Genomic DNA, 102,870 nt, shown 5'->3' on the forward strand with positions numbered 1-102,870 from the left:
CCGCCGCCCGGCAGTCATGGCTTAGAGCGGGTGCCGAAAGCCGTCGAATTAGGCTAGAATGCACGGCCTCTAAGCACACCCCTTCCTGAGGCTGTCCCGACGATGTTGATCCTGCGCGGCGCTCCTGCCCTTTCTGCCTTTCGCCACGGTAAATTACTCGAGCAACTGAGCCAGAAAGTCCCCGCTGTTACTGGTTTGTATGCCGAATTTGCCCACTTCGCCGACGTTGACGGCGAGCTGACCGCCGACCAGCAGCAGGTGCTGGGCCGTCTGCTCAAATACGGCCCGAGCGTGCCGGTACAGGAGCCGACCGGCCGCCTGTTCCTGGTCGTGCCGCGCCTGGGTACCATCTCGCCGTGGGCCAGCAAGGCCAGCGACATTGCCCATAACTGCGGCCTGCAGTCGATCCAGCGCCTGGAGCGCGGCATCGCCTACTACGTGGCCGGCAACCTGAGCGACGCCGACGCCGAGCTGATTGCCGCCGAACTGCATGACCGCATGACCCAGCGCGTGCTGGCCAAGCTGGAGCAGGCAGCCGACCTGTTCAGCCACGCCCAGCCCAAGCCGATGACCTCGGTCGACATCCTTGCCGGTGGCCGCGCCGCACTGGCGCAGGCCAACACCGACCTAGGCCTGGCCCTGGCCGAAGACGAGATCGACTACCTGGTCAGCGCCTTCCAGGGTCTCAAGCGCAACCCGAACGACATCGAACTGATGATGTTCGCCCAGGCCAACTCCGAGCACTGCCGCCACAAGATCTTCAACGCCAGTTGGGACATCGACGGCCAGGCTCAGGAAAAGAGCCTGTTCGGCATGATCAAGAACACCTACCAGATGCACAGCGAGGGCGTGCTGTCCGCTTACAAGGACAACGCCTCGGTGATCGTCGGCAGCGTCGCCGGCCGTTTCTTCCCGAACCCTGAAACCCGCCAGTACGGTGCGGTGCAGGAGCCGGTGCATATTCTGATGAAGGTCGAGACGCACAACCACCCGACCGCCATCGCCCCATTCTCCGGCGCCTCCACCGGCTCCGGCGGCGAAATCCGCGACGAAGGCGCGACCGGCCGTGGCGCCAAGCCAAAAGCCGGCCTGACCGGTTTCACCGTGTCCAACCTGCGCATCCCAGGCTTCGAGCAGCCATGGGAGCAGGCCTACGGCAAGCCTGAGCGCATCGTCGACGCCCTCGACATCATGATCGAAGGCCCGCTGGGCGGCGCCGCGTTCAACAACGAATTCGGTCGCCCGGCCCTGACCGGCTACTTCCGTACCTTCGAGCAAGCCATCGACACCCCTCACGGTGAAGAAGTGCGCGGCTACCACAAGCCGATCATGCTGGCTGGCGGCATGGGCAACATCCGTGAAGACCACGTGCAGAAGGGCGAGATCACCGTCGGCGCCAAGCTGATCGTGCTCGGCGGCCCGGCCATGCTGATCGGCCTGGGCGGCGGCGCCGCATCGTCGGTGGCTACCGGTGCCAGCTCGGCTGACCTGGACTTTGCCTCGGTACAGCGCGAAAACCCTGAAATGGAGCGCCGTTGCCAGGAGGTCATCGACCGCTGCTGGCAGCTGGGCGACAAGAACCCGATCGCCTTCATCCACGACGTCGGTGCCGGTGGTATCTCCAACGCCTTCCCGGAGCTGGTCAACGACGGTGGCCGTGGTGGCCGCTTCGAACTGCGCAACGTGCCTAATGACGAGCCGGGCATGGCCCCGCACGAAATCTGGAGCAACGAATCGCAAGAGCGTTACGTGCTGGCCGTGAGCGCCGTCGATTTCGAGCGTTTCCAGGCCATTTGCGAACGTGAGCGTTGCCCGTTTGCCGTGGTCGGTGAAGCGACTGAAGAGCCGCACCTGACCGTCAGCGACAGCCACTTCGGCAACACACCAGTGGACATGCCGCTCGACGTGCTGCTGGGCAAGCCGCCGCGCATGCACCGTTCGGTCACCCGCGAAGCCGAGCTGGGCGATGATTTCGACCCGAGCCAGCTGGACCTGGACAATGCCGTGCAGCGCGTGCTGAACCACCCGGCCGTGGCCAGCAAGAGCTTCCTGATCACCATCGGCGACCGCACCATCACCGGCCTGGTTGCCCGCGACCAGATGGTCGGCCCGTGGCAGGTTCCGGTGGCCGACTGCGCCGTCACCGCCACCAGCTTCGACGTCTACACCGGCGAAGCCATGGCCATGGGCGAGCGTACCCCGCTGGCGCTGCTGGATGCCCCGGCGTCCGGGCGCATGGCGATTGGCGAGACCATCACCAACCTGGCCGCCTCGCGCATCGACAAGCTGTCCGACATCAAACTGTCGGCCAACTGGATGTCCGCTGCCGGCCACCCGGGTGAAGACGCGCGCCTGTACGACACCGTCAAGGCTGTCGGCATGGAGCTGTGCCCGGAACTGGGCATCACCATTCCGGTCGGCAAAGACTCGATGTCGATGAAGACCAAGTGGAGCGAAGAGGGCGTCGAGAAGAGCGTCACCTCGCCGATGTCGCTGATCATCACCGGCTTTGCTCCGGTCACTGACATCCGTCAGACCCTGACCCCGCAGCTGCGCATGGACAAGGGCGAGACCGACCTGATCCTGATCGACCTGGGCCGCGGCAAGAACCGCATGGGCGCCTCGATCCTGGCCCAGACCTACGGCAAGATCGCCGCCCAGGCACCGGACGTCGACGACGCCGAGGACCTCAAGGCGTTCTTCGCCGTGATCCAGGGCCTGAACGCCGACGGCCACTTGCTGGCCTACCACGACCGCTCCGACGGCGGCCTGCTGACCACCGTGCTGGAAATGGCCTTCGCCGGCCACTGCGGCCTTGACCTGCAACTCGACCCGCTGACCGACAGCAAGGCCGACGTCGCCGCCATCCTCTTCAACGAAGAGCTGGGTGCGGTCATCCAGGTTCGCCAGGATGCCACCCCCGATGTACTGGCACAGTTCAGCGCCGCTGGCCTGGGCGAAGAGTGCGTTGCGGTCATCGGCAAGCCGATCAACAACGGTGAAGTGTCCATCAGCCTCAACGGCGAAGTGCTGTTCGACGACGACCGTCGCATGCTGCAGCGCCAGTGGGCCGAGACCAGCTACCAGATCCAGCGCCTGCGCGACAACGCCGACTGCGCCGACCAGGAATTCGACCTGTTGCTCGAGGAAGAAAACCCAGGCCTGTCGGTCAAGCTGGGCTACGACGTCAACGACGACATCGCCGCGCCGTACATCAAGAAGGGCGTGCGCCCGCAAGTGGCGATCCTGCGTGAGCAGGGCGTCAATGGCCAGGTCGAGATGGCGGCTGCCTTCGACCGCGCAGGCTTCGCTGCCATCGACGTGCACATGAGCGACATCCTCGCTGGCCGCGTCGACTTCGAAGCCTTCAAGGGCTTGGTCGCCTGCGGTGGTTTCTCCTACGGTGACGTGCTCGGTGCCGGTGAAGGCTGGGCCAAGTCGGCGCTGTTCAACAGCCGCGCCCGCGACGCCTTCCAGGCCTTCTTCGAGCGTACCGACAGCTTCGCCCTGGGCGTGTGCAACGGTTGCCAGATGATGTCCAACCTGCACGAGCTGATCCCGGGCACCGAGCACTGGCCGCACTTCGTGCGCAACCGCTCGGAGCAGTTCGAGGCGCGCGTGGCCATGGTCGAGGTGCAGAAGTCCAACTCGATCTTCCTGCAGGGCATGGCCGGTTCGCGCATGCCGATCGCCATTGCCCACGGTGAAGGCCATGCCGAGTTCGCCAGCGAAGAAGCACTGCTGGCAGCCGACCTGTCCGGTTGTGTGGCCCTGCGCTACGTCGACAACCACGGCAAGGTCACCGAAGCCTACCCGGCCAACCCGAACGGTTCGCCGCGTGGTATCACCGGCCTGACCAGCCGCGACGGCCGCGTGACCATCATGATGCCGCACCCGGAGCGTATGTTCCGCGCCGTGCAGAACTCCTGGCGCCCGGATGAGTGGCAGGAAGACGCCGCGCTGATGCGTATGTTCCGCAACGCCCGCGTGTGGGTGAACTAAGGCGTGTACAAGCTCGCCTTCTTTGTCCCGGCCAGCCACGTTGAAGTGGTCAAGGCCGCCGTGTTCGCCGCCGGTGGCGGGCGTATCGGCGGCTACGACCACTGCGCCTGGCAAACCCTGGGCCAGGGCCAGTTTCGCCCGTTGGACGGCAGCCAGCCGTTCATCGGGCAAGCCGGCCAGGTCGAGGTGGTCGAGGAATGGAAGGTGGAGCTGGTGGTGGCCGACGACCTGATTGCTCAGGTCGTCGCTGCCCTCAAGCAGAGCCACCCGTACGAGACGCCAGCCTATGAGGTCTGGCAGCTCGCCGAGTTCTAGACCGCATCAAGGCGCGTCGTGAGACACGCCACTCCCCCTCTCCCGGGCCTGCTCAGGCCGCTTCAACCAGGCGCAAGCCAGCAAACCTCACCTCGAACATCAGGCTATTGCGCCTTATCCTGCACGCTGGAAACCCACTGCTCGTTCCGGCTATGCCCACTGGTCCTCAACAACCCCAGGTCCAGCGCATTCTCGCCATCCGCCGCCCCTTTGCCCTTGGCCATCTCGGCAATCGCCGTGCCCAGATCCACCGGCGAATTGGACGCATCGATCGACACATCCCGCCGGTAGTCATTGCCATTGAGGGTTTCCTTGCTGACCGAGCTGGCACCGAGCGTGACCGCGCCCTTGGCCGACTGCAGGCGGGCGCCAACCAGTTGGGCATCACCGCCGACGTTCAAATCAATGCCGTCACTGCCCTTCAGCGCCGCCTGCTGGGCCACGGTGTCGCGCTGTACGTGCGACACCTCAAGGCTGAGGGTCGGCGAGAAGCCAGGGTCAGCCTTGCTCAAGGCCGAGCCGGCTTTTTCCTGGACCTTGCCACCCAGTGGCCCGGCCAGCGAGGTGGCGGCATTGATATAACCCTGCGGGTTCTTCTCCTGGCTCAGGCGTGCATCGCCCATCACCTTCAGGGTGTCGACGCTGTCCTTGCGGCTGGCAATGCGCAGGTCGCCATCGATCGCACCCGTGATGCGCCCAGCTTCCAGGCTGGCGCCTTCGATGCGCGTATCACCACGGCTTTGCAGGTCGATACTTTCGGCGCGCAGATTGCTGGCGTTCCAGGTTTGGTTGTCGCGCTTGTCCAATTCGACCTTGGCGCGGCCATGCAGGCCGCGGGTGTCGGTAGTGCCTTTGGCCATGTTGAAGCCGGCGCCGGCAGTGATGTCCAGGTTGTTGACGTGCTCTTGGTTGGAGGACGCTTCGATCAGCATCCCTCCGCTGGAGCTGTTGAGCGCGATCCGCTCGGCAGAGGCTTGCAGGCCTTCCAGGTGCAGGGCTTTCTCCTCACGTGCAGCGCTGCTGAGGGTCAGGTTGCCGGAGCTGCTGAACTGGGCATTGACCGCCTGGCGGGCATCTTCATCCTGCTTGCCGTGGCCAAAATGGCCGCCAATGGCGCCGCCTTTGGTCTCACCCAGCTTGGCTGCCAACTCCAGACCACCACCGAGTTTGCCGCCGGTGGCCTGCTGGGTGTCGTTGCCTGCCTTGACCTGCAGGCGACCGTCGCTTTGCACCAGAATATCGCCAACCTTGGCCTCGCGGCTGCCGATACGTGTCCCTTCGAGCAGCAGATCACCCGCGCTGCTCAGATGTACCTCACCTTTGGTGTCGATCTGTGCCACTTGTGCTTTCGTTTGCAGTGACTGCTGCTGCGCGTGGTCGAGATAACCTCGGCCGTCGACGCCGGTGTTGCCGGGGCGGTTGCCCACCTTTGCCCAGGCGTTGCCGTCGAGCTGGCGGCTCAGTTGCTGAGCGTGGTCGTTGGCCTGGGTCAGCGACAGGGTGCCAGCACTTTGGATGACCACATCGCCTTCGCCGCCATTGATGCGCGTGCCTTCGTATCGGCCATCGCTTCCCAGCTGAACCTGGATGCCCTGTTGCCCATAAAGGCTGCCTGGCACGGCGGTGCTCGCGATGGTTTGCTTGTCCAGCGAGCCTCCCGCGCCCGCGCCGCGGGCATTCAAGTCGCTGCCGGAGCTGGTATCGATGCGCAGGTCACCGCCAAAGGCCAGACGCTGCACGTTGTCCTCCTGGGTGTTTTCGGCGGCGCGCAGGGTGTGCGCTTGTGCGTCGATGTGCAGTTTTCCGGCAGCGGCATGCCAGGCAGTACCTTGGTCGTCGATTTTGTCGGCCTTGACCTCGACCTTCGCCCCCGACAGTTCGCTCACTTGGGCAATGCCACGGCGCTGGTTTTCCAGGCGCTTGAGGTGTTCCACGGTCATGTCGGCACCGGCGCTGGGCGCCACCATCGCGTCCTCCGGTGATGCCTGCTGGAAGCGCGCGGCTTCTTCGCCCAGCACCAGCCGCTCGATCGGCCGTGTCAGGTCGCGATATTCGACGCTGGCGCCGAGGCTGCCTGACCACTCGTTGCGGGTTTCTTCACGCTCGTGCGTATCCTGGACGGCTCGGTTCTCGATGCGCTTGGCAGTGACTGTGAGGGTGTCGCCTGCAGTGACACGTGCGGCTTCGGTAACCAGTTCGTCAGCATCGAGCTTCAGGTTGCCGCTGGCCTGCAGCTCGCTGCGTTGGGCCTTGCTGTCGCGTTCGGTCACCACCGTGCTGTTGTGATGGCCTTCGAACAGGCTGCCCAGACGGTCGATGCCGCCTGTGACGGTCAAACCGCCGCCGCTCTGGCTTGTGCCGGTGGTCGATTCGCGCTCATTGCGGGTGGCGCCCAGTGTCACTTGCTGGGCCTTCACGTCGAGGTCGCCGGCACTGGCCAGGACCTTGGAACCGTTGACCTGCAAGTGTGCTTCGCTACTCAGGCCAACCGTGGCGCCTTTGAGTTCGCTGGCGACCTGCGTGGAGTCGCGGACTTTTTCGTTGCTGCTGGTCACTTCATAGGCCACGCCCGCCGCATACTGTCGTGACTCTGGCTTACCGTCTTCGGCTTCCTGGGTTTGCCGGGCACTGGCAGTCAAACCACGTTGCTGGTTGCGGGTTTCGCTTTCGTTGACCGTTTGCGCGCTGGCGATCAGCACGTCGCCCTTGGCTTCGACCTGCAGGTGCGCACCGGCTTCGACCTTGGCGCCGTGGATGCGCAACTCTTCGGCGCTGGCCAGGCGCAGGTTGCTTTTCGAGGAGACATCGCTGATCAGTACCTGGTCGTTGTGGTTGGTGCGTTTCTTATCGCTGCCGAACAGGCCGAACACCTGACTGCTGCTGTCACGGTCGGTCGAGGTGCTGCTGGCGTGGTCAGGCTCGATCTTCAGCTGGCCTTTTTGGCTGTACAGCACAGCATCCTTGGTGCCGGTGACGGTACTGCCTTTGATGGTGACCTGGTCGGCGATCACGTCCAGTTTTCCGCCAGCGATCACCCGGCTGCCAGCAACTGCCTGCCCCTGCGTGTCATTGTCTTTACGATCACCAAAGAAAGCCCCGGAGACCAAGTCACCCCGGTAGTCGCGCTTGATGTGGGTATCTTGCAAGGCCATCGTGCTGATCTCCGCCTGCCCGGCCTTGATCTGCATATCGCCGCGGCTTTGCAGGGTGCTGCCGCGTACCTTGAGGATATTGCTCGCCTTGAGCGTCATGCGTTCGGCATTCAACTCACTGGCCTTGGCCGTTTCCTTGAACTGCTCGCTATCGCGATCCCCCCGCCACAGATGCTTGCGGTGGCGAATGGCTTCTTCGATGCGCTCGCTGTCCAGGCCGCCGGCAATGTCCAGGTCGCCGCCGCTGTCGAGGGTCAGTTCACCCAACACATTCACATCGGCGGCCACCAGTTGCATGTCGCCACCGGACTCCAGCAGCACACTGTCGCGGGCCAGCAGACGAGTGCCTTGCTGCTGGGTCTGAGTGGTGGTGCGCTTGCTGTCATAGGTTTCATAGGTGACAAACAGCGCCTTCTCGTTCCAGTTGTCTTTGTCTGTGTTGATCGACCGACGGGCTTCGGCATCGAGCGTGAGTTTTTTACCTGCCTTTATTTCGATCCGTTCAGCCTGGCCATCGGCACTGTGCAGCGTAAGGTCGTCAGCGGCACCAAGGCGCAGTGCACCGTGTTTGGTATTGAGCGTGGCGTACTGTTTGCCTGCGCCGCTGATCGTCAGGGTGCCGGCCGACTGGACGTCGATACCGTCATCCGCCTGGACGTCCACCGGCCCCATGCGTACGCCCGCGCCTTCGGCAGTGCTCACCACGCGAATGCGCCCGGCGCGCATGGCGCCAAACAGGTTGGCGTCGATGCTCGACGTAGTGCCCGGCAGGTGTTCGAGGATCTGGCCATCGGCATGGGCGATGCGATTGCGGCCGACGGTCACGTCAAGTTCGCCTTTGGCCATGAGCAAACCTTTTTGGTCCACTTTGGGCGCAATCAGCTCAAGGGCACCCTCGGCATTGCTCTGGCCGCCCTGGAGCACCTGCAAGGTGCCACTGGCGTTCAATGTGTTGAGGTTGCGCAGCTGTTCATCCTGCAACTCGGGCGTACCAACCACAAACCCTGCGCGGGTGGTGTTGATGAAACTGCCGCCATTGAGCGTGATGCCGTTGGGGTTGGCCAGGATGTAGTCGGCTGGGCGGCCGAATATTTCCTGTGGGCCTTCGATCAACGAGGCGTTGCGGCTGATCACCTCGTTGAGAATGGTCGATGCGGCCTGGCCCTGGAACTGCGGGTTGGCGGCCAGCGCGCCGGCCAGTTGCGACTGGCCTCCCTGCAGGGCGTTGTTCAGCACCACACCAGGGCTGGCGACGTTATAGTCATGAAACTGGTTGTGCGAGAGGCCACTGGCGTTGGGCGAGACGATATCGATCACGGGTACGCCATGGTCGTTGTTGATGATGGGTGTGCCTGCGGGGCCAGTGGCGGCTTCCAGCCCACCCTGCGCGAACGCGCTGGTCGGGCCGAGCAAGGCGAGAAAGATGGCCCAGCGCAAGGTATCCGGGCGGGTAGAGGGTAACTGCGAGAGTGTCTGCATGTTCTCGTTCTCTTTGTTGTGGGGTGAATCAGATGCTCAGGGCGCACTCCAGTACCCAGAAGCCAGGCTCCAGGCCGTGCCGGGACAGGTCGCTGGTGTAGAGGGCGCGTTGGTAGTCGAGGCGCACGCGGGTGTTGGGCAGGCTCAGCTCGATGCCGGCGGCTGCGCCTGCCAGGCGCTGCGAGGGCTTACCATTGGCTGGCCGGGTCCAGCCGACATCCAGGCCGAGGTAAGGGCGTATTTGCAGGGCCTGGAACCCGCTGGCCGGCAGCGGTTGGCTGAAGGTATTGCGCCAGGCTGCGCCACTGGCACCGGAGTAGGTGCGCAAGCGAAAGCCGCGGACCGTCGAATCGTCACTGGTCAGCAATTGCTCTACGGCGGGCAATGCGTCGTCGCTGTACTGCAGGGCCAGTTCGCTCTGCCAGCGCCAAGGGTTGTATGCCGGCCCCTGGCGCAGATGCAACACGCTGGCGCGGTACTTTCGAAAGTTCGGGCGCAGGCGTTCCACGCCCAGGGGTGAATCATCGGCAGCGAACCAGTCCAGGCCTTGGGCAACGCCCACATACCCGTTCCATAATCCGCTTTCGAGCCAAAGCAGGTTGATACCCGCTTCGACGCTGGTGAGTGTTGGGCTCTGCTGGGTCACAACGGCGCCTGCGCTGCGATTGATCAGCTGCTTACGGTCCATCCGTACGCTGGTGCTGAGCATCCCTTGCTGATTGCGCCATAGCACCCGCTCAAGGCTCAGGCCCTGGTAGCTGCTGCTGCCGCTGCTGGCTTGCCGGCTGTGGGGCAGCGGCGCGTCATAGTTCAGTTCGCTGGCGTTGAGGGCAAAGGTCCAGGGGCCGTAAGGGACGCTGTAGTACAGCGTGATACCTCGGCTCTGACCGGGGGCATGTAAGACGCTGGTGAGCACTGAAACGCGCAGGTCGTCATTCAGCCCCAGCGGGCTGTCCAGGCCAAGGCTCAGGTTCAGGCGGTGGCGGCCGGTCAGCTCGTTGCCGCGGTTGTCCAGGCGGCTGTCCAGGTGCCAACGTGAGCCGACCTTGCGGGGCTGCACCAGTACCCGGGTTCCGCCCTGTAATTCGCCAGGCAGCAAATCCATGCCCAGGTCATAGGCACGCAAGCGGTTGAGCTGGTCCAACCCCTGTTCCAGATCGGGCAGGTGCAGTGGCTGCCCCAGCACATTTGGAAAGGCGCCGCGCAGGGACAGCGGCAGCTCAGGGTCGGCGAGTTCGATCGATTCGACAAACCCTTCGACGATGACAATTTCCAGCGGTGCATCATCTTGCGGCTGCTGGCGTAGGTAGGGGCGACTGGTTGGATAGCCTGCCTGGATGTAACGCGCGGTGATGGCCTTGAGCAGTTGATTGATCTCGCCGACGCCCATGCAGGGCCGTACCCGATCGCGCAGTGTGGGTTCCAGGGCCTGGTCCGACAGTTGCTGGTTGCCGACAACGCGCACGCCGGTCACCTTCCAGCAGTGGCTGTCGACCGCCGTTGCAGCGTGTTGCGGATGATCTTCCGGTGAGGGCAGCTGCCGCCAGCGCATGAGGCGTTGCTGCTGTTCGATATGCCGTTGAGACTGCTGTTGGTCGCGCAATTGCAGGCTGGCGGGGTCATCAGCGCGAGCCGTTGGGGCGAGCAGCAGCACAGGCAGGCAGCAGATCAGCAGACTGCTGGCAATATGGTGCATTTGGCATGGCATGGAACACCCTCGCAAGTGACGTACGCATTACGTACTCATTTGCGTGGATGCTAAGAATTCATGCCTTCGGTTGGATGCAGTCCCCGGCCACTGGATGACGTAGGGAAGGTGTGCGTTGGAAGTATGAAAGGTCCTACAAGCTCAATCTGCTTGTAGGACTATCAGGGACGAATTTCGATCATGGTGCCATCGCGGACCAGTTCCCACACTTCCTGCATGTCGCGATTACGCATGGCGATGCAGCCATCGGTCCAGTCGAGGGTCTGGAAGTACCACTCGGGGTAGTCATCGTTGATCGGCGTACCATGGATCATGATCATGCTGCCGGCACTCCAGCCTTCGCGGGTAGCACGGGCGGCGTCGGTGATGTTCGGGTAGGTGATGTGCATCGCCAGGTTGAAACGGTCGCTTTCCTTGCGCCAGTCCAGCCAGTACAGCCCTTCCGGCGTCTTCTTGTCGCCTTCGCGTTCCTTGGCGCCCTTGGGCTGCTTGCCCAGGGAGATGCGGTAGGTCTTCAGCGGCTCGCCACGGCTGATCAGCTGCAGACGCCGCTCGGACTTGATCACCAGCACCTTGTCGATCAGCGGCTGCATGGCCGCCTGGGATTGCGACGGGGCCGGCGCGGGCGCTTGCGGCTTGCGAATGATGACTTCGGTGAAGGCCGCCTGGGACACCGTGGTAACGCAAAGGCAGAAAAGGGCGAACAACCAACGCATGAAGCAGTACCTGCAAGCTTAAGTGGTGGGCGATACGTTCATCGGCGGCAGGTATTCATGGCCTATCGGGTAGTGCTGCCTGATGCGGTCGCGATAATAGCATTCTAGTGTGCGAGTGACGGTGCGGAAAGCCAGCTCGCCCCACGGGACTTCGTGTTCCTCGAACAATTGCACCTCCAGGCTTTCGATACCGACAGCGAAATCCAGGTCGGCCAGCTCGGCACGGAAGAACACATGCACCTGGTTGATGTGCGGCAGGTCGAACAGTTGGTACAGGGCCATGTCCCCGACCCGGGCGCAGGCTTCCTCGACGGTTTCGCGACGGGCGGCCTGGTCGAGGGTTTCGCCGTTTTCCATGAAGCCCGCCGGTAGCGTCCAGAAGCCACGGCGCGGCTCGATGGCGCGGCGGCACAGCAGCACCTGGCTGCCCCAGGTGGGCAGCACCCCGGCGACGATGTTGGGGTTCTGGTAGTGGATGGTCTGGCAATACTCACAGACGAACCGCAGGCGGCTGTCGCCCTCGGGGATCCTTTGAATGACCGGCTGGCCGCATGCGCTGCAGAATTTCATGCTTTTCTTCCCTATGGACCGGGTTATCTTGGCGCGCCAGGCGGTGCTGCCGCAAGCGTGCGGGGCTTGGGTGCTTCGCGGCTTTGGTGCATCATGCAAGGCAGGCCTTGGAAACGAGAGTGCGCAATGCTGGACGAGCTACTTCGCCGTATGAGCAACCACCAACCCGCTTCACTGGAAACCGACCGACGGTTCCCCGAGGCGGCGGTCCTTTTGCCCATTACCCGCAGCGAAGCGCCCGAGCTGGTTTTGACCTTGCGTGCCAAGGGGTTGTCGACCCACGGCGGCGAAGTCGCCTTTCCCGGCGGCCGCCGCGACCCGGAAGACCCGGACCTGGTATATACCGCGTTACGTGAAGCCGAGGAGGAAATCGGCTTGCCGCCTGGCCTGGTGGAGGTGATTGGTCCGCTCAGCCCGCTGATCTCCTTGCACGGCCTGAAAGTGACCCCGTTCGTCGGCTTGATCCCGGATTTCGTCGAATACCGTGCCAACGATGCGGAAATCGCGGCAGTCTTCAGCGTGCCGCTGGAATTCTTCCGTCAGGACCCGCGTGACCACACCCACCGCATCGATTATCAGGGCCGCAGTTGGTACGTACCCAGCTATCGCTATGGCGAGTACAAGATCTGGGGGCTGTCGGCGATCATGATCGTCGAGCTGGTCAACCTGTTGTATGACGCCGGTATCAGCCTGCATCAACCCCCTGAGCGCTACATCGAAATCTGAGCGGGGCACACCCCGCCGTCTGCGTGAACCTCTGAGGAGCGAACATGAAATACCGCCTGGGCGACCATCGGGTCGACTGCCACCCCACCAGTTGGGCCGCACCCACCGCCACGCTGATTGGCAAAGTGCGCCTGCAGGCCCGTGCCAGCGTATGGTTCGGTGCCGTGCTGCGCGGTGACAACGAACTGATCGACATCGGCGAGGGCAGCAACGTCCAGGACGGTACCGTGATGCACACCGACATGGGCTCCCCACTGACCCTGGGCAAGGGCGTGACCATTGGCCACAACGCCATGCTGCATGGCTGCACGGTCGGCGACTACAGCCTGATCGGCATCAATGCGGTCATCCTCAATGGCGCGCGCATCGGCAAGCACTGCATCATCGGCGCCAACGCGCTGATCCCGGAGGGCAAGGAAATTCCTGATGGCTCGCTGGTGATGGGCTCGCCGGGCAAGGTAGTGCGCGAGTTGACCGAGCAGCAGATGCGTCTGCTCGAGGCCAGCGCCGCGCACTATGTGCACAATGCCGAGCGTTATGCGCGGGAGCTGGTGGTCGACGATGAGTGACGTTGCTGTTGAGCGGCCGGTGGCTTCGCCGTGCGTGAGCATTTGCGCACTGGACGAGCAGGATATCTGTACCGGCTGCCAGCGCACTGTGGCTGAAATCGGCCGCTGGGGACGGATGGACAATACCGAGCGTCGGGCGGTGCTGAAGCTTTGCCATGAGCGGGCAGTGGCTGCAGGGCTGATTATTGGGCACTGACTGCAAAATCAAGTAATCTGTGCGGCTTGCCCACAGATCACTCGCCATGTTCTATCTCATTGCCTATATCAGTAGCGTAGTGCTGATCAACTACGCCTTCTCCAGCGCCCCGCACCTGGACATCATCTGGTCCTGCTGGGGCGGGCTGGTGTTCATCCTGCGCGACATGGTGCAGACCCGCTACGGGCACGGCGCGCTGATCGCCATGCTGCTGGCGCTGGTGTTGTCGTACGCCACCTCGGAGCCGGCCATCGCCCTGGCCAGTGCCACTGCCTTCTTTGTCTCCGAACTGATCGACTGGCTGGTGTTCAGCATCACCCGCCGGCCGTTGCGTGACCGCCTGTGGCTGAGCTCGGCGCTGAGCATTCCGGTGGACACCTTTATCTTCTTCGGCATGATCGGCGCCCTGACGCCGGCGGTGATCGGCACCGCCATGGCCTCGAAATTCGCCGGTGTCACGGCCGTATGGCTGGCCATGGCATTTCGTGCGCGGCGGGCCGCTGTCGCGGGTTGATGGTGTAGAATACGGGTCCTTTTTCAGCGGGCCGTGCCAAAGCCTGGCGCGGCCCCGGACGCCTTCGAGGACCTGAAATGACCCGTATCGGAACCCCATTGTCGCCAACCGCGACCCGTGTACTGCTCTGCGGCTGTGGCGAGCTGGGCAAGGAAGTGGTGATCGAGCTGCAGCGCCTGGGCGTCGAAGTGATCGCCGTCGACCGCTACGCCAATGCCCCGGCGATGCAGGTGGCGCACCGCAGCCACGTGGTCAACATGCTCGATGGCGTTGCCCTGCGGGCGATCATCGAAGCGGAAAAGCCGCACTACATCGTTCCGGAAATCGAAGCCATCGCCACCGCCACGCTGGTCGAGCTGGAGAACGAGGGTTTCACCGTGGTGCCGACCGCCCGCGCCACCCAGCTGACCATGAACCGCGAAGGCATCCGCCGCCTGGCCGCCGAAGAGCTGGACCTGCCGACTTCGCCGTACCACTTCGCCGACACTTATGAGGACTACGCCAAGGCCGTGGCCGATGTCGGTTACCCGTGCGTGGTCAAGCCGGTGATGAGCTCCTCGGGCAAGGGCCAGAGCCTGCTGCGCAGCGATGCCGACCTGCAGAAGTCATGGGACTATGCCCAGGAAGGTGGCCGTGCCGGCAAGGGCCGGGTGATCATCGAGGGCTTTATCGACTTCGAATACGAAATCACCCTGCTGACCGTGCGCCACGTGGGCGGCACCACCTTCCTCGAGCCGGTTGGCCACCGTCAGGAGAAGGGCGACTATCAAGAGTCCTGGCAGCCACAGGCCATGAGCGCGAAAGCCCTGGCCGAGTCGCAGCGGGTGGCGAAGGCAGTCACCGATGCGCTGGGTGGGCGTGGCCTGTTCGGCGTGGAACTGTTCGTCAAGGGCGACCAGGTGTGGTTCAGCGAAGTCTCGCCGCGCCCACACGACACTGGCCTGGTGACCCTGATTTCCCAGGATCTGTCGCAGTTCGCCCTGCACGCCCGTGCCATCCTCGGCCTGCCGATTCCGGTGGTGCGCCAGTTCGGGCCATCGGCTTCGGCGGTGATCCTGCCGGAAGGCCAGTCGCAGCAGACCAGCTTCGCCAACCTGGGTGCTGCCCTGAGCGAGCCGGACACGGCCATTCGCCTGTTTGGCAAGCCGGAAATCAACGGCACTCGCCGTATGGGCGTGTGCCTGGCGCGGGATGAGTCGGTCGAAGCGGCGCGGGCCAAGGCGACCCGTGCTTCGCAGGCGGTCAAGGTCGAGTTCTGATACGACTGGGGCCGCAAAGCGGCCCCAATTGCTTACAGCTCGGTATTACGGGTTTCCTTCAGGCACAGCACGGCAATCAGGCTGATCACAGCCGCCGCCGACACATAGCCACCCACCCAGCTCAACCCACCCATGCTCACCAGCTTCTGGGCAAAGAACGGCGCCGCCGAAGCCCCGACGATGCCACCCAGGTTATATGCCGCCGAAGCGCCGGTATACCGCACGTGGGTCGGGAACAGCTCAGGCAGCAGCGCCCCCATCGGCGCAAAGGTCACCCCCATCAAGAACAGCTCGATGGCCAGGAACAGCGCCACACCGGTGGTCGAACCTGAGGTCAGCAGTGGTTCCATGGTAAAGCCCGAAGCCACCGCCAGCAGCCCGCCGACGATCAGCACCGGCTTGCGCCCGTAACGGTCGCTCAGCCAGGCCGACAACGGTGTGGCCAGGGCCATGAACACCACGGCGAAGCACAGCAGGCCGAGGAAGGTTTCGCGGCTGTAGCCCAGCGTGGTCACGCCGTAGCTCAGCGAGAACACCGTCGAGATATAGAACAGCGCATAGCACACCACCATGGCGGCTGCGCCCAGCAGGGTTGGCATCCAGTATTTGCTGAACAGGTCGACTACCGGCATTTTCACCCGTTCGTGGCGGGCGACTGCCTTGGCGAACACTGGGCTTTCTTCAAGCTTCAGGCGCACATACAGCCCCACCATCACCAGCGCGGCACTGAGCAGGAACGGGATGCGCCAGCCCCAGTCACGGAACTGTTCGTCACTGAGCAGCATGGCCAGGGCCAGGAACAGGCCGTTGGCCGCAAGGAAGCCGATCGAAGGGCCAAGTTGCGGGAACATGCCGAACCAGGCGCGCTTGCCCTCGGGTGCGTTCTCGGTGGCCAGCAGCGCTGCACCGCCCCATTCACCGCCCAGGCCCAGGCCTTGGCCGAAACGCAGCAGGCAGAGCAGGATCGGCGCCCACACGCCGATGCTGTCATAGCCCGGTAGCACGCCGATCAGCGTGGTCGACACGCCCATCAGCAACAGCGAGGCGACCAGTGTCGATTTGCGCCCGATGCGGTCACCGAAATGACCGAACAGTGCCGAGCCCAGCGGGCGGGCAAGGAAGGCGATGCCGAAGGTGATGAACGCGGCGAGCATCTGCGCGGTGCCCGACCCGGACGGGAAGAACACCGGGCCGATCACCAGCGCGGCGGCGGTGGCGTAGACGTAGAAATCGTAGAACTCGATGGCGGTGCCGATGAAGCTGGCGGTGGCGACCCGCGCTGGCGAGTTGACCGGCGCGGCAGGCGCTTCGGTGTAGGTGCTGCTGGTTGTCATTAAGTAGGTCCCTAACAGTCTGGTCCGCTCCATGGCGTTTGTCCGAGGCGTGTGCGTGGTACGAAGGCAGGCACAGCGTTGCGGACACCGGAGCGTATTGTTGTTGTGTTCGCGCGACTGACGATAGCCCAAGGGGGGTAGGGGCGTGGGCGGGCACTGTTCGGGGTGTTGAAGCAGGACCGCGGGGCGTGTCAGTGGAGCGGACTGGCCGTGTGGCGCCGGGTGCGGGTAGCAGGCGGGACGGCGGGGCTGGGTAAGCGTGACCCGAGTATAGCTATCGGGTCACGGTCCACACCAGTACCTTGCTGGCGCAATTGTCCTCTGTTTCGAGGATTTCCAGGCGATAGCGGCCGATCTTCAGGCAAACGGCGCTTTCCGGGATGCTTTCGAGGGCTTCGGTGACCAACCCGTTGAGGGTTTTCGGGCCGCCGTCGCAGGGCAGGTGCCAGCCCAGGGAACGGTTGATTTCGCGCAGCGAGGCGGCGCCTTCGATGACGAAGGTGCCATCGGGTTGCGGGTGCACGTGGGGGTTGTCGAGGCTGTGTTCGTCCTCGAACTCGCCGACGATTTCTTCGAGGATGTCTTCCAGGGTGACGATGCCCAGCACCTCGCCGTACTCGTCCACCACCACGCCCAGACGCCGCTGTTGCTTGTGGAAGTTCAGCAACTGCATCTGCAGGGGCGTGCTTTCCGGCACGAAGTAGGGCTCGTAGCAGGCACCCAGCAGTTGCTCCAGCGTCAGCTCGGCCTTTGGCAGCAGGTGGCTGATGAGCTTGGTGTTGAGGATCGCTTCGACCTGGTTGATGTCGCTGTGGTACACCGGCAGGCGGGTGTGGCGGCTGACGATCAGTTGCTCGATGATGAGCGCGATGGGGTCATCGAGGTTGATACCGTCTACTTCATTGCGCGGCACCAGGATGTCGTTGACGGTGATCTTGTCCAAAGACTGCAGGCCGTCCAGCAGGCCGTGGCGCGGGGCCTCGTGCTCGTCGTCTTCGTCGAAGTCGTCATCCTCCTGCGGGTGCAGGGCCACCGCCGTGGGCTGCACGCGGAACGGCCGCAGCAGCAGCTTGGCGATGCCGTCGAACAGGCAGGCCAACGGTTGCAGCAGGGCGAGAGGAAACGGGCGAAGACTCAGGCCAAGGCTGATGAAGGCCTGCGGGTTGCGCCGCGCCAGGCGCCGCGGCAGGAATTCGGCGAATACCAGCAGGGTTGCCACGGCGGCCAGGCCAGCCAGCCAGAATCCGTGTTCGCCGTTCTGGCGTTGACCAATCAGGCACGCCAGGCCCAGCACCAGCAGCTTGCCCAGGCTGGCGCACAGGACCAAGGCCTGGGCCGGCAGCAGCGGCTGGCCGTCATCGCCATTGCGCAGTGAGCCGTTAAGTTGCAGGCGGGCGGCGTCCACGGCGCTGAACAGCGCCGACCACAACAGTGCCAGTGCCAGAATGCCCAGTAGCGGTGCGTACGGCAGGGTGTCCATGGGCGACCGTCAGATATGCAGGATGAATTCGCGAACCAGCTTGCTGCCGAAGTAGGCCAGCATCAGCAGGCAGAAACCGGCCAGGGTCCAGCGGATCGCCTTGTGCCCGCGCCAGCCCAGGCGGGTGCGGCCCCACAGCAGGACGCTGAACACCACCCAGGCCACACACGCCAGCAGCGTCTTGTGCACAAGATGCTGGGCAAAGAGGTTATCAAGGAACAGCCAACCGGAAATCAGTGACAGCGAGAGCAGGCACCAGCCCGCCCAGAGGAAACCGAACAGCAGGCTTTCCATGGTCTGCAGCGGCGGGAAGTTGCGGATCAGCCCGGACGGGTGCTTGTTCTTCAGTTGGCGGTCCTGCAGCAGCAACAGCAACGACTGGAACACTGCGATGGTGAACAGACCGTAGGCCAGGATCGACAACAGGATGTGGGCGAGGATGCCGGGTTCTTCGTCGATCAGCGGCACTGTGCCGGGTGGGGCGAACTGCGCCAGCAGGGCAGTGACGGCGCCGAGCGGGAACAGCAGCACCAGCAGGTTTTCCACCGGGATGCGCAGGCAGGCCACCAGCGTCAGGGCGATGACCGCTACGGCGATCAGGCTGGCGGCGCTGAAGAAGTCCAGGCTCAGCCCCAGCGGGGTGATCAGCTGGAAGAACAGCGCGCCGCCCTGTGCGACCACGGCGAGGGCGCCGAGCAGGCCAAGCAGGCGTTTGTCGGCCTTGCGGCCCTGGGCCAGGTGGGAGCCCTGATAGATGGCTGCAGCTATATATAAGCCGGCGGCGATCAGGTTGGGGATGAGGCTGGGTGAGGAAACCATAAGTCCTGGTTGCAGAGCCCTGAAAGAGACGGAGTTTGGCATAGAACGCCACCGGCCATCCAGACCGATCGGCAGCGAGGTGTGCGCCGCCGCCGCACTTCGTTATAATCGCCGCCTTGCTGTGCCTGGCGGGTGTGCATTTCCCCCCTCAGGCGCCTGACAAACCTCGGCTTTTACTGGGCCTGAAAGGATCACCATGTTCGAAAACCTGACCGACCGCCTGTCACAGACGCTGCGCCATGTCACCGGCAAGGCCAAGCTGACTGAAGACAACATCAAGGACACGTTGCGCGAAGTGCGCATGGCCCTGCTCGAGGCCGACGTTGCCCTGCCGGTGGTCAAGGATTTCGTCAACAGCGTCAAGGAACGTGCGGTCGGCACCGAGGTATCGCGCAGCCTGACCCCGGGCCAGGCGTTCGTGAAGATCGTCCAGGCCGAATTGGAAAGCCTGATGGGCGCGGCCAACGAAGACCTCGCGCTGAATGCCGCGCCGCCAGCCGTGGTGCTGATGGCCGGCTTGCAGGGCGCTGGTAAGACCACCACCGCCGGCAAGCTCGCGCGCTTCCTGAAAGAGCGCAAGAAAAAGAGCGTGATGGTGGTGTCCGCCGACGTTTACCGCCCGGCGGCGATCAAACAGCTGGAAACCCTGGCCAACGACATCGGCGTGACCTTCTTCCCGTCCGATATCACCCAGAAGCCTGTGGCCATCGCGGAAGCTGCGATCCGCGAAGCCAAGCTGAAGTTCATCGACGTGGTCATCGTCGACACCGCCGGCCGTCTGCACATCGATACCGACATGATGGCCGAGATCAAGGCGCTGCACGCAGCAGTCAAGCCGATCGAGACCCTGTTCGTGGTCGACGCCATGACCGGCCAGGACGCTGCCAACACCGCCAAGGCGTTCGGCGAAGCGCTGCCGTTGACCGGTGTGGTGCTGACCAAGGTCGACGGTGACGCCCGTGGCGGTGCCGCACTGTCGGTACGTGCCATCACTGGCAAGCCGATCAAGTTCATCGGTATGGGCGAGAAGACTGAAGCCCTCGAGCCGTTCCACCCGGACCGTGTCGCCTCGCGCATCCTCGGCATGGGTGACGTGCTCAGCCTGATCGAACAGGCCGAGCAGACCATCGACAAGGCCAAGGCCGACAAACTGGCCAAGAAGCTGAAGAAGGGCAAGGGCTTCGATCTCGAAGACTTCCGTGACCAGCTGCAGCAGATGAAGAACATGGGCGGCCTCGGCGGCCTGATGGACAAGCTGCCAAGCATCGGCGGGGTCAACCTGTCGCAGATGGGCAACGCCCAGGGCGCGGCCGAAAAGCAGTTCAAGCAGATGGAAGCGATCATCAACTCCATGACCCCGGCCGAGCGTCGCGACCCTGACCTGATCAGCGGTTCGCGCAAGCGCCGCATCGCCCTCGGCTCCGGCACCCAGGTGCAGGACATCGGTCGGCTGATCAAGCAGCACAAGCAGATGCAGAAGATGATGAAGAAATTCTCCGCCAAAGGCGGCATGGCCAAGATGATGCGTGGCCTGGGCGGGATGCTGCCGGGCGGCGGCATGCCGAAGCTGTAACCCCTATTTTGGGTGCCTGCTTTTAAATGAGCGGGTGCCCGGAACCCCCGCTCCGGCGGGGCAACGGCCGCGGATTCCGTGGCTTAACCGGCAAATCTGAACGGTAGGGCAGGGCTCTTCCGAAAAAGGCATTTGCAAATGTCCGTGTATTCCCCGAGAATATGCGGCCTTTTGGGCACCCGTGTGCCTATTTGGCATTCAGATTTGCAGCACCGACTATAGGAACAATGTTCACATGGTAACCATTCGTCTTGCCCGTGGCGGCTCGAAAAAGCGCCCATTCTACCACCTGACCGTGACCAACTCGCGTAACGCCCGTGACGGCCGTTTCGTTGAGCGCGTAGGCTTCTTCAACCCGATCGCCTCGGGCGCCGAAGTCAAGCTGTCGGTCAACCAGGAGCGCGTCACCTACTGGCTGAGCCAGGGTGCACAGCCGTCTGAGCGCGTTGCTCAGCTGCTGAAGGACGCTGCCAAGGCCGCTGCCTAAATAGTATGAACGCGACGCCAGAAAAGGCTGACGACCTCATCGTCGTTGGCAAGATTTTTTCGGTTCACGGCGTTCGCGGCGAGGTGAAGGTGTATTCCTTTACCGATCCGATTGAAAACCTGTTGGATTATCCACGCTGGACGCTTCGGCACGAAGGCAAGGTAAAGCAGGTCGAGCTGGTCAGCGGTCGTGGCTCCCAAAAGGGCCTGGTCGTGAAACTGAAAGGCCTCGATGATCGTGATGAAGCCCGTCTTCTGAGTGGTCACGAAATCTGCATTGCGCGGAGCCTTTTGCCCAACCTGGCTGCCGACGAGTACTACTGGTACCAGTTGGTGGGTCTGAAGGTCATCAACCAGGACGAACACCTGTTCGGCAAGGTCGATCACCTGTTGGAGACCGGTGCGAACGATGTAATGGTGGTCAAGCCCTGCGCAGGCAGCCTGGATGATCGCGAGCGTCTGTTGCCCTATACGGCGCAATGTGTGCTCGGTATCGACCTGGAAGCAGGCGTGATGCGGGTTGAATGGGACGCGGACTTCTAAACGATGGGTAACCTTCGCGTAGACGTCATCACGCTGTTCCCCGAGATGTTCTCGGCCATCACAGAGTACGGCATTACCAGCCGCGCGGTGAAACAGGGGTTGCTTCAGGTGACTTGCTGGAACCCGCGGGACTACACCACAGATCGCCACCATACCGTGGATGATCGGCCGTTTGGCGGTGGTCCGGGCATGGTGATGAAAATCAAGCCTCTGGAAGACGCCCTGGTTAGCGCCAGGCAAGCGACCGGAGCAGCGGCGAAGGTGATCTACCTCTCGCCACAAGGCCGCAAGCTGACTCAGCAGGCGGTCAAAGGCCTGGCCGAACAGGAATCGTTGATCCTGATTGCCGGTCGTTATGAAGGCATCGACGAGCGCTTTATCGAGGCTCATGTCGATGAGGAGTGGTCGATTGGCGACTATGTGCTTTCCGGTGGCGAGCTGCCGGCCATGGTACTGATCGATGCGGTTACACGGCTGCTGCCCGGAGCTTTAGGGCATGTGGACTCGGCGGAGGAAGACTCTTTCACCGACGGTCTGCTGGATTGCCCGCATTACACCCGACCTGAGGTGTATGCGGATCAGCGTGTTCCCGACGTGTTGCTAAGTGGCAACCATGCACATATCCGGCGATGGAGAATGAAGCAGTCCCTTGGTAGGACCTTCGAACGACGCGCCGATCTTCTGGAAAGTCGCTCGCTTTCTGGAGAAGAGAAGAAGCTGCTCGAGGAATATCTCCGCGAGCGGGACGATAGTTAAACGTATCGATGGTGGATCACGTATCCATCTTAGGAGCACAGCATGACCAACAAGATCATCCAGCAGCTCGAAGCAGAGCAGATGAGCAAGGAAATCCCGACCTTCGCACCAGGCGACACCATCGTCGTCCAGGTTAAAGTGAAGGAAGGTGATCGTTCCCGTCTGCAGGCGTTCGAAGGCGTTGTCATCGCCAAGCGTAACCGCGGTCTGAACAGCGCCTTCACCGTGCGCAAGATCTCCAGCGGCGTAGGCGTTGAGCGTACCTTCCAGACCTACAGCCCGCAGATCGACAGCCTGGCCGTGAAACGTCGTGGTGACGTGCGTAAAGCCAAGCTGTACTACCTGCGCGACCTGTCCGGCAAAGCCGCTCGCATCAAGGAAAAACTGTCCTGAGTACAGTTTGCCCGGTGGCCAAGGCCGCCTAGCGAGAAAAAAGCAGCCTTCGGGCTGCTTTTTTGCGTTTTGAAACCCGTGAAAAGTGACAGATATGACCACTCGAGATCAGGAAATCCAGCGCCGCACCGAGCTGTCGGTGACCCGCGTGACCAAAGCGGTTTTCCCCAATACCACCAATCACCACAACACTCTGTTCGGCGGTACTGCGCTGGCCTGGATGGACGAAGTGTCGTTCATCGCCGCTACGCGTTTCTGCAGGCTGCCGCTGGTGACTGTGTCCACCGACCGTATCGACTTCAAGCACCCTATCCCGGCCGGCTCGATCGTCGAGCTGGTGGGCACGGTGGTCAAGGTGGGCAACACCAGCTTGCAGGTGCAGGTGGATGTGTTCGTCGAAAACATGTACCTGGATGGGCGCGAGCGAGCGATCCATGGGGTGTTCAGCTTTGTCGCCATCGACGAGGACAAGCGCCCGGTGCCGGTGTTGCCCCATGCCTGAGTTGTCCCGTGCGGGCCTCTTCGCGGGGCAAGTTGCGCGTACCCTGTAGGAGCGGGCTTGCCCCGCGAAGAGGCCAGTACAGACAATCATTGTGCGGCTGTGAAACACTAGGCCGACTTCCAACACCCAGCAGCCGCGAATGCCCGCCCTAGACCACCCCCTGATCGACCAGTTCCTCGACGCCCTGTGGCTCGAAAAAGGCCTGTCCGATAACACCCGCGTCTCCTACCGCAGTGACCTGGCCTTGTTTAATGGCTGGCTCCAGGAGCATTCGGTGACGCTGCCCGAGGCCGGCCGTGAACTGATCCTCGACCATCTGGCCTGGCGCCTCGACCAAGGTTACAAGCCGCGCTCCACCGCGCGCTTTCTTTCAGGCCTGCGTGGCTTCTTCCGCTATCTGCTGCGGGAAAAACTGATCGCCGTCGACCCCACCTTGCAGGTCGACATGCCGCAACTCGGCCGGCCCTTGCCCAAGTCCCTGTCGGAAGCGGACGTCGAAGCTTTGCTGCAGGCTCCGGACCTGGGCGAAGCCATCGGTCAGCGCGACCGCGCCATGCTCGAAGTTCTTTACGCCTGCGGCCTGCGCGTGACCGAGCTGGTCAGCCTGACCCTCGACCAGGTCAACCTGCGCCAGGGCGTATTGCGGGTGATGGGCAAGGGCAGCAAGGAGCGCCTGGTGCCGATGGGTGAGGAGGCGGTGGTCTGGCTGGAGCGCTATCTGCGTGATGGCCGCGCCGAGCTGCTCAACGGCCGCCCAAGCGATGTGCTGTTCCCCAGTCAGCGTGGCGAGCAGATGACCCGCCAGACCTTCTGGCACCGCATCAAGCACCAGGCGCGAGTGGCTTGTATCGACAAACCGCTGTCGCCGCATACCCTGCGCCACGCTTTTGCCACGCACCTGCTCAACCATGGCGCCGATTTGCGCGTGGTGCAGATGCTGCTGGGCCATAGCGACCTGTCGACTACGCAAATTTATACCCATGTGGCCAAGGCGCGCCTGCAGCAGTTGCATGCCCAGCACCATCCACGTGGATGAATGTTTTTCATGTTCCGCCGACCGGTCCTTGCAGGCCCCTTCATCAGCAGCGTGATGTGGTAGGCTTGGGCGGTTTGCATCAAGGGCCGCACGGTCGCCGCGTTTTTCCGCAGGTGACGCCCTCCGGCCCCTGTCCGCCTCCAGGAGTTCCCCATGCGCGTGACCCAGATTTTCGCCGCCGCCGTGATGGCGCTGGCCAGTACCTTTGCCGTTGCCGCGGCAGACAGCAATGCCAGCGCCGAGCAGGCCATCCGCAAGTCGTTGCAGAACCTCGAACTCGAAGTGCCGGTTGAAAGCGTCGGCAGCAGCCCGCTCAACGGCCTCTATGAAGTCAAGCTGCAAGGCGGCCGTGTGCTGTATGCCAGCGCTGATGGCCAGTACGTCATGCAGGGCTACCTGTACCAGCTGCAGGACGGCAAACCAGTCAACCTGACCGAAAAGACCGAGCGTCAGGGCGTCGCCAAGCTCATCAACGGCATTCCAGCCGCCGAGACCGTGGTTTATCCTGCCAAGGGCGAGACCAAGTCGCACATCACCGTGTTTACCGACACCACCTGCCCGTACTGCCACAAGCTGCACGCCGAAGTACCCGAGCTCAACCGCCGCGGTATCGAAGTGCGCTATGTCGCGTTCCCGCGTCAGGGCCTCGGCTCCCCGGGTGATGAACAGTTGCAGGCCGTATGGTGCTCCAGCGACCGCCGCGCGGCGATGGACAAGATGGTCGAGGGCAAGGAAATCAAGGCCGCCAAGTGCGCCAACCCGGTCAGCAAGCAGTTCCAGCTGGGCCAGCAGATCGGCGTCAACGGCACGCCGGCCATCGTGCTCGAGAACGGCCATGTCATTCCGGGCTACCAGCCCGCACCACAAGTGGCCAAACTGGCCCTTGCGGGCGAGCAGCAAGCCGCCAAGTAATCAATTCAATACGCCGTCGTCATGGGGTGACGGCATGTTTCACGGTCGGTGAAGGCGCCGGCCGTTCAATGGGGAGTTCACAGTGAAACCGGTCAAAGTAGGCATCTGTGGGTTGGGGACCGTCGGTGGCGGAACCTTCAATGTACTTCAGCGCAACGCCGAGGAGATTGCCCGCCGTGCCGGGCGCGGTATTGAAGTGGCACAGATTGCCATGCGCTCGCAGAACCCGAACTGCCAGATTACCGGTACCCCCATTACCGCTGATGTGTTCGAAGTTGCGAGCAACCCCGAAATCGACATTGTCATCGAACTGATCGGTGGCTACACCATCGCCCGCGATCTGGTGCTCAAGGCCATCGAGAACGGCAAGCACGTGGTCACCGCCAACAAGGCGCTGATCGCTGTGCACGGTAACGAAATCTTTGCCAAAGCCCGCGAGAAAGGCGTCATCGTCGCCTTCGAAGCGGCAGTGGCTGGCGGTATCCCGGTGATCAAGGCCATCCGCGAAGGCCTGTCGGCCAACCGTATCAACTGGCTGGCCGGCATCATCAACGGCACCGGCAACTTCATCCTCACCGAAATGCGTGAGAAAGGCCGCGCCTTCCCCGACGTGCTGGCTGAAGCCCAGGCACTGGGCTATGCCGAAGCCGACCCGACCTTCGACGTCGAAGGTATCGATGCCGCCCACAAGCTGACCATCCTGGCGTCCATCGCCTTTGGTATCCCGCTGCAGTTTGAAAAGGCCTACACCGAAGGCATCACCCAGCTGACCACCGCTGACGTGAACTACGCCGAAGCGCTGGGCTACCGCATCAAGCACCTGGGCGTGGCCCGCCGCACCGCCGAAGGCATCGAGCTGCGTGTGCACCCGACGCTGATCCCGGCCGACCGCCTGATCGCTAACGTCAATGGTGTAATGAACGCAGTCATGGTCAACGGCGATGCCGCCGGTTCCACCCTGTACTACGGCGCCGGCGCCGGCATGGAGCCGACCGCTTCGTCGGTGGTAGGTGACCTGGTCGACGTGGTCCGTGCCATGACCTCCGACCCGGAAAACCGCGTGCCGCACCTGGCCTTCCAGCCAGACTCGCTCTCGGCACACCCAATCCTGCCGATCGAAGCCTGTAAGAGCGCCTACTACCTGCGCATCCAGGCCAAGGACCACCCGGGCGTGCTGGCCCAGGTGGCGAGCATCCTCTCGGAGCGTGGCATCAACATCGAGTCGATCATGCAGAAGGAAGCCGAGGAACAGGACGGCCTGGTACCGATGATCCTGCTGACCCACGGTGTGGTCGAGCAGCGCATCAACGACGCCATCGTCGCCCTGGAAGCCCTGCAGGACGTGGTCGGCAAGGTCGTGCGCATCCGCGTCGAACAGCTGAATTAATTTGCCAATCGGGCCGCTCGTGCGGCCCTAGCATCGAAGGTTTGCACCCATGCGCTATATCAGTACCCGCGGCCAGGCTCCGGCCCTGAACTTCGAAGACGTGCTGCTGGCTGGCCTGGCCAGCGACGGCGGCCTGTACGTCCCAGAGAACCTGCCACGCTTCACCCAGGAAGAGATCGCTTCCTGGGCCGGCCTGCCGTACCACGAGCTGGCCTTCCGGGTGATGCGCCCGTTCGTTGAAGGCAGCATCGCCGATGCTGACTTCAAGAAGATCCTTGAAGAAACCTACGGCGAGTTCGCCCACGCTGCGGTCGCCCCGCTGCGCCAGCTGAACAGCAACGAGTGGGTACTGGAGCTGTTCCACGGCCCGACCCTGGCGTTCAAGGACTTCGCCCTGCAACTGCTCGGCCGCCTGCTCGACCACGTGCTGGCCAAGCGCAACGAGCGCGTGGTGATCATCGGTGCCACCAGCGGTGACACCGGCTCCGCTGCCATCGAAGGCTGCCGCAGCTGCGAGAACGTCGACATCTTCATCCTGCACCCGCACCAGCGCGTGTCGGAAGTGCAGCGCCGGCAGATGACCACGCTGTTTGGCGACAACGTTCACAACATCGCCATTGAAGGCAACTTTGACGACTGCCAGGAGATGGTCAAGGCCAGCTTCGCCGACCAGTCGTTCCTCAAGGGCACCCGCCTGGTTGCGGTCAACTCGATCAACTGGGCGCGGATCATGGCCCAGATCGTCTATTACTTCCACGCAGCCCTGCAGCTGGGCGGCCCGGCCCGTTCGGTGGCGTTCTCGGTACCGACCGGCAACTTCGGCGACATCTTCGCCGGTTACCTGGCGCGCAACATGGGCCTGCCGGTCAGCCAGCTGATCGTCGCTACCAACCGCAACGACATCCTGCACCGCTTCATGAGCGGCAACCAGTACGTCAAGGAAACCCTGCACGCGACGCTGTCGCCGTCGATGGACATCATGGTGTCGTCCAACTTCGAGCGCCTGCTGTTCGACCTGCACGGCCGCAACGGCGCTGCGCTGGCCGAGCTGATGGCGAGCTTCAAGCAGGGCGGTGGCTTCAGCGTCGAGCAGGACCGCTGGACCGAGGCACGCAAGCTGTTCGATTCGCTGGCCGTCAGCGACGAGCAGACCTGCGAGACCATCGCCGAAGTGTTCGCCGCCACCGGTGAAGTGCTTGACCCGCACACCGCGATCGGCGTCAAGGCCGCCCGCGAGTGCCGCCGCAGCCTGGACACGCCGATGGTGGTGCTGGGTACCGCGCACCCGGTCAAGTTCCCGGAAGCGGTGGAGAAGGCCGGTGTCGGCAAGGCGCTGGAACTGCCAGCGCACCTGAGCGACCTGTTCAGCCGTGAAGAGCGTTGCACCGTATTGGCCAATGACCTGAAGGCCGTTCAGGCGTTCGTCAGCCAGCATGGTAATCGCGGCAAGCCTTTGTAATTGCTTTGGCGTCCGGGGCTGAAAAGCAGCCCCGGATTTCAGGCGCTTCCTATACCTTTTGCGGAATTGTCCTATGTAAGGTTATGGAAGCCTTGCCTAGAGTGACCGGTCCTTTCCTCAAGGAGCGGCACATGCGACAGCCCTTCGTGTTGATCCACCCGGCACGTCCATCCCATCAGATTCTCCTGCACCAGGCCTGCAACGCCCAGGGCCTGTTCAACGTGCGCGTCACTCACGACGTGGCCGACCTCGATATCTGCCTGGCCCGTCAACCGCGCGCGGACCTGCTGGTCCTCGACCATGCCGTGAGCAATGGCCTGGCTGTGCTCGAACGGGCCCATTACACCCGTGCCGTGCTGTTCGTCGGCCATGCCAGAGCAGGCAGCCCGAACCTCGCCCATGAAGCCCGTCGCCAAGGCCTGTGGGTGCTTGCCGACCTCCCATTCCCCCTGCCAGTCAGACGCTGGCAACAAGCCCTGCAGCGTATTCAAACTGTCACGCCACCCACGCATGCTCACCGGAACAGCCATGCGTAACGAACTTTCCGCTGCGCTTGCTGGTCAGTTCATTCATGTCCATTACAAGCGAGTGATCCGGATGGAAAGAATCTGCAGACTGCTCAACGACGCGCTTACTCCCTACCGAGCCACGCTGGGTGCCACAGATACCAGCGGCAACCGCCAATTGACCGTATACGACAGCCTTGGCGGCACCGCCTTGCAGCGCACGGTCAGCGTGCGCCAGTTGCAGGAGCAAAGCCTGCTGATCGACCTGGTAGACGGCCTGCACCGTGACCTGCAGATCGTCGAAGGGCGCTTGCAGCCCTGTGTGATTGCGGCATTGCAGCAGCGCCAGCAGCCACAGGGAACCTTTGCCTGATTGGCGCATCAGAAAGATCAAGGGCAGCCGGCCAGTGCACAGCTCCGGTACTGGCAGGTTGTCGCGGGAAGTCCATGAGGACTTTCGATTGGCCCCGGGCGTCTTCCCCAGCGTCCGGGGTTTCTTTTTGCGCGCCTTTCACTGGCTGCAGCTCAGCGGTTTTCGAAGAAGTGCTTGCTCTCTTCCAGGTAGGTTGCGCGCATCTCGGGGTCAAGCCAGTGTGCATACAGGGCGGGCAGGCTATCAAGGCGCAGGGCAGGTAGCACCTGGTCGATGTGGCTGATGGCAGCGCGCCCCAGTGGCGTGTCCGAGCAGCCTACGTGCAGGAACTGGTAGCGGTTTACGCCCTGGATCGGGTGAAACTCATAGTCCGCCGGTGACCCGCCATTTTGCTGAATCAGGTAGCGCACCTCCGGCCAGTAGCCCAGTACCAATTGCAGGCGCCCCAATTGTTGCATTTGCAGCAAGTTGGCGGTGGCATCGTTGCCATAATGACGGCTGAACGCCGAGTCGGGTAGTTGGCGCAGGATCTCGTCGACCTGGCTGCTGTAACTGCGCTCGGCGACGACACCGAGCTTCAGCTGGGTAGTGCCGAGCAACCCCTTGAGGTCGACCTGCTGGCCGTCCAGGAAGGGTGCCAGCAGTGCACTCCCGCTTTTGCGTACCACCACACCGCTGCTCTGCACCCCAAGTGTCGGTTGCGAGAAGTTAACGAACTTTGCGCGTTCGGCAGTCCACAGCAGCGTCGGGTCGCAGGTGAAGCTGGCGGGATCCTGTAGCATCTGGATTCCGCGAGCACGGTTGACCCTGACGATACTGTGGTCGTATTCGGGCATCTGCTCGATCAGCAGCGGCAGCATCTGGTCGATGACCCCCCGGCCTTTCTCCGAACCTTCGAACACGGTGAAGGGCGGCAGGTCGCGCACCAGCCACAGCAGGCGCTCCTTGGCCTGCACCGGTGCCATCTGCAGGGTGAACAGCAGCGCGCAGCACAAGGGCAGCAAACGCATCTGCAGCAGCCTCAGACCGTGCCGGCCTGGCGCAGGCTGGCGATCGCCGCCGGGTCATAACCCAGGGCAGCCAGCACGCTGTCGGTGTGTTCACCCAGCGTCGGGCCAACCCATTCGGCAGAGCCTGGCGTATCCGAGAGCTTGGGCACGATGCCTGGCATCTTGAACGGCTTGCCGTCCGGCAGGCGCGCCTGCAGGAACATTTCCCTGGCCAGGTACTGCGGGTCGTTGAACATGTCCTCGGCCGAGTAGATGCGGCTGGCCGGTACTTCGGCGTCGGTGAGTATGCGCATCAGCGCGTCTAGCGGCAGGCTGTTGGCCCAGCGGTCGATCACCCCGTACAGCTCGTCGCGGCGGGCATCGCGGCCATCGTTGCTGGCCAGGCTGGGGTCGTCGGCCAGGTCGTTGCGGCCGATGGCCTGCATGAAGCGCTTGAAGATGGCGTCACCGTTGGCGCCGATCTGCACATGCTTGCCGTCGGCGCTGGTGTGGATGGAGGAGGGGGTGATGCCCGGCATGATGTTGCCGGTACGTTCGCGGATGAAGCCGAACACGTCGAACTCCGGGACCATGCTTTCCATCATGGCGAAGATCGCCTCGTACAGCGCCACGTCCACCACCTGGCCCTGGCCACCGTTGACCTCGCGATGACGCAGTGCCATCAGCGCACCAATCACCCCCCACAGCGCAGCGATGGAATCACCGATGGAAATCCCGGTGCGTACGGGCGGGCGGTCATCGAAGCCGGTGATGTAACGCAGCCCGCCCATCGATTCACCGACCGCACCGAAGCCCGGCTGGTCCTTCATCGGCCCGGTCTGGCCAAAGCCGGACAGGCGCACCATGACCAGGCGCGGGTTGAGCGCATGCAGCACGTCCCAGCCCAGGCCGAGTTTTTCCAGCACACCGGGGCGGAAGTTCTCGATCAGGATGTCGGCCTCGCTCAGCAGGCGCTTGAGCACCTCACGGCCCTCCGGGTGCTTGAGGTTGAGCGTCAGCGACTGCTTGTTGCGCGCCTGCACGAACCACCACAGTGATGTGCCCTCGTACAGCTTGCGCCATTTGCGCAGCGGGTCACCGCCGTCCGGCGACTCGACCTTGATCACTTCGGCGCCGAATTCAGCGCAGATCCGCGAGGCGAACGGGCCGGCGATCAAGGTGCCGAGCTCGATGACTTTCAGGCCGGCGAGGGGTTTGCTGGGCGTAGACATGAGGCATCCGTGGCAACTGGTCAGAGCCGTGGTTTTAGCATAGGTCCGAAGCCACCGATACTGCTCCGGCGCAAGCCCGGGCAGGATCGGTTAGACTAGGTGACTTTTCTCTACGCACGAAGCCCATTCGACCATGGCCCAGCCGTCCATCACCTACAAATTCGAACTGAACCTGACCGACCTCGATCGCGGCGTGTATGAAAACGTTCGCCAGACCATCGCCCGCCACCCTTCGGAAACCGAAGAGCGCATGGCCGTACGCTTGCTGGCCTACGCCCTGTGGTACAACGAGCACCTGTCGTTCGGCCGTGGCCTGTCCGATGTGGATGAAGCGGCGCTGTGGGAAAAGAGCCTGGACGACCGCATCCTGCACTGGATCGAAGTCGGCCAGCCGGACGCCGACCGCCTGACGTGGTGCTCGCGCCGCACTGAACGCACCAGCCTGCTGGCCTACGGCAGCCTGCGCGTTTGGGAAGGCAAAGTGGTCAGTGCGGTCAAAGGCTTGAAAAACCTGAACATTGCGGCGGTGCCGCAGGAGGTTCTGGAGGTGCTGGCCACCGACATGCCGCGCACCATCAAGTGGGATGTGATGATCAGCGAAGGCACCGTGTTCGTCACCGATGACCGTGGCCAGCACGAAGTGCAACTGCAATGGCTGCTCGGTGAGCGTGGCTGAACCGACTGACACCTGACTGCCGAAGATCCCATGCGTATCGAACCCCGCCCGCTGCCATCGACCCTGCCATTCCTGGGTAACCTGCCACCCTTGCTGACCCGCCTGTACGCCGCCCGCGGGGTGCAGTCCGAGGCCGAACTGGACAAGAGCCTGGCCCGGCTGCTGCCGTATCAGCAGCTCAAGGGCATCGAGGCGGCGGTGGACCTGCTGGTCGAAGCCCTCGACCAGCGCCAGCGCATCCTTATCGTAGGCGACTTCGACGCCGACGGCGCCACCGCCAGCACCGTCGGTGTGCTTGGCCTGCGCCTGCTGGGCGCGGCCCATGTCGACTACCTGGTACCCAACCGCTTCGAATACGGCTACGGCCTGACGCCGGAAATTGTCCAGGTGGCGCTTGAGCGCCAGCCGGACCTGCTGGTGACCGTCGATAACGGTATCTCCAGCGTCGAAGGGGTTGCCGCGGCCAAGGCGGCCGGGCTCAAGGTGCTGGTCACCGACCACCACCTGCCAGGCCAGCAATTGCCGGATGCCGATGCCATCGTCAACCCGAACCAGCCTGGTTGCGACTTCCCGAGCAAGTCGCTGGCCGGGGTCGGGGTGATCTTCTACGTGCTGATGGCCCTGCGCGCACGCTTGCGCAGCCTGGGCCGTTACGAAACGCAGCCGCAGCCGAACATCGGCGAACTGCTCGACCTGGTCGCCCTGGGCAGCGTCGCCGACGTGGTGCCGCTGGATGCCAACAACCGCATCCTCGTCCACCAAGGCTTGGAGCGCATCCGCGCCGGCCGCGCCCGGCCTGGCCTCAAGGCCATCCTGGAAGTGGCGCGGCGCGACCACCGGCGCATCACCTCCACCGACCTTGGCTTTATCCTCGGGCCACGGCTCAACGCCGCCGGGCGCCTGGACGACATGAGCCTGGGCATCGAGTGCCTGCTGTGTGAAGACCAAGCCCTGGCCCAAGACATGGCCCAGCAGCTGGATGACCTGAACCAGGACCGCAAGTCGATCGAGCAGGGCATGCAGCGCGAGGCCCTGGCCCAGCTCAAGGATTTGCCGGTCGAGTCCATGCCTTATGGCCTGTGCCTGTTCGATGCCGATTGGCACCAGGGTGTGATCGGGATTCTCGCTTCGCGCCTGAAAGAGCGTTACCACCGGCCAACCATCGCCTTCGCCGATGCCGGCGACGGCATGCTCAAGGGCTCGGCGCGTTCGGTGCCGGGCTTCCATATCCGCGACGCGCTGGATGCGGTGGCGGCGCGCCAGCCGCAGCTGATCAGCAAGTTCGGCGGCCATGCCATGGCGGCGGGGCTGTCCCTGCCTGAAAGCAACTTCCCGGCGTTTGCCGAAGCGTTCGATGAAGAAGTCCGTCGCCAGCTGCGTGAAGAGGACCTGACCGGTCGCCTGCTCTCGGACGGCAGCCTGGCCGTGGAGGAATTCCACCTCGACCTGGCCAAGGCCCTGCGCAATGCCGGGCCGTGGGGGCAGCACTTCCCCGAGCCGCTGTTCCATGGGGTGTTCCAGTTGGTGGAGCAGCGGGTTGTCGGCGAGCGGCACCTGAAGGTGGTGCTCAAGAGCGAGTGCGGGTCGGTGCGGCTGGATGGCATTGCCTTTGGCATTGATCGCGATGTGTGGCCGAACCCGACGGTGCGTTGGGTGGAACTGGCGTACAAGCTGGATGTGAACGAGTTTCGTGGGAATGAGAGTGTGCAGTTGATGATTGCGCATATGGAGCCGCGCTGAATTCACCGGTCGGTACGACTTTCAGCTATTCATGCCTAGCTCAGCATCATCCATCAGTGCTTTGGCCATAGCGCTGAGGTAATGAGATGCCCAGATCATCATCGGTTTTTCATCCATCAGGCCGATGATGGTCAGTTCTCTTACATAGCCCATCAACTCCGAGGCCTGTTCGCGGGCATCCCTGCAGGGAATGCCTGGTTCGATGCGGAACAGGGGATGGGTCTGGTGTTCGCCTTGGAAGAAGGTGGTTTTGCCGACGGTGAATTGGGTGTCGTCTGTGGTCATCGATTCCTCTCCTGAAATTTCTCCACTGCCTGTTATGGCCTCTTCGCGGGCACGCCCGCTCCCACAGGTCAGGCGCAACTCTTGAAGCCTGTGATCACCATGTTGGAGCGGGCGCGCCCGCGAAGAGGCCAGCAAATCCAACCTCAATGCAGGCTGCTACTCCGCTCCAAGGCCAGTGACAGTGCATCCGCCTGGCCCCAGGCAATCTGCATGGCACGCAGCCCGTTTACCAGCGACTCCCGGGTGCGGTCATCTTCGATGGCGTCGAGGGTTCGATGGCAATGGTTATAGGCAAGCATCAGGTAGTGAGTGACATTCATCACCACGTGATCGATAGGCACGATGCCCTCGCTGACGGCGTTGGTGAGGGTCTTGTCGGAGGGAAGGTCGAAATGATGGGGTGGATCGGGGACTATTTTCTTCATATGGAACGACTCGTAAGGTTATTGATTAACCAGCCTGTCCGATTCCACACGGATGGGTGGCAGTTGTACGCGGTGTGGAATCCAGGCTACGAGTAAACCCGGTAGGCTTTGCGGCCTCCCGCGCACAACTGCCATGACGACAGCCACTCAGTAATTGACCAGGATTCCACTCCCGGACGCTAAACATCAGCGACACGAAAAAGCCTAAAGGGCGGTGTATCCAGGGACAATCAGACGCGAGTCGACAGGGCTTGTAGGATATTTTCCTTATCTATGCACCGCCAGTTCATACGCGTAGGAAGCGTCTGAAACATGCGTAGGACCAGTCAGCAATCTCACTGAACCTTCCCCCCCACCAATCTGGTCTAGTCTGATTAATGACCGCTACCGGGCCAGGGATGTGCACTTGAGTGTCCGGGCCGGATCACCATTGGAGTCCTTGGGAGGTGCCCTCATGAGCCTGCTGCTCGAGCCTTACACCCTGCGTCAGCTGACGTTGCCCAACCGCATCGCGGTTTCGCCGATGTGCCAGTATTCCGCTGTCGATGGCCTGGCCAACGACTGGCATCTCGTTCACCTGGGGAGCCGCGCCGTCGGTGGCGCCGGGCTGGTCATCAGCGAAGCCGTCGCGGTGACTGCCGATGGTCGCATCACCGCCGAAGACCTCGGCCTGTGGAACGACGAACAGATCGCCCCATTGCAGCGCATTACCCGTTTCATTACTGCGCAAGGCGCCGTCCCCGGCATCCAGCTGGCCCACGCGGGGCGCAAGGCCAGTACCTATCGGCCGTGGCTGGGCAAGCAGGGCAGTGTGAAGCTCGAAGACGGCGGCTGGCAGCCCGTGGGGCCGTCGAGGATTGCCTTCGACCCGCAGCACACACCGCCACGAGAGTTGAGCAACGACGAGATCCAGGACGTGATCAGCGCCTTCGTCGCCTCGACCGAGCGGGCGCTGAAAGCCGGATTCAAGGTGGTTGAAGTCCACGCCGCCCATGGTTACCTGCTGCACCAGTTCCTTTCACCGTTGAGCAACCAACGCCGCGACGAATATGGCAGCTGCTTCGAAAACCGCATTCGCCTGACCCTTCAGGTGGTCGAAGCGGTGCGCAACGTCTGGCCGGCTGAATTGCCGCTGTTTGTGCGGGTATCGGCGACCGATTGGGTCGAGGATGGCTGGAACCCGGACGAAACCGTCGAACTGGCTCGTCGCCTGCGCGTCTTGGGTGTCGACCTGATCGATGTGTCCTCGGGCGGGACCTCGGTCAACGCCGAAATCCCGACAGGCCCCGGCTACCAGACGCGCTTTGCCGAGCGCGTGCGCAAGGAAGCAGAAATTGCCACCGGCACTGTCGGCATGATCACTGAACCTGCCCAGGCCGAGCATATTCTGCGCACCGGGCAGGCTGACGTGATCTTCCTGGCGCGGGAGCTCCTGCGCGATCCTTACTGGCCGTTGCATGCTGATGATGATCTTGGCGGCAACAAGGCCACCTGGCCGGCGCAATATCAGAGGGCGACCAGCCGTGCCAACCCGATTCACGAGTCGGATTTGCGGGATTGATCGACAGTTTTAACTTAAAGCCGCTTGGCTGAGGATGTCACTTACCCATTGGTTGATGCTCTTTTCCGCCAGTTCGGCTTTAGCGGCCACACTGGCGTGAAGAGCAGGTTCAAGTCGCAGGCTCAGCTTGCCGGAATAAGCTTTCTGAGGCTCCCTCCCGAGCTTTTCGCAAGTTTCGATGTAGTCATCGACAGCCTCTTCGAATGCTCGCCGTAGCTCACTGATTGATTCACCGTGAAAACCGATCACGTCGCGTATACCGGCCACATGACCGATCAGTAATTGGTCTTCGTCACTGTATTCAATGCGCGCGGCATAGCCGCGGTAAGTCATTACATTCATGGTGTTACTCCTGCCTGCTCCAGGAACTGGCGCGCACTCCGCACCTGATAGGACTTGGCATCCTTGTCGGGGTGCGGTCGATGGAATGTGGCAATGGTTCCATTGAGCTCAAAGCGCACTCGCGATCCACGGCCTTCGATCGCCGTCGCGCCTATCGATATCAGAAATGACTCCAATCTCGCCCATTCCAGCGATTTTGGAACCGGTTTTTTGAAAATGGCTTCAAGGGTCGATCTTTGATGATTATTCATGGTATCAGAATATGATACCGGTCGAATGTCGGTATGTAGGAAGGGCGGAGCACTATCTGTGGGAATGATCTTGTAGGCTGCTTTGTGCAGGGCCTGCGTGGAGCGATACGGCGCTCGATCTCACAGGCCCTGAGCAACTACAGGCATACCCGCCTGCAGCATCTCAATGCTTGATCATCACATGCCGCACACAGGTGTAATCCTCCAGCCCATACATCGACATGTCCTTCCCGTACCCCGAATGCTTCTGCCCGCCATGGGGCATTTCGCTGACCAGCATGAAGTGGGTATTGACCCAGGTGCAGCCATACTGCAACCGCGCCGCCAGGCGGTGGGCGCGGCCGGTGTCGCGGGTCCATACCGATGATGCCAGGCCGTAGTCGGAATCGTTGGCCCATTCCAGCGCCTGCTCCTCGGTGTTGAAACGGGTCACCGAGACTACCGGGCCGAATACCTCGTTGCGGACGATCTCGTCATCCTGCAAGGCGTCGGCCAGCACGGTCGGCTCGAAGAAGAAGCCTTCCCCGGCAATCGCCTTGCCACCGGTTACCAGGCGGATATGCGGCTGGGCGATAGCGCGCTGGACCAGGCCAGCCACCTTGTCGCGGTGCTGGGCGCTGATCAGCGGGCCGAGTTCTGTGTCCTCGGCATCCTGCAGGCCAGCCTTGAGACTGGACACCGCCTTGCCAAGGCGCTCGACGAAACGGTCGTAGATACCCGCCTGCACATACAGGCGACAGGCCGCGGTGCAGTCCTGGCCGGCGTTGTAGAAGCCGAAGGTGCGGATGCCGTCGATGGCCGCGTCGATGTCGGCGTCGTCGAACACCAGCACCGGCGCCTTGCCGCCCAGCTCCATGTGCATGCGCTTCACGCTACTGGCAGTGGCGCCGATGATATGTGCCCCCGTCGGGATGGAACCGGTCAGCGACACCATGCGCACCTTGGGGTGGGTGACCAGCGGGTTGCCGACCGTCTGCCCGCGGCCGAACAGGATGTTGAGCACGCCAGGCGGCAACAGGTCCTTGGCCAGATCACCCAGGCGCAGGGCGGTCAGCGGTGTCAGTTCGGAGGGCTTGATGACCACGGTATTGCCGGCCGCCAGGGCCGGGGCGATCTTCCACGCCAGCATCATCAGCGGGTAGTTCCAAGGCGCGATCGAGGCCACCACACCCAACGGGTCGCGGCGGATCATCGAGGTATGGCCCGGCAGGTATTCACCCGCCGCCGAACCGCCGAGGCAGCGGGCGGCTCCGGCAAAGTAACGGAACACGTCGGCAATGGCAGGTATTTCGTCGTTCAGGGCGGCGGCAAACGGCTTGCCACAGTTCTGCGACTCCAGCCGGGCCAGTTCTTCGCCATGGGCCTCGATGGTGTCAGCAAGCGCCAGCAGCGCCAGCGAACGCTCCTTGGGGCTGGTCTGCGACCAGCTGTCAAAGGCCAGGTCGGCCGCACGCACGGCCGTATCGACCTGAGCCTCGGTGGCTTCGTTGATCTGCGCCAGGGCGCTGCCCTCGGCGGGGTTGAGCACGGTCCAGGTTGGGCCATCGCCCGCGACCAGCTTGCCGTTGATCAGCATTTTGCTTTGCATGGAGGACTCCTTGGGGGTCATTTGCCGCTGCCCGCAACGCTTTCGCCGCCACGGGTCAGATAATAGGCGCCGAGGATCGGCAGCATGGTCACCAGCATCACCAGCATGGCGACCACGTTGGTCACCGGCACATCGCGTGGGCGGCTGAGCTGGTTGAGCAGCCAGATCGGCAGGGTGCGCTCGTGGCCGGCGGTGAAGGTGGTAACGATGATTTCATCGAACGACAGCGCGAACGCCAGCATGCCGCCGGCCAGCAGGGCCGAACCCAGGTTGGGCAGGATGATGTAGCGGAAGGTCTGCCAGCCGTCGGCGCCGAGGTCCATGGACGCCTCGATCAAGCTCTGCGAGGTGCGCCGCAGGCGGGCGATCACGTTGTTGTAGACGATCACCACGCAGAACGTGGCGTGGCCGATCACGATGGTGAACACACCGGGCTCTATGCCCAGGCTCTTGAATGCCGAGAGCAGGGCAATGCCGGTGATGATGCCCGGCAGGGCAATTGGCAAAATCAGCATCAGCGAGATGCTCTCCTTGCCAAAGAAGCTGCGCCGGTACAGCGCCGCCGAGGCCAGGGTGCCGAGCACCAGCGCGATCAGCGTGGCCAGGCAGGCCACCTGCAGCGACAGTTTGATCGCTTCGAGCACGTCTGGGCGGGCGAAGGCCACGGTGAACCACTTGAGGGTAAAGCCCTTGGGCGGAAAGCTGAACGCCGCATCCTCGGTATTGAAGGCGTACAGGAAGATGATCAGGATCGGGAAGTGCAGGAACAGCAACCCGCCCCAGGCTGCCAGGCGCAGGCCGACAGACGCTTTTTCAGAGTGCATCGAAAGCCCCCAGGCGCTTGACGATGGACAGGTACACCGCGATCAGCACGATCGGCACTAACGTGAAGGCGGCCGCCATCGGCATGTTGCCGATCGCCCCTTGTTGGGCATAGACCATGCTGCCGATGAAGTACCCTGGCGGGCCGACCAGCTGCGGCACGATGAAGTCGCCCAAAGTCAGCGAAAAGGTGAAGATCGAGCCGGCGGCAATGCCGGGGATCGACAGCGGCAGGATCACCTGCCAGAACGTTTGCCCAGGCCTGGCCCCCAGGTCTGCCGAAGCCTGCAGCAGCGAGGGCGGCAGGCGTTCCAGTGAGGCCTGGATCGGCAGGATCATGAACGGCAACCAGATGTACACGAACACCATGAAGCGCCCCAAGTGCGAGGTCGACAACGTGCTGCCGCCGACCCCCGGCACAGCCAGCACGGCCTGCAGCAGGGCGTCCAGGTGCAGCTGCTGGACGAACCACTGGGCCACGCCGCCCTTGGCCAGCAGCAGGGTCCAGGCGTATGTCTTGACGATGTAGCTGGCCCACATCGGCATCATCACCGCGATGTAGAAGAACGCCTTGGTCTTGCCGCTGGTGTAGCGCGCCATGTAGTAGGCGATCGGGAAGGCTAGCACCGCGCTGGCCAGCGACACCGCCACGGCCATGGTCAGGGTGCGCAGGATGATGTCGAAGTTCGATGGGTTGAACAGCGCGGCGAAGTTGCCCAGGGTCAGCTCCGGGGTAACCGCCATGGTGAAGTCGTCGAAGGTGTAGAAGCCCTGCCACAGCAGGCTGAGCAACGAGCCCAGGTAGATGGCGCCGAACCAGGTCAGCGGCGGAATCAGCAGCAGTGCCAAGTAGAGGTTGGGGCGCCGGTACAGCAGGTCGGACAGGCGGCGCATGTCAGCGGGCCTCGGCCAGGACGGTTTCCTGAAGCGCGGTCATTGCCTCGCGCGGCCAGCGCACCTGCACTTGCTGGCCGGCTTGCCAGGGCTGTGGCTGAGCCTGCCAGCGGTCGTTGGCGTGGCTGACGGCAAGCAGCTGGCCGCTGTCCAGCTGTACCTCATAGCGGGTGGCACTGCCCTGGTACTGAACGTCGCGCAGCAGGCCGTCGAGCTGAATGTCTTGCGCCTGACCTGGCATATCCACCAGGCGGATATGCTCGGGGCGAATGGAAAACGGCAAGCGACTGCCGCTGAGGCGTTCGGCGAGGTCGCCACGGATAACGTTGGAGGTGCCGACGAATTCGGCGACGAAGGTGGTCGCGGGTTTCATGTACAGGTTGCGTGGCGTGTCGACCTGCTCGATGCGCCCACGGTTGAACACCGCCACCCGGTCGGACATCGACAGTGCTTCGGTCTGGTCGTGGGTGACGAAGATGAAGGTAATGCCCAGCTGACGCTGCAGCTTTTTCAATTCGCCCTGCATCTGTTCGCGCAGCTTCAGGTCGAGTGCGCCCAGCGGCTCGTCGAGCAGCAACACCCGTGGCCGGTTGACCAGCGCGCGGGCCAGGGCCACGCGTTGGCGCTGGCCGCCGGAGAGTTGCGCCGGTTTGCGTTCGCCGTAGCCGGCCAGGGCGACCATGGCCAGCGCCTCTTCGGCGCGGGCATGGCGTTCGGCCTTGGCCACGCCCTTGACCTTGAGGCCGTAGGCGATGTTGTCGCGTACGTTCATGTGCGGGAACAGGGCGTAGTCCTGGAATACGGTGTTGACGTCGCGCTGGTAGGGCGGCACGCCAGCGGCCTCGATGCCATGGATGCGGATCGAGCCGCTGTTGGGTTGCTCGAAGCCGGCGATCAGACGCAGGCAGGTGGTTTTGCCCGAGCCGGAAGGGCCGAGCATTGAAAAGAATTCGCCGTCATCAATGTCGATGCTGACCTGATCGACGGCCTTGACCTCGCCGAAGGTGCGGGAAACCTGGGTGAACTGGACGGCTAGGGGCATGCGTGGGCTCCGAACAATATCTGTCTCCTGTTCGGGCCTATTCGCGCCGATTCGCCGCGTATAGGCCCGAACAGGTTATCAACCGGCTTCAGCGCCCGCCCATGATCGCAATGTAATCCTGGGTCCAGCGGCTGTACGGCACGAACTTGCCGCCCTGGGCCTGTGGGGTTTTCCAGAAGGCGATCTTGTCGAAGTTGTCGAAGCCGTTGGTCTTGCACCCTTCAGCGCCCAGCAGTTCACTGCCGGTGCAGGCTGCCGGTACTGCCGGCAACGAGCCGAACCAGGCGGCGACATCGCCCTGTACCTTGGGTTGCAGCGACCAGTCCATCCACTTGTAGGCGCAGTTGGGGTGTTTGGCCTCGCTGTGCAGCATGGTGGTGTCGGCCCAGCCGGTGGCGCCTTCCTTCGGAACGGTCGAGGCTACCGGCTGGTTCTCGGCCTTCAGGCCGTTGACCATGTAACCCCACGAACTGGACGCGACCACGCCTTCGTTCTTCACGTCGCTCATCTGCACCGTAGCGTCGTGCCAGTAGCGGTGGATCAGCGGTTGCTGCTGGCGCAGCAGTTCGAGCACGGCCTTGTACTGTGCCTCATTGAGTTCGTACGGGTCCTTGATGCCCAGTTCGGGTTTGGCGGATTTCAGGTACAGCGCTGCGTCGGCGATGTAGATCGGCCCGTCATATGCCTGCACGCGGCCCTTGTTCGGCTTGCCATCGGGCAGGTCCTGCGGTTCGAACACCACGCTCCAGCTGGTCGGTGCCTGCTTGAAGGTGTTGGTGTTGTACAGCAGCACATTCGGGCCCCACTGGTACGGCGTGCCATACACCTCTTTGTCGACCACGTACCAGCTACCGTTCTGCAGGCGCGGGTCGATGTTCTTCCAGTTGGGGATCAGTGCGGTGTTGATGGGCTGCACGCGCTTGCCAACGATCAGGCGCAGCGAGGCGTCGCCGGACGCGGTAACCAGGTCGTAGCCGCCTTTGGTCATCAGGCTGACCATTTCATCGGAGGTGGCTGCGGTCTTTACGCTGACCTTGCAGCCGGTTTCCTTTTCGAAACCGGTGACCCAGTCATAGGCCTTGTCGCTTTCACCGCGCTCGATGTAGCCGGGCCAGGCGACGATATCCAGCCGGCCTTCGCCGGCGCCCAGGGCCTTGGGCATCTCGGCGGCCTGCAGGCCGGCGCTGGCCAGCAGCGCGCCGGTCACGGCGCCGAGCAATGCGGTCTTGTGCACTGACATGGTGTTCCCTCTTCTTGGAGATCTTGGTCGGGGCAGTCATCAAGAAAGCAGTGAAGCAATGGTTATAAGCGTAGTCGCCTGTGCGAGTGGTTGGCGATGACGAGTCTAGTTGGCTTTTTGCCCGCTAATGCAACATCCCGAAGCAAATCCTTGGATGGCGTGCAGGGCGGCAAGGCTTACTCTGGGCGTTCCTTTTCGTACCGTGGAGACGAGCGCAATGAACACCCGTGGCCTGCTCGACCAATTGCTCAAAACCGGCCAGGAGCTGCTCAACAAGCAGACCGGCACGGGTAAGCCAGCGGCTGGCGCTGGTGGCCTGGGCAGCCTGCTCTCCGGTGCCGGTGGCGGAGTTCTGGCAGCGGGAGCCATGGGCCTGTTGCTGGGCAACAAGAAGGCGCGCAAATACGGCGGCAAGGCGTTGACCTATGGCGGCCTGGCGGCACTGGGCGTGCTGGCCTACAAGGCCTATGGCAACTGGCAGGCGCGCCAGGGCACAGGGCAGGGCGCCGAGCCACAGACCCTCGACCGCCTGCCGCCGGCCCAGGCCGAACAGCACAGCCAGGCGGTATTGCGCGCATTGGTGGCAGCGGCCAAGTCCGATGGCCACATCGACGAGCGTGAGCGCGCCCTGATCGAAGGCGAGTTCACCCGCCTGGACAGCGACCGCGCCCTGCAACATTGGCTGCACGATGAACTGAACAAGCCGCTGGACCCGGCAGAAGTCGCCCGCGCCGCGCAATCGCCGGAGATGGCCGCCGAGATGTACCTGGCCAGCGTGATGATGGTCGATCAGGAAAACTTCATGGAGCGTGCCTACCTCGACGAACTGGCTCGTCAGCTGCGCCTCGACCCGGCCCTGCGTCAGGAGCTGGAGAGTCAGATACGACTTGCCGCAGGCCAATGAACTGGCAAATGGCCTGTCCGCCAGGAATAGAGGCCTGAATACACGCATTTCAGCCGCATTAGCGTAGGAAGCCTGGGCTATACTTCGGCGATTTTCCCGCTCGTTGTGAATTCCTGAGGGCTGAATGTGAAGAACTGGACGTTGCGCCAACGGATCCTGGCAAGTTTCGCCGTGATCATCGCCATCATGCTGCTGATGATCGTAGCCGCCTACTCGCGGCTGGTGACGATCGAAAGCGCCGAGGAAGCGGTGGGCACGGACAGCATTCCCGGGGTCTACTACAGCTCGATGATCCGCAGTGCCTGGGTCGACAGCTACGTCACCAGCCAGCAGCTGGTGGGCCTGTCCAACCGCCGCGAAATCACCCCGGCCGACATGGAGCTGTTCAAGAGCTTCGATGACCGCCTCAAGCAGGCCATGGCCAGCTACCAGGGCACCATTCAGGACACTGACGACCAGGATCGCTTCGATATTTTCGTAAAGCTTGAGGAAAACTACCTCAAGATTGTCGGCCAGGTGCTCGAAGCCTACCGCCAGCACAACTATGTCGAAGCCGAGCGGCTGATCGGCGATGTGCTCACGCCGGCCTGGACCGAAGGGCGCAAACACCTCAACACGGTGATTGAACACAACCGTGAGTCGGCAGACGCTGCCACCCATGAAATCGTCAGTGCCGTGAGCACCGCCAAAGGCAGCATGATGGTTTCGTTGTTGCTGGCGATCGTGGCCGCCGGTATCTGCGGCTTACTGCTGATGCGCGCCATCACTGCACCGGTACAGCGCGTGGTGCATGCCCTCGACAAACTGCGCTCGGGCGACCTGAGCATGCGCCTGAGCCTGGACCGCAAGGACGAGTTCGGCGCCATCGAAAGCGGCTTCAACGAAATGGCTGAAGCGCTGGCCAACCTGGTGGCCCAGGCGCAGCGCTCGTCGGTGCAGGTCACCACCTCGGTCACCGAGATTGCCGCCACTTCCAAGCAGCAGCAGGCCACCGCCACCGAAACGGCCGCCACCACGACCGAGATCGGCGCAACCTCGCGGGAAATCGCCGCCACCTCGCGTGACCTGGTGCGCACCATGACCGAAGTCACTAGCGCCGCCGACCAGGCGTCGAGCTTGGCGGGCTCCGGCCAGCAGGGTTTGGCGCGCATGGAAGAGACCATGCACCAGGTGATGGGCGCCGCCGATCTTGTCAACGCCAAGCTGGGGATCCTCAACGAGAAGGCCAGCAACATCACGCAGATGGTGGTGACCATCGTCAAGGTGGCCGACCAGACCAACCTGCTCTCGCTCAATGCCGCCATCGAGGCGGAAAAGGCCGGTGAATACGGCCGCGGTTTTGCCGTGGTCGCCACCGAAGTGCGGCGCCTGGCCGACCAGACTGCGGTGGCCACCTATGATATCGAACAGATGGTGCGTGAGATCCAGTCGGCGGTGTCGGCCGGGGTCATGGGCATGGACAAGTTCTCCGAAGAAGTGCGCCGCGGCATGTTCGAGGTGCAGCAGGTGGGCGAGCAGCTGAGCCAGATCATTCACCAGGTCCAGGCCCTGGCGCCGCGTGTGCTGATGGTCAACGAGGGCATGCAGGCCCAGGCGACCGGTGCCGAGCAGATCAACCAGGCCCTGGCCCAGCTCAGCGATGCCAGCACGCAGACGGTGGAGTCGCTGCGCCAGGCCAGCTTCGCCATCGATGAATTGAGCCAGGTGGCCGCCGGCCTGCGCGGTGGTGTATCGCGCTTCAAAGTCTGATCACCATGGCCGACATGCATTCCTACCCGGCAGCTATCGCCCGCGCCAAGGGCACGCTGTACCTGCAGTTTCGCCTCAACCAGCAGCGTTTTGCGCTGGACGTGCGCGAAGTGATCGAGGTGCTGCCACGCCGGCCACTCAAGCCGATTGCCCAGGCGCCGGCCTGGGTGGCCGGCATCCTGGCCCATCGCGGCGTCCTGGTGCCTGTGGTCGACCTCAGTGCACTGAGCTTTGCCCAGCCGGCCGCCGAGCGCGCCAGCACGCGTCTGGTGCTGGTGCGCTACCGTCACGAACAGGTGCTGGGGCTGATCCTCGAGCAAGCCACCGAAACCCTGCGTTGCATGCCCGACGAGTTCCAGCCCTACGGCCTGGATAACGGCGAAGCGCGCTACCTGGGCCCGGTGCGCCAGGACACCCAGGGCCTGCTGCAGCGGATCGAGGTAGATGACCTGCTGACCGATAGCGTGCGCGAACTGTTGTTCCCCCACTCACCAGGGCAGGGGGTGTCATGAGCGAGCAACGTTTCTTCCGCTTCCTGCAGGAGCGTATTGGCCTGGATGTCGAGTCTGTCGGCGTGCCGATGGTCGAGCGGGCCCTGCGTCAGCGCAGCATAGCGCTGAACGCCAGCGATCTGGATGATTACTGGGTCCGCCTGCAGCAATCGGCGGACGAGCAACTGGCCCTGATCGAGGCCGTGATCGTCCCGGAAACCTGGTTCTTTCGTTACCCTGAATCGTTTACCGCTCTGGTCGGCCTGGCCCAGAAGCGCCTGGCCGAATTGGCGGGTGAGCGGCCGTTGCGCCTGCTCAGCCTGCCGTGTTCGACCGGCGAGGAGCCGTATTCGGCGGCGATGGCCTTGCTCGACGCCGGCATCAGCCCGCTCGATTTTCGCATCGACGGGATCGATATCAGCCCAAGTTCGGTCGCCAAGGGCATTCAGGGCTTGTATGGGCGCAACTCGTTCCGCGGCAGCGAACTGTCGTTCCGCGAGCGTCATTTCCGTGAATGCGATGACGGCCACTTGTTGGATGAGCGGGTACGTCGTCAGGTGAACCTGGAAGTCGGCAACGTGCTCGACCCGGCGCTTGCCAGCCGCAACGGCCAGTACGACTTCGTATTCTGTCGCAACCTGCTGATCTATTTCGATGTACCGACCCAGCAGCGCGTGTTCGAGGTGCTCAAGCGCCTGGCGCAGGCGCAGGGCGTGCTGTTCATCGGCCCGGCCGAGGGCAGCTTGCTGGCGCGGCTGGGGATGCGGCCGCTGGGCATCGCCCAGTCGTTTGCCTACGTGCGGCAACCGGCGGATTCACCCGCAGTGCCAGCCCTGCCACCCAGCCGCGTGGTGCCGGCCGTTGTTCCGAGTCGCCCAAGGCCCGTGCCGGTGCCGCCTGCGCGGCCGGTGCGCACGGTTACGCCTGCACCTTCGCCCAGTGAACCGCGCGAGAGCGAAAGCGAGTTGCTGGCCAGCATCGCGCGCCAGGCCAATGCCGGCGACAGCGCCCAGGCACGCGCCAGTTGCCAGCGCTACCTGCGCCAGTTCGCACCCAAGGCTCAGGTTTACTACTGGCTGGGGCTGCTGAGCGATACCGAAGGCGATGCACAGCAGGCGCTGACCCATTACCGCAAGGCGTTGTACCTGGAACCTCAGCATCCTGAGGCCTTGCTGCACCTGGCCACGCTGCTGGCAGCCCAGGGCGACGAAGTCGGTGCCCGCCGCCTGCAGGAACGTGCGGCGCGGGTTGGCCGGGAGTCTGAACGATGAAGGCTGAACAGGCGATCGGGCTGCTGGCCCAAGGCGATGAGCGCATCGACGACTGCTGGAACCGCATCGGTGTGCACGGCAACAAGCAATGCCCGTTGCTGGAGCGGCATATCCATTGCCGCAACTGCGAAGTCTACGCGGCGGCGGCCACGCGTCTGCTCGACCGCTATGCGCTGATCGAAACGGACCTGGCGCACGCAGATGCGCCTGTCGAAACCTGCACCGGGCGTTCGCTGCTGCTGTTCCGCCTGGGGGAGGAGTGGCTGGCCCTGGCCACTGCCTGCCTGGCCGAGATCGCGCCCGTGCAATCGGTACATTCGTTGCCGCATCAGCGCTCGCGGGTGCTGCAAGGGGTAGCCAATGTGCGCGGTGCACTGGTGCCGTGCCTGTCACTGGGCGACCTGCTGGGCGTGGAGCGCTTGTCCGAGCCCGCGCGCAGCGGCCGGGCGATGCCGCGCATGCTGATCCTGGCGGCGTCTGGCGGGCCGGTGGTGATGGCCGTGGACGAGATCGACGGCATTCACCGCCTCGATGCCACTCAGCTGGGCGCGACCGACGATGCAGCGCCGTTTACCGCCGCGGTCTTGCAGTGGCGCGGGCGCAGCGTGCGGGTGCTGGACGATCAACAGTTATTGTCTGCCGTGCAGCGGAGCCTGTCATGACCCCAGAGCAAATGCGCGACGCATCGCTGCTCGAACTGTTCAGCCTGGAGGCCGAGGCGCAGACCCAGGTGCTGAGTACCGGGCTGATGGCGCTGGAGCGCAACCCGACCCAGGCCGACCAGCTGGAAGCCTGCATGCGTGCGGCGCACTCGTTGAAAGGTGCGGCGCGCATCGTCGGCATCGATGCTGGGGTCAGCGTCGCCCATGTCATGGAAGATTGCCTGGTGGCGGCCCAGGAAGGCCGCTTGCTGTTGCGCGCCGAACACATCGATGCGCTGTTGCGCGGTACCGACCTGCTGCTGCACATCGCCACGCCCAATGACCCGAATGGCGCAGCGCTGGTGCCGGCGTTCCTGGTGCAGATGGCCGGCTTGCTCGACCCCGGCGCCGCGCCAGTACCCCCAGTGGTTGCGGTCGAACCACCGGTGCCCGAAACCCCGCCTGCCCCGCCCGAGCCACAGGTGCCGACCGTTGAAGCCGAGGCGGAACCGGCCGCACCGCGCAAGGCGGGCAAGCGCCCGGTAGAAAGCGGTGAGCGGGTTTTGCGGGTGACTGCCGACCGCTTGAACAGCCTGCTCGACCTGTCGAGCAAGTCGTTGGTCGAGACCCAGCGCCTCAAACCTTACCTGGCCACCTTGCAGCGCCTCAAACGCATGCATGGCCAGGGTATGCGGGCCCTTGATGGCCTGAAAGCGCAGCTCGAAGACAGTGGCCAAAGCCCTGAAGTGCTCGATGCCCTGGCCCAGACCCAGCGCCTGCTGCTGGAAACCCAGCAGATCCTGCAGCAACAGGCCGCCGACCTCGACGAGTTTGGTTGGCAGGCCAGCCAGCGTGCCCAGTTGCTGTATGACACGGCCTTGGCGTGCCGCATGCGCCCGTTTGCCGACGTACTCACCGGCCAGAGCCGCATGGTTCGCGACTTGGGCCGTTCGCTCGGCAAGCAGGTGCAGCTGCAGATCGAAGGCGAAAAGACCCAGGTCGATCGTGACGTGCTGGAAAAGCTTGAAGCACCATTGACCCACTTGCTGCGCAATGCCGTCGACCATGGCATCGAACTGCCTGAGCGGCGCTTGCTGGCGGGCAAGCCAGAGGATGGCACGATCCGCTTGCGCGCCTCGCACCAGGCAGGGCTGCTGATGCTCGAGTTGAGCGACGATGGCGCAGGCATCGACCTTGAGCGCCTGAAGCGCAACATCGTCGAGCGCGGCCTGTCGCCGGCCGATACCGTGGGGCAGATGAGCGAGGCCGAGCTGCTGACCTTCCTGTTCTTGCCGGGCTTCAGCCTGCGCGACAAGGTTACCGAAGTGTCTGGCCGGGGTGTCGGCCTGGATGCGGTGCAGCACATGGTCCGCGACCTGCGCGGCTCGATCGAGTTGACCCAGGTGGCTGGCCAGGGTTGCCGTTTCCAGCTGGAGGTGCCGCTGACCTTGTCGGTGGTCCGCAGCTTGGTGGTGGAGGTCGGCGGTGAGGCCTATGCATTCCCGCTGGCGCATATCGAGCGCACCCTCGAAGTGGCGGCTGATGAGATCGTGCAGATCGAGGGTCGCCAGCACTTCTGGCACGAAGGCCGGCATATCGGCTTGGTGGCTGCCAGCCAGTTGCTCAATCGGCCGACAGGGCAGGGCGAGGCCAGCAGCCTGCGGGTAGTGGTGATTCGTGAGCGCGAGCAGCTGTACGGGGTAGCCGTGGAGCGCCTGGTCGGCGAGCGGGTGCTGGTGGTGATGCCGCTCGACCCACGCCTGGGCAAGGTTCAGGACATCTCTGCCGGGGCGTTGCTGGACGATGGCTCGGTGGTGCTGATCGTCGATGTCGAAGACTTGCTGCGCTCGGTCGAAAAACTGCTCAGCACAGGCCGCCTGGAGCGTATCGAACGCGGTGCACAAGGCGCGCGAGGCACCAGCCGCAAGCGCGTCCTGGTGGTCGACGACTCGCTCACCGTGCGTGAACTGCAACGCAAGCTCCTGAGCAATCGTGGCTACGACGTTGCGGTGGCGGTGGACGGCATGGACGGCTGGAACGCCCTGCGTAGCGAGGACTTCGACCTGCTGATCACCGACATCGACATGCCGCGCATGGACGGCATCGAGCTGGTCACCCTGGTGCGCCGCGACCAACGGTTGCAGTCGTTGCCGGTGATGGTGGTGTCGTACAAGGACCGTGAAGAAGATCGCCGACGTGGCCTGGACGCGGGCGCCGACTACTATTTGGCAAAGGCCAGCTTCCACGACGATGCGTTGCTGGATGCCGTGGTGGAACTGATTGGAGGTGTTCAGGGATGAAGGTCGCCATCGTCAACGATATGCCCATGGCCGTAGAAGCGTTGCGCCGGGCCCTGGCCTTCGAGCCGGCGCACCAGGTGATCTGGGTGGCCGGCGACGGTGCCGAAGCCGTGCGCAAGTGCGCCGAGGATACTCCCGACCTGATCCTGATGGACCTGATCATGCCGGTGATGGACGGGGTCGAGGCGACCCGGCGGATCATGGCAGAAACGCCCTGCGCCATTGTCATCGTCACTGTCGACCGCAAGCAGAACGTGCACCGGGTGTTCGAGGCGATGGGCCACGGCGCCCTGGATGTGGTCGACACCCCCGCATTGGGGGCAGGTGATGCACGTGAGGCAGCGGCGCCGCTGCTGCGCAAGATCCTCAATATCAGTTGGCTGATCGGCCAGCAGCGGCCCGGTGCAAGCAAGTCGGTCGCCGCTCCCTTGCGCGCGGCCTCCCAGCGCAGCGGCCTGGTCGCCATCGGCTCATCCGCTGGCGGCCCTGCAGCGTTGGAAATACTGCTCAAAGGCCTGCCGCGCGGTTTTCCGGCCTCAATCGTGCTGGTCCAGCATGTTGACCAGGTGTTCGCCGCCGGCATGGCCGAGTGGCTCGCCAGCGCCTGCGGCTTGCCGGTGCGCCTGGCCCGCGAAGGTGAGCCGCCACAACCCGGGCAGGTGCTGCTGGCCGGCACCAATCACCATATTCGCCTGCTGCAGGGCGGCCAGTTGGCCTACACTGCCGAACCTGTCAACGAAATCTACCGGCCCTCGATCGACGTGTTTTTCGAGAGTGTGGCGCGCTATTGGAACGGCGATGCGGTGGGCGTGCTGCTCACCGGCATGGGGCGTGATGGCGCCCAGGGCCTGAAGCTGATGCGCCAGCAGGGTTTTCTGACGATTGCCCAGGACCAGTCCAGCAGTGCGGTTTACGGCATGCCCAAGGCCGCTGCGGCTATCGATGCAGCGGTCGAAATCCGCCCGCTTGAGCGAATTGCCGGGCGCTTGATGGAAGTCTTTGCAAAATGACGACACGTATTGAATCGCGCCGCATGGGCGGCCGTGGCCAGGTGAATTCGAATGACTGATCTACCGATCCAAGGCTTTTCGACGCCCAATGAGAATTCGGCAATGGTCCTGCTGGTCGATGACCAGGCGATGATTGGCGAAGCGGTGCGGCGTGGCCTGGCCCACGAAGAGAACATCGACTTCCACTTCTGTGCCGACCCGCACCAGGCGGTAGCCCAGGCCATGCGCATCAAGCCCACGGTCATCCTCCAGGACCTGATCATGCCCGGCCTGGATGGCCTGACCCTGGTGCGTGAATACCGCAACAACCCGGCCACCCAGGACATCCCGATCATCGTTCTGTCGACCAAGGAAGACCCGCTGGTCAAAAGCGCGGCCTTCGCCGCCGGGGCCAACGATTACCTGGTCAAGCTGCCGGACAACATCGAACTGGTGGCACGCATCCGCTACCACTCGCGCTCCTACCTGACCCTGCTGCAGCGCGACGAGGCCTACCGCGCCCTGCGGGTCAGCCAGCAGCAGTTGCTCGACACCAACCTCATGCTGCAGCGTCTGATGAACTCCGACGGGCTCACCGGCCTGTCCAATCGTCGTCACTTCGACGAGTACCTGGAGCTGGAATGGCGCCGGGCCATGCGTGAGCAGCAGCAGCTGTCGCTGCTGATGATCGATGTCGACTACTTCAAGGTGTACAACGACAGTTTCGGTCACCTGGCCGGTGACGAGGCCCTGCGCCAGGTGGCCGAAGCCATTCGCGGCTCCTGCTCGCGGCCGACCGACCTGCCGGCGCGCTACGGTGGCGAAGAATTCGCCCTGGTGCTGCCCAACACGTCGCCGGGCGGTGCGCGACTGGTGGCGGAGAAGTTGCGTCAGACCATCATCGGCCTGAACATCCCGCACAGTGCCCCGACCGCCGATTCGCACCTGACCGTGAGCATCGGCCTGGCAACCCAGACCCCGGCCATCGGCAGCCATTGCCGGCAGCTGATTTCGGCGGCGGACAAAGGCCTATACCTGGCCAAGAACAACGGGCGCAACCAGGTCGGGATCGCCTGAGGCTGATGCGGCTGCCCAACGGGCTGCCGCCGCTTCCCGGATCGGTTATACTCGCGGGCTTTTCACCGAATTCGCACGAGAGCTGCCCGCCCATGGAAATCCAACCGATTCTGAACACCATCAAGGACCTCACCGAGCGTTCGCAGTCCATTCGGGGGTATCTTTGACTACGATCACAAGCATGATCGTCTGGTCGAAGTAAACCGCGAGCTGGAAGACGCTGCCGTCTGGAACAAGCCCGAGTACGCCCAGGCTCTGGGCCGCGAGCGTGCCATGCTGGCCCAGGTCGTCGAGACCCTGGACAAAATGGCCAACGGCCTTGCCGACTGCAAGGACCTGCTCGACATGGCTGTCGAGGAAGGTGACGAAGGCGCTGTGAGCGATGTCGAGACCGAGCTGCAGGCCCTGGAAGAATCCTTGGCCCAGCTTGAGTTCCGTCGCATGTTCAGCGGCGAGATGGACATGAACAACGCCTACCTGGACATCCAGGCCGGCTCCGGCGGCACCGAGGCGCAGGACTGGGCCAACATCCTGCTGCGCATGTACCTGCGCTGGGCCGACAAGCGTGGCTTCGACGCCACCATCATCGAGCTGTCCGAAGGTGAAGTCGCCGGCATCAAGGGCGCCACCGTGCACATCAAGGGCGAATACGCCTTCGGCTGGCTGCGTACCGAAATCGGCGTGCACCGCCTGGTGCGCAAGAGCCCGTTCGACTCCGGCGCCCGTCGCCACACCTCGTTCTCGGCGGTGTTCGTGTCCCCCGAGATCGACGACAAGGTCGAGATCGAGATCAACCCGTCCGACCTGCGCATCGACACCTACCGCTCCTCCGGTGCCGGTGGTCAGCACGTCAACACCACCGACTCGGCGGTGCGTATCACCCACGTGCCGACCAACACCGTGGTGGCCTGCCAGAACGAACGTTCCCAGCACGCCAACAAGGACACCGCGATGAAAATGCTGCGGGCCAAGTTGTACGAGCTGGAAATGCAGAAGCGCAACGCCGCTTCGCAGGCACTGGAAGACAGCAAGTCGGACATCGGCTGGGGCCACCAGATCCGCTCCTACGTGCTCGATGACTCGCGCATCAAGGACCTGCGTACCGGCGTCGAGCGCAGCGACTGCAACAAGGTGCTGGACGGCGACATCGACCAGTACCTGGAAGCGAGCCTCAAGCAGGGCCTGTAAGCCGTACTCCACTGCCGCGCTACCTGGCCTGCCGCCGGTAGCGCGAGCCCTGCCCGGAACGGGCAACGAATACCTGATGGAAAGAATGACGACATGAGCGACCTGAAGACCGAATCGCAAGACCTGCAACAGGAAGAAAACGCCCTGATCGCCCTGCGCAAGGAAAAACTTGCCGCCGAGCGTGCCAAGGGCAATGCCTTCCCCAACGACTTCCGTCGCGACAGCTACTGCAACGACCTGCAGAAACAGTACGCGGACAAGACAAAGGAAGAGCTGGAAGCAGCCGCGATCCCGGTCAAGGTTGCCGGCCGTATCATGCTCAACCGTGGCTCGTTCATGGTCATTCAGGACATGACTGGCCGCATCCAGGTCTACGTCAACCGCAAGACCCTGCCGGAAGAAACCCTGGCCGCCGTCAAGACCTGGGACTTGGGTGACATCATCAGCGCCGAAGGCACCCTGGCCCGTTCCGGCAAAGGTGACCTGTACGTCGAGATGACCAACGTGCGCCTGCTGACCAAGTCGCTGCGCCCCCTGCCCGACAAGCACCACGGCCTGACCGACACCGAGCAGCGCTACCGCCAGCGCTACGTCGACCTGATGGTCAACGAAGAAACCCGCCACACCTTCCGTGTGCGTTCGCAGGTGATCTCGCACATCCGCAAGTTCCTCATCGAGCGCGACTTCCTAGAAGTCGAGACGCCGATGCTGCAGACCATTCCTGGCGGCGCTGCAGCCAAGCCATTCGAAACCCACCACAACGCCTTGGACATGGCCATGTTCCTGCGTATCGCGCCGGAGCTGTACCTCAAGCGGCTGGTAGTCGGTGGCTTCGAGAAAGTGTTCGAGATCAACCGCAACTTCCGTAACGAAGGTGTCTCGACCCGTCACAACCCTGAATTCACCATGCTCGAGTTCTACCAGGCCTACGCCGACTACCGCGACAACATGGACCTCACCGAGGAACTGTTCCGCGAGCTGGCGCAGCTGGTACTGGGTAGCACTGATGTGCCGTACGGCGACAAGGTGTTCCACTTCGGCGAGCCGTTCGTGCGCCTGTCGGTGTTCGACTCGATCCTCAAGTACAACCCTGAGCTGACGGCCGCCGACCTGCAGGACGTCGACCGTGCCCGCGACATCGCCAAGAAGGCCGGTGCCAAGGTGCTGGGCCACGAAGGCCTGGGCAAGCTGCAGGTGATGATTTTCGAAGAACTGGTCGAGCACAAGCTGGAGCAGCCGCACTTCATCACCGAGTACCCGTTCGAAGTTTCGCCGCTGGCCCGTCGCAACGACGACAACCCGGCCGTGACCGACCGCTTCGAGCTGTTCATCGGTGGCCGCGAGATCGCCAACGCCTACTCCGAGCTCAACGATGCCGAAGACCAGGCTGAGCGCTTCCTGGCCCAGGTGGCCGAGAAGGACGCCGGTGACGACGAAGCCATGCACTACGACGCCGACTTTGTTCGCGCCCTGGAGTACGGCATGCCGCCGACCGCCGGTGAAGGCATCGGCATCGACCGCCTGGTGATGCTGCTGACCAACTCGCCGTCGATTCGCGACGTGATCCTGTTCCCGCACATGCGCCCACAGGCCTGAGTGAACTGAACAAGCCGCCTTTCGGGGCGGCTTTTTCTTGCCTGAAGCTTTATGTTGTCTGTACCGGCCCCTTCGCGGGGCAAGCCCGCTCCTACAGGCTTACGCAATCCCTTGTAGGAGCGGGCTTGCCCCGCGAAGGGGCCGGCACAGGCAATCCACTGTCCATGAGGTAACCCGTAGTGACCCCCGCAATGGCCCAACAAGGCGCCGCCGGCATCGCCACCGCCGTCGCTGAAAGCGTGCAGTACCAGGGTCGCAAGACCGCCCGTCAAGGCAGCGAACAGCGCCGCCAGCTGATTCTCGACGCTGCCATGCGCATCGTCGTGCGCGATGGCGTACGCGGCGTACGCCACCGCGCCGTGGCTGCGGAGGCGGGTGTGCCGCTGTCGGCCACCACCTACTACTTCAAGGACATCGAAGACCTGCTCACCGATACTTTCGCCCAGTACGTCGAGCGCAGCGCTGACTACATGGCCAAGCTCTGGGCGAACACCGAGGTGGTCCTGCGCCAGTTGCTGGCCCAGGGGGATGGCAGCGTGCAGTCGAGGGCGCGGCTGGCCGATGAAATAGCCCGCATGACCGCCGACTATGTCCAGCGCCAGTTGCTCAACCGTCGCGACTTCATGATGGCCGAGCAGGCCTTCCGCCAGGAGGCGCTGCTGTGCCCACGCCTGGCCGAGCTGGTGTGCGCGCATGAGCAGATTCTGCTGCACGGCGCCCGCCAGTTGCTGCAGGTGGTCGGCTCGCAGCAACCGGAACAGGACGCCCAAATGTTGACGGCGATAATCGAGCAGATGGAATATCAGGGCCTGCTCAAGGATGCCGATACGCAAGCCGATGGGCAGATGCTCGCTATGCTTACCCGTTACCTGCACCTGGTGCTGGCATCGGCCTGAGCTGAGACCGAACCTTCAAGGAGAACCTGATGAAAGCCTGGCGTGTGGTGTTGTTGACGTTGTCATTCCTCCTGCTGGGCGGTTGTCTGGTGAGCTTTCATGAGCCGCTGCCGAGCAACCAGGCGGCGCCCAAGGCCTTGCTCGGCAAATGGAGCAGCAAGGACGCCTGGGGCGAACCGCTGAAGCTGACCATCAGCCGCGCCGGGGGCGATGCCTACAAGGCGGTGGCCACGGCCAAAGGCAAGGCACCCGAGGAATACACGTTCACCGTGTCGCGCCATGGCAACCGCTGGTACCTGTCGGCTGGCGTGCCCAAGCGCCTGGGCGGCAACTTCCTGATTGGTGGCTTCGACATCGTCGATGGCAAGGAACTGGTGGTCTACAACCTGGACGTCGAGCAGGTGCAGCAGGCGGTCGAGAAGAAGGAGCTGAGCGGGCGCAGCACCCAGGTAGCGGAAGAAAACGAACAGGGCGTGCTGATCGACAGCCCATCGCCGCGCGTGCTTGCCTACCTGGATGACCCGGCCAACTCCGACCTGTTCGTCGAAGTGGCGCGCTTCCAGCGCAGCGGCAAATAGTCAGGGCCAGATCAAGGAGTCCTCCGTGGACGAGTATCAGCAAACCATCCGCGCCTTGTCCGACCGCATCGTCGCGGCGCAGACCCCGATCCGGGTTCTGGACGCGGTGAAATGGGACGACAACATTCGTCAAGGCTTCCTCAAGGCCAAGGGCAAGGAGCCGCCCGCCGTTGACCGCGATTACTACCTGGGCCGCCCGCTGGCGTTCGACTCCAGCGCGGTGAAGGCCGAGTTCCAGGCCATCGAGCGTGACATCATTCGCCAGCTCGGCCAGTTCAACCCGGTCGGGCAGATCATGAAGCGCATGTGCCGCGAATACCGCATGGTTGTGCGCATGCTCGAAGCCCGAGGAACCGAAGACTTCGGGCTGATCTCCCAAGAGCTTTACGGCGCCGCCTCCGACGCTTTCCACGCCGGTGACCCGACCCTGGCCGACCTGGGACTGATGCTTTCGGATTACCTGAACAACATCGACGGGCGCGGCGACCTCAAGGACGAGCCGAAGAACCTGACCGCCAAGGAGGCCGTGGACATCCTCCAGCGCCGCCTGAACAAGGTGTTTGGCGAGGCCGAGGAAACCATCCGCGTGTTCGAGTCGGACGGTATCGTCGCCGATGCCGCAGCCGGTGCCGACTACATCAAGGTGCGCGCCGATGCCATGTTCAACAACCGCGACGTACGTGCGCTGGAGGTGCATGAAGGGCTGGTGCACGTGGGGACCACCCTCAACGGCCTGAACCAGCCGATCTGCACCTTCCTGGCCAAGGGCCCGCCCTCGTCGACGGTGACGCAGGAAGGCCTGGCGATTCTCATGGAGGTGATTGCCTTCGCTTCCTACCCCAGTCGCCTGCGCAAGCTGACCAACCGCACCCGTGCCATCCATATGGTCGAGGAGGGCGCCGACTTCCTACAGGTATTCGACTTCTTCCGCGAACAGGGCTTCGAGATGGGACAGAGCTACAGCAACGCCAGCCGGGTGTTCCGCGGCTCGGTGCCCAACGGCCTGCCATTCACCAAGGACTTGTCCTACCTCAAGGGCTTCATCATGGTTTACAACTACATTCAGTTGGCCGTGAAGAAGGGCAAGCTCGAACAGATCCCACTATTGTTCTGCGGCAAGACCACCCTGGAAGACATGCGCACCCTGCGCCAGCTGGTCGAGGAGGGGCTGGTGGAGCCACCCAAGTACCTGCCTGAGCAGTTCCGTGACCTTAACGCGCTGTCGGCCTGGATGTGCTTCTCCAACTTCCTCAACCACCTGAGCCTGGATCGTATTGAAGCCGACTACGCGAACATTCTCTGAACGTTGCCGCCTGCTCGCCCTCGGCTTGCTCATGCTGGGGCTAAGCGGTTGCAGCAGCCTGCTGTTCTACCCCGAACCCGGCGAACCGTTCACCCCCGCCAGGGCCAAGCTGGAATACCGCGATGTGACCCTGACCACCGTCGATGGTTTGCGCCTGCACGGCTGGTGGCTGCCGGCCAAGGCGGGGGTGGCGGTGAAAGGGACGGTGCTGCACCTGCACGGCAATGGCGGCAACCTGCCGGGCCACCTGGGCGGTAGCTACTGGCTGCCGGAGCAGGGCTACCAGGTGCTGATGATCGATTACCGCGGCTACGGCCTGTCCGAAGGCACGCCGAGCCTGCCCGAGGTCTACCAGGACATCGACGCGACGATGGCGTGGCTGAACCGGGCCCCCGAGGTCAAGGGCAAGCCCCTGGTGCTGCTTGGCCAGAGCCTCGGGGGAGCCATGGCGATCCACTACCTGGCGCAGCACCCAGAGCAGCGCCAGCGCTTCAGTGCCTTGGTGTTCGACGGCGTGCCTGCCAGTTATCGTGCAGTCGGCCGTTATGCCCTGAGCACTTCGTGGATGACCTGGCCGCTGCAGGTGCCGCTGTCCTGGCTGGTGCCGGACGGCGACAGTGCAATCCATTCCATCGGGCAGCTGAGCAGCCCGCCGAAGCTGTTCTTCCACAGCATCGACGACACCCTGGTGCCAATGGACAGTGCCATCGGCCTGTACCAGAACACACCGGCCCCGCGTGTGCTGCAACTGACCCGTGGTGGCCACGTGCAGACCTTCGCCGACCCGGTGTGGCGCCAGGTGATGTTGCGCTTTCTTGATGACCCCAGCCACTTCAACGGCCTGCGGCGGCTGGCCGAAGTGCCCAACTACCCTGACGAGAAGAACCAGCAATGAGTGAAGAACGCAACGCCATCCCGCTGATCCTGACCGGTGTCGGCAGCATCATCGTGACGGTGGGAGCCCTCTGGTACTACGGCTACCTGCATTTCGCCAAACCCGAGGATGCGCTGCTGCTGCAGGACTTCACCATGCTCAAGACCATCCCCGGCGAGGACTACAAGGTGTCCCTGGACCCGGCGCCGCAGGTGGCACAGTGCGTGGATGGCGTGCTGGTGCTGTTCGATACCGAGCAGAAAGGCCTGACCGGCGTGCTGGTGGACAGCCGCAAGCGTGCGGTGCGCTGCATGGGTGAAGAGACGCCGCAGCGGGTGCAGTGAGCCGAGCCTCTTAGGCGCCTATACCGGCCCTTTCGCGGCTAAAGCCGCTCCCACAGGGACGGCGCGGTCCTCAAGGGCAGTGATATTCCTGTGGAGCGGCTTTAGCCGCGAAAGGGCCGGAACAGGCAAAAGAAAAGCCCCGCATCAAGCGGGACTTTCTCATTTCAGCTGACCAGCCTTACTGCTGAATCTGGCTCACCGAACGCGGTGCCACCGGTTGGTTGTCGTTGGAGATGGTCACCTCCACCCGACGGTTCTGCGCACGGCCCGAGTTGCTGCCGTTGTCCGCTACCGGGTACTCCTTGCCATAACCCTGGGCGACTACACGCGCCGGGTCCACGCCGGCACGTACCAGCGCCGCGCGCACGCTGGCGGCACGGCGTTCAGACAGGGTCTGGTTGTAGTTGGCTGAGCCGACGCTGTCGGTGTAACCCTCGACGATCACTTTGCGCTCAGGGTTCTCCTGAAGGAACTGAGCCAGCTTGGTGATGTTCGGGTAGGCGTTGCTCTTGAGGGTGGCCTTGTTGAAGTCGAACAGCACGTCACCGAAGGTCACCAGGGTGCCGCGGTCGGTCTGTTTGGCGTTCAGGCTTTCCTGCAGCTTGGCGATCTGCGCGTCGCGAGCGTCAAGCTTGGCCTGGGCGCGCTGGGCCGAGGCATTCTTCAGCTCATTCTCGGCAGTGCGCAAGGCGATGGTTTCCTTGGCCACCTCGATACGCTGGTTGGTCAGGTAGGCGAGCTGGTCGACCTTCTTGCTGTCTTCACGGTCCATGAAGGCCTTGTCGGACTTGTTCAGCCAGTCCTGAGCATCCTTGGTCTCGAGTGCGGCGACCTTGCTCGACTGCGGGTCACTCTGCAGCGCCGAGAAATTGGTGCGGGCCGACTCCAGGTTAGGGTTCGGGTCGTGGGAGCAGGCAGCGAGGCCTACGCTCAGGGCCAGCAGAGCGGGAATCATGACGTGGTTGCGCATAGTGTTCATCCTTTGATCAGTTGCGAAGGCTTGGGTTGGCGTGGCGGCGCTCATTCAGCGCTGCGCAGACCTTCCTGGCGTACGTCCTGAACGCCCTGGCGGGCATCCTGCACGGCCTTCTGGGCCTTGGCTGCCTGGGCCTTGCGCTCGGCGACGCGGGCGTCCCATTCGGCCTGCTCGGCCAGGCGTTTGGCCTCATCGTACTTTTTGTCGTGCATGGCGATTTCAGCCTGCTTGAACTTGTCCTGGGCCGATTTCATTTCCACGGCGGCGAACTCGGTGCCACCGGCACTGACGGCAGCGTTCACGGCAGACTGGGTCACAGCGTACTGCTCGGTAGGCGGGTTGCCTGCACAGCCGGCCAGGACCAGGCTGCTGCCCAGGGCCAGCGCGGCCAGCTTGAACCCGCGCACGTGAGTAGATGAGAGTTTCGGGGTGCGGGTCTTGATGGTGGTCAGTTCCATTGGATCACTCCTGATTACGACGATATCCGTGGCAGTCCATCGCTCAATCCCTGGCATTGCCTGCGCTTGCGCTGAACGATGCGACACGGCAGGTGTGCAGGGTTTTAGCGTGATGGCTATTGGCTGGGACTTGACCGTTTTTTGAATGGTTCCGAAAAAAATGAACATTTGGCTATTTATTTCTGACTGGTCGGTCAGCGAAATTCGCCCGGAACTTTCGATGTCTGGAGTGGTTTCCGGGCCCGTTGCAGGCCCGGATTTCCTGTTGCGGGCTCAGTTGCCGCTGTCGTCGCCGGTGTTGCTGAGGTCGTGCAAGTGGCGCCGTGAAAGCGCCAGGAAGCGCGGGGTCGGGCCGATGTCTTCGAACAACGGGTCACCTTCCTCGTCTGTGGCAATGACCTTGCGGCCTTGCACGTAAGGGAAGCTGGCTTCCAGCTCTTCCAGCGCGGCGGCGACCAGTTCGCCGAGCAGTTCCTCGGCGGTGCGCTTGGGGTACATGTCGATGAGGGCGGCCAGGCGTGCCTCGGACTCCAGGTCCAAATGCAAGGCGTGGCCGGTAGGGCTCAGGGTGCCGGCGGCATTCTGCTCCCAGTGCTGGGCGAGTTCGCGGATTTTCATGATGACCTCTGTCAACGCCAGAAAAGGCTGCATTGCATCGGACTGCTGTGCCTTGATTTTAGTTTGCTATGTGCGATCGCGGCTTGCCATCGCGCCCCGGCAGTGGGCACTCTTGGGCCAGTGCTGTTTCCTGAGCAGAGTGCGGCGAGCCGCGCCGAAGAGAGGGCCAATGACTGATATCGATGTGCGCCTGCGTGAAGATGTCCATGTGTTGGGGGAGTTGCTCGGCGAGACCATTCGCCAGCAGCACGGTGATGCGTTCCTGCAGAAGATCGAGGACATCCGCCACAGCGCCAAGGCCGACCGCCGCGGCGCTGGCGAGCAGTTGAGCTCGACCTTGGCCGACCTTGCCGAAGAAGACCTGCTGCCGGTGGCGCGAGCCTTCAACCAGTTCCTCAACCTGGCCAACATGGCCGAGCAGTATCAGCTGATCCGCCGTCGCGATGCTGGCCAGCCAGAACCGTTCGAGGCGCGGGTCTTGCCCGAACTGCTGGCGCGATTGAAGCAGGCCGGGCACAAGGATGACGCCCTGGCCCGGCAACTGGCCAAGCTCGATATCCAGCTGGTGCTGACCGCGCACCCGACTGAAGTGGCGCGGCGCACGTTGATCCAGAAATACGATGCCATCGCCGGCCAGCTGGCGGTGCAGGACCACCGCGACCTGACCGACGCCGAGCGCCAGCAGGTACGCGAGCGCCTGCGCCGGCTGATTGCCGAGGCCTGGCACACCGAGGAGATCCGCCGCACCCGGCCAACCCCTGTGGACGAGGCCAAGTGGGGCTTCGCGGTGATCGAGCATTCGCTGTGGCATGCCATCCCCAACCATTTGCGCAAGGTCGACAAGGCGCTATTCGAAGCCACCGGGCTGCGCCTGCCGCTGGAAGCCGCGCCGATCCGCTTCGCCTCGTGGATGGGCGGTGATCGTGACGGCAATCCCAATGTCACAGCCGCAGTGACCCGTGAGGTACTGCTGCTGGCGCGCTGGATGGCGGCCGACCTGTTCCTGCGCGATGTCGATGCATTGGCGGCCGAGCTGTCCATGCAGCAGGCCAGCAACGCACTGCGCGAGCGTGTGGGTGACAGTGCCGAGCCCTATCGGGCGCTGCTCAAGCAACTGCGTGAGCGCTTGCGAGCGACCCGCGCCTGGGCCCAGGTCGCGTTGACCAGCCGCCAGCCGGCCAGCGCCGACGTGCTGGTGGACAACCGCGACCTGATCGCCCCGCTGGAGCTGTGCTATCAATCGTTGCATGAGTGCGGCATGGGCGTGATCGCCGATGGTCCGCTGCTCGACAGCCTGCGCCGGGCGGTGACCTTCGGTCTGTTCCTTGGCCGGCTGGACGTGCGCCAAGACGCTGCCCGGCACCGTGATGCGCTGGCCGAAATCACCGACTACCTCGGCCTGGGCAGTTATGCCGACTGGGATGAAGAACAACGTATCGCATTTCTTCAGGCCGAATTGAAGAACCGTCGGCCCTTGCTGCCGGCGCACTTCAAACCCCAGGCAGAGACCGCAGAAGTGCTGGCCACCTGCCGTGAGGTCGCAGCGGCGCCAGGCGCCTCGCTGGGCTCCTACGTGATTTCGATGGCGGGTGCGGCCTCCGACGTGCTGGCCGTGCAACTGGTGCTCAAGGAAGCCGGCCTGACCCGGCCGATGCGCGTGGTGCCGTTGTTCGAGACGCTGGCCGATTTGGACAACGCCGGGCCGGTGATGCAGCGCCTGCTTGGCCTGCCAGGCTACCGCGCCAGCTTGCGCGGGCCGCAGGAGGTAATGATCGGTTACTCCGATTCGGCCAAGGACGCTGGCACCACAGCCGCCGCCTGGGCCCAGTACCGCGCCCAGGAAAACCTGGTGCGCATCTGCCGCGAGCACCAGGTCGAGCTGCTGCTGTTCCATGGCCGCGGTGGTACCGTCGGCCGTGGCGGCGGCCCGGCCCACGCGGCGATCCTGTCGCAGCCGCCAGGCTCGGTGGCAGGGCGGTTCCGCACCACGGAGCAGGGCGAGATGATCCGCTTCAAGTTCGGCTTGCCGGGCATCGCCGAGCAAAACCTCAACCTGTACCTGGCGGCTGTGCTGGAGGCCACCTTGCTGCCGCCACCGCCCCCAGAGCCGGCCTGGCGTGAGCTGATGGACCAACTGGCAGCCGACGGTGTCAAGGCTTACCGTGGCGTGGTGCGGGAAAACCCCGACTTCGTCGAATACTTCCGCCAGTCGACCCCCGAGCAGGAGCTGGGCCGCCTGCCGCTGGGCAGCCGCCCGGCCAAGCGTCGTGCTGGTGGCATCGAAAGCCTGCGGGCGATTCCGTGGATTTTCGGTTGGACCCAGACGCGCCTGATGCTGCCGGCCTGGCTGGGGTGGGAAACGGCCCTGAGCAATGCCCTGGCGCGCGGCCAGGGCGAGTTGCTGGCGCAGATGCGCGAGCAGTGGCCGTTCTTCCGCACCCGTATCGACATGCTGGAAATGGTCCTGGCCAAGGCCGATGCGCAAATCGCCGAAGCCTACGACCAACGTCTAGTGCAACCGGAGTTGCTTCCTTTAGGTGCGCACCTGCGCGACCTATTGTCGCAGTCGTGCCAAGTGGTTCTGGGCCTTACCGGGCAGCCGGTGCTACTGGCTCACAGCCCCGAGACCCTGGAATTCATCAGCCTGCGCAATACCTACCTGGACCCGCTGCACCGCCTGCAGGCCGAATTGCTTGCCCGTTCTCGCAGCCGCGAAGCCGCTCTGGACAGCCCGTTGGAGCAGGCCTTGCTGGTGACCGTGGCAGGGATTGCCGCGGGCCTGCGCAACACCGGTTGAGGGCTGGCGTTGCCGCCTGTCCCTGTTATCAGGGAAGCGGCCAGAACGGGGCGAGGAGGGTGGTTGCGCCAGGCGCAACCACCTTCGGTTTTGCATACAAATGACGCAATGCTGCAACTTTGGGACGCTTGTCTGGCTGCCGGGCGCTGTGTATCTTGAGCAGCCTTCTGACCGATTTATGGTCATACCCGATTTTCCGGACTTGGCCTCGCTTGCCGAATCCATTGAATTTCATAAAAAAATTTGAGGAGCACGAGATGCGCGTAATTCTGCTGGGAGCTCCCGGGGCCGGTAAAGGTACTCAGGCAAAGTTCATCACCGAGAAGTTCGGTATTCCACAGATCTCCACCGGTGACATGCTGCGTGCCGCCGTCAAGGCCGGTACCCCACTGGGCCTGGAACTGAAGAAAGTCATGGATGCCGGTCAGCTGGTTTCCGACGATTTGATCATCAGCCTGGTCAAGGAGCGCATCGCCCAGCCGGATTGCGCCAATGGCTGCCTGTTCGACGGCTTCCCGCGCACCATTCCGCAAGCTGAAGCCATGGTTGCCGCCGGCGTGGACATCGACGCCGTGGTCGAAATCGCCGTCGATGACGAAGAAATCGTCGGCCGCATGGCTGGCCGCCGTGTGCACCTGGCCTCGGGCCGTACCTACCACATTCAGTACAACCCGCCGAAAGTGGAAGGCAAGGACGACGTCACCGGCGAAGACCTGATCCAGCGCGACGACGACAAGGAAGAAACCGTGCGTCACCGCCTGTCGGTCTACCACAGCCAGACCAAGCCGCTGGTGGACTTCTACCAGAAGCTGTCGGCTGCCAACGCCGGCAAGCCGAAGTACAGCCACATCGAAGGTGTCGGCTCGGTCGAGTCGATCACCGCCAAGGTGTTGGCAGCCCTGAGCTGATCCACCACCGTGTGTCACAACGGCCCGCTTGCGGGCCGTTGTCGTTTATACTGCCGCTCTTTTTCCCTAGCACCTGGATACCCGTTCGATGACCACCCTGCTGGCCCTGGATACCGCCACCGAAGCCTGTTCCGTCGCGCTGCTGCATGACGGCAAGGTAACCAGCCATTACGAGGTGATCCCGCGCATGCATGCGCAGAAGCTGCTGCCGATGGTCAAGCAGCTGCTGGCGGACGCCGGCGTGGCGCTGAACGCCCTGGATGCCATCGCCTTCGGCCGTGGTCCGGGCGCGTTCACGGGTGTGCGCATCGCCATCGGTGTGGTGCAGGGCCTGGCGTTTGCGCTGGAGCGCCCGGTGCTGCCGGTGTCCAACCTGGCCGCGCTGGCCCAGGGCGCGTTGCGCGAGCAGGGCGTGCAGCAGGTGGCCGCCGCCATCGATGCACGCATGGATGAAGTGTATTGGGGTTGCTACAAGGCTGAAGCGGGTGAAATGCGCCTGCAGGGCCTGGAGGCCGTGCTGGCGCCTGAGCGCGTGGCACTGCCTGAAGGCAGCAGTGGTGACTGGTTTGGTGCCGGTACCGGCTGGGGCTATGCCGAGCGTCTGGCGGTACAGGCCAGCCCCAGTAACCCAGCGGCCCTGCCCAATGCCCTGGACGTCCTCAGCCTGGCCAGCTTCGCCTGGGCCCGTGGCGAGGCGATCGCTGCCGAACAGGCGCAACCGGTTTACTTGCGCGATAATGTAGCCACACCCAAGGCGCGCTGAGTACTGTTCGTCGGTTATCGCGGTTGATGATAAAACCTTCGGTGCAAACTGTGGTCCAGTTATCACTCAAGCATTAGCGATGGACCTCTGATGCTGCTAAATTGCCATCATTGGTCCTGAGTGCTCATGCCATGCGTATCGACGGTTTCTCATCGCAGTCCTACCCGATCAAGCGAACGCCGCGCAAGGCAGTGTTGCGTGACGAGAGCGTCGACGATGCCGAGCTGATCGAAGAGAGCGAGGTCGCGCAAGAAGCTGCTGCTCGTCGTCGCCCAGCGGGTTTGCCGGCTCGCCAACAGGACATGGTGTTCCCCCGCGCCCGTGACCGGCGCACCGCCACGGCGCTGGCCAGTTACCTCAGCACGGCCGGTTTTACCGACTGGGACATGGAAGTACTGGGGCTCGACCTGTACATTTGATGGATGAGTCCATCATCCCTTCCTTACTTTGTAGGTTGCCCGTCCTGGAGCGAGAACGCCTGGCGCGACTACCTGTATCCCGCCGACGCCAACACGAATGAAATGCTTGGCTACTACAGCCAGGTTTTCAACGCCGTTGAAGGCAATACCACGTTCTATGCACGCCCCGCTCCCGGCACCATCGCCCGCTGGGCGCAGGTCATGCCCGCGCACTTCCGTTTCACTGCCAAGTTCCCGAGGGACATCAGCCATGCCGGTGACCTGCGTGATCAGCTGGAAGCGGCCTTCGACTTCACCCGCCTGATGGCCCCGCTGGGCCAGCGCGTATCGCCCTACTGGCTGCAGTTGCCGGCGCAATTCAGCCCTGCACGGCTTGGTGAACTGTGCTACTTCCTCGACGAAATCGGCGTGCCGGTAGCCGTTGAGGTGCGTAACCACGCATTCTTCGCCAAGGGCGAGGAGGAGCGGCTGCTCAACCGCCTGCTTCACGAGCGCGGCGTGGAACGCATCTGCCTCGACCCGCGCGCGCTGTTCAGTTGCACCTCGCGCGACCCTGCCGTGCTGCATGCCCAGTCGAAGAAGCCAAAGGTGCCACCACGCCCTGCGGCCTTCAGCCAGCACCCACAAATCCGCTTCATCGGCCACCCCGATCTTGCGGCCAACGAAACCTTCCTCACGCCCTGGGTTGATAAGGTCGCCGCCTGGATCGAGGAAGGGCGCAGCCCCTATGTATTTCTGCACACCTCCGACAACCGCTTGGCCGCCGCGCTGGCCCAGCGCTTCCATCAGCGGCTGATGGTTCGCCTGCCAGGCCTGGCACCTCTGCCTGAATTGCCACGCGCCCCCGAGGTCGAACAACTGGGACTACTCTGACCATTCCCTGACCCCGGAGGTTGTGACCATGGATGTACAGACCCTGCGAGCCGAGGCCTTCAAGGCACTGCACGAACGTGATGGCGCCTTCGTTATCCCCAACCCTTGGGATGCCGGCTCCGCCAAGCTGCTGGCCAGCCTCGGCTTCGAAGCGTTGGCCACCACCAGTGCGGGCCTGGCTTTCAGCCTTGGGCGACCGGATGCCGAAGGCGCCTTGAGCCTGGATGAAACCCTGGACAATGCCGGGGTGATCGTCGATGCCACGCCGTTGCCAGTGGCCGCCGATCTGGAAAACGGCTTCGGTGACTTGCCCGAGGACTGCGCGCAGACCATTTTGCGTGCTGCCGAAGCGGGGTTGGTGGGCGGCTCGATCGAAGATGCCAGCGGCCGCGCAGACGCACCGATCTACGACCTCGAACTGGCCGTGGCGCGAGTACGTGCCGCCGTGCAAGCTGCCCGCAGCCTGCCGTTCCCGTTCACCTTGTGTGCCCGTGCGGAAAACCTGCTGCACGGGCGCATGGACCTGGACGACACCATCCTGCGCCTGCAGGCCTTCGCCGAGGCGGGCGCCGACGTGCTCTATGCGCCGGGGCTGCGCAGTGTCGATGAGGTGCGTGCGGTGGTGCAGGCCGTGGCGCCGAAGCCGGTCAACGTGTTGATGGGGCTGGCCGGTGTGCCGCTGAGCGTCAACCAGTTGCAGGACCTTGGCGTGCGCCGCATCAGTGTCGGTTCGTCACTGGCCCGGGCAGCATTGGGGGCATTCCAGCGCGCAGCGCTGGAAATTCGTGATCATGGTACCTTCAGTTATGGCGAACAGGCGTTGCCGTTCGCCCAGCTCAACGACCTGTTCCGCCGCTGAGGTGCCATGCGCGCAATGATGCTGCTGTGCGGCCTGCTGCTGGTAGCGGCGGGTGTGGGGTGGCAATTGGGCTGGCGTCTGCCGGACGCCTGGAACCCCTGGGCGACGCTGGACGTGCGCCAGCCGCCGAACTGGCTGACGCGCTACAAGCTGTCGCGGCTGCGCGACGACCCGGGCTTGTGCCGTCAGGCCCTGGCGACTTCCGGCCTGCGCTACCGGGCGCAAGCCGATAGCCCGCCATCGGCCAACTGCCCATTGCACAACGTATGGCGAATCGAGCTGGGCCAAGCCCGGCTAAGCAGCAGCTTTCTTGCCAGCTGTCCATTGGCCGTGGCTTATGCGCTGTTCGAACAGCATGGTCTTCAGGCGGCTGCACAGCGGGTATTTGGTCAGCCTGTTGCTCAGGTGGACCACTTGGGCAGCTTTGCCTGTCGCAATGTCTACAACCGCAAGGAGGGGCGTCTGAGCCAGCACGCAACGGCCAACGCGCTGGATATCAGCGGCTTTCGCCTGCGGGACGGTCAGCGCATCGTGCTGGCGCGGGATTGGCAGGCGGGTGGACCCAAGGGCGAGTTTCTAAGGCAGGTACGGCAAGCGGCCTGCGACAGCTTCAGCACGGTGCTGGGGCCGGATTACAACGCTGCCCATCACGATCACTTTCATCTGGACATGGGGCGCTGGCAGGTCTGCCGCTGATCTCAGGCGTGCACGCGAACGTTGTTCAGCACCACCGGGCGTGCCCAGTGCATGTCGAATTCCAGGTCGTGTTGCTGCTTGGCCATGGTCGCCTGGTCAAACGGCTCGGGTGCGGGATCGAGCAGGTTCATCTCGAATTCGGCGATCGGCAGGTGCAGCGGGCGGGGGGAAGGGCCCGGGCCTGGCTCGGGGAGCGGGTGACCCTGGCTCATTACAACCGGGCGCAGCCAGTTGTTGCTGATGTCGAGCTGGCGCTGCTGCTGGATCATCTCGGCGGCGCTGAACGGTTCCGCAGCCGGCTCCAGCAGGTTGGCCTCGAGTTCAGCCTTGGGCAAAAACAGCGGCTCGGGCGGTGCGACGATGGTGTCCTGTACGGGGCAGGCGCGCTGGGTTTCGATCATTGCCAGGGCTTTGGCCCCGCCGATCGGCTCGCCACTGGCTTGGTCGTACTGCACCATGGCCTGGCTGACGCTGTCGGGTTCTTCTGCTTGCTGCTCGGCCATGGCGCGGGCAAAAAAATCCTGCCACAGGTGGCTGACGCCCCCGAGTGCCTGGGTATTCTGCCGACCGTAGTTGCCGACAGGCGACAAGTAGGTCAAACCGATGGGAAGAGTTTCTGTCATGGCAGTCGTGCGCGCTGTGCTCTGGCAGAATAGCGGGATATTGCCTGTATCGGCCGTGGCGGCCGATACATGAGGGGCTGGGTTCAATTTTTAGGTGTGAATGATGGAAGAGCAGGGCACTGGTATCCGGGTCGAGGCGCTGTCGGCTGAGTTCGAAGCGCAGGCCGCCGCATGGGCTGAGCGCCTGGCGCTGCCATTGCAGGACGAAGACGCCGGGTTTGCCGTGCAGGTCGGCGTCGATGGCTTGCAGATCCAGCAACTGGGTCCACAGGCACCCGGGCCGGTGCGGGTGGACTTCGTCGAAGGCCAGGCCGCGCACCGGCGCCAGTTCGGAGGTGGCAACGGACAGATGATTGCCAAGGCGGTGGGCATCGCCCAAGGTGTGCGGCCGCAGGTGCTGGATGCCACGGCGGGGCTGGGCAAGGACGCGTTCGTGCTGGCCAGCCTGGGCTGCCAGATGACCCTGATCGAGCGCCAGCCGCTGGTTGCCGCGTTACTGGAAGACGGTTTGGCGCGGGGCCGCCTGGATGAAGAGGTGGGGCCGATTGTCGGGCGCATGCGCCTGCTGACTGGCAACGCCATCGAGCGTATGCGCAGTTGGGAGGGCGAGGCGCCACAGGTGATCTACCTCGACCCGATGTTCCCGCACCGTGACAAGAGCGCCTTGGTGAAAAAGGAAATGCGCGTGTTCCGGCCGCTGGTTGGCGATGACCTGGATGCACCGGCGTTGTTGGAGGCGGCACTGGCGCTGGCCAGCCACCGGGTGGTGGTGAAGCGGCCGCGCAAAGCGCCGATCATCGATGGGCCGAAGCCGAGCCATAGCCTGGAAGGCAAGTCCAGCCGCTATGACATCTATCCGAAGAAAGCGCTGAAAGCTTGATCGCCTGCGCTGGCCTCTTCGCGGCTTTAGCCGTGAAGAGGCCAGCAGAGGCTGACTCAGGCTCGGAATGCCCGAATAAACAACGCCACCACCTCGCGCACATGGGCCTCGGCCTCATCCCCTTCCAGCGGCCCGGCGCAGCCCAGCAACAACCGGTAATCCGGCGCGCCCTTGACCAGGCTGAAGAAGTGCTCCGCCGCCTGCAACGGGTTGGCAATGCGCAGCAGCCCGCACCCATCTATCCTGCGCAATAGTGCTTCCATTCCCATCAGCAGCCGCTTCGGCCCGGCTTCGTAGAAATACGCGCCAAACCCAGGGTCGTGGCTGCTTTGGGCCATGATCAGGCGGCAGAGCTTGACCGCTTCGTCGCTGCTGATTAGCGCCTGAAAGCTGCGGCCGATGTTCAGCAGCACATCCTCCACCGCGGCCCCCTCGGGGTACTCGAACATCAAGTCAGGCAACTGGTTCTGGCAGGTCGCCATGACCGCCGAGTCGAACAGCGTCTGCTTGTCGGTGAAGTGGCTGTAGACCGTGAGCTTTGAAACACCTGCCGCCGCAGCGACCGCATCCATGCTGGTGTTGGCATAGCCGAGGCTGAGGAACAGGGCCTTGGCGGCTTCGAGGATGGCCTCGCGCTTTGCCAGGTCCTTGGGCCGGCCCGGGCCGTTGGGTGCGTCGTTGGACATTGGAATCCGCATCTGGTTGAAGGGGCGCCCATCTTACCGGCTGAAACAGCTTCCGGCTGCAGGACGCGCCCCTCATTAATGTTGATTTTCTTTCCGACGCTGGCTTCCCGGCCTCGGTTCCCTGATTTAATATACTCGCCAGTATAAATATTCGATGTGTACTTCGCGAAAGGATTCATCATGTTGCGCCATGCCTTGTCCCTCGCCCTGCCCGCTGCTGCCGCGCTGTTGCTGGCCGCCTGCGGCCAGGAAGCCGCCGCGCCTGCCGCACCGCGCCCGGCCTTGGTGGTTCAGCCGCAGCCGGCCGAAGCCGCTGCCGACAGTTACCCCGGTGAAGTGCGCGCGCGCTTCGAGCCGGAGCTGGCCTTCCGCATTGGCGGCAAAGTCAGCAAGCGCCTGGTGGAGGAAGGGCAGCGGGTCAAGGCCGAGCAGGCGCTGGCCGAACTTGACCCGCAGGACGTACGCCTGCAGCTGGAGGCCAACCGCGCCCAGCTGGCGGCAGCCGAAGCCAACCTGTCGCTGGTGCGCACCGAGCGCGACCGCTACCAGAAGCTGCTGGATCGGCAGATGGTCAGCCACTCCCAGTACGACAATGCAGAAAACCTCTACCGCGCTGGCATGGCCCGCCTCAAGCAGGCCAAGGCCGAGTTCGACGTGGCCGGCAACCAGGCCGAATACGCCGTGCTGCGTGCGCCGCAGGCGGGCGTGATCGCCAAGCGTCAGGTCGAAGTCGGCCAAGTGGTCGCTGCCGGGCAAACGGTGTTCACCTTGGCCGCCGACGGCGAGCGTGAAGTGGCCATCGGCCTGCCGGAGCAGCAGTTCGCCCGCTTTGCCGTGGGCCAGGATGTCAGCGTGGAATTGTGGTCGCACCCCAACGAGCGTTTCCCGGGGCGCATTCGCGAGCTGTCGCCGGCAGCCGACCCGCGCTCACGCACGTTCGCCGCCCGTATCGCCTTCACTTCGGCCAAGGTGCCCGCCGAGCTTGGGCAGAGTGCGCGGGTATTCATTGCCCATGACGGCGTGATTCCGCTGGCGGTGCCGTTGTCGGCCGTCACCGCCGAAAACGGCCAGGCTTATGTCTGGCGGGTCAACAAGGACAGTCGCCTGGAGCGGGCGATGGTGCGCCTTGGCCCTTACGGCACTGAAACCGTGCCGGTGCTCGAAGGCCTCGCGCCAGGCGACTGGGTGGTGGCGGCCGGCGGCCATGTGCTGCGCGAAGGGCAGGAGGTGCGGCCGGTGGACCGCACCAACCGTGCGGTGAACCTGACGGTCAAGGAGTAAGTCCCGATGGGTTTCAACCTTTCCGCCTGGGCGTTGCGCAATCGCCAGATCGTGCTGTTCCTGATGATTTTGTTGGCTGCCATTGGCGCGATGTCCTACACCAAGCTGGGGCAGAGCGAAGACCCTCCGTTCACCTTCAAGGCCATGGTCATCCGTACCCTGTGGCCGGGTGCCACGGCTGAGGAAGTCTCGCGCCAGGTCACCGAGCGCATCGAGAAGAAGCTGATGGAGACCGGCGAGTACGAGAAGATCGTCTCGTTCTCGCGCCCGGGTGAATCGCAGGTCACCTTCATGGCTCGCGACTCGCTGCATTCCAAGGACATTCCCGAGCTGTGGTACCAGATCCGCAAGAAGGTCGCGGACATCCGTCATACCCTGCCACCGGAAATCCAGGGGCCGTTCTTCAACGATGAGTTCGGCACCACGTTCGGCAATATCTACGCATTGACCGGCGCCGGCTTCGATTACGCGGTGCTCAAGGACTACGCCGACCGTATCCAGATCCAGCTGCAACGGGTCAAGGACGTTGGCAAGGTCGAGCTGGTCGGCCTGCAGGACGAGAAAATCTGGATCGAGCTGTCCAACCTCAAGCTGGCCACCCTCGGCGTGCCGCTGGAGGCGGTACAGCAGGCGCTGCGTGAGCAGAACGCGGTCAGCACCGCCGGCTTCTTCGAAACCCCCAGCGAGCGCCTGCAACTGCGGGTGAGCGGGCGTTTCGACAGCGTTGACGAGATCCGCCAGTTCCCCATCCGGGTGGGCGACCGCACCTTCCGCATCGGCGATGTGGCCGATGTACACCGTGGCTTCAACGACCCGCCCGCACCGCGCATGCGCTTCATGGGCGAGGACGCCATCGGCCTGGCGGTGTCGATGAAGGATGGCGGCGACATTCTGGTGCTGGGCAAGGCGTTGGAGGGCGAGTTCGAGCGCCTGGCGCGCAACCTGCCGGCTGGCATGGAGCTGCGCAAGGTTTCGGACCAACCGGCGGCGGTCAAGGCCGGTGTCGGCGAATTCGTCCAGGTGCTGGTCGAGGCGCTGGTCATCGTGCTGCTGGTGAGCTTCTTCTCCCTCGGCCTGCGCACCGGCCTGGTGGTGGCCTTGGCCATCCCGCTGGTGCTGGCCATGACCTTCGCCGCCATGTACTACTTCGGCATCGGTCTGCACAAGATCTCGCTCGGTGCGCTGGTGCTGGCGCTGGGCCTGTTGGTGGACGACGCGATCATTGCCGTGGAGATGATGGCGATCAAGATGGAGCAGGGCTTCGACCGCCTCAAGGCGGCCAGCTACGCCTGGACCAGTACGGCGTTCCCGATGCTCACCGGTACGCTGATTACGGCAGCGGGCTTCCTGCCGATTGCCACGGCGGCCTCCAGCACCGGCGAATACACCCGCTCGATCTTCCAGGTGGTGACCATCGCGCTGCTGACCTCGTGGGTCGCGGCCGTGGTCTTCGTGCCTTACCTGGGCGAAAGGCTGCTGCCGGACCTGGCCAAGCTGCATGCCGCCCGCCATGGCAAGGACGGGCATGCACCCGACCCATACGGCACGCCGTTCTACCAGCGCGTGCGGCGTGTGGTGGAGTGGTGCGTGCGGCGACGCAAGACGGTGATCCTGCTGACTATTGCCGCCTTTGTCGGCAGCATCCTGCTGTTCCGCTTCGTGCCGCAGCAGTTCTTCCCGGCTTCGGGGCGCCCGGAGCTGATGGTCGATCTGAAGCTCGCCGAAGGTGCCTCGCTGGCCAATACGGCCGAGCGGGTCAAGCAGCTGGAAGCGTTGCTCAGACAGCAGGACGGCATCGATAACTACGTGGCCTATGTGGGGACCGGTTCGCCGCGCTTCTACCTGCCGTTGGACCAGCAACTGCCAGCCGCCAGCTTTGCCCAGTTCGTGGTGCTGGCCAAGTCGATGGAAGACCGCGAGCGCCTGCGCAGCTGGCTGATCAACACTGTCGACCAGCAGTTCCCCGACCTGCGCGCCCGCGTCACGCGCCTGGAAAATGGCCCTCCCGTGGGCTACCCGGTGCAGTTCCGGGTCACTGGCGAGCACATCGAGAAGGCCCGTGCCCTGGCCCGCGAGGTGGCGGACAAGGTGCGTGAGAACCCGCATGTGGTCAACGTGCACCTGGACTGGGAAGAGCCGAGCAAGGCGGTATTCCTGGAGATCGATCAAGACCGCGCCCGCGCCTTGGGCGTAAGCACCGCGCAGCTATCGAGCTTCCTGCAGAGCTCGCTGACCGGTACCACGGTCAGCCAGTACCGCGAGGACAATGAACTGATCGAGATCCTCTTGCGTGGCACCCAGCAGGAACGTGGCGAACTGGGCAATCTCGGTAGCCTGGCGTTGCCCACCAGCAACGGCCAGAGCGTGGCGCTGTCGCAGGTGGCAACCCTGGAGTATGGCTTCGAGGAAGGCATCATCTGGCACCGCAATCGCCTGCCGACGGTGACCGTACGTGCCGACATCTATGACAAGGAGCAGCCTGCGACCCTGGTGCAGCAGATCCTGCCGACCTTGCAGGAGATCAAGGCCAAGCTGCCGGATGGCTACCTGCTGGAAGTGGGCGGCACGGTGGAAGACTCGGAGCGCGGGCAAAAGTCGGTAAACGCCGGCATGCCACTGTTCATTGTGGTGGTGCTGAGCCTGCTGATGATCCAGCTACGCAGCTTCTCGCGCACGGTGATGGTATTCCTTACTGCGCCGTTGGGGCTGATTGGCGTGACCCTGTTCCTGCTGGTGTTCCGCCAACCGTTCGGCTTTGTCGCCATGCTCGGCACCATCGCCCTGGCGGGCATGATCATGCGCAACTCGGTGATCCTGGTGGACCAGATCGAGCAGGATATTGCGTCGGGGTTGGACCGCTGGCAGGCGATCATCGAGGCCACGGTGCGGCGCTTCCGTCCGATCGTGCTGACCGCGCTGGCGGCGGTGCTGGCGATGATCCCGTTGTCGCGCAGTGTGTTCTATGGGCCGATGGCGGTGGCGATCATGGGGGGGTTGATCGTGGCTACGGCATTGACACTGCTGTTCCTGCCGGCTTTGTATGCGGCGTGGTTCAGGGTGAAGAAAGTCTGAAGATCGTGGGGGAGGGCTTTGCCCTCCATTCGCGACACAAGGCCGCTCCTACAGGCGATTGCGTTTCTCTGTAGGAGCGGCCTTGTGTCGCGAAAGGGCTGCAGAGCAGCCCCAGGGGCCTCAAAGTGCGCCGAAGACTTTCTTGGCCAGGCTGGTAGCGGCCTGCGCCGGGTTCTGGCGGATGCTTTCTTCCTGCTTGGCAATCATCTCGAACAGGCCATCCAGCGCCTTCTCGGTCACGTAGTTCTCGATGTTGGCGTCATCCTTGATCAGCCCCAGGCCTTTGGCTTGGCCGGCGAAGGCGTTGTACTGCTGGGCGACACCGACCTTGTCGGTGGCCTGCTTGACGATCGGCAGGAACTTGGCGCGGATCTGCTCGCGGCTGCTCTTGTTCAGGTACTGTGTGGCCGAGTCCTGACCACCGCTCAGGATGCCTTTGGCATCGGTCACGGTCATCTTCTTCACGGCATCCACCAGAATCGCCTGAGCCTGTGGCACGGCGGCTTCGGCGGCCTTGTTCATGCTGGTTTCCAGGGCATCGACCTGGTCGCCTTTGCCGAACATCTTCATGGCTTTGGCGGCTTTGCCGAGGTTGCCCGGCAGCTCGATGCGCACATCAGGGTTGTTGCTGAAGCCGCCTGGCGTGCTCAGCTGCTTGACGGCAATCTGCGCGCCTTGGGTAAGGGCATCCTTCAGGCCGCCGGTGGCGTCGGACTGGCTCAGGTCGCCAAGCGACAGGGCCAGGGCACTGGCCGAAAGCAGCAGGCCGGCGCACAGGGTGGTGAAGCGCAGGGAGGCGCGAATCATGGGCGTTTCCTTATCGATGAAGTGGGGCGGGCTCAGCGCACCGGGTCGACTTTGACCCGCACTGGCTGCTGGTCGCTGCCGTCGAGTGCGACGCCGTGGTGTTCGGTGTTGATGAACAGCAGCTTGCCGCCCAGTTCGATCCGCGCGCTGACCGCATAGCGGTGGCCGGGCTTGACCTGGGCCGGGTCGTAAGTGAGGTGGAACGGCAGCGGCACGTTGCCTTTGACCGGGCCGGCCTGGCGGGCCAGGGTCACGGCGGGGGCGTCCATCAGCGAGACATCCTGCAACTCGACGCTCAGGGTGGCGGCAGGGGGCAGGGCGATGCGCTGCAGGTAGAAGACTTCGCCATCCAGGCTGGCCTGGGTGGACGGGGTATGGCTGGAGCAGGCTGCGAGCAGGGATGCGCAACACAGCATAAAGAGCTTTTTCATGGAATCTCCGGTGTCCTTGGAGCTGGCTTGTGGCCAACCCCACGGACTTTAGCGGATTTTCCCGGTAGATGGTCAATCGATGAGGTTACCGCCGTGGATTCCGTCAGTGCTCGGCCGGACCTTGTCGACCGCGACCTGATAGGTGGTGATCCCCGCCTTTACCGGGTAGCGACTGGTATTGATGTACATCAGTTCGCCGTCATGCTCGATGCGTGCGGCGATGGCGTAGTCATGCTTCTGGTCGATCTGGCTCCAGTCAAACGGAAGTGGCAGGGTGATTGGAAAACCGGTCCCCCAGCGCAGGCACAGTTCGGAAACAACGGTGGCTGGCGCATCTGCCAACGAAACATCTAGCAGACTCAGCTTGACCTGGCCGTTTGACGGAGGTGTGTTGCTGTCCGAGCAGATGATTTCAACGGTCAACGACTTGATCTTGGGCATATTGATACTCCTTGAGAGGGATGTGCGGGTACAGCGGATTCATGCTGATCCCTCCCAAGGGCTGAATGCAGGCTGAAAACCTACCCTTGCACGATATCCCCTGGCTCATCGCGGTGCAGTGCCACCTGGCGAATCGACAGGCGCAGCTCGGCCGACAGCACGCGCTTGGCCACGCCTTCGGCCAGTTCGCCGAGCTTGTCGTGGTAACCCAGCTTGCCGTTGCCATCCGGACGCAGCACGCCCTGTTCGACCAGTGTCTGGATGAAGTGGCGGAACAGGGTCTTGTCGAAGAACTCCGGGGCATTCAGGCCATGCAGGATCGACAGGCGCTGAGCCATCATCACGCACAGGTCTTCCAGCTCTTCGGCGCTCAGGGTGTGCTGGCCGCTGTTGAGCAGCAGCGAAGTGGCCATGTAGAAACGCTGCAAGGTCTGGGTGATGGTGCGGGCAAGCAAGGTCAGCAGCACGAACGGGCGAGAGCTCGGCGCCGGGCGCATGTACAGGTCGTTCTCGTGGCGCAGCAGGCCTTGATCGACCAGCGCCGCCAGCCATTGGTCGATCACCTCGTCCAGTTGCTCCGGCGTCCAGCGCAGGAACAGTTCGGCCTGCAGGTACGGGTACAACGCATGCACGTATTGCCCGAGCAGTTCGCGGCTCATGCGCGAGCTGCTGAGGAAGAAGCTCGCCAGCAAAGCGGGCAGCGCGAAGATGTGCAGGACGTTGTTGCGGTAATAGGTCATCAGTACCGCGTTGGCTTCATCCAGGTAGAGGATGCGACCCAGCGCGTCCTTCTGCTCGGCCAGCAGGTCCATGCTGCGAACGTGCTCGATCAGTGTCTGGCCGTCGCCCTCGGGCAAGGTGGTGTGCTCGGAGTAAGGCACTTGGCGCAGCAAGGCCAGGTACAGGTCGAGCACTCGGGTGAGGGCGCGCTCGTCCAGCGCCAGGCGGCTGGTGGAGAGCAGTGCCAGGGCCACCAGGTTGACCGGGTTTACCGCTGCTGCCTCGTTGAGGTGGCGGGCCACGGTTTCGCCCAGGCGGGAGGTGGCATCGTTCAGCCAGGCTGGGCGGAATTGTGGGCCCAGCTCCTGCTCGCGCCAGCCGGGTTGCTGCTCGTCCAGGAAGCCGGCCAGGCGGATCGGCTCGCCGAAGTTGACGTACACCTGACCGAAGCGCTGCTTCAACGCGCCGAAGACCTTGAAGATGTCGAAGATCGACTCTTTCTTCTTGCTCGCCCCGCGCAGTTCGCCGAGATAGGTGCGGCCTTCCAGCACCCGTTCGTAGCCAATATACACAGGCACGAACACAATCGGCGTGCGCGACGAGCGCAGGAAGCTGCGCAGGGTGATCGCCAGCATCCCGGTACGCGGCTGCAGCATGCGCCCGGTGCGCGAGCGGCCGCCTTCGACGAAGTACTCCACCGGGAAGCCCTTGGTGAACAAGGTGTGCAGGTATTCATTGAACACGGCGGTGTACAGCGGATTGCCCTTGAACGTGCGGCGCATGAAGAACGCGCCGCCTCGGCGCAGCAGGCCACCGATCCCCGGCATGTTGAGGTTGATGCCGGCGGCAACGTGCGGCGGCGTCAGGCCATTGCGGAACAGCAGGTAGGACAGCAGCAGGTAGTCGATGTGGCTGCGGTGGCAGGGCACGTAGATCACTTCGTGGCCCGGGGCGATGCCTTGTACCTGCTCGATGTGGTTGACCTTGATGCCGTCGTAGATCTTGTTCCAGAACCAGCTCAGCACCACTTCGAGGAAGCGGATCGCGGTGTAGGTGTAGTCCGAGGCGATCTCGTTGCCGTAGCGCAGCGCCTGGGCTTCGGCCTTGGCCACGGGCATGTTCTCGCGCTGGGCTTCCTCGGCGATGGCCTGGCGAACCAAGGGTGCATGCACCAAGCCCTTGACCAGGTTACGGCGGTGCGAGATGTCCGGGCCGATCACTGCGGTCTTGAGGTTGCGAAAGTGCACGCGCATCAGGCGCTGGGCCATGCGCACGGTGCGCTCGTGGCCCTTGTTGTGCTGCACCAGCTCGCGCAGGTGGATCGGTGCGGAGAACTGCACACGGGTCTTGCGGCCCAGGATCAGCACGGTCAGCAGCCGGCGCAGGCGCCCGGTGACGGCCCAGCTGTCGGCAAACAGCAATTTCCACGGGCTGCTCTCACTGGCTGGCGTCTGCCCCCAGAACACACTGACCGGAATGATCTGTGCGTCTTCCTCGGCGTGCTGGCTGATGGCAGCGACCAGGCGTTCCAGAGTCGGTGGGGCGCCGCTCTTGTCGTGGCGGCCGAGCCAGTCAGGGGCGGGTGTCAGGTAGAAGAACGCGGCGGGTTCATGCAGCGGGCCGACCGCTACTGGCAAGACCGGGCGCGGCAGCCCCGCTTTGGTGCATTCGCGGTCAAGCACTGCCAGGTCGGTCAGCGATGGCGAGGGCAGCGCGTAGAACACCGGGCGGCTGCGGTCGAGCTTGAGGGTCAGGGACGACTGATTGATGGTCTCGGAGCGCACCCACAGGTACATCAGGCGACGCAGGGCGCCGAAGATCAGGCGGCGCAGGGGGGAACGGGTCATGGGGTGAGTGCCCTGGGGAGTAAATTTCAGAGAATAGACAGCCATTTAGTCTGCCGTATCGGCGCAAGTTCAGCAAAATTCGGTAAATAGCGCGACGGTCATCAAATTTTTTTGTTCTGTGTCATATACTCGGCCTGCCACTTGCAGGATATTTCGGCAAGCGGCGTCGACATAGGGAGGACACCCTGTGTCTACAAGGCGATCTTCACAATAAAAATCCGGAGTAGTTCAGATGTCGTCTCGTGAGACTGGGAATGTTAAGTGGTTCAACGATGCCAAAGGTTATGGCTTCATTCAGCGCGAAGGTGGTGCGGATGTGTTCGTCCACTATCGGGCGATCCGCGGTGAGGGGCATCGTACCCTGGTCGAAGGGCAGCGGGTGGAATACGCCTGCGTGCAGGGCCAGAAAGGCCTGCAAGCCGAGGACGTAGTCGGGCTCTGAGCCTCTGGCTGTAGGAGCGGGCTTGCCCCGCGAACACTGGCGCAGCCGGTGCCATAGAGTACGGTGGCGCATGGCACCGGCTTAGCCGGTGTTCCCGGGACAAGCCCGCTCCTACCGAGAAAACCATGTCGTCAGGTACGCCAGGTGATTTCCTCTTCACCGTCGGCGCTGATGCGGATCCAGCGATCGGCATCTTCTTCACCGTCTTCCTCGACCCAGCCACCCGGCGCACAACGCACCTCGACGTTCAGCGCGGCGAACGCGTCGCGGGCGCAGGCGACGTCATCGATCCATGGGGTCTGGTCGCTTTCCAAGTACAGGCTGTTCCATTTCCCTACAGCTTTGGGTAACCAGGTGACCGGAATGTTACCGGCCTGGCACTTGAAGGTCTGGCCTTTCTGCGTCCATTCGCTGCACGGGCCAACTGCCTGGCTGAGCCACTCGGCAATCTGCTTGTGATCGACGTCGGTGTCCTTCAGGTAAATCTCGATATCGGGTTGGCGCATAAGGGCTCCGGGTGTGCTCAGTGCTGGCGCACGAAATAGTCATAACGCATGGAAACCGTAACCTCGAACGGCTCGGGCTGATCGATCACCCGGGCACGCTTCTCGGCGCTGGCGCGCCAGCCGTGCGGGGTCATCGCCAGCAGGTCGGCGCGGGCCTTGGGTTCGGCCAGGATCAGGCGAAACTCGAGGATCTCGCCATGGGCGTGGGCCATGCCCTCGGGCACCAAGGCCAGGTGCTTGTCGTCGGCGTAGGGGCGCACTTCATCGTAGAGCACTTCGCGCAGCTCCATCAGGTGGCCGCTGGTCGGGCCCACGCGCATCAGGCCGCCACCGGGGCTGAGCAGACGCTTGGCCTCATCCCAGTCCAGCGGGCTGAACACGCTGGCGAGGAACTGGCAGCTGGCGTCGGCCAGCGGCACGCGGGCCATGCTGGCGACCATCCAGGTCACCTCGGGCGCACGACGGCAAGCGCGCTTGACCGCTTCGCGAGAGATGTCCAGGGCGTAGCCATCGGCTTCAGGCAGAGCCTGGGCCAATTGCGCGGTGTAGTAGCCTTCGCCACAGCCTATGTCGAGCCAGGCGCCAGGCTGGCGCTCGGCGGCGAGTTCGGCCAGGCGGCGGGCCACCGGGGCGTAGTGGCCGCCGTCGAGAAAGTCGCGGCGGGCTTCGACCATGGCCTGGTTGTCACCCGGGTCGCGGCTGTTCTTGTGCTGCACCGGCAGCAAGTTCAGGTAACCCTGGCGGGCCCGGTCGAAGCGGTGGCCGGCCGGGCACACCACACCGTTGTCGAGCTGGCTCAGGGGTGCCTGGCAGAGTGGGCAGGCGAGCATCAGGCGAGCAACCGGACCAGGGTCTGGTAGTAGATCTCGGTCAGCAGGTCGAGGTCGCTGGCCAGGATCCGCTCGTCGACCTGGTGGATGGTAGCGTTGACCGGGCCGAGCTCGACCACCTGGGTGCCCATGGTGGCGATGAAGCGGCCATCGGAGGTGCCGCCACTGGTCGACGGCTGGGTGTCGCGGCCGGTGACGCCCTTGATGCTGGCTGCCACCGCATCGAGCAGCTCGCCCGGTTCGGTGAGGAACGGCAGGCCCGACAGTGCCCAGTCGACCGTCCAATCCAGCTCGTGCTTGTCGAGGATCGCCGAAACCCGCGCCTGCAGGCCCTCGACGGTCGACTCGGTGGAGAAGCGGAAGTTGAACAGCGCGGTCAGCTCGCCCGGGACCACGTTGGTGGCGCCGGTGCCGGAATTGAGGTTGGAGATCTGGAAACTGGTCGGCGGGAAGAACGCGTTGCCTTCGTCCCAGTGTTCGGCAGCCAGCTCCGCCAGGGCCGGGGCGGCCAGGTGGATCGGGTTGCGTGCCAGGTGCGGATAAGCCACGTGGCCTTGTTTGCCGCGTACGGTCAGCTTGGCGCCGAGCGAGCCACGGCGGCCGTTCTTGACCACGTCTCCGAGCAGGGTGGTGCTCGACGGTTCGCCGACGATGCACCAGTCCAGGCGCTCGTTGCGTGCCTTCAGGCGTTCGATCACGGCCTTGGTGCCGTGGTGGGCCGGGCCTTCCTCGTCGCTGGTGATCAGGAAAGCGACCTTGCCGCGGTGGTTCGGGTAGTCGTGCACGAAGCGCTCACTGGCGATCACCATCGAGGCCAGGCTGCCTTTCATGTCGGCGGCGCCGCGGCCGCAGAGCATGCCGTCGGCGTCGATCAGCGCTTCGAACGGCTCGTGCTGCCATTGCTGCACCGGGCCGGTGGGGACCACGTCGGTGTGGCCGGCGAAGCACAGCACCGGACCGTCCTGGGTACCGTGAGTGGCCCAGAAATTGTCGACGTCTTCAATGCGCATCGGCTCCAGCTGGAAGCCCACGGCGCCCAGTCGGTTCATCATCTGCGCCTGGCAGTCGGCATCGACGGGGGTGACCGAGGGGCGACGGATCAGGTCGCAGGCCAGTTGAAGGGTAGGCGAGAGCTCGGCTGGGGCCGTCATGGGGAACTCCGGGGCAAGGCAAGGCGGGGAAATCTGAGGGGCGTTATCTTATATCAAACCGTCAGGCCAATGGGGCCGCTTTGCGGCCCTTTCGCGACACAAGGCCGCTCCTACAGGGGATCGCGTAATTCTGTAGGAGCGGCCTTGTGTCGCGAAAGGGGCGCAAAGCGCCCCCAGCATTCTCAAGCCTGCTGCGGTTCGACAGCCTTTTCCGTGGGCTTGGGCAACGACGACAGAAACGCCATCACCAGTGCAGCCACATACGGCAGCGACTGCACCAGCAACATCGCCACCCAGAAGCGCATGTCCGAACTCGGCAGCCCCTGCACCAGGAAGATGCCCAGTGCCGCGCCCCACAGCATCAACATGATGAACAGCTCTTCCCGCGCTTCGGAGATCGCCACCAGCAGCCCGTGGCTGTCAGCATTCTTGGGCGTGCGGAAGAACGGCATGCTGCTAGTGAAGAACCCGTACAGTACCGCCTTGGCGATGGTGTGCGACAGCGCCAGTCCGGCCAGTGCCGCGGCAAAGGCATCCTTGAGATTGACCCCCACCGCGCGGCGGTAGAGGAAGATGATCTTGCCGACCTTGAAGAAGAACAACGCCAGAGGCGGGATGGCGAAGATCATCAGCGGCGGGTCGACCCGGTGCGGCACGATGATCATCGCGGCCGACCACAGCAGTGCGCCGACGGTAAAGAAGATGTTCATGCCATCGGCGACCCACGGCAGCCAGCCGGCCAGGAAGTGGTAGCGCTGGCCACGGGTCAGCTCGCTGCCCTTGCCGCGCAGCAGCGCGCTGGCGTGGTGCTTGATGATCTGAATGGCGCCATAGGCCCAGCGGAAGCGCTGTTTCTTGAAGTCGATGAAGGTGTCGGGCATCAGGCCCTTGCCATAGCTGTTGTGCGCATAGGCGGCCGACAGCCCTTTCTCGAACACCCGCAGGCCCAGCTCGGCATCCTCGCAGATGCACCACTCGGCCCAGCCCAGTTCTTCCAGCACGCTGCGCCGGGTCATGGTCATGGTGCCGTGCTGGATGATCGCATCACGGTCGTTGCGGGTGACCATGCCGATGTGGAAGAAACCCTTGTATTCGCTGTAGCAGAGCTTCTTGAAGGCGCTTTCGTGCTGGTCGCGATAATCCTGTGGCGACTGCACCACGGCGATCTTCGGGTCGGCGAAATGCGGCACCATGTGCTTGAGCCAGTTGCGGTCGACGCAGTAGTCCGAGTCGATCACCGCAATCACTTCGGCGTCCTTGGCGGTGTGCGGGATCAGGTAGTTCAGTGCGCCGCCCTTGAAACCGGCCAGGGGCGCGACGTGGAAGAACTTGAAGCGCTCGCCGAGCTTCTCGCAGTGGGCCTTGAGCGGTTCCCACACGGCCGGGTCCTTGGTGTTGTTGTCGATCACCAGCACTTCGTAGTCCGGGTAATCCAGTGCGGCGAGGGCGTCGAGGGTCTGTTTGACCATCTCCGGTGGCTCGTTGTAGCACGGCACATGCACCGACACCTTGGGCCGGTAGGCGCTGTCGCCCTGCACCGGCAGGAATTCACGGCGGCGTTTGTGAATCCACACGGCCTCGGCCAGCTCGTGGGCCTCGGTCATCAGCACGATGAACACGCCCAGCGCACCGAGCGCCAGCAGCACGCCGACGGTCAGGCTGAACCAGGTACTGTATTGCTGGCTGTAGTCATAGGCGATCCACACCAGCACCGACCCACACAGGAAGGTGATGAAGGTGAGGAAGGTGCGGCCCCGCTGGCGCAAGGCCGAACCATCGATCAGCAGCACGGCCAGGGCGATCATGGCCAGCACCACCGAAGCGACCGCCAGCGCCCGCCACTGCGGGATCGCCACCACCGGCCCCTCGAAGTTGAACTTCTGCTGGCGCTCGGCGTTGTACACGCCCCAGTAGGCACCCACCGAACCTTCGTCGTTGGCCTTCCACGGCTGGTCGTAGGCCTCGATGACGAAGTAGTTGTAGCCACGGCGGTTGAGGGTGTTGACCAAGGTGCGCAGGTAGATGGCCTGGTCCGCCTGGGTGGCGTCGGCACCACCGCGCATACGGCCGTTGCTCGGCCAGCCGACTTCCGACAGCAGCAGCGGCTTGTGCGAGAACTGGTGGCGCAACTCGCGGGCGCGATCGAGGACGAACTGCACCGAGTCTTTCATCGGCACGAATTCCCAGTACGGCAGGATGTGCGCGGCGATCAGGTCGACGTGCTTGGCCAGTTCCGGGTGTTCCTTCCAGATGTGCCACTGCTCACTGGTGGTGACCGGCACCTTGACGGCGGCACGCACGCGATCCAGGTACTGGATCAGCGCTTCGGGCGTGACTTCTTCGCGGAACAGCGCTTCGTTACCGACCACTACCCGCACCACACTGCGTGAATGGTTGGCCAGCTCGATGCCTTTTTCGATCTCGCGTTCGTTGCGCTCAAGGTCCTTGCTGATCCAGATGCCCAAGGTGACCCGCAGGCCGAATTCTTCGGCCAACCGCGGGATTTCGGCCTGGGTGCCCTCGACGGTGTAGATACGAATGTTGTCGGTGAGCTTGTTCATCTGCTCCAGATCCTGGCGCATCTCGTCATCGCTGGGGTATTGGCCCTTTTGCGGGCTTTCACCGAGGCGGAACGGCGAGTACGAAAAGCCGGAGATCTGCTCCGGCCAGGCAGGTGCGGAGACTGGGCGATTGATCAGCGCCCAGAACCCGGTGAACAGCGCGGCGATGGCCAAGACCACCACCAGATTGAGGCCGAATTTGCGAGATGACATTGTGGTTCGTTTCTGTCTGGGTGGTAGGACATTAAAGCAGTAATGGTAGGGTGTTTCCTAACGATGGAGGTGAAAGCTGGCATTGGCCTATAATGCGCGCCGCTTTTTCGGGTACGCGCTTTCGGGGTAGGAACATGAGCACAGAAGATCCACGCTTTGCCGGCGTTGCCCGGCTTTACGGCGACGAAGGCCTGCAGCGCCTGAGCAATGCTCATGTGGCAGTCGTCGGCATCGGCGGGGTCGGCTCGTGGGCGGCCGAAGCCCTGGCACGCAGTGGCGTGGGCGAAATCACCCTGTTCGATCTGGACGACGTTTGCGTCAGCAACACCAACCGCCAGGCCCATGCCTTGGAAGGCCAGGTGGGGCGGCCCAAGGTCGAAGTAATGGCCGAGCGTCTGCGGGCGATCAATCCGGCGATCACCGTGCACGCGGTGGCGGATTTCGTCACCCGCGAGACCATGGCCGAGTACATCACCGAGCAGATGGATGCAGTGATCGACTGCATCGACAGCGTGATGGCCAAGGCCGCGCTGATCGCCTGGTGCCGGCGCCGCAAGATCGCCATCGTCACCACCGGTGGTGCGGGCGGGCAGATCGACCCGACGCAGATCCAGGTCGGCGACCTCAACAAGACCTTCAACGACCCGCTGGCCTCGCGGGTGCGTTCGACGTTGCGCCGGGACTACAATTTCTCGCGCAATACCAGCCGCAACTATGGCGTGCCCTGCGTGTTTTCCAGCGAGCAGCTGCGTTATCCCAAGGGCGACGGCAGCGTCTGCCTGCAGAAGAGCTTCGTTGGTGAGGGCGTGCGCCTGGACTGCGCCGGGGGCTTTGGCGCGGTGATGATGGTGACCGCGACCTTTGGCATGGTCGCGGCGAGCAAGGCGATCGAGAAGTTGGTGGCCGGGGCGCGGCGGCCCTCGGAGCGGGTCAAGCCTGAATAGATTGCGTCTGCTTCTTCGCGGGCACGCCCGCTCCCACAGGTAAAGCGTAGCCCTTGGGCCTGGCGCTATTCCTGTGGGAGCGGGCAAGCCCGCGAAGCAGGCGCCGCCGACTCAGCAGGTGGACGCCAACGCCGCCATCCGCATCAGCACCGCATGCAGCCCATTGCTGCGCGATGGCGAAAGTTGCCGTTCCAGCCCCAGCTGAGTGAACCACTCACGCAGATCCAGCCCGGCGAGCTCCACACTGTCCAACCCCTGAACCCGCACCAGCAGCAGCGCCAGCAGTCCACGCAACAAACGTGCATCGCTACCCGCCTTGAACCGCCACTGGCCGTCGACCTGCTCGGCCAGCAGCCACACCAGGCTTTCGCAGCCGTGCACGCGGTTGGCTTCGGTCTTTTCAGCGTCATCCAGTGGCTCCAGGCGGTCGCCCCACTGCATCAGCAGGCGCGCGCGCTGTTCCCAGCCCTTGACCTGTTCAAACGCTTCCAGCGCCTGGCGTGCGTGCTCCGGCAGCGTCATCGCAACAGCTCCAGGCCCTGGTCGAGCGCGTCGAAGAAGCGCTGCAGATCGTCACTGTCGTTATACAGCCCCAGCGATACGCGAATCGCGCCCTCCAGTCCCAGCCCCTTGAGCAGCGGCATGGCGCAGTGATGCCCGGCGCGCACGGCAATGCCTTGCTCGGTCAGCATGTGGGCGATATCGGCGTTGTGTACGCCTTCGATGACGAAACTGGCCAGTGCCGTCTGGGGCGTGCCGAGCACGCGCACGCCATCGCGGTCGGCCAGGCCGCGCAGCAGGTGCTGGTGCAGGCTGGCTTCGTGAGCCTCGACGGCATGGCTGTCGAGGCTGGCCAGGTAATCCAGGGTGGCGCCCAGCCCGATCACCCCGGCGATCGGCGGGGTGCCGGCTTCGAAGCCCAGAGGAGCAGGGCGGAAGCTGGCGCTCTGGTAGTCGGCCAGTTGTACCATTTCTCCGCCGAACTGCCAGTGGCGCAATAGCTCCAGTGCCTGAGTACGGCCGTACAGCACGCCGACACCTTCCGGCCCATACAGCTTGTGGCTTGAAAACACGTAGAAGTCGCAGCCCAATTGCTGCACATCATGGCGGCCATGCACCACGCCCTGAGCGCCATCGATTACGGTCAACGCACCTTGCGCACGAGCATGGGCCAGCAGCGCAGGCAGGGGTTGCCAGGTGCCGAGCACGTTGGACAGCTGGCTGACGGCGAGTACGCGGGTGCGCGGGCCGATCAGCTGCAGCGCCTGTTCCAGATCGATGCGGCCATGCTCGTCAAGTGGCAGTACTACAAGGCGCAGGCCGCGTCGGCGAGCCAGTTGTTGCCAGGGCAGCAAGTTGGCGTGGTGCTCCAAGGCACTGATGGCCATTTCGTCGCCCGTCTCGAAGCGGTGTTCCAGGCCATAGGCCAGCAGGTTCAGCGCCGAGGTCGCACCGTGGGTGAAGACGATCTGCCGTGAGTCTGCGGCATTGAGCCAGGCGGCCACCTTGTCGCGGCTGGTCTCGAATGCCTGGGTCGCCAGCGCGCCGGGCAGGTGCTGGGCACGGTGCACATTGGCGGCGCCGTGGCCGTAATAATGGCTCAGGGCATCGAGCAACGCCTGGGGCTTCTGGGTGGTGGCGGCGCTGTCCAGGTAGGTCTGGTGCTGCCGTTGCAGGGCGGCGATGGCGGGGAAATCGGCGCGCCAGGGGGAGGGCTGGAACATGTTCGCGGGGCCTGGAATGAAAATCGGGTCTGGCGCATGCACGCCAGACCCGATCTTAACACTTCAAACCGCCAAGGGTTCTCAGTTGTGGGCGTGCAGCGCCTCGTTCAGCTCGATGGCCGACTTGTGGGTCTTGCACTCCACGGCGCCGTTCAGCGAGTTGCGGCGGAACAGCAGGTCGGTCTGGCCGGCCAGGTCGCGGGCCTTGACCACTTTCACCAGTTCGTTGTTTTCGTCGAGCAGGTTCACCTTGGTGCCAGCGGTGATGTACAGGCCGGCTTCGACGGTGTTGCGGTCGCCCAGCGGGATGCCGATACCGGCGTTGGCGCCGATCAGGCAGCCTTCGCCGACCTTGATGACGATGTTGCCGCCACCGGACAGGGTGCCCATGGTCGAACAGCCGCCGCCCAGGTCCGAGCCCTTGCCAACGAACACGCCAGCGGAAACGCGGCCTTCGATCATGCCCGGGCCTTCGGTGCCAGCGTTAAAGTTGACGAAGCCTTCGTGCATGATGGTGGTGCCTTCGCCGATGTAGGCGCCCAGGCGCACACGGGCGGTGTCGGCGATGCGCACGCCGGCCGGGACCACGTAGTCGGTCATCTTCGGGAACTTGTCCACCGAAAACACTTCCAGCAGCTCGCCCTTCAGGCGCGCTTCCAGTTGCAGTTCGGCCAATTCGCTCAGGTCGACGGCACCTTGATTGGTCCAGGCCACGTTCGGCAGCAGCGGGAAGATGCCAGCCAGGCTCAGGCCGTGCGGCTTGACCAGGCGGTGCGACAGCAGATGCAGCTTGAGGTAGGCCTCTGGGGTCGAGGCCAGCGCGGCGTCTTCGGCCAGCAAGGTGGCGACCAGCGGCTTGTGGCTCTCGGCCAGGCGGGTCAGCAGGGCAGCCTGGGCGGCGTCGACGCTTTTCAGGGCTTCGGCCAGCTGGGCGGCTTGGCCGTTGCTGAAGGCGATGGCCTGGTTGCCACCTTCGTAGCCGAGGATTGGCGCTACTGCGGCAACCAGCTCGGCGCTCGGGTTGAGCAGGGGTTGTGCGTAGAACACTTCCAGCCAGGTGCCCTGGCGGTTCTGGGAGCCGACACCGAAGGCCAGGCTGAACAGGGTATTGGACATGTGATTACCTCGTGCGAAATAGGGTAGGGGCTCAGGCCAGCGCGGCGGCGTACAGGTCGGGCTTGAAGCCGACCAAGGTGCGACCGCCAAGGTCGAGCACCGGGCGCTTGATCATCGACGGCTGGGCGTGCATCAGTTCAACGGCCTTGGCCTGGTCGAGGTCGGCCTTGCTGGCGTCGTCGAGCTTGCGGAAGGTGGTGCCGGCACGGTTGAGGATGACTTCCCAGCCGTGTTCGTCGCACCAGCGGTTGAGGCTGTCGCGGTCGATGCCTTGGGCTTTGTAGTCATGGAATTCGTAGGCGATGGCTTTGTCTTCGAGCCAGGTACGCGCCTTTTTCATGGTGTCGCAGGCTTTGATGCCGTAGAGCGTATAGGTCATTGTGTGCATTGAGGCCACAGGCTGCCTCAATTTCTCCATTTCCGATTTCAGTCGCGGGATTATGCGGGAACGATTCTTTGAGCGCCACGGGGTGTGCATGCCTTGAGGTTTGTGTTGCCTGTGATACCGAGCGCCGCCCGCGCGGCGCTCGATCTCATAAACACTGCAAGACTAAAGGCATGCGCCCAGACCCAAGTATCATCATGTTACATATTCATCCGCCACCTGCGACTATCGTGCAGCGGCCTCATTTCACGATACCCCGCTAACATATTGTTTCAATGGCGATCTCTCGCCCTCGCTGTCGTTTTTGGTTCACAAAGGAAGCCTTCACGGATGCAGTCCGCCTACACCGTCCTCATCCTGCTGACGCTGGTAAGCGTGTCGAAACTGGTCGGGCGCATGATCCCGCTGCCGCTACCGCTGGTGCAGATCGCCGCCGGCGCGTTGCTGGCCTGGCCGACCCTGGGCCTGCATGTGGCCCTGGACCCCGAATTGTTCCTGTTCCTGTTCCTGCCGCCACTGCTGTTCGCCGACGGCTGGCGGATTCCCAAGCGCGAACTGTGGCGCATCCGCGGCCCGGTGGTGGCGCTGGCCGTGGGTCTGGTGCTGTTCACCGTGGTCGGCGCCGGCTACTTCATCCACTGGCTGATGCCGAGCATCCCGCTGCCGGTGGCCTTCGCCCTGGCCGCCGTGCTGTCGCCCACCGACGCCGTGGCGGTGTCGGCGATTACTCAGGATCGCCTGCCGACTCCGTTGATGCACATGTTGCAGGGCGAGGCGTTGATGAACGACGCCACGGGCCTGGTGACCTTCAAGTTTGCCCTGGCCGCAGCCATCACCGGGGCGTTCTCGCTGGCAGATGCCAGCTTCAGCTTTGTACTGGTCGCCCTCGGCGGCTTGGCGGTGGGCGTGGCCCTGAGCTGGCTGATCGGTCGCCTGCGTGCCTGGATGATCGCCCGTGGCTGGGATGACCCGGCCACCCACGTGGTCTTCATGCTGCTGTTGCCATTTGCCGCTTATGTGCTGGCCGAGCGCCTGGGCGTGTCGGGCATCCTCTCGGCGGTGGCAGCCGGCATGATGCAGAGTTGGCTCGACCTGTTGCCGCGCCAGACCAGCACACGCCTGCTCAACCGCAGCGTCTGGTCGCTGCTGGAGTTCGCCTTCAACGGCCTGATCTTCCTGCTGTTGGGCCTGCAGTTGCCGGACATCATCAAGGCCGTGGTCAGCCACGAGGCCACTGTCTGGCCGACCCTGGCCTGGCGTTGCCTGGATGTGCTGGCGATCTTCGCTGCGTTGATCCTGCTGCGTTTCGTCTGGGTGCAGAGCATCTGGCGTGCGATTGGCGTGGTGCGGCGCTGGCGCGGCAAGCCGGCGTTGGTCCTGATGCCGACCATGCGCTCCTGCTGGCTGCTGACCCTGGGCGGTGTGCGCGGGGCGGTGACCTTGGCCGGTGTGATGTCGGTGCCGCTGCTGCTGGGCGCGGGCCAGGCATTTCCAGAGCGTGACCTGCTGATTTTCATTGCTGCCGGGGTGATTCTGCTGTCGCTGATCAGTGCCTGTATTGCGTTGCCGCTGCTGCTTCGCGGGATCACCAAGAGCCCGGACGAACGGTTGCACCAGGAAGTGCAGGAAGCCTGGCGGCGCACCGCCGAGGCGGCGATCCATGCCTTGGAGGCTGAAGAAGTGATCGACGCCAGCGCCCCTCAGGATGCGGCTCAGGCGACCTTGGCCACGGAGCTCAAGGCGCGGCTGATGGCCGAGTATCGGGATGAACTGGACAGTTACAACGATACGGCCGAGGCACGGGCACTGGCCGAGCAGATGGACTTGTTGGAGCGGCGTTTGCGTTTGCGGGCGCTGCGGGCGCAGCGGTTGGAGCTGTATAACCTGCATCGCCAGCATCTGGTGGGCGATGAGGTGGTCAGGCAGGTGTTGGGTGAGCTGGATCTGAGTGAAGCCAACCTGGGGCAGGTGAAATAAGTCGGCTCTGTGGGAGCGGGTTTACCCGCGAACACCGGCGAAGCCGGTGCCATGCACCGTGTCGCCTGATTCGCGGGTGAACCCGCTCCCACAGGTCCCTGCCAAATCAGCGGTTCTGCAGGAAAGCCCGAATCCGCTCGGCCGCCTCGATGCATTCGGTCAGCGGGGCAACCAGCGCCATGCGCACCCGGCCAGCACCCGGGTTCACACCGTCGACTTCACGCGAAAGATACGACCCCGGCACCACGGTCACGTGCTGAGCCTCGAACAGGTCGCGGGTAAACGCGGCATCATCACCTGGCACCTTGGCCCACAGGTAGAAGCTGCCATCCGGGCGCTGCACGTCCATCACTGGCTGCAGGATGTCGAGCACGGCATCGTACTTGGCACGGTACTGGTCACGATTCTCACGCACATGCGCCTCGTCCTTCCAGGCAGCGATGCTGGCCAGCTGGGTTTGCACCGGCATGGCACAGCCGTGGTAGGTGCGGTACAGCAGGAACGGCTTGATGATCGACGCGTCACCGGCGACGAAGCCCGAACGCAGGCCCGGCAGGTTGGAGCGCTTGGACAGGCTGTGGAACACCACGCAGCGCGCAAAATCGTTGCGGCCGAGTTCGGCGCAGGCGCTCAGCAGGCCCGGTGGCGGCGCGTCTTCATCGAAGTACAACTCGCTGTAGCACTCGTCGGCGGCGATCACGAAGTCGTGCTCGTCGGCCAGGGCGATCAGCTTCTTCAGGGTGTCCATCGGCACCAGGGCGCCGGTGGGGTTGCCCGGCGAGCACAGGAAGAGGATTTGGCAGCGCTTCCACACCTCGGCCGGTACCGCATCGAAGTCCGGATTGAAACCGTTGCTTTCCAGGCAGGGCAGGTAGTGCGGGGTGGCACCGGCCAGCAGGGCTGCGCCTTCGTAGATCTGGTAGAACGGGTTGGGGCTGACCACCAGGCCGTCGTCGGCGCGGTTGACCACGGCCTGGGTGAAGGCGAACAGCGCCTCACGGGTGCCATTGACCGGCAGGATGTGGCGGTCTGCGTCCAGCCAGCCGGCCGGCACGCCGAAGCGGCGCTCGCACCACTGGCCGATGGCCTGGCGCAGGGCCGGCAGGCCGAGGGTGCTCGGGTACACTGCCAGCTTGTCGAGGTTGTCGGCCATGGCTTGGGCGACGAACGCCGGCGATTCGTGCTTCGGCTCACCGATTGACAGGGCGATGGCGCGTTTGTCCGCCGCCGGCTTCACGGTGCCCAGCAGGGCGCGCAGTTTCTCGAACGGGTAGGGCTGAAGCTGGGTCAAGGCATGGTTCATCGGCGCAAGGTCTCGTCAATCGTCTAATCGTTAAAAAGTCACGCGGTTCGGGCTGGCATCACTGGCCTGGCCGGCCTGCAGCTGCTGCACGATGGCTTCCTGCAGGCGGCTGCACAGCTGCGGGTCGGACAGCGGCTGGTTGTCGGCATCGGTGATGAAGAACACGTCCTCCACCCGCTCGCCGAGGGTGGCGATCTTGGCGTTCTGCAGCGACAGGTCGAATTCCAGGAAGATCCGCCCGAGCCGGGCCAGCAGGCCGGGGCGGTCCGGTGCGGTGATTTCGAGGATGGTCACCGCACGCTGGGCATCGTTGAGGATGGTGACCTGCGGCGGGAAGTTGAAGTGCTTGAGCTGGCGCGGCACCCGGCGCTGGATGATGGTCGGGTAATCCTCGGGGTTGCGCAGCGCTTCGGTCAGGCCGTCGCGGATCTGCTTGACCCGCTGCGGGTTGTCGCCGATCGAGCCGCCGTCGTTGTCGAGCACGATGTAGGTGTCGAGGGTGAACTGGCTGCTGGAGGTGATGATCCGCGCATCGTGGATGTTCAGGTTCAGCTGCGACATGGCAGCCACGGTCACGGCGAAGAAGTCGTGCTGGTCGGGCGCATAGATGAAGATCTGCGTGCCGCCCTCGAATTCGCGCTGGGTGGTTTCCTTGATCAGCACCAGCGGCCCGCCGTCGGCCGGTTGCTGGAGGATGGCATCGCTGTGCCAGGCCACGTCGGCGGCGTTGTGCTTGAGGAAGTAGTCATCGCCCAGCTGCGACCACAGCTGCTCGACGTCGTCCGGGTCGGTGCCTTCGCGCACGAGGATGTCCAGCGCGGCCGACTGGGTCTGGCGGATCTGCTCCTCGCGGTCCAGCGGGTTTTCCAGGCCGCGGCGCAGGGCACGCTTGGTCTCGCTGTAGAGCTGGCGCAGCAGGCTGGCGCGCCAGGAGTTCCACAGGCTGGGGTTGGTGGCGTTGATATCGGCCACGGTCAGCACGTAGAGGTAGTCCAGGCGCGTCTCGTCGCCCACATGCAGGGCAAAATCGTTGATCACCTGCGGGTCGGAGAGGTCCTTGCGCTGAGCGGTGGTCGACATCACCAGGTGGTTCTGCACCAGCCAGACGATCAGCCGGCTGTCCCAGGCCGGCAACTGGTGGCGTTCGCAGAACTTCTGCGCATCCACCGCACCGATTTCGGAGTGATCGCCTTGGCGGCCCTTGCCGATGTCGTGGTACAGGCCGGCCAGGTAGATCAGCTCGGGCTTGGGCAGGCGGCCCATGAGCTTGCTGGCCAGCGGGAATTTCTCGGACACCGGCGTGTACTGAAGCTTGCGCAGGTGCTTGATGAGGTTGAGGGTGTGCGCATCGACCGTGTAGATGTGGAACAGGTCGTGCTGCATCTGCCCGACGATCAGGCCGAATTCCGGCAGGTAGCGGCCGAGGATGCCGTAGCGGTTCATCCGCCGCAGGTTGCGGTGGATGCCGATCTCGCACTTGAACAGCTCGATGAACAGGCTGGTGTTGCGGATATCGTTGCGGAAGGTGTCGTCGATCAGGTGCCGGTGTTCGCGCAGCAGGCGCACGGTGTCGGCGCGCACGCCTTTGATCTCCGGGTGCTGGGCCATCAGCACGAAGATCTCCAGCATGGCGAACGGGGTGCGCTTGAAGACGTTCGGCTTGACCGCTTCGATATAGCCATCGTGCAGGCGGAAGCGCGGGTTCAACGGCTGGGTAGTGCCGCTGTCTTCATCAGCGAGGATGACTTCTTCGAAGTGCTGGATGATCAGGTCGCACAACTGGCTGATGCTCATCACCACCCGGTAGTACTGCTGCATGAACTGTTCGATGGCGCGCTTGGGGTTGTCGTCACTGTAGCCGAGCAGCGCAGCGATGCTGCGCTGGTGGTCGAACAGCAGGCGGTCCTCGGCGCGGCCGGCGAGCATGTGCAGGGCATAGCGCACTTTCCACAGAAAGTCCTGGGACGAGGCCAGCAGCTCGTTCTCGCTTTCCAGCAGGAAGCCTTCGCCGGCCAAGGCATGCAGGTTGAGCGTGCCGTACTGGCGGCGGGCCACCCAGAGCACCGTCTGAATGTCGCGCAGACCACCGGGCGAGCCCTTGACGTTGGGCTCGAGGTTGTACTCGGTGTCGTTGTACTTGTGGTGGCGGGCCTTGAGTTCGGCGCGCTTGGCCAGGAAGAACTCTTTGCTCGGCCACAGGTGCTCGGTACCGGTGGCGTCGAGCATGCGCTGGCGCAGGTCTTCCGGGCCAGCGATGGTGCGGCTTTCCATCAGGTTGGTGATCACCGTCAGGTCGGCACGGGCCTGCTCGACGCATTCGTCGATGCTGCGCACGCTCTGGCCCACTTCCAGGCCGATGTCCCAGAGCAGGGTAAGAAAGCGCTCGATGGCATCGCGGTACTGTTCATGCTCGGCGGCACCCAGCAGGATCAGCAGGTCGATGTCCGAGTGCGGGTGCAACTCACCGCGGCCATAGCCGCCAACGGCCACCAGGGCGATGCCGCTCGGGTCGCCCCAGTCGAACTGGTTCCAGGCCTGTTGCAGGATGTTGTCGACGAGCCAGGCGCGGGCTTCGATCAGCGGGCGGATTTCGCAGCCTGTGCGAAAACGCTTGTCGAGCACCTCGCCGGCCTGGCGGATGGCTTTCTTGAAGGCGGGGATGGGGCTCGCCTTGAGGGCCAGTTCCGCCTGGAACTGGCCACGGTCGAACAGCTCGGGATCCACCTGGGGCATCGCGTCGCGTTCCTGTCGTTAGGTTGCCTTGGGTGCAATCAGGCCGAGGTGCGCGGGATGGTGTCGTCCTTGCGCAGGGTGAAAATCTCGTAGCCGGTGGCCGTCACCACCAGGGTATGCTCCCACTGGGCCGAGAGCTTGCGGTCCTTGGTGATGGCGGTCCAGCCGTCGCCCAGCACCTTGGTGTCGGCCTTGCCCTGGTTGATCATCGGCTCGATGGTGAAGGTCATGCCTTCCTTGAGCTCCATGCCAGTGCCGGCGCGGCCGTAGTGGAGGATCTGCGGCTCTTCATGAAACACCTTGCCGATGCCATGGCCACAGAACTCGCGCACAACCGAGAAGCCGTTCTTTTCGGCGTGCTTCTGGATCACTTCACCGATGTCGCCCAGGCGGCAGCCCGGCTTGACCAGTTCGATAGCCTTGTACATGCACTCCTGGGTGACCTTGGACAAGCGCTCGGCCCAGACCGGTACGGTACCGACGTGGAACATGCGGCTGGTGTCACCGTGGTAGCCGTCCTTGATCACGGTGACGTCGATGTTGAGCGTGTCGCCGTCCTTGAGTGGCTTGTCGTTGGGGATGCCGTGGCAGACCACATGGTTAATCGAGGTGCAGATCGACTTCGGGTAGCCCTTGTAGTTGAGGGGCGCCGGGATGGCCTGCTGGACGTTGACGATGTAGTCGTGGCACAGGCGGTCGAGCTCCTCGGTGGTGACACCGGGCTTGACGTGTTCTTCGATCATTTCCAGCACCTCGGCGGCCAGGCGGCCGGCGATGCGCATCTTCTCGATGTCTTCTGCAGTCTTGATGGTGACAGTCATTACAGGCTCTCTACGGCGCCGCAGGCGGCGCGAACAAACGGGAAAGGCCGGATTCTAGCAGAGCAGGGCGGCATTCTGTCGGGATAAAGGCGGCCATGCTGCGGTCTATGGAAGGCATTCTGGCCTGTTTGCCTGGGTGCTGCAAAAACTGCTGACGGACGCGACCTGATCCGGGTTCCGTTCGCTCGCGGTCTGTGGTATAAAATGCGCCGCTTTCGGGGACGACCCTGGAAGCTTAAACCCACACACGTGTCGACACGATGGCCTGGGTGCCCCGAGTTCATGAATTCGCGGGTTGGTCATTGGGATGCGTGGAGGCCCAACCCGACTTATCAAGGAACTATCATGTCCCAAGTCAACATGCGCGATATGCTGAAGGCCGGTGTGCACTTCGGCCACCAGACCCGTTACTGGAACCCGAAAATGGGCAAGTACATTTTCGGCGCGCGTAACAAGATCCACATCATCAACCTGGAAAAAACCCTGCCAATGTTCAACGAAGCTCTGGCTTTCGTAGAGCGCCTGGCTCAGGGCAAGAACAAGATCATGTTCGTCGGCACCAAGCGTTCCGCCGGCAAGATCGTCGCCGAGCAAGCTGCTCGCGCGGGTTCGCCGTACGTTGATCACCGTTGGTTGGGCGGCATGCTGACCAACTACAAAACCATCCGTGCTTCGATCAAGCGTCTGCGCGACCTGGAAACCCAGGCCGAAGATGGCACCTTCGCCAAGCTGACCAAGAAAGAAGCCCTGATGCGTTCGCGCGATCTGGAAAAGCTGGACCGCAGCCTGGGTGGTATCAAGGACATGGGCGGCCTGCCTGATGCCCTGTTCGTGATCGACGTTGACCACGAGCGCATTGCTATCACCGAAGCCAACAAGCTGGGCATCCCGGTTATCGGCGTTGTCGATACCAACAGCAGCCCAGAAGGCGTTGACTACGTCATCCCAGGTAACGACGACGCCATCCGCGCCATCGAGCTGTACATGACTTCGATGGCTGACGCCATCATCCGCGGCCGCAACAACGTTGCCGGCGGCACCGAAGTCTACGCTGAAGAAGCGGCTGCACCTGCTGCTGAGTAATAGGCGCTAGCGTCTACTTGGCACGCAAAAAGGGGGCTCTGCCCCCTTTTTGCCACCTTGAAATCCTGCTGTCAGCAACGGCCCTGCATGATGGGCGAGCTGATATAAAGGCAGCGATTTGCAGAATTTAACGCCCGTGACGAGCGGGTGGAATGGTTGAAAAACTTTCCAAGAGGATTTTGAAATGGCAGCAATTACTGCGGCGCTGGTCAAAGAACTGCGCGAGCGTACCGGCGAAGGCATGATGGATTGCAAAAAGGCCCTGGAAAAGGCCGGCGGCGACATCGAGAAAGCCATTGACGACATGCGTGCCTCGGGCGCCATCAAGGCCGCCAAAAAGGCTGGCAACGTCGCTGCTGAAGGCGCTATCGCCGTCAAGACCGACGGCAAAGCCGCCGTCCTGCTGGAAGTGAACTCGCAGACCGACTTCCTGGCTCTGCAAGACGACTTCAAGAACTTCGTGGCCGAAAGCCTGGAAGAAGCCTTCGCCCAGAAGCTGACCGACGCTGCTCCGCTGATCGCCTCGCGCGAATCCGCTCGTGAAGCCCTGGTCGCCAAGTGCGGCGAAAACGTCAACATCCGTCGCCTGGTGCGCGTTGAAGGTGACGTTGTCGGCGCCTACCTGCACGGCAACAAGATCGGTGCTGTCGTTGTCCTGAAAGGCGGCGACGTCGAGCTGGCCAAGAACATCGCCATGCACGTTGCCGCTTCGAACCCGGAGTTCCTGGATTCGTCGGAAATCTCCGCCGAGGCCATCGAGCGCGAGAAGGGCGTCTTCCTGCAGCTGAACGCTGACAAGATCGCCGGCAAGCCGGAAAATATCGTTGAGAACATGATCAACGGTCGTATCACCAAGTTCAAAGCCGAAGCCTCGCTGAAAGAGCAAGCCTTCGTCATGAACCCAGAAGTCAAAGTTGGCGAGCTGGCCAAGAAAGCCGGCGCTGAAATCGTTTCCTTCACCTACTTCAAGGTTGGCGAAGGCATCGAGAAGCCAGTCGACGACTTCGCTGCTGAAGTTGCCGCTCAGGTAGCTGCTGCCAAGCAGTAAGACAGCCCCGTCTGTCGCCCCAAAGAGGCTGCCCGCTCACGCGCGCAGCCTCTTTGTCAAAACGGCAAAGGGTTTATAAAGCCCGGCGCCGCTGGCACCAAAACGGTGCCACGCTACAGTTAGCAAGCCGAAAACGGCTCGCACGAATTTTCTAAAAGTACGCCGCAGGAGAGACTCGCAATGGCTCAGCAGGTGAGTGGTCGCCAACCTCGCTATAAACGCATTTTGCTCAAACTTAGCGGCGAGGCCCTGATGGGCTCGGAAGACTTCGGGATCGACCCGAAGGTGCTGGACCGCATGGCCCTTGAAGTTGGCCAGCTGGTAGGGATCGGCGTTCAGGTAGGCCTGGTGATCGGTGGTGGTAACCTGTTCCGCGGCGCAGCGCTCAGCGCGGCCGGCATGGACCGCGTCACCGGCGACCACATGGGCATGCTGGCCACCGTGATGAACGGCCTGGCCATGCGCGATGCGCTTGAGCGTTCGAACATCCCGGCCCTGGTCATGTCCGCCATTTCCATGGTGGGCGTCACCGATCATTACGATCGTCGCAAAGCTATTCGCCACCTCAACTCCGGGGATGTGGTAATTTTCTCCGCCGGTACCGGCAACCCGTTCTTCACCACCGACTCCGCCGCCTGCCTGCGCGGCATCGAAATCGATGCCGACGTGGTATTGAAGGCGACCAAGGTCGATGGTGTGTACACTGCCGATCCATTCAAGGATCCGCACGCCGAGAAGTTCGATCACCTGACCTATGACGAGGTCCTGGATCGCAAGCTGGGCGTGATGGACCTGACCGCAATTTGCCTGTGCCGTGACCACAAGATGCCGTTGCGGGTATTCAACATGAACAAGCCTGGCGCCCTGCTGAACATCGTGGTCGGTGGCGGTGAAGGTACTTTGATCGAGGAAGTCCAAGCATGATCAACGACATCAAGAAAGACGCGCAGGAGCGCATGACCAAGTCCCTCGAGGCCCTGGGCCGCAACCTGGCGGCAATCCGCACGGGTCGCGCTCACCCAAGCATCCTCGATACCGTCAAGGTCACTGCCTGGGGCAGCGAGATGCCGCTGAACCAGGTGGCTGCGATCACCGTCGAAGATGCTCGCACCCTGAAGATCGTCGCTCACGACAAGAACCTCAGCGCGGCCATCGAGAAGGCCATCCTGACCTCCGACTTGGGCCTGAACCCGTCCAGCGCCGGTACCACCATCCGTGTACCGATGCCGGCCCTGACCGAGGAAACCCGCAAGGGCTACACCAAGCAGGCCAGCGGCGTTGCCGAAGACGCCAAGGTAGCCGTGCGCAACGTGCGCCGTGATGCCTTGGGTGACCTGAAAAAGCTGACCAAGGACAAGGAAATCAGCGAAGACGAAGAGCGTCGCGCCGCTGATGAAATCCAGAAGCTGACCGACAAGTTCATTGCTGAAGTCGATGCTGCTTACAAAGCCAAGGAAAAGGACCTGATGGCCGTTTAAGGCCGAGGTTTTTTAATGGAAAAGTCCAAGTTGGCGGCACCCTCCTCGGTGCCGCGTCATGTCGCGATTATCATGGATGGCAACAACCGCTGGGCGAAGAAGCGCTTGTTGCCCGGCGTTGCCGGGCACAAGGCTGGTGTCGATGCGGTACGCGCAGTCATCGAGGTGTGTGCCGAATCCGGGGTCGAGGTGCTGACCCTGTTCGCGTTCTCCAGTGAAAACTGGCAGCGTCCGGCCGAAGAGGTCGGTGCGTTGATGGAGCTGTTCTTCTCGGCCTTGCGCCGTGAGGCTCGGCGCCTTAACGAGAACAACATCAGCCTGCGCATCATCGGCGACCGTTCGCGTTTCCACCCCGAGCTGCAGGCCGCCATGCGCGAAGCCGAAGCGCTGACTGCGGGCAGCAATCGCTTCATCCTGCAGATCGCCGCCAACTATGGCGGGCAGTGGGATATCGCACAGGCTGCCCAGCGCTTGGCGCGTGAGGTCCAGGCCGGCCATCTGCGTCCGGACGATATCACCCCGGGCCTGCTGCAGACCTGCCTGGCCACAGGCGACCTGCCATTGCCCGACCTGTGCATCCGCACTGGTGGCGAGCATCGCATCAGCAATTTCCTGCTGTGGCAGCTGGCCTATGCCGAACTGTACTTCTCCGACCTCTACTGGCCGGATTTCAAACACGAGGCCATGCGCAAAGCCCTGGCCGATTTCGCTTCGCGCCAGCGCCGCTTCGGTAAGACCAGCGAGCAGGTCGAGGCTGGAGCTCGTGCTTAATGCTTAAACAACGCATCATTACTGCGCTGATCCTGTTGCCGGTCGCGCTGGGCGGTTTCTTCCTGCTCAACGGTGGGGACTTCGCCCTGTTCATCGGCTTCGTGGTGACCCTCGGTGCCTGGGAATGGGCGCGTCTGGCCGGGCTCATGGCCCAGCCACTGCGCATCGCCTATGCCGCCGTGGTCGCTGGAGCGCTGATGCTGCTCCACCTCATGCCGGACCTGGCGCCCTGGGTGCTCGGGGCTTCGGTCATCTGGTGGGGGTTGGCCACCTGGCTGGTGCTGACCTATCCACGCAGCAGCGAGCTTTGGGCCAGTGCGGCCTGCAAACTGTTGATCGGCCTGCTGATCCTGTTGCCAGCCTGGCAAGGGTTGATCCTGCTCAAGCACTGGCAGCTGGGTAACTGGCTTATCCTGTCGGTCATGGTGCTGGTCTGGGCAGCCGATATCGGCGCCTATTTCTCAGGCCGTGCCTTCGGCAAGCGCAAGCTGGCCCCACAGGTAAGCCCGGGCAAGAGCTGGGAAGGCGTGTACGGCGGCCTGGCAGTCAGCTTGGTGATCACCCTGGTGGTCGGCATCAGCCGTGACTGGGGCTTCGGTCAGCTTCTGCTGGGGCTGCTGGGAGCTGCGCTGGTGGTCATGTCGTCGGTGATTGGCGACCTGACCGAAAGCATGTTCAAGCGCCGCGCCGGCATCAAGGACAGCAGTAACCTGCTGCCTGGCCATGGTGGCGTGCTTGACCGCATCGACAGTCTTACGGCGGCGATCCCGATCTTTGCCGTGCTGCTGTGGGCTGCCGAATGGGGTGTGATGTGAGCAGCGTGCAGCGTATTACCGTCCTGGGGGCTACCGGCTCGATCGGCCTCAGCACCCTCGATGTGATTGCACGGCACCCCGAGCGTTATCAGGTTTTTGCGCTGAGCGGCTATTCGCGCATCGACGAACTGCTGGCCCTTTGCGTCAAGCACCGTCCGGTGTACGCGGTGGTGCCCAATGCCGAGGCCGCCGAGCGCTTGCGTGATGGCCTGGTGGGTGCCAGCTGCGCTACTCAGGTGCTGGAAGGGGAGGCTGGCCTCTGTGAAGTGGCAGCGGCCCCTGAAGTGGACGCAGTGATGGCGGCAATCGTCGGTGCCGCCGGGCTGCGCCCGACCCTGGCAGCGGTCGAGGCGGGCAAGAAGGTCTTGCTGGCCAACAAGGAAGCGCTGGTGATGTCCGGCGCGCTGTTTATGAACGCTGTGCGCCGCAGTGGCGCTGTGCTGCTGCCGATCGACAGCGAGCACAATGCGATTTTCCAGTGCCTGCCGGGTGATTATGCCCGTGGTCTGAGCCAGGTCGGCGTGCGCCGCATCCTGCTGACTGCCTCGGGCGGGCCGTTTCGCGAGACGCCCCAGGAGGCCCTGGTCGACGTCACGCCGGAGCAGGCCTGTGCCCACCCCAACTGGTCCATGGGCCGGAAGATTTCGGTGGACTCGGCCAGCATGATGAACAAGGGCCTGGAGCTGATCGAGGCCTGCTGGCTGTTCGACGCGGCGCCGGCCAAGGTCGAAGTGGTGGTGCATCCGCAAAGCGTGATCCATTCGCTGGTCGACTATATCGATGGTTCGGTGTTGGCCCAACTGGGCAATCCGGACATGCGCACCCCGATCGCCAACGCCCTGGCCTGGCCGGAGCGTATCGATTCCGGGGTTGCCCCGCTGGACCTGTTCGCCATCGCTCGCCTGGACTTCCAGGCACCCGACGAACAACGCTTCCCCTGCCTGCGCCTTGCGCGCCAGGCGGCCGAGGCCGGCAATAGCGCGCCTGCGGTGCTCAATGCGGCCAACGAGGTCGCGGTCGAGGCATTTCTCCAGCGGCGTATCCGCTTCCCGGAGATCGCAGGTATGATCGAACAGGTGCTAGATCAGGAACCAGTGGTGCCGCTGCCGTCGCTGGAGGCGGTGTTCGCTGCCGACCAGCGTGCTCGCGAGCTGGCGCGCGAGTGGCTGAGGCGTCACGGCCGTTGAGGCTGGTCGTCATGCCAGGGTTCTGCTGAACGTCATTCGGAGATAGATATGACTGCGCTCTACATGATTGTCGGCACCCTGGTGGCCCTGGGTGTATTGGTCACGTTCCACGAATTCGGCCACTTCTGGGTTGCTCGGCGCTGCGGGGTCAAGGTGCTGCGCTTTTCGGTCGGCTTCGGCATGCCGCTGCTGCGCTGGCATGACCGTCAGGGTACCGAGTTCGTGGTGGCGGCAATCCCTCTGGGTGGCTACGTCAAGATGCTCGACGAGCGTGAAGGCGATGTGCCTGCGGCGCTCGCCCATCAGTCGTTCAATCGCAAGTCGGTGCGTCAGCGCATCGCCATCGTGGCCGCAGGGCCCATTGCCAACTTTTTGCTGGCCATCGTCTTCTTCTGGCTGTTGGCCATGCTCGGCACCCAGCAGATTCGCCCGGTCATCGGCGCTGTCGAGGCGGGGAGCCCGGCCGCGTCAGCAGGCCTGGCCGCCGGTCAGGAAATTGTATCTATTGATGGCAAGGCGACCAGTGGTTGGTCGGCTGTCAACCTCCAGCTGGTTCGACGCCTGGGCGAAAGCGGGACGCTACAGGTGGGTGTGCGCGACGAAGGTGCCACTGCCGAGCGCCAGTTGCAGGTGAAACTCGACCATTGGCTCAAGGGTGCCGACGAACCGGACCCTATCCAGTCACTGGGCCTGCGCCCATGGCGGCCTGCAGTGTCGCCGGTACTGGCCGAGATCGATCCGAAAGGCCCGGCCGCTGCCGCTGGTCTGAAGGCTGGCGACAAGTTGCTTGCACTTGACGGCGCCGCGCTGAGTGATTGGCAGCAGGTGGTGGACAGCGTGCGCGCCCGCCCGGATGCCCAGGTGGTGCTGCGGGTCGGGCGCGATGGTGCGGCCCTGGAGGTACCGGTAACACTGGCCCGCAAAGGTGAGGGCAAGGCTGTCGGGGGCTATCTCGGGGCGGGTGTGAAGGGCGCCGAATGGCCACCCAGCATGCTCCGCGAAGTCAGCTATGGCCCGCTGGATGCCGTGGGCGAGGGCCTCTCGCGGACCTGGAACATGAGTGTCCTGACCCTCGAGTCGCTGAAGAAAATGCTGTTCGGGGAGCTCTCGGTAAAAAACTTGAGCGGACCGATAACCATTGCTAAAGTGGCGGGCGCTTCAGCCCAGTCCGGCGTGGGGGATTTCCTGAATTTCCTGGCCTACCTGAGCATAAGCCTGGGGGTTCTTAACCTGCTGCCCATTCCAGTACTGGATGGGGGGCATTTGCTGTTTTACCTGGTCGAGTGGGCGCGCGGTCGTCCGCTGTCAGAACGGGTGCAAGGTTGGGGGGTCCAGATCGGTATCAGTTTGGTCGTAGGGGTGATGTTGCTCGCCCTGATCAACGATCTGGGTCGACTATAAAAGCTTCGCTCAATTGCGAACCTGCCGTCTCTATGCGGCAGGTTGTTTATTGCCAGTTGGAATAAAAGGACTTCATGAAACGTCTGCTGCTAACTGCGGTCATGTCCGCACTGATGATCGCTGAAGTTCACGCCGAGTCCTTCACCATCTCCGATATTCGTGTCAACGGCCTA

The 102,870-nt window shown here is 63.5% G+C and carries 96 protein-coding genes and 1 pseudogene; 59 read left to right on the forward strand and 38 right to left on the reverse strand.

Annotated elements, in window-relative coordinates; genetic code table 11:
- The first annotated feature begins 102 nt into the window (after nt 1-102).
- Nucleotides 103-4,002 (forward strand): phosphoribosylformylglycinamidine synthase, encoded by a 3,900-nt coding sequence (gene purL, locus APH28_RS21590; protein WP_060512560.1) that lies wholly within the window; start codon nt 103-105, stop codon nt 4,000-4,002.
- Nucleotides 4,003-4,005: 3 nt separating this feature from the next.
- Complete coding sequence (locus APH28_RS21595) at nt 4,006-4,317, forward strand: hypothetical protein (protein ID WP_060512561.1); 312 nt, start codon at nt 4,006-4,008, stop codon at nt 4,315-4,317.
- A gap of 104 nt (nt 4,318-4,421) precedes the next feature.
- Here the strand turns inward: APH28_RS21595 and APH28_RS21600 are convergent, their stop codons facing one another.
- From APH28_RS21600 to APH28_RS21615, 4 genes are all read right to left on the reverse strand, one after another.
- Nucleotides 4,422-8,948: a hemagglutinin repeat-containing protein gene (locus APH28_RS21600; protein WP_060512562.1), complete on the reverse strand. Its 4,527-nt coding sequence runs from the start codon at nt 8,946-8,948 to the stop codon at nt 4,422-4,424.
- A 28-nt stretch (nt 8,949-8,976) separates the two neighbouring features.
- Nucleotides 8,977-10,656 (reverse strand): ShlB/FhaC/HecB family hemolysin secretion/activation protein, encoded by a 1,680-nt coding sequence (locus APH28_RS21605; protein ID WP_060512563.1) that lies wholly within the window; start codon nt 10,654-10,656, stop codon nt 8,977-8,979.
- A gap of 161 nt (nt 10,657-10,817) precedes the next feature.
- The gene (locus APH28_RS21610; protein WP_060512564.1) at nt 10,818-11,372 is read right to left on the reverse strand and encodes a murein L,D-transpeptidase family protein; all 555 of its coding nucleotides are present in this window, start codon (nt 11,370-11,372) and stop codon (nt 10,818-10,820) included.
- A gap of 18 nt (nt 11,373-11,390) precedes the next feature.
- Nucleotides 11,391-11,942 carry an NUDIX hydrolase gene (locus APH28_RS21615; protein WP_060512565.1) on the reverse strand — a complete coding sequence of 184 codons (552 nt, stop codon included), beginning with the start codon at nt 11,940-11,942 and terminating at the stop codon, nt 11,391-11,393.
- A gap of 126 nt (nt 11,943-12,068) precedes the next feature.
- Here APH28_RS21615 and APH28_RS21620 point away from each other — a divergent pair, with 126 nt between their 5' ends.
- The 5 genes from APH28_RS21620 (at nt 12,069) to purT (ending at nt 15,206) form a co-directional block, all read left to right on the forward strand.
- The gene (locus tag APH28_RS21620) at nt 12,069-12,668 is read left to right on the forward strand and encodes a CoA pyrophosphatase (RefSeq protein ID WP_060512566.1); all 600 of its coding nucleotides are present in this window, start codon (nt 12,069-12,071) and stop codon (nt 12,666-12,668) included.
- 44 nt (nt 12,669-12,712) lie between these two features.
- Nucleotides 12,713-13,237, forward strand: coding sequence for a gamma carbonic anhydrase family protein (locus APH28_RS21625; RefSeq protein WP_060512567.1), 525 nt, complete (start codon nt 12,713-12,715; stop codon nt 13,235-13,237).
- Nucleotides 13,230-13,433, forward strand: a complete 204-nt coding sequence (locus APH28_RS21630; RefSeq protein WP_060512568.1) for a DUF1289 domain-containing protein — start codon at nt 13,230-13,232, stop codon at nt 13,431-13,433. Before APH28_RS21625 ends, APH28_RS21630 begins: the two co-directional genes overlap by 8 nt.
- 46 nt (nt 13,434-13,479) lie before the next feature.
- Complete coding sequence (locus APH28_RS21635) at nt 13,480-13,947, forward strand: VUT family protein (RefSeq protein WP_060512569.1); 468 nt, start codon at nt 13,480-13,482, stop codon at nt 13,945-13,947.
- Between the two features lie 77 nt (nt 13,948-14,024).
- Nucleotides 14,025-15,206 carry a formate-dependent phosphoribosylglycinamide formyltransferase gene (purT, locus tag APH28_RS21640; RefSeq protein WP_060512570.1) on the forward strand — a complete coding sequence of 394 codons (1,182 nt, stop codon included), beginning with the start codon at nt 14,025-14,027 and terminating at the stop codon, nt 15,204-15,206.
- A gap of 32 nt (nt 15,207-15,238) precedes the next feature.
- Here the strand turns inward: purT and APH28_RS21645 are convergent, their stop codons facing one another.
- From APH28_RS21645 to APH28_RS21655, 3 genes are all read right to left on the reverse strand, one after another.
- Nucleotides 15,239-16,540, reverse strand: coding sequence for an MFS transporter (locus APH28_RS21645; protein WP_060512571.1), 1,302 nt, complete (start codon nt 16,538-16,540; stop codon nt 15,239-15,241).
- Nucleotides 16,541-16,814: 274 nt separating this feature from the next.
- Nucleotides 16,815-18,020, reverse strand: a complete 1,206-nt coding sequence (locus APH28_RS21650) for a transporter associated domain-containing protein (protein ID WP_060512572.1) — start codon at nt 18,018-18,020, stop codon at nt 16,815-16,817.
- Nucleotides 18,021-18,029: 9 nt separating this feature from the next.
- The gene (locus tag APH28_RS21655) at nt 18,030-18,839 is read right to left on the reverse strand and encodes an inner membrane protein YpjD (protein ID WP_060512573.1); all 810 of its coding nucleotides are present in this window, start codon (nt 18,837-18,839) and stop codon (nt 18,030-18,032) included.
- Nucleotides 18,840-19,035: 196 nt separating this feature from the next.
- On the opposite strand from APH28_RS21655, the gene ffh reads away from it, so the two are divergent.
- The 12 genes from ffh to APH28_RS21715 all read left to right on the forward strand — a co-directional run bounded on the left by ffh (nt 19,036) and on the right by APH28_RS21715 (nt 28,765).
- Complete coding sequence (gene ffh, locus APH28_RS21660; RefSeq protein WP_060512574.1) at nt 19,036-20,412, forward strand: signal recognition particle protein; 1,377 nt, start codon at nt 19,036-19,038, stop codon at nt 20,410-20,412.
- 235 nt (nt 20,413-20,647) lie between these two features.
- Entirely contained in the window at nt 20,648-20,899 is a 252-nt protein-coding gene (gene rpsP / locus APH28_RS21665; RefSeq protein WP_008094480.1) for a 30S ribosomal protein S16, read from the forward strand.
- Nucleotides 20,900-20,904: 5 nt separating this feature from the next.
- Entirely contained in the window at nt 20,905-21,441 is a 537-nt protein-coding gene (rimM, locus tag APH28_RS21670; RefSeq protein ID WP_060512575.1) for a ribosome maturation factor RimM, read from the forward strand.
- Nucleotides 21,442-21,444: 3 nt separating this feature from the next.
- Nucleotides 21,445-22,197: a tRNA (guanosine(37)-N1)-methyltransferase TrmD gene (gene trmD, locus APH28_RS21675; protein WP_003252146.1), complete on the forward strand. Its 753-nt coding sequence runs from the start codon at nt 21,445-21,447 to the stop codon at nt 22,195-22,197.
- A 42-nt stretch (nt 22,198-22,239) separates the two neighbouring features.
- Nucleotides 22,240-22,590: a 50S ribosomal protein L19 gene (gene rplS, locus APH28_RS21680; protein ID WP_023629812.1), complete on the forward strand. Its 351-nt coding sequence runs from the start codon at nt 22,240-22,242 to the stop codon at nt 22,588-22,590.
- A 94-nt stretch (nt 22,591-22,684) separates the two neighbouring features.
- Nucleotides 22,685-23,092 (forward strand): acyl-CoA thioesterase, encoded by a 408-nt coding sequence (locus tag APH28_RS21685; protein ID WP_060512576.1) that lies wholly within the window; start codon nt 22,685-22,687, stop codon nt 23,090-23,092.
- A gap of 139 nt (nt 23,093-23,231) precedes the next feature.
- Complete coding sequence (gene xerD / locus APH28_RS21690; RefSeq protein ID WP_060512577.1) at nt 23,232-24,128, forward strand: site-specific tyrosine recombinase XerD; 897 nt, start codon at nt 23,232-23,234, stop codon at nt 24,126-24,128.
- Nucleotides 24,129-24,281: 153 nt separating this feature from the next.
- The gene (locus APH28_RS21695) at nt 24,282-25,040 is read left to right on the forward strand and encodes a thioredoxin fold domain-containing protein (protein WP_027920100.1); all 759 of its coding nucleotides are present in this window, start codon (nt 24,282-24,284) and stop codon (nt 25,038-25,040) included.
- An 82-nt stretch (nt 25,041-25,122) separates the two neighbouring features.
- Nucleotides 25,123-26,427 (forward strand): homoserine dehydrogenase, encoded by a 1,305-nt coding sequence (locus APH28_RS21700; RefSeq protein ID WP_060512578.1) that lies wholly within the window; start codon nt 25,123-25,125, stop codon nt 26,425-26,427.
- A gap of 49 nt (nt 26,428-26,476) precedes the next feature.
- A complete protein-coding gene (gene thrC, locus APH28_RS21705; RefSeq protein WP_060512579.1) occupies nt 26,477-27,886 on the forward strand; it encodes a threonine synthase in 1,410 nt (469 codons plus the stop codon).
- A 131-nt stretch (nt 27,887-28,017) separates the two neighbouring features.
- Nucleotides 28,018-28,422, forward strand: a complete 405-nt coding sequence (locus tag APH28_RS21710) for a hypothetical protein (protein WP_060512580.1) — start codon at nt 28,018-28,020, stop codon at nt 28,420-28,422.
- A 61-nt stretch (nt 28,423-28,483) separates the two neighbouring features.
- Nucleotides 28,484-28,765 (forward strand): DUF3509 domain-containing protein, encoded by a 282-nt coding sequence (locus APH28_RS21715; RefSeq protein WP_060512645.1) that lies wholly within the window; start codon nt 28,484-28,486, stop codon nt 28,763-28,765.
- A gap of 152 nt (nt 28,766-28,917) precedes the next feature.
- Here APH28_RS21715 and APH28_RS21720 read toward each other — a convergent pair whose 3' ends face one another.
- Both APH28_RS21720 and APH28_RS21725 read right to left on the reverse strand, forming a co-directional pair.
- Nucleotides 28,918-29,775: a TIGR02285 family protein gene (locus APH28_RS21720; protein WP_060512581.1), complete on the reverse strand. Its 858-nt coding sequence runs from the start codon at nt 29,773-29,775 to the stop codon at nt 28,918-28,920.
- Between the two features lie 11 nt (nt 29,776-29,786).
- Nucleotides 29,787-30,986, reverse strand: coding sequence for a CaiB/BaiF CoA-transferase family protein (locus APH28_RS21725; protein WP_060512582.1), 1,200 nt, complete (start codon nt 30,984-30,986; stop codon nt 29,787-29,789).
- Between the two features lie 133 nt (nt 30,987-31,119).
- Here APH28_RS21725 and APH28_RS21730 point away from each other — a divergent pair, with 133 nt between their 5' ends.
- Entirely contained in the window at nt 31,120-31,662 is a 543-nt protein-coding gene (locus tag APH28_RS21730; RefSeq protein WP_060512583.1) for a YaeQ family protein, read from the forward strand.
- 30 nt (nt 31,663-31,692) lie between these two features.
- The gene (gene recJ, locus APH28_RS21735) at nt 31,693-33,402 is read left to right on the forward strand and encodes a single-stranded-DNA-specific exonuclease RecJ (RefSeq protein WP_060512584.1); all 1,710 of its coding nucleotides are present in this window, start codon (nt 31,693-31,695) and stop codon (nt 33,400-33,402) included.
- A 21-nt stretch (nt 33,403-33,423) separates the two neighbouring features.
- Here the strand turns inward: recJ and APH28_RS21740 are convergent, their stop codons facing one another.
- Both APH28_RS21740 and APH28_RS21745 read right to left on the reverse strand, forming a co-directional pair.
- The gene (locus APH28_RS21740; RefSeq protein WP_060512585.1) at nt 33,424-33,687 is read right to left on the reverse strand and encodes a DUF3077 domain-containing protein; all 264 of its coding nucleotides are present in this window, start codon (nt 33,685-33,687) and stop codon (nt 33,424-33,426) included.
- Nucleotides 33,688-33,830: 143 nt separating this feature from the next.
- A complete protein-coding gene (locus APH28_RS21745) occupies nt 33,831-34,112 on the reverse strand; it encodes a hypothetical protein (protein ID WP_060512586.1) in 282 nt (93 codons plus the stop codon).
- A gap of 454 nt (nt 34,113-34,566) precedes the next feature.
- Between APH28_RS21745 and APH28_RS21750 the strand changes: the two genes are divergently transcribed.
- On the forward strand, nt 34,567-35,673 hold the full coding sequence (locus APH28_RS21750; protein WP_060512587.1) for an NADH:flavin oxidoreductase/NADH oxidase: 1,107 nt from the start codon (nt 34,567-34,569) through the stop codon (nt 35,671-35,673).
- 9 nt (nt 35,674-35,682) lie between these two features.
- On the opposite strand, the gene APH28_RS21755 is transcribed toward APH28_RS21750, so the two are convergent.
- The 7 genes from APH28_RS21755 to ydcS all read right to left on the reverse strand — a co-directional run bounded on the left by APH28_RS21755 (nt 35,683) and on the right by ydcS (nt 41,852).
- Nucleotides 35,683-36,015, reverse strand: coding sequence for a type II toxin-antitoxin system HicB family antitoxin (locus tag APH28_RS21755; RefSeq protein ID WP_060512588.1), 333 nt, complete (start codon nt 36,013-36,015; stop codon nt 35,683-35,685).
- Nucleotides 36,012-36,266, reverse strand: a complete 255-nt coding sequence (locus APH28_RS28280) for a type II toxin-antitoxin system HicA family toxin (protein ID WP_082432364.1) — start codon at nt 36,264-36,266, stop codon at nt 36,012-36,014. Before APH28_RS28280 ends, APH28_RS21755 begins: the two co-directional genes overlap by 4 nt.
- Nucleotides 36,267-36,429: 163 nt before the next feature.
- Nucleotides 36,430-37,854: a gamma-aminobutyraldehyde dehydrogenase gene (locus APH28_RS21760; RefSeq protein ID WP_060512589.1), complete on the reverse strand. Its 1,425-nt coding sequence runs from the start codon at nt 37,852-37,854 to the stop codon at nt 36,430-36,432.
- Nucleotides 37,855-37,871: 17 nt separating this feature from the next.
- Nucleotides 37,872-38,678, reverse strand: a complete 807-nt coding sequence (locus tag APH28_RS21765) for an ABC transporter permease (RefSeq protein ID WP_060512590.1) — start codon at nt 38,676-38,678, stop codon at nt 37,872-37,874.
- Nucleotides 38,668-39,570 (reverse strand): ABC transporter permease, encoded by a 903-nt coding sequence (locus APH28_RS21770; RefSeq protein ID WP_060512591.1) that lies wholly within the window; start codon nt 39,568-39,570, stop codon nt 38,668-38,670. Before APH28_RS21770 ends, APH28_RS21765 begins: the two co-directional genes overlap by 11 nt.
- Before the next feature lies 1 nt (nt 39,571).
- Nucleotides 39,572-40,612: an ABC transporter ATP-binding protein gene (locus tag APH28_RS21775; protein WP_060512592.1), complete on the reverse strand. Its 1,041-nt coding sequence runs from the start codon at nt 40,610-40,612 to the stop codon at nt 39,572-39,574.
- A gap of 88 nt (nt 40,613-40,700) precedes the next feature.
- Entirely contained in the window at nt 40,701-41,852 is a 1,152-nt protein-coding gene (ydcS, locus tag APH28_RS21780; protein ID WP_060512593.1) for a putative ABC transporter substrate-binding protein YdcS, read from the reverse strand.
- 217 nt (nt 41,853-42,069) lie between these two features.
- Here ydcS and APH28_RS21785 point away from each other — a divergent pair, with 217 nt between their 5' ends.
- From APH28_RS21785 to APH28_RS21855, 15 genes are all read left to right on the forward strand, one after another.
- Nucleotides 42,070-42,756 carry a tellurite resistance TerB family protein gene (locus APH28_RS21785; protein WP_060512594.1) on the forward strand — a complete coding sequence of 229 codons (687 nt, stop codon included), beginning with the start codon at nt 42,070-42,072 and terminating at the stop codon, nt 42,754-42,756.
- 126 nt (nt 42,757-42,882) lie between these two features.
- Nucleotides 42,883-44,505: a methyl-accepting chemotaxis protein gene (locus tag APH28_RS21790; RefSeq protein ID WP_060512595.1), complete on the forward strand. Its 1,623-nt coding sequence runs from the start codon at nt 42,883-42,885 to the stop codon at nt 44,503-44,505.
- Nucleotides 44,506-44,510: 5 nt separating this feature from the next.
- Nucleotides 44,511-45,017, forward strand: coding sequence for a chemotaxis protein CheW (locus APH28_RS21795; RefSeq protein WP_060512596.1), 507 nt, complete (start codon nt 44,511-44,513; stop codon nt 45,015-45,017).
- Nucleotides 45,014-46,267, forward strand: a complete 1,254-nt coding sequence (locus tag APH28_RS21800) for a CheR family methyltransferase (protein WP_060512597.1) — start codon at nt 45,014-45,016, stop codon at nt 46,265-46,267. Before APH28_RS21795 ends, APH28_RS21800 begins: the two co-directional genes overlap by 4 nt.
- Nucleotides 46,264-46,929, forward strand: coding sequence for a chemotaxis protein CheW (locus APH28_RS21805; protein WP_060512598.1), 666 nt, complete (start codon nt 46,264-46,266; stop codon nt 46,927-46,929). The genes APH28_RS21800 and APH28_RS21805 overlap by 4 nt, the downstream gene beginning before the upstream one ends.
- Nucleotides 46,926-49,208 (forward strand): hybrid sensor histidine kinase/response regulator, encoded by a 2,283-nt coding sequence (locus APH28_RS21810; RefSeq protein ID WP_060512599.1) that lies wholly within the window; start codon nt 46,926-46,928, stop codon nt 49,206-49,208. The genes APH28_RS21805 and APH28_RS21810 overlap by 4 nt, the downstream gene beginning before the upstream one ends.
- A complete protein-coding gene (locus tag APH28_RS21815) occupies nt 49,205-50,218 on the forward strand; it encodes a chemotaxis response regulator protein-glutamate methylesterase (protein WP_060512600.1) in 1,014 nt (337 codons plus the stop codon). Before APH28_RS21810 ends, APH28_RS21815 begins: the two co-directional genes overlap by 4 nt.
- A gap of 51 nt (nt 50,219-50,269) precedes the next feature.
- On the forward strand, nt 50,270-51,274 hold the full coding sequence (gene wspR / locus APH28_RS21820; RefSeq protein ID WP_060512601.1) for a Wsp signal transduction system regulator diguanylate cyclase WspR: 1,005 nt from the start codon (nt 50,270-50,272) through the stop codon (nt 51,272-51,274).
- Between the two features lie 92 nt (nt 51,275-51,366).
- Nucleotides 51,367-52,462, forward strand: a protein-coding gene (gene prfB / locus APH28_RS28730; protein ID WP_156340932.1) for a peptide chain release factor 2 whose coding sequence is annotated in 2 segments (ribosomal slippage) — nt 51,367-51,438 and nt 51,440-52,462 — 1,095 coding nt in all. Because the reading frame shifts where the segments join, the coding sequence is not laid out codon by codon here.
- Nucleotides 52,463-52,555: 93 nt separating this feature from the next.
- A complete protein-coding gene (gene lysS, locus APH28_RS21830; protein WP_012270790.1) occupies nt 52,556-54,058 on the forward strand; it encodes a lysine--tRNA ligase in 1,503 nt (500 codons plus the stop codon).
- Nucleotides 54,059-54,249: 191 nt separating this feature from the next.
- The gene (locus APH28_RS21835) at nt 54,250-54,954 is read left to right on the forward strand and encodes a TetR/AcrR family transcriptional regulator (protein WP_060512603.1); all 705 of its coding nucleotides are present in this window, start codon (nt 54,250-54,252) and stop codon (nt 54,952-54,954) included.
- Between the two features lie 29 nt (nt 54,955-54,983).
- Nucleotides 54,984-55,532 carry a hypothetical protein gene (locus APH28_RS21840; RefSeq protein ID WP_060512604.1) on the forward strand — a complete coding sequence of 183 codons (549 nt, stop codon included), beginning with the start codon at nt 54,984-54,986 and terminating at the stop codon, nt 55,530-55,532.
- 25 nt (nt 55,533-55,557) lie between these two features.
- A complete protein-coding gene (locus APH28_RS21845) occupies nt 55,558-56,835 on the forward strand; it encodes a flavohemoglobin expression-modulating QEGLA motif protein (protein WP_060512605.1) in 1,278 nt (425 codons plus the stop codon).
- Nucleotides 56,807-57,730 (forward strand): alpha/beta hydrolase, encoded by a 924-nt coding sequence (locus APH28_RS21850; RefSeq protein WP_060512606.1) that lies wholly within the window; start codon nt 56,807-56,809, stop codon nt 57,728-57,730. The genes APH28_RS21845 and APH28_RS21850 overlap by 29 nt, the downstream gene beginning before the upstream one ends.
- Nucleotides 57,727-58,053: a hypothetical protein gene (locus APH28_RS21855; RefSeq protein ID WP_060512607.1), complete on the forward strand. Its 327-nt coding sequence runs from the start codon at nt 57,727-57,729 to the stop codon at nt 58,051-58,053. Before APH28_RS21850 ends, APH28_RS21855 begins: the two co-directional genes overlap by 4 nt.
- 178 nt (nt 58,054-58,231) lie before the next feature.
- Here APH28_RS21855 and APH28_RS21860 read toward each other — a convergent pair whose 3' ends face one another.
- From APH28_RS21860 to APH28_RS21870, 3 genes are all read right to left on the reverse strand, one after another.
- A complete protein-coding gene (locus APH28_RS21860; protein WP_060512608.1) occupies nt 58,232-59,023 on the reverse strand; it encodes an OmpA family protein in 792 nt (263 codons plus the stop codon).
- Between the two features lie 50 nt (nt 59,024-59,073).
- Nucleotides 59,074-59,487, reverse strand: a complete 414-nt coding sequence (locus tag APH28_RS21865; protein ID WP_060512609.1) for a DUF4398 domain-containing protein — start codon at nt 59,485-59,487, stop codon at nt 59,074-59,076.
- Nucleotides 59,488-59,760: 273 nt separating this feature from the next.
- Nucleotides 59,761-60,105 carry a hypothetical protein gene (locus APH28_RS21870; RefSeq protein ID WP_060512646.1) on the reverse strand — a complete coding sequence of 115 codons (345 nt, stop codon included), beginning with the start codon at nt 60,103-60,105 and terminating at the stop codon, nt 59,761-59,763.
- A 169-nt stretch (nt 60,106-60,274) separates the two neighbouring features.
- Here APH28_RS21870 and ppc point away from each other — a divergent pair, with 169 nt between their 5' ends.
- The 7 genes from ppc (at nt 60,275) to APH28_RS21905 (ending at nt 67,420) form a co-directional block, all read left to right on the forward strand.
- Nucleotides 60,275-62,902: a phosphoenolpyruvate carboxylase gene (gene ppc / locus APH28_RS21875; protein ID WP_060512610.1), complete on the forward strand. Its 2,628-nt coding sequence runs from the start codon at nt 60,275-60,277 to the stop codon at nt 62,900-62,902.
- A 257-nt stretch (nt 62,903-63,159) separates the two neighbouring features.
- Complete coding sequence (adk, locus tag APH28_RS21880) at nt 63,160-63,810, forward strand: adenylate kinase (RefSeq protein WP_060512611.1); 651 nt, start codon at nt 63,160-63,162, stop codon at nt 63,808-63,810.
- Nucleotides 63,811-63,898: 88 nt separating this feature from the next.
- Nucleotides 63,899-64,573, forward strand: coding sequence for a tRNA (adenosine(37)-N6)-threonylcarbamoyltransferase complex dimerization subunit type 1 TsaB (gene tsaB, locus APH28_RS21885; protein WP_060512612.1), 675 nt, complete (start codon nt 63,899-63,901; stop codon nt 64,571-64,573).
- Between the two features lie 131 nt (nt 64,574-64,704).
- Nucleotides 64,705-64,992 carry a hypothetical protein gene (locus APH28_RS21890; protein WP_060512613.1) on the forward strand — a complete coding sequence of 96 codons (288 nt, stop codon included), beginning with the start codon at nt 64,705-64,707 and terminating at the stop codon, nt 64,990-64,992.
- A gap of 3 nt (nt 64,993-64,995) precedes the next feature.
- Nucleotides 64,996-65,865, forward strand: a complete 870-nt coding sequence (locus APH28_RS21895) for a DUF72 domain-containing protein (RefSeq protein ID WP_060512614.1) — start codon at nt 64,996-64,998, stop codon at nt 65,863-65,865.
- 28 nt (nt 65,866-65,893) lie between these two features.
- Nucleotides 65,894-66,724, forward strand: a complete 831-nt coding sequence (locus tag APH28_RS21900; protein ID WP_060512615.1) for an oxaloacetate decarboxylase — start codon at nt 65,894-65,896, stop codon at nt 66,722-66,724.
- 6 nt (nt 66,725-66,730) lie between these two features.
- Nucleotides 66,731-67,420, forward strand: coding sequence for an extensin family protein (locus tag APH28_RS21905; protein ID WP_060512616.1), 690 nt, complete (start codon nt 66,731-66,733; stop codon nt 67,418-67,420).
- A gap of 2 nt (nt 67,421-67,422) precedes the next feature.
- On the opposite strand, the gene APH28_RS21910 is transcribed toward APH28_RS21905, so the two are convergent.
- On the reverse strand, nt 67,423-68,043 hold the full coding sequence (locus APH28_RS21910) for a hypothetical protein (protein WP_060512617.1): 621 nt from the start codon (nt 68,041-68,043) through the stop codon (nt 67,423-67,425).
- Nucleotides 68,044-68,146: 103 nt separating this feature from the next.
- Between APH28_RS21910 and APH28_RS21915 the strand changes: the two genes are divergently transcribed.
- Nucleotides 68,147-68,923: a class I SAM-dependent methyltransferase gene (locus tag APH28_RS21915; protein ID WP_060512647.1), complete on the forward strand. Its 777-nt coding sequence runs from the start codon at nt 68,147-68,149 to the stop codon at nt 68,921-68,923.
- 56 nt (nt 68,924-68,979) lie between these two features.
- On the opposite strand, the gene APH28_RS21920 is transcribed toward APH28_RS21915, so the two are convergent.
- On the reverse strand, nt 68,980-69,621 hold the full coding sequence (locus APH28_RS21920) for a TetR/AcrR family transcriptional regulator (protein ID WP_060512618.1): 642 nt from the start codon (nt 69,619-69,621) through the stop codon (nt 68,980-68,982).
- A gap of 168 nt (nt 69,622-69,789) precedes the next feature.
- On the opposite strand from APH28_RS21920, the gene APH28_RS21925 reads away from it, so the two are divergent.
- Nucleotides 69,790-70,890, forward strand: coding sequence for an efflux RND transporter periplasmic adaptor subunit (locus APH28_RS21925; RefSeq protein ID WP_060512619.1), 1,101 nt, complete (start codon nt 69,790-69,792; stop codon nt 70,888-70,890).
- 6 nt (nt 70,891-70,896) lie between these two features.
- On the forward strand, nt 70,897-73,962 hold the full coding sequence (locus APH28_RS21930; protein WP_060512620.1) for an efflux RND transporter permease subunit: 3,066 nt from the start codon (nt 70,897-70,899) through the stop codon (nt 73,960-73,962).
- A 120-nt stretch (nt 73,963-74,082) separates the two neighbouring features.
- On the opposite strand, the gene APH28_RS21935 is transcribed toward APH28_RS21930, so the two are convergent.
- The 4 genes from APH28_RS21935 to plsB all read right to left on the reverse strand — a co-directional run bounded on the left by APH28_RS21935 (nt 74,083) and on the right by plsB (nt 78,208).
- Nucleotides 74,083-74,769: a DUF4197 domain-containing protein gene (locus APH28_RS21935; RefSeq protein WP_060512621.1), complete on the reverse strand. Its 687-nt coding sequence runs from the start codon at nt 74,767-74,769 to the stop codon at nt 74,083-74,085.
- Nucleotides 74,770-74,801: 32 nt separating this feature from the next.
- Nucleotides 74,802-75,200 (reverse strand): YbaY family lipoprotein, encoded by a 399-nt coding sequence (locus APH28_RS21940; RefSeq protein WP_060512622.1) that lies wholly within the window; start codon nt 75,198-75,200, stop codon nt 74,802-74,804.
- 72 nt (nt 75,201-75,272) lie between these two features.
- Nucleotides 75,273-75,641 carry a YbaY family lipoprotein gene (locus APH28_RS21945; protein ID WP_082432365.1) on the reverse strand — a complete coding sequence of 123 codons (369 nt, stop codon included), beginning with the start codon at nt 75,639-75,641 and terminating at the stop codon, nt 75,273-75,275.
- 80 nt (nt 75,642-75,721) lie between these two features.
- Nucleotides 75,722-78,208 carry a glycerol-3-phosphate 1-O-acyltransferase PlsB gene (gene plsB, locus APH28_RS21950; RefSeq protein ID WP_060512624.1) on the reverse strand — a complete coding sequence of 829 codons (2,487 nt, stop codon included), beginning with the start codon at nt 78,206-78,208 and terminating at the stop codon, nt 75,722-75,724.
- A gap of 232 nt (nt 78,209-78,440) precedes the next feature.
- Here plsB and APH28_RS21955 point away from each other — a divergent pair, with 232 nt between their 5' ends.
- Nucleotides 78,441-78,650 carry a cold-shock protein gene (locus APH28_RS21955; protein ID WP_003252255.1) on the forward strand — a complete coding sequence of 70 codons (210 nt, stop codon included), beginning with the start codon at nt 78,441-78,443 and terminating at the stop codon, nt 78,648-78,650.
- 131 nt (nt 78,651-78,781) lie between these two features.
- Here APH28_RS21955 and APH28_RS21960 read toward each other — a convergent pair whose 3' ends face one another.
- The 4 genes from APH28_RS21960 to APH28_RS21975 all read right to left on the reverse strand — a co-directional run bounded on the left by APH28_RS21960 (nt 78,782) and on the right by APH28_RS21975 (nt 83,911).
- A complete protein-coding gene (locus APH28_RS21960; RefSeq protein ID WP_060512625.1) occupies nt 78,782-79,156 on the reverse strand; it encodes a hypothetical protein in 375 nt (124 codons plus the stop codon).
- A gap of 17 nt (nt 79,157-79,173) precedes the next feature.
- Complete coding sequence (locus APH28_RS21965; protein WP_060512626.1) at nt 79,174-79,986, reverse strand: putative RNA methyltransferase; 813 nt, start codon at nt 79,984-79,986, stop codon at nt 79,174-79,176.
- The gene (gene dapE, locus APH28_RS21970; protein ID WP_060512627.1) at nt 79,986-81,137 is read right to left on the reverse strand and encodes a succinyl-diaminopimelate desuccinylase; all 1,152 of its coding nucleotides are present in this window, start codon (nt 81,135-81,137) and stop codon (nt 79,986-79,988) included. The genes APH28_RS21965 and dapE overlap by 1 nt, the downstream gene beginning before the upstream one ends.
- A gap of 182 nt (nt 81,138-81,319) precedes the next feature.
- On the reverse strand, nt 81,320-83,911 hold the full coding sequence (locus APH28_RS21975; RefSeq protein WP_060512628.1) for a glycosyltransferase: 2,592 nt from the start codon (nt 83,909-83,911) through the stop codon (nt 81,320-81,322).
- Nucleotides 83,912-84,045: 134 nt separating this feature from the next.
- Between APH28_RS21975 and tcdA the strand changes: the two genes are divergently transcribed.
- Entirely contained in the window at nt 84,046-84,855 is an 810-nt protein-coding gene (tcdA, locus tag APH28_RS21980; RefSeq protein ID WP_060512629.1) for a tRNA cyclic N6-threonylcarbamoyladenosine(37) synthase TcdA, read from the forward strand.
- Between the two features lie 111 nt (nt 84,856-84,966).
- Here the strand turns inward: tcdA and APH28_RS21985 are convergent, their stop codons facing one another.
- From APH28_RS21985 to APH28_RS22000, 4 genes are all read right to left on the reverse strand, one after another.
- Entirely contained in the window at nt 84,967-85,377 is a 411-nt protein-coding gene (locus tag APH28_RS21985) for a SufE family protein (RefSeq protein WP_060512630.1), read from the reverse strand.
- Nucleotides 85,374-86,579 (reverse strand): cysteine desulfurase, encoded by a 1,206-nt coding sequence (locus APH28_RS21990; RefSeq protein ID WP_060512631.1) that lies wholly within the window; start codon nt 86,577-86,579, stop codon nt 85,374-85,376. Before APH28_RS21990 ends, APH28_RS21985 begins: the two co-directional genes overlap by 4 nt.
- Before the next feature lie 81 nt (nt 86,580-86,660).
- Nucleotides 86,661-87,695, reverse strand: a complete 1,035-nt coding sequence (gene dapD / locus APH28_RS21995) for a 2,3,4,5-tetrahydropyridine-2,6-dicarboxylate N-succinyltransferase (RefSeq protein WP_060512632.1) — start codon at nt 87,693-87,695, stop codon at nt 86,661-86,663.
- A gap of 31 nt (nt 87,696-87,726) precedes the next feature.
- Nucleotides 87,727-88,074 carry an ArsC family reductase gene (locus tag APH28_RS22000; protein ID WP_060512633.1) on the reverse strand — a complete coding sequence of 116 codons (348 nt, stop codon included), beginning with the start codon at nt 88,072-88,074 and terminating at the stop codon, nt 87,727-87,729.
- Between the two features lie 336 nt (nt 88,075-88,410).
- On the opposite strand from APH28_RS22000, the gene APH28_RS22005 reads away from it, so the two are divergent.
- Nucleotides 88,411-90,057: a Na+/H+ antiporter gene (locus APH28_RS22005; protein ID WP_060512634.1), complete on the forward strand. Its 1,647-nt coding sequence runs from the start codon at nt 88,411-88,413 to the stop codon at nt 90,055-90,057.
- 106 nt (nt 90,058-90,163) lie between these two features.
- Here the strand turns inward: APH28_RS22005 and dapC are convergent, their stop codons facing one another.
- Genes dapC through map form a run of 3 tightly spaced genes read right to left on the reverse strand, consistent with a single transcriptional unit; the run spans nt 90,164 to nt 94,914 of the window.
- Nucleotides 90,164-91,360, reverse strand: a complete 1,197-nt coding sequence (gene dapC / locus APH28_RS22010) for a succinyldiaminopimelate transaminase (protein WP_060512635.1) — start codon at nt 91,358-91,360, stop codon at nt 90,164-90,166.
- A 30-nt stretch (nt 91,361-91,390) separates the two neighbouring features.
- A complete protein-coding gene (locus tag APH28_RS22015) occupies nt 91,391-94,093 on the reverse strand; it encodes a [protein-PII] uridylyltransferase (protein WP_060512636.1) in 2,703 nt (900 codons plus the stop codon).
- Between the two features lie 38 nt (nt 94,094-94,131).
- On the reverse strand, nt 94,132-94,914 hold the full coding sequence (map, locus tag APH28_RS22020; protein WP_004375406.1) for a type I methionyl aminopeptidase: 783 nt from the start codon (nt 94,912-94,914) through the stop codon (nt 94,132-94,134).
- Nucleotides 94,915-95,259: 345 nt separating this feature from the next.
- Between map and rpsB the strand changes: the two genes are divergently transcribed.
- From rpsB to APH28_RS29570, 9 genes and pseudogenes are all read left to right on the forward strand, one after another.
- A complete protein-coding gene (gene rpsB, locus APH28_RS22025) occupies nt 95,260-95,997 on the forward strand; it encodes a 30S ribosomal protein S2 (RefSeq protein ID WP_060512637.1) in 738 nt (245 codons plus the stop codon).
- 184 nt (nt 95,998-96,181) lie between these two features.
- Nucleotides 96,182-97,045: a translation elongation factor Ts gene (tsf, locus tag APH28_RS22030; protein WP_060512638.1), complete on the forward strand. Its 864-nt coding sequence runs from the start codon at nt 96,182-96,184 to the stop codon at nt 97,043-97,045.
- A gap of 180 nt (nt 97,046-97,225) precedes the next feature.
- The gene (gene pyrH / locus APH28_RS22035; protein ID WP_060512639.1) at nt 97,226-97,969 is read left to right on the forward strand and encodes a UMP kinase; all 744 of its coding nucleotides are present in this window, start codon (nt 97,226-97,228) and stop codon (nt 97,967-97,969) included.
- Nucleotides 97,966-98,523 (forward strand): ribosome recycling factor, encoded by a 558-nt coding sequence (frr, locus tag APH28_RS22040; protein ID WP_060512640.1) that lies wholly within the window; start codon nt 97,966-97,968, stop codon nt 98,521-98,523. The genes pyrH and frr overlap by 4 nt, the downstream gene beginning before the upstream one ends.
- A gap of 15 nt (nt 98,524-98,538) precedes the next feature.
- Nucleotides 98,539-99,294: a polyprenyl diphosphate synthase gene (gene uppS / locus APH28_RS22045; RefSeq protein ID WP_060512641.1), complete on the forward strand. Its 756-nt coding sequence runs from the start codon at nt 98,539-98,541 to the stop codon at nt 99,292-99,294.
- On the forward strand, nt 99,294-100,109 hold the full coding sequence (locus APH28_RS22050) for a phosphatidate cytidylyltransferase (protein ID WP_060512642.1): 816 nt from the start codon (nt 99,294-99,296) through the stop codon (nt 100,107-100,109). Before uppS ends, APH28_RS22050 begins: the two co-directional genes overlap by 1 nt.
- A complete protein-coding gene (gene ispC / locus APH28_RS22055) occupies nt 100,106-101,296 on the forward strand; it encodes a 1-deoxy-D-xylulose-5-phosphate reductoisomerase (protein ID WP_060512643.1) in 1,191 nt (396 codons plus the stop codon). Before APH28_RS22050 ends, ispC begins: the two co-directional genes overlap by 4 nt.
- 48 nt (nt 101,297-101,344) lie before the next feature.
- The gene (rseP, locus tag APH28_RS22060; RefSeq protein ID WP_060512644.1) at nt 101,345-102,697 is read left to right on the forward strand and encodes an RIP metalloprotease RseP; all 1,353 of its coding nucleotides are present in this window, start codon (nt 101,345-101,347) and stop codon (nt 102,695-102,697) included.
- 74 nt (nt 102,698-102,771) lie between these two features.
- A pseudogene (locus APH28_RS29570) lies at nt 102,772-102,870 on the forward strand (outer membrane assembly protein); the annotation flags it as partial.

The organism is Pseudomonas sp. NBRC 111124, from assembly GCF_001320245.1.
In the GTDB taxonomy this organism is placed as follows: Bacteria; Pseudomonadota; Gammaproteobacteria; order Pseudomonadales; family Pseudomonadaceae; genus Aquipseudomonas.

What these genes read in the sequence shown, in the direction of transcription:
- purL (WP_060512560.1), top strand. Translation starts at nt 103, where the DNA reads ATGTTGATCCTGCGCGGCGCTCCTGCCCTTTCTGCCTTTCGCCACGGT.
- APH28_RS21600 (WP_060512562.1), bottom strand. Translation starts at nt 8,948, where the DNA reads ATGCAGACACTCTCGCAGTTACCCTCTACCCGCCCGGATACCTTGCGC.
- APH28_RS21605 (WP_060512563.1), bottom strand. Translation starts at nt 10,656, where the DNA reads ATGCCATGCCAAATGCACCATATTGCCAGCAGTCTGCTGATCTGCTGC.
- APH28_RS21610 (WP_060512564.1), bottom strand. Translation starts at nt 11,372, where the DNA reads ATGCGTTGGTTGTTCGCCCTTTTCTGCCTTTGCGTTACCACGGTGTCC.
- APH28_RS21615 (WP_060512565.1), bottom strand. Translation starts at nt 11,942, where the DNA reads ATGAAATTCTGCAGCGCATGCGGCCAGCCGGTCATTCAAAGGATCCCC.
- APH28_RS21620 (WP_060512566.1), top strand. Translation starts at nt 12,069, where the DNA reads ATGCTGGACGAGCTACTTCGCCGTATGAGCAACCACCAACCCGCTTCA.
- APH28_RS21625 (WP_060512567.1), top strand. Translation starts at nt 12,713, where the DNA reads ATGAAATACCGCCTGGGCGACCATCGGGTCGACTGCCACCCCACCAGT.
- APH28_RS21630 (WP_060512568.1), top strand. Translation starts at nt 13,230, where the DNA reads ATGAGTGACGTTGCTGTTGAGCGGCCGGTGGCTTCGCCGTGCGTGAGC.
- APH28_RS21635 (WP_060512569.1), top strand. Translation starts at nt 13,480, where the DNA reads ATGTTCTATCTCATTGCCTATATCAGTAGCGTAGTGCTGATCAACTAC.
- purT (WP_060512570.1), top strand. Translation starts at nt 14,025, where the DNA reads ATGACCCGTATCGGAACCCCATTGTCGCCAACCGCGACCCGTGTACTG.
- APH28_RS21645 (WP_060512571.1), bottom strand. Translation starts at nt 16,540, where the DNA reads ATGACAACCAGCAGCACCTACACCGAAGCGCCTGCCGCGCCGGTCAAC.
- APH28_RS21650 (WP_060512572.1), bottom strand. Translation starts at nt 18,020, where the DNA reads ATGGACACCCTGCCGTACGCACCGCTACTGGGCATTCTGGCACTGGCA.
- APH28_RS21655 (WP_060512573.1), bottom strand. Translation starts at nt 18,839, where the DNA reads ATGGTTTCCTCACCCAGCCTCATCCCCAACCTGATCGCCGCCGGCTTA.
- ffh (WP_060512574.1), top strand. Translation starts at nt 19,036, where the DNA reads ATGTTCGAAAACCTGACCGACCGCCTGTCACAGACGCTGCGCCATGTC.
- rpsP (WP_008094480.1), top strand. Translation starts at nt 20,648, where the DNA reads ATGGTAACCATTCGTCTTGCCCGTGGCGGCTCGAAAAAGCGCCCATTC.
- rimM (WP_060512575.1), top strand. Translation starts at nt 20,905, where the DNA reads ATGAACGCGACGCCAGAAAAGGCTGACGACCTCATCGTCGTTGGCAAG.
- trmD (WP_003252146.1), top strand. Translation starts at nt 21,445, where the DNA reads ATGGGTAACCTTCGCGTAGACGTCATCACGCTGTTCCCCGAGATGTTC.
- rplS (WP_023629812.1), top strand. Translation starts at nt 22,240, where the DNA reads ATGACCAACAAGATCATCCAGCAGCTCGAAGCAGAGCAGATGAGCAAG.
- APH28_RS21685 (WP_060512576.1), top strand. Translation starts at nt 22,685, where the DNA reads ATGACCACTCGAGATCAGGAAATCCAGCGCCGCACCGAGCTGTCGGTG.
- xerD (WP_060512577.1), top strand. Translation starts at nt 23,232, where the DNA reads ATGCCCGCCCTAGACCACCCCCTGATCGACCAGTTCCTCGACGCCCTG.
- APH28_RS21695 (WP_027920100.1), top strand. Translation starts at nt 24,282, where the DNA reads ATGCGCGTGACCCAGATTTTCGCCGCCGCCGTGATGGCGCTGGCCAGT.
- thrC (WP_060512579.1), top strand. Translation starts at nt 26,477, where the DNA reads ATGCGCTATATCAGTACCCGCGGCCAGGCTCCGGCCCTGAACTTCGAA.
- APH28_RS21710 (WP_060512580.1), top strand. Translation starts at nt 28,018, where the DNA reads ATGCGACAGCCCTTCGTGTTGATCCACCCGGCACGTCCATCCCATCAG.
- APH28_RS21715 (WP_060512645.1), top strand. Translation starts at nt 28,484, where the DNA reads ATGGAAAGAATCTGCAGACTGCTCAACGACGCGCTTACTCCCTACCGA.
- APH28_RS21720 (WP_060512581.1), bottom strand. Translation starts at nt 29,775, where the DNA reads ATGCGTTTGCTGCCCTTGTGCTGCGCGCTGCTGTTCACCCTGCAGATG.
- APH28_RS21725 (WP_060512582.1), bottom strand. Translation starts at nt 30,986, where the DNA reads ATGTCTACGCCCAGCAAACCCCTCGCCGGCCTGAAAGTCATCGAGCTC.
- APH28_RS21730 (WP_060512583.1), top strand. Translation starts at nt 31,120, where the DNA reads ATGGCCCAGCCGTCCATCACCTACAAATTCGAACTGAACCTGACCGAC.
- recJ (WP_060512584.1), top strand. Translation starts at nt 31,693, where the DNA reads ATGCGTATCGAACCCCGCCCGCTGCCATCGACCCTGCCATTCCTGGGT.
- APH28_RS21740 (WP_060512585.1), bottom strand. Translation starts at nt 33,687, where the DNA reads ATGACCACAGACGACACCCAATTCACCGTCGGCAAAACCACCTTCTTC.
- APH28_RS21745 (WP_060512586.1), bottom strand. Translation starts at nt 34,112, where the DNA reads ATGAAGAAAATAGTCCCCGATCCACCCCATCATTTCGACCTTCCCTCC.
- APH28_RS21750 (WP_060512587.1), top strand. Translation starts at nt 34,567, where the DNA reads ATGAGCCTGCTGCTCGAGCCTTACACCCTGCGTCAGCTGACGTTGCCC.
- APH28_RS21755 (WP_060512588.1), bottom strand. Translation starts at nt 36,015, where the DNA reads ATGAATGTAATGACTTACCGCGGCTATGCCGCGCGCATTGAATACAGT.
- APH28_RS28280 (WP_082432364.1), bottom strand. Translation starts at nt 36,266, where the DNA reads ATGAATAATCATCAAAGATCGACCCTTGAAGCCATTTTCAAAAAACCG.
- APH28_RS21760 (WP_060512589.1), bottom strand. Translation starts at nt 37,854, where the DNA reads ATGCAAAGCAAAATGCTGATCAACGGCAAGCTGGTCGCGGGCGATGGC.
- APH28_RS21765 (WP_060512590.1), bottom strand. Translation starts at nt 38,678, where the DNA reads ATGCACTCTGAAAAAGCGTCTGTCGGCCTGCGCCTGGCAGCCTGGGGC.
- APH28_RS21770 (WP_060512591.1), bottom strand. Translation starts at nt 39,570, where the DNA reads ATGCGCCGCCTGTCCGACCTGCTGTACCGGCGCCCCAACCTCTACTTG.
- APH28_RS21775 (WP_060512592.1), bottom strand. Translation starts at nt 40,612, where the DNA reads ATGCCCCTAGCCGTCCAGTTCACCCAGGTTTCCCGCACCTTCGGCGAG.
- ydcS (WP_060512593.1), bottom strand. Translation starts at nt 41,852, where the DNA reads ATGTCAGTGCACAAGACCGCATTGCTCGGCGCCGTGACCGGCGCGCTG.
- APH28_RS21785 (WP_060512594.1), top strand. Translation starts at nt 42,070, where the DNA reads ATGAACACCCGTGGCCTGCTCGACCAATTGCTCAAAACCGGCCAGGAG.
- APH28_RS21795 (WP_060512596.1), top strand. Translation starts at nt 44,511, where the DNA reads ATGGCCGACATGCATTCCTACCCGGCAGCTATCGCCCGCGCCAAGGGC.
- APH28_RS21800 (WP_060512597.1), top strand. Translation starts at nt 45,014, where the DNA reads ATGAGCGAGCAACGTTTCTTCCGCTTCCTGCAGGAGCGTATTGGCCTG.
- APH28_RS21805 (WP_060512598.1), top strand. Translation starts at nt 46,264, where the DNA reads ATGAAGGCTGAACAGGCGATCGGGCTGCTGGCCCAAGGCGATGAGCGC.
- APH28_RS21810 (WP_060512599.1), top strand. Translation starts at nt 46,926, where the DNA reads ATGACCCCAGAGCAAATGCGCGACGCATCGCTGCTCGAACTGTTCAGC.
- APH28_RS21815 (WP_060512600.1), top strand. Translation starts at nt 49,205, where the DNA reads ATGAAGGTCGCCATCGTCAACGATATGCCCATGGCCGTAGAAGCGTTG.
- wspR (WP_060512601.1), top strand. Translation starts at nt 50,270, where the DNA reads ATGACTGATCTACCGATCCAAGGCTTTTCGACGCCCAATGAGAATTCG.
- lysS (WP_012270790.1), top strand. Translation starts at nt 52,556, where the DNA reads ATGAGCGACCTGAAGACCGAATCGCAAGACCTGCAACAGGAAGAAAAC.
- APH28_RS21835 (WP_060512603.1), top strand. Translation starts at nt 54,250, where the DNA reads ATGGCCCAACAAGGCGCCGCCGGCATCGCCACCGCCGTCGCTGAAAGC.
- APH28_RS21840 (WP_060512604.1), top strand. Translation starts at nt 54,984, where the DNA reads ATGAAAGCCTGGCGTGTGGTGTTGTTGACGTTGTCATTCCTCCTGCTG.
- APH28_RS21855 (WP_060512607.1), top strand. Translation starts at nt 57,727, where the DNA reads ATGAGTGAAGAACGCAACGCCATCCCGCTGATCCTGACCGGTGTCGGC.
- APH28_RS21860 (WP_060512608.1), bottom strand. Translation starts at nt 59,023, where the DNA reads ATGCGCAACCACGTCATGATTCCCGCTCTGCTGGCCCTGAGCGTAGGC.
- APH28_RS21865 (WP_060512609.1), bottom strand. Translation starts at nt 59,487, where the DNA reads ATGGAACTGACCACCATCAAGACCCGCACCCCGAAACTCTCATCTACT.
- APH28_RS21870 (WP_060512646.1), bottom strand. Translation starts at nt 60,105, where the DNA reads ATGAAAATCCGCGAACTCGCCCAGCACTGGGAGCAGAATGCCGCCGGC.
- ppc (WP_060512610.1), top strand. Translation starts at nt 60,275, where the DNA reads ATGACTGATATCGATGTGCGCCTGCGTGAAGATGTCCATGTGTTGGGG.
- adk (WP_060512611.1), top strand. Translation starts at nt 63,160, where the DNA reads ATGCGCGTAATTCTGCTGGGAGCTCCCGGGGCCGGTAAAGGTACTCAG.
- tsaB (WP_060512612.1), top strand. Translation starts at nt 63,899, where the DNA reads ATGACCACCCTGCTGGCCCTGGATACCGCCACCGAAGCCTGTTCCGTC.
- APH28_RS21890 (WP_060512613.1), top strand. Translation starts at nt 64,705, where the DNA reads ATGCGTATCGACGGTTTCTCATCGCAGTCCTACCCGATCAAGCGAACG.
- APH28_RS21895 (WP_060512614.1), top strand. Translation starts at nt 64,996, where the DNA reads ATGAGTCCATCATCCCTTCCTTACTTTGTAGGTTGCCCGTCCTGGAGC.
- APH28_RS21900 (WP_060512615.1), top strand. Translation starts at nt 65,894, where the DNA reads ATGGATGTACAGACCCTGCGAGCCGAGGCCTTCAAGGCACTGCACGAA.
- APH28_RS21905 (WP_060512616.1), top strand. Translation starts at nt 66,731, where the DNA reads ATGCGCGCAATGATGCTGCTGTGCGGCCTGCTGCTGGTAGCGGCGGGT.
- APH28_RS21910 (WP_060512617.1), bottom strand. Translation starts at nt 68,043, where the DNA reads ATGACAGAAACTCTTCCCATCGGTTTGACCTACTTGTCGCCTGTCGGC.
- APH28_RS21915 (WP_060512647.1), top strand. Translation starts at nt 68,147, where the DNA reads ATGGAAGAGCAGGGCACTGGTATCCGGGTCGAGGCGCTGTCGGCTGAG.
- APH28_RS21920 (WP_060512618.1), bottom strand. Translation starts at nt 69,621, where the DNA reads ATGCGGATTCCAATGTCCAACGACGCACCCAACGGCCCGGGCCGGCCC.
- APH28_RS21925 (WP_060512619.1), top strand. Translation starts at nt 69,790, where the DNA reads ATGTTGCGCCATGCCTTGTCCCTCGCCCTGCCCGCTGCTGCCGCGCTG.
- APH28_RS21930 (WP_060512620.1), top strand. Translation starts at nt 70,897, where the DNA reads ATGGGTTTCAACCTTTCCGCCTGGGCGTTGCGCAATCGCCAGATCGTG.
- APH28_RS21935 (WP_060512621.1), bottom strand. Translation starts at nt 74,769, where the DNA reads ATGATTCGCGCCTCCCTGCGCTTCACCACCCTGTGCGCCGGCCTGCTG.
- APH28_RS21940 (WP_060512622.1), bottom strand. Translation starts at nt 75,200, where the DNA reads ATGAAAAAGCTCTTTATGCTGTGTTGCGCATCCCTGCTCGCAGCCTGC.
- APH28_RS21945 (WP_082432365.1), bottom strand. Translation starts at nt 75,641, where the DNA reads ATGCCCAAGATCAAGTCGTTGACCGTTGAAATCATCTGCTCGGACAGC.
- plsB (WP_060512624.1), bottom strand. Translation starts at nt 78,208, where the DNA reads ATGACCCGTTCCCCCCTGCGCCGCCTGATCTTCGGCGCCCTGCGTCGC.
- APH28_RS21955 (WP_003252255.1), top strand. Translation starts at nt 78,441, where the DNA reads ATGTCGTCTCGTGAGACTGGGAATGTTAAGTGGTTCAACGATGCCAAA.
- APH28_RS21960 (WP_060512625.1), bottom strand. Translation starts at nt 79,156, where the DNA reads ATGCGCCAACCCGATATCGAGATTTACCTGAAGGACACCGACGTCGAT.
- APH28_RS21965 (WP_060512626.1), bottom strand. Translation starts at nt 79,986, where the DNA reads ATGCTCGCCTGCCCACTCTGCCAGGCACCCCTGAGCCAGCTCGACAAC.
- dapE (WP_060512627.1), bottom strand. Translation starts at nt 81,137, where the DNA reads ATGACGGCCCCAGCCGAGCTCTCGCCTACCCTTCAACTGGCCTGCGAC.
- APH28_RS21975 (WP_060512628.1), bottom strand. Translation starts at nt 83,911, where the DNA reads ATGTCATCTCGCAAATTCGGCCTCAATCTGGTGGTGGTCTTGGCCATC.
- tcdA (WP_060512629.1), top strand. Translation starts at nt 84,046, where the DNA reads ATGAGCACAGAAGATCCACGCTTTGCCGGCGTTGCCCGGCTTTACGGC.
- APH28_RS21985 (WP_060512630.1), bottom strand. Translation starts at nt 85,377, where the DNA reads ATGACGCTGCCGGAGCACGCACGCCAGGCGCTGGAAGCGTTTGAACAG.
- APH28_RS21990 (WP_060512631.1), bottom strand. Translation starts at nt 86,579, where the DNA reads ATGTTCCAGCCCTCCCCCTGGCGCGCCGATTTCCCCGCCATCGCCGCC.
- dapD (WP_060512632.1), bottom strand. Translation starts at nt 87,695, where the DNA reads ATGTCCAATACCCTGTTCAGCCTGGCCTTCGGTGTCGGCTCCCAGAAC.
- APH28_RS22000 (WP_060512633.1), bottom strand. Translation starts at nt 88,074, where the DNA reads ATGACCTATACGCTCTACGGCATCAAAGCCTGCGACACCATGAAAAAG.
- APH28_RS22005 (WP_060512634.1), top strand. Translation starts at nt 88,411, where the DNA reads ATGCAGTCCGCCTACACCGTCCTCATCCTGCTGACGCTGGTAAGCGTG.
- dapC (WP_060512635.1), bottom strand. Translation starts at nt 91,360, where the DNA reads ATGAACCATGCCTTGACCCAGCTTCAGCCCTACCCGTTCGAGAAACTG.
- APH28_RS22015 (WP_060512636.1), bottom strand. Translation starts at nt 94,093, where the DNA reads ATGCCCCAGGTGGATCCCGAGCTGTTCGACCGTGGCCAGTTCCAGGCG.
- map (WP_004375406.1), bottom strand. Translation starts at nt 94,914, where the DNA reads ATGACTGTCACCATCAAGACTGCAGAAGACATCGAGAAGATGCGCATC.
- rpsB (WP_060512637.1), top strand. Translation starts at nt 95,260, where the DNA reads ATGTCCCAAGTCAACATGCGCGATATGCTGAAGGCCGGTGTGCACTTC.
- tsf (WP_060512638.1), top strand. Translation starts at nt 96,182, where the DNA reads ATGGCAGCAATTACTGCGGCGCTGGTCAAAGAACTGCGCGAGCGTACC.
- pyrH (WP_060512639.1), top strand. Translation starts at nt 97,226, where the DNA reads ATGGCTCAGCAGGTGAGTGGTCGCCAACCTCGCTATAAACGCATTTTG.
- frr (WP_060512640.1), top strand. Translation starts at nt 97,966, where the DNA reads ATGATCAACGACATCAAGAAAGACGCGCAGGAGCGCATGACCAAGTCC.
- uppS (WP_060512641.1), top strand. Translation starts at nt 98,539, where the DNA reads ATGGAAAAGTCCAAGTTGGCGGCACCCTCCTCGGTGCCGCGTCATGTC.
- APH28_RS22050 (WP_060512642.1), top strand. Translation starts at nt 99,294, where the DNA reads ATGCTTAAACAACGCATCATTACTGCGCTGATCCTGTTGCCGGTCGCG.
- rseP (WP_060512644.1), top strand. Translation starts at nt 101,345, where the DNA reads ATGACTGCGCTCTACATGATTGTCGGCACCCTGGTGGCCCTGGGTGTA.